Raw genomic sequence first — 115,343 nt, 5'->3', positions numbered from 1 at the left:
CACCCCGCAGGATCCCGTGGACGACAAGGCGGACGACCCGGTTGCCGACGACTCTGCCGGTGATGATGACGCCGTGGCCACCGAGGACCCCACCGCCGACGAACGCTACGGCACCTATTCCCGGCTGAGTCCTGCGCTCATCGCGACCCTCGTCGCCATCCCGATCATGGTGATCGCAGGTTTCATCGCGTTCGCCGCTCTGCGCCCCGATGCGGTGAACCCCGTCGAGTCCTATGCAGCCGACGGGAGTGCATCGGCGGACTGCACTCGGCTGCTCGAGGCGGTGCCGCAGACATTCGAGGGGTTCGGCGACAAGGAGATCTCCGGGGATCGGGCGTCCTGGCCCGCGGAGGGGTCCGGCGACGATCTGACTCTCCGCTGTGGGGTGACCCGGCCGGCGGAACTGTCCCCGACTAGCAACCTCCAGGAGATCCACGCCGCGGGCCAGGCCGGTGTGCAGTGGTTCATCACCGACACCGTCGACGGTTCCGGTCAGGCCTACGTGTGCGTCGACCATCGCCCCTACGTCGCGCTGTGGGTTCCGTCGAACGCCGGGAACGGTCCGATCACCGACATCTCGGGTCTCATCGACCAGACCCTCGATCGCGGCCCACTCGACTTCGGCTGACCTGCCGTCGGATTCCGCGGCCCCGGTTCGACGGCCTCAGTCCCGGTAGATCTCCGGCTTGGCTCTGCGGCCGAGCAGTGAGTTGATGGCGTCGGCGACCGACTGCCCGTCGTGGCACACCTTGTGCACAGCATCCGTGAGCGGCATCGGGACCTGATGCTTCTCGGCGAGCGCGCGCACCGACGAACACGACTTCACGCCCTCGGCGACCTGTCCGTTGGTGGCTGCTTGCGCCTCGGCCATCGTCGCTCCCTCGCCCAGCCGTGCGCCGAAGGTCCGGTTCCGCGACAGCGGGGACGAACAGGTCGCGACCAGGTCGCCCACACCCGCGAGTCCGGCGAGCGTCTCGATCTCCGCGCCGACGGCAACGCCGAGGCGGATGGTCTCGGCGAGACCGCGGGTGATGATCGTGGCGAGGGTGTTCTGGCCGAAGCCGACGCCGCTCGCGATACCGCACGCCAGCGCGATCACGTTCTTCGCCGAGCCACCGATCTCGCAGCCGATGACGTCGGTGTTGGTGTATGGGCGGAAGTAGCGAGTGCTGAAGGCACTCTGCAGGGTGACCGCACGGGACTCGTCGGTGCAGGCGATGACCGTCGCCGCGGGCTGCCCTTCGGCGACCTCGTGCGCGAGGTTGGGCCCGGTGAGAACGGCGATGCGGTCGTCGGCGACGCCGGTGACCTCGGCGATGACCTCGCTCATCCGCAGCAGCGTGCTGGTCTCGATGCCCTTGGCCAGCGACACCAGCGACGCATCGGAGCCGATGTGCGGGGTCCACTGCTTGAGGTTCTCCCGCAGGGACTGCGACGGCACCCCGCAGACGACGATGTCGGCGCCGCTCAGGGCCTCGACCGGGTCGCTGGTCGCAGTGAGTTCCCCGGGAAGCGTGATGTCCGACAGATAGTTCGGATTGACGTGTTCGGAGTTGATCGCATCGGCCAGTTCGGCGCGTCGCGCCCAGATGACCGTCTCGGTCCCCGCGTCGACGAGGACCTTCGCCACCGCCGTACCCCAGGAACCAGCACCCATGACCGCCGCGCGCACCGCACTCCTCCTGCCCCGGGTCCGTTTCACCGGACCGAACGACTACCAGCCCACCCTAATGCCACTCCCCCGCTGACCGACCCGGAATGTCACCCACGGTCCCGCGGTGGACCATGATGGTCAGCATGGACCACAGCGCCGTCGACCTGAGCGTCGACCTCAGCGCCGCCTCGGGGAGCCCCGCGGCCGGCGGGGCGACGGTCGCGGCCGTACTGGCGGTCAAGAGTCTGCATCGTGCGAAGTCGAGGCTGGCGGCGACGCTCGCGACCGCCTTCGGCCACGACGACCCGACGACCCGCAGCTCGCTGGTCCTCGCGATGTTCCTCGACACCGTCGAGGCGTTGCGCGGTGCCGGCGTCTCGAGGGTCGTGGTCGTGAGCCCCGACGACGACGTACTCGCCGCCGCGCAGCGCGCGGGTACCCACGGGCTGCCCGAGGTGGTCTCTCCGACCGCGGGCTCGGGGCTCAACGTCGCCTTCGGTCACGGTGCGCGGTGGGCGCGTGAGACGTGGCCCGATTCCACACGGGTCGTGTTCGTCCAGGCCGATCTGCCCGCTGCGACGAGCGGTTCGCTGCGCGAGGTCCTGCACGAGGCACCCGCACACCGCCTCAGTTTCCTCACCGACCGCGACGGGAGCGGCACCGTGCTGCTGCACGGCACCTTCACCCCCGACGACCCCGGAGCATTCGACGACGCACCGCGTTTCGGCCCGGGATCGGCTGCGGCGCACCGGGCCGCCGGGGCCGTCGAACTCGACCCCGCGCACACGCGATGGACCGATCTGCGGACGGACGTCGACACGGCAACCGATCTCGACGCCGCCCGCTCGCTCGGTCTCGGCCCCCACACCGCCGACGCTCTGAGTCGTCTGTGACGGTTGCTCTGCGACGCATCTGAGCGTGCGCGATTCAGCCTGTCGCGCCATGCAGATTCGGACATCGAGCCGCCGGCGCCGAGGTTCCGGCCTTCGACCCATGCCACGCGCGGTGAGTTTGGGCCATGATTGACGGGTGAGCCCTGCCGACGAGACCTCATCGACGACCACGACGGTCACGACCACGCCGATCCCCAATGCACCGCCGGCCGCAACCCTCGTCCCCGACGAATCCGCGGATCTGCCCGAGGACCGGTACCTGAACCGCGAATTGAGTTGGCTCGACTTCAACTCCCGGGTGCTGGCCCTCGCCGAGGACACCTCGCTGCCGTTGCTCGAGCGCGCGAAGTTCCTCGCCATCTTCGCCTCCAACCTCGACGAGTTCTTCATGGTGCGGGTCGCCGGCCTGAAGCGTCGTGACGAGACGGGTCTGTCGGTCCGGTCCGCCGACGGGTTGTCCCCGCGCGAACAGTTGATGCGCATCGCCGGGCGCACACAGAGCATCGCCGACCGCCATGCCCGTGTGTTCCTCGACTCCGTCCGGCCGGCGTTGGCAGCCAATGACATCTATGTCGTCTCCTGGTCGCAGTTGACCGACGAGCAGCGCGCCCGCATGGTCGATTACTTCCAGGACGAGGTCTTCCCCGTGCTGACGCCGCTGGCCGTCGACCCGGCTCACCCGTTCCCCTACATCAGCGGCCTGTCGTTGAACCTTGCGGTGACCGTCAAGGACGTCACCGAGAGCGGCGAACACTTCGCGCGAGTGAAGGTCCCCGACAATGTGAATCGCTTCATCCGGGTCGATCAGCTCGTGCCCTACCGCGGCACCGATGACGGGCGTCCCAAACAGGCGGTGTTCCTCCCGATGGAGCACCTCATCGCCGCCAACCTGGGGACTCTGTTCCCGGGTATGGAAGTCGTTGAGCATCACGCCTTCCGGATCACCCGCAACGCCGACTTCGAGGTCGAAGAGGATCGCGACGAGGACCTCCTGCAGGCACTCGAGCGGGAACTCGCCCGACGCCGGTTCGGTTCGCCGGTGCGACTCGAGGTGGCCGACGACATGAGCGAGCACATGCTCGAATTGTTGCTGCGCGAACTCGACGTGAACCCGGCCGACGTGATCCAGGTGCCCGGTTTGCTCGATCTGTCTTCGCTTTTCGAGCTCTACGACCTCGACCGGCCGCATCTGAAGGACCGCCCGTTCGTGCCGGGCACGCATCCGGCGTTCGGCGAGCGGGAGACGCCCAAGAGCGTCTTCTCGACATTGCGCGAGGGCGACGTCCTCGTGCACCATCCCTACGATTCGTTCTCGACGAGCGTGCAGCGCTTCATCGAACAGGCCGCAGCCGATCCCCAGGTCCTCGCGATCAAGCAGACGCTGTACCGCACCTCGGGCGACTCCCCGATCGTCAACGCGCTCATCGACGCCGCCGAGGCGGGCAAGCAGGTCGTGGCGCTGGTGGAGATCAAGGCCCGCTTCGACGAGCAGGCCAACATCAAGTGGGCCCGCCAACTCGAGCAGGCGGGCGTGCACGTCGTCTACGGACTCGTGGGTCTCAAGACGCACTGCAAGACGTGTCTGGTGGTGCGGCGTGAGGGCTCGACCATCAAGCGGTACTGCCACATCGGCACCGGTAACTACAACCCGAAGACGGCGCGGTTGTACGAGGACGTGGGCCTGCTGACAGCCGCTCCCGACATCGGCGCGGACCTGACCGACCTGTTCAACACGCTGACCGGTTACTCCCGCAAGAAGGAGTACCGGAACATCCTCGTTGCCCCGCAGGGCATCCGGGCCGGGATCATCAAGCGCATCCACCGCGAGATCGAGCTGTTCCGCGCGGGCGACGACCGTGCCCGCGTGCGGCTGAAGGCGAACGCGCTCGTCGACGAGCAGGTGATCGACGCGCTCTATCGCGCTTCGCAGAACGGGGTTCCGGTCGACGTGGTGGTCCGTGGCATCTGCGCCCTGCGACCGGGGATGGAAGGTGTCAGCGACAACATCCACGTCCGATCGATCCTCGGCCAGTTCCTCGAGCACTCCCGGATTCTGCATTTCGGTGCCCAGAACGAGTATTGGATCGGCAGCGCAGACATGATGCATCGCAATCTCGATCGTCGCGTCGAGGTGATGGTGAACGTGCGCGACAAACGCCTCGCCGGCGAACTCGACGACATCTTCGCCTCGGCGCTCGACCCCCGTACCCGTTGTTGGGTCCTGCAGACCGACGGCAGCTGGGTGGCCTCCCCCGCCGCCGGTGAAGAGGTCCGCGATCACCAACGACAGATGATGCACCGCAATCGTCGTCGGCCGGAGACCAATTCGTGACCGGCCGGTCCGGGCGCTCTTTCCCGACGGTGATCACCTATGGGTAAGAACTCGCCGAAGAACGTGTGGGCGGCGGGCGCCGTGGTCTGGCGTCCGGGGACGTCGGGCTCGACGGCAACGGAGGACGTGGAGATCGCCGTCGTCCACCGGCCTCGCTACGACGACTGGACCATCCCCAAGGGCAAGGGTGAGTCCGGCGAGACCCTCGTCGACACCGCGGTTCGCGAGATCGCCGAGGAGACCGGACAACACGTCGTCCTCGGGCGGCACCTGGGCGATGTCCACTACGACGTCGAGGCGGGCCGCAAACACGTGCGCTACTGGTCGGCGCGCGGCAGCGACGCCGGTTTCACCCCGGATGACGAGGTCGACGAATTGCGCTGGCTCACGGTCGAGAAGGCGCGCGAGACGCTGAGCCACGAACTGGATCGTCAGGTCCTGCGGGAGTTCACGCGACTGCCGGCCGATCTGCACACCCTGTTGCTGGTGCGCCATGCCAAGGCGGGTCGACGTTCTCGGTACAAGGGCGATGACCGCCTCCGACCGCTCGACGCCGTGGGCCGCACGCAGGCCGCGGCCCTCGTCCCGCTTCTGCTGGCCTTCGGTGCCCGACGGGTTCACGCCGCGGATCGGGTCCGCTGCGAGCAGACGCTCGAACCCCTGCGGGCCCACCTCGAGGTCGAGGTGCGAAGCGAACCGGACCTCTCCGAAGAGGTCTACCGCGCCAATCCGACGGCAGCACAACGCCGCATCAGGGAGCTGGCATCGCAGATGTCGGACACGCCGGCCGTGTGCAGCCAGGGGAAGGTGATCCCACCGCTCATGGAATGGTGGGCCGCGCAGGACGGGATCGCGCTGCCGAAGGCGTCGAACCGCAAGGGCAGCGTATGGGTGTGCTCCCTCCACGACGGTCGGCTCGTTGCGGCCGATCACATCGCGAGTCCCCTACCCCCGGAGTGAACATCCGGCACCGAAGACCCCCGGACACAGATCAACCCCTGGCGGGGAAGTCACCAGGGGTTGATCTGAGAGGTTCGCCCTGACCGGGCCGGTTTTCAGCGACGCGTCGACTTCTTGGCCGGAGCCTTCTTGGCCGCAGTCTTCTTGGCCGGGGCCTTCTTTGCAGCGGTCTTCTTGGCCGGAGTCGCCTTCTTGGCCGCGGTGGTCTTCTTCGCCGCGGTAGTCGACTTCTTGGCTGCGGTGGTCTTCTTCGCCGGCGTGGTCTTCTTGGCTGCGGTGGTCTTCTTCGCTGCCGTGGTCTTGGCCGGAGCCTTCTTGGCCGCAGTCTTCTTCGCCGGGGTGGCCTTCTTTGCAGCGGTCTTCTTTGCCGGAGCCGCCTTCTTGGCCGCGGTGGTTCCGCTGCCGCGCTTCACAGCCGGACCGTTGGCGGCGAGCTTCTGCTTGCCGGCCACGACGGCCTTGAACTGAGCGCCCGGACGGAACGCGGGAACCGAAGTAGCACGGACCTTCACGGTTTCGCCGGTGCGCGGGTTGCGCGCGACGCGCGGTGCGCGCTTCCGCTTCTCGAAGACGCCGAAGCCGGTGATCGTCACGCTCTCGCCCTTGTTGACCGCGCGAACGATCGTGTCGACGACGAGCTCGACGGCTTCAGTCGCAGTCTTGCGATCCGCGTCGAGCTTTTTGGTCAGCTCATCAATGAGCTCCGCCTTGTTCATGAGTACCTCCGCAAGCTGATCTGACCGATTTTCGGCCAGCTACCAACACACGGTAAACGTCGAATTTGAAAACGTCCATCTTCCACGCCAATTAAGACGCCGTGTTGCGAAATCGCATGTCAGCTCACAAGGTCTCCGCTTCGGCGGGACCCGGCCGTTCGCGCGGCCGAAAAGGGGTCGCGGGTCAGTCCGCGAGAGTCCTCGGTTTGAACGACGGGCGCTTCGATTCGTACTCGGAAATCGCGTCTACCTGGCGCAACGTCAATCCGATGTCGTCGAGACCCTCCATCAGGCGCCACCGCGTGTAGTCATCAATTGCCAACGGCACCACGAGGTCTCCGGCGGTGACGGTCTTATCGACAAGGCTCACCGTGATTTCCATCCCGGGATTCTCCTCGAGACGCTTCCACAGCAGCTCGACGTCGGACTGCTCGACCTGGGCGGCGACGAGACCGGCCTTGCCCGCGTTCCCGCGGAAGATGTCGGCGAAACGAGACGAGATCACCACGCGGAAACCGAAATCGGACAGTGCCCACACCGCGTGCTCGCGCGAGGAGCCGGTGCCGAAGTCCGGACCGGCCACGAGGACCGAGCCGTTGCTCCACGGTTCGTTGTTGAGGATGAAGCCCGGATCCGTGCGCCATCCGGCAAACAGGCCGTCCTCAAAGCCCGTGCGGGTCACGCGCTTCAGGTACTCGGCCGGGATGATCTGGTCGGTGTCGACGTTGCTGCGGCGCAGCGGGACGCCAATGCCCGTGTGTTCGGTGAACGGCTGCATTTCAAAGCCCCTGTTCGGAAGTTGTCTGGAATGTGGTCTGGGGGTTACTCAACCGAGATCGGCCGGAGCGGACAGCGTCCCGCGGATCGCGGTGGCGGCCGCGACGGCCGGCGACACCAGATGGGTGCGTCCGCCCTTGCCCTGCCGCCCTTCGAAATTGCGGTTCGACGTCGAGGCGCAACGCTCGCCGGGGGCGAGCTGATCCGGGTTCATTCCCAGACACATCGAGCAACCGGCCTGACGCCACTCGGCGCCGGCGTTCAGGAAGATCTCCCCGAGACCCTCTTCCTCGGCCTGGGCGCGCACCCGCATCGAGCCGGGCACGATGAGCATCCGCATGCCGTCGGCGAGCTTGCGCCCCTTGAGGACGTCGGCCACCGCGCGGAGGTCCTCGATGCGGCCGTTGGTGCACGATCCGACGAAGACGGTGTCGACCTTGATGTCACGCAACGGGGTACCGGGCTTCAGGTCCATGTACTCCAGAGCCTTGGCGGCGGCACTCGACGCGACCTCGTCACCGAAATCGGCGGGGTTCGGAACGGTCGATCCCAGCGGGGCACCCTGCCCGGGGTTGGTCCCCCAGGTGACGAACGGGGTCAGCTCACTGGCGTCGATGTGGACCTCGGCGTCGAAGACTGCGTCGTCGTCGGTGCGCAGGCTGTCCCAATAGGCAACAGCCGCATCCCATTCGGCACCCTTCGGGGCGTGCGGGCGACCCTTGAGGAACTCGTAGGTGACCTCGTCGGGGGCGATCATCCCGGCGCGGGCGCCGGCCTCGATCGACATGTTGCACACGGTCATCCGGGCTTCCATCGACAGCTTCCGGATCGCCTCGCCGCGGTATTCGAGGACGTACCCCTGGCCGCCACCGGTGCCGATCTTCGCGATGATCGCGAGGATCAGGTCCTTGGCGGTGACGCCGGGCGGCAGCTCGCCGTCGACGTTGATCGCCATCGTCTTGAACGGACGCAGCGAAAGCGTCTGCGTCGCCAGGACGTGCTCGACCTCGCTGGTGCCGATGCCCATGGCGATGGAACCGAAGGCGCCGTGGGTGGCCGTGTGGCTGTCGCCGCACACCACGGTCATGCCGGGCTGCGTCAGACCCAGCTGCGGACCGACGACGTGCACGATGCCCTGTTCGGTGTCACCCATCGGGTGCAACCGGACACCGAACTCCTCGCAGTTCTTGCGGAGGGTGTCGACCTGGGTGCGCGACACCGGGTCGGCGATCGGCTTGTCGATGTCGATCGTCGGGACGTTGTGGTCCTCGGTGGCGATCGTCAGATCGAGACGCCGCACGGGGCGTCCCGCCAACCGGAGGCCGTCGAAGGCCTGCGGACTGGTGACCTCGTGCACGAGATGGAGGTCGATGTAGATCAGGTCCGGGTTCCTGGTTCCGGACGCATCTGCTTCACCGGGCACGACAACGTGGTCGCGCCAGACCTTCTCGGCGAGAGTAAGCGGCTGGGCTGGGCTGTTGCTCATGGCTGCACTCGATATCTTCTCGGGTTCGGCGGACGGTGCACGATCATCTCGCGATGAAAACGTGCATCTCACTATTTGGACAGCTAGTATCGTCCTATGGGAAAGGATAGCGCATTCGGGGTCAGCAGCGGAATCGGCGTACTCGACAAATCCGTGGCTGTGCTCCATGCCATTGCGGAGGCCCCGTGCAACCTCTCGGAGTTGTGCGAGCGGACCGGACTTCCGCGCGCCACGGCGCACCGGCTGGCGGTCGGCCTCGAGACACACCGCTTCCTCGCACGCGACGTCACCGGTCGCTGGCAGCCGGGACCGGCGCTCGCCGAACTCGCCGCATCCGCCCATGATCCCGTGACCGAGTCGGCCCTGATGGTCCTCCCCCGACTCCGCGACATCACCGGCGAATCCGTTCAGGTCTACCGGCGCGAGGGCGCCGAGCGGGTGTGCGTCGCAGCGATGGAACCGCCCACCGGACTCCGCGACACCGTGCCCGTCGGAACACGCTTCCCGATGAGCGCCGGCTCCGCGGCCAAGGTCCTGCTCGCCTGGGCCGACCCCGCGACGCAGCGCGCCCTCTTGCACGACAGCGTGTTCAGCGAGCGGGCGCTGCACGAGATCCGACGCCGCGGCTGGGCCCAGAGTGCCGGCGAACGCGCCGCGGGCGTGGCGAGCGTCTCGGCGCCCGTGCGCGACGGCAACGGCGACGTCGTCGCGGCGATCTCGGTGTCCGGCCCCATCGACCGCATGGGCCGACGCCCGGGCGCCCGCTGGGCCGCCGATCTCCTCGCCGCCGCGGACGCGATCCACAAGCGGCTGCAGACCTCCCGCGCTTGAGCCACCGTCACTGCCGATCCCCATCGTGACCGTTCCGTGCGACGGGTCCGTCGGATAGCTTCGTCACATGGGAGTCAACCAACGCAACCAGATCGTCATGTCCGACGCCGAGATCGAGGAATTCGTCGCGCGCAGCCGCACGGCCACCCTCGCCACCACGGGCCCCGACGGCGGTATCCACCTCGTCGCCATGTGGTACGGCGTCATCGACGGCGAGATCTGGTTCGAGACGAAGTCCAAGTCGCAGAAGGCGGTCAACCTCCGCCGCAACAACCGGTGCACCGTGATGATCGAGGACGGCGACACCTACGACACATTGCGCGGCGTCTCCTTCGAGGGGACCGCCGAGATCCTCGACGACCCCGACTCGTGCCTGAAGGTCGGGATCAGCGTCTGGGAGCGCTACACGGCCCCCTACACCGAGGAGTCGCGCCCCTTCGTCGAGCAGATGATGCACAAGCGCGTGGCTGTCCGGCTGGTGCCCTCACGCACGCGCTCGTGGGATCACCGCAAGCTCGGCATCCCGGAGATGTCGGCGTCGGGAAGTACCGCTCAGTACCTGTAACCCGACCCTCGAAGCCGACAGCTCGTCCGTGTAGCGATCATCACATCGCGACGCGGGCGAGTTCGTCTGTCGCACAAAGAAAACACCCTCCCTCTGCGGAACAGAGGAAGGGTGCATCTGTAGCCCCGACGGGATTCGAACCCGCGCTACCGCCTTGAGAGGGCGGCGTCCTAGGCCGCTAGACGACGGGGCCTTGGAACTTTCCGGCGAACCAGACCCTAGCATGGGTCCGGCCGCACTCACCTTGCAGTGAAAAACTCCCCCCTCCTGCGGTGAGCAGGAAGAGGGAGCTTCTGTAGCCCCGACGGGATTCGAACCCGCGCTACCGCCTTGAGAGGGCGGCGTCCTAGGCCGCTAGACGACGGGGCCAAGGAACTTCCAGCGATCGAACCTCGCGGTGTCGATCTTCTTCAGTTCGCTGGGGTACCAGGACTCGAACCTAGAATGGCTGAACCAGAATCAGCTGTGTTGCCAATTACACCATACCCCATGGACTTCCCTTTTCCCTGAGGAAAAGTGCCGAGAAAGACAATAGCAAAGGGTTACCGGAAGTCCACAAACGTGCAGCTCAGAGGGCTAATTTGCGGCGATCTCACGAGCGGCGGCGAGGCGCGCGAGGGTCTTGTCGCGACCCAGGATCTCCATCGACTCGAAGAGCGGCGGACTCACCTGCGAACCGGTGACGGCGACCCGCACCGGACCGAACGCCTTACGCGGTTTGAGCTCCATACCGTCCACCAGAGCCGCGTTGAGCGCGTCCTGCAGCCCCTGGGTGGCCCAGGAGGCCAACGGCTCGATGGCGGCGATCGTGGCGTCGAGAACGGCCACCGCGTCGGCGCCCAGGTTCTTGCTCGCGGCCTTCTCGTCGATGGTGAAGTCGTCGTCGGACACATAGACGAACTTGATGAGGTCCCAGGCGTCGCCGAGGACCTGGATACGCGTCTGGACCAACTCAGCCAGTGCGGCGAAACTCACATCGTCGACCGGCTCCGACAGATGGCCGTGACCGATGAGGAAATCCTTGAGACGCGCGGTGAAGTCACCGGGTTCGAGTCGGCGGATGTGCTCGGCGTTGATCGCGTCGGCCTTCTTCTGGTCGAAGCGCGCCGGGTTCGAATTAACCTGTCGCACATCGAAAGCCGCAATCATCTCGTCGAGCGAGAAGACGTCGGTGTCGCTCGAGTACCCCCAGCCGAGGAGGGCCAGGTAGTTGAGCAGACCCTCGGGGATGAACCCGCGGTCGCGGTGATGGAAGAGGTTCGACTGGGGGTCGCGCTTGGACAGCTTCTTGTTGCCCTCGCCCATCACGAACGGCAGATGGGCGAACTTCGGCACGAAGTCGGCGACGCCGATACGGATGAGCGCCTCGTACAGCGCGAGCTGCCGCGGCGTCGACGAGAGCAGGTCCTCGCCGCGGAGGACGTGGGTGATCTTCATCATGGCGTCATCGACCGGGTTGACCAACGTGTACAGCGGGTCGCCCGATGCGCGGGTCAGCGCGAAGTCGGGAACGGTGCCGGCCTTGATCGTCGTGGTGCCGCGGACGAGGTCGTCCCAGGTGAGATCTGTGTCTGGCATACGCAGGCGCACAACCGGTTTGCGACCTTCGGCGCGGTAGGCCTCCCGCTGTTCGTCGGTGAGGTCGCGGTCGAAGTTGTCGTAACCGAGCTTGGGATCGCGACCGGCAGCCTTGTGCCGCGCCTCGACCTCCTCGGGGGTGGAGAAGGCCTCGTAGGCCTCCCCCGCCTCGAGCAGGCGTGCGACGACGTCGGCGTGGATCTCACGGCGCTCCGACTGGCGGTAGGGGCCGTAGGGGCCACCGACCTCGGGGCCCTCGTCCCAGTCCATCCCGAGCCAACGCAGGGCATCGAGGATCGCCTGGTACGACTCCTCGCTGTCGCGCGAGGAGTCGGTGTCCTCGATGCGGAACACGAAGGTTCCGCCGTCGTGACGCGCCTGGGCATAGTTGAACAGCGCGGTCCGCACGAGTCCCACATGGGGTGTACCGGTCGGGGACGGGCAGAATCGGACTCGTACGGCTTCACTACTGGTCATGACCTTCAGGGTATCGAAACCGCCTCAGGCCCTGACCGGCGCGTTCAGTCCCGGAACCGCCCGCAGAAGTCGACGAGCACGCGGTTCACCTCGGCCGGTTGTTCGAGATAGCCGAAATGCCCGGCACGTTCGATCTGTACGTACTCCGCACCCGGAATCGCCTCGGCCACCTCGCGAGCCAACTTCGGCGGCAACGTGCGGTCGTCGGCAAACCCGACGACCAGCGTCGGGCGGGTGATGTTGCGGTAGGCGGAGAGTCGGTCGGACTCCTTGTTGTGGAGTTCGAGCTGCGCACGCACCCCCGGGGTGATCGTCTGCGGCGAGAAACTGATGATGTCGAGCCAATCCCGGGCGGAGCGGTCGTCGTCGAGGGTGTGCGGCGACAGGTTGAGATGAGCGGTGATGGCGGCCTCGTACTCCGGCGGCAGCTTGATCTTGTTGTCGTAGAGCGCGCGCTCACCGGCCGAGATCGCTTCCTGTAGCGGGGTGTTGCGACCGTAGGTGGCGATCAGGACGGCAGCCTTGACGACGTCGGGCCGCGCCAGGGCGAGTTCCTGGGTGATCCGCGCGCCCAACGAGGTGCCCACGACGATTGCCGGACCGCGACCCAGATGCTCGATGAGCGCGGCGGTGTCGGCGACCATGTCGTCGAGGCTGAAACCCTCCGCACATTCCGACGACGGGGCGATGCCGCGGTTGTCGAAGGTGACGACGGTGTAACCCGCCTTCACCAGTGCCGGTTCCTGATTGGCCTTCCACACGCGCCCGGGACTTCCGGTGCCCATCACCATGACGACGAGCGGGCCGCTCCCGGCCACGTTGTAGGAGATGTCGATGCCGTTGACGCGTGCCGTACTGGGAGCTGTCATGCCTTGTCCACCACCGGGTTGGAGAGGGTGCCGATTCCGCTGACGGTCACCGAGACCCGTTGTCCGGCAACCATCGGCCCCACCCCTTCGGGCGTGCCCGTGAGGATCACGTCACCGGGGAGCAGGGTCATGATCCGTGTGATCCATTCGACGATCTCGCCGATGTCGTGCAGCATCAACGACGTCCGCGTGCGCTGCTTGACCTCTCCGTCGAGCTCGGTCACGAGTTCGACATCGGACGGATCGAAGGAGGTCTCGATCCAGGGACCGAGTGGGCAGAAAGTGTCGTAGCTCTTGCCACGTGTCCACTGACCGTCGGCCTTCTGGTGATCACGGGCGGTCACGTCGTTGGCGATCGTGTAACCCAGGATGACGTCCTTGGCCTGTGCGGCCTTGACGTCCTTGCAGGGACGGCCGATGACGACGGCCAGTTCGCCTTCGTAGTCGACGCGTTCCGACGACGGCGGGCGCACGATCGGGACCTCGGGACCGATGATCGAGGTGTTGGGTTTGATGAAGATCACCGGGTCGGCGGGCGCCTCACCACCCATTTCGGCCGCGTGGGCGGCGTAGTTCTTGCCGATGCAGATCACCTTGCTGGCCAGGATCGGAGCCAGCACACGGACGTCGGCCAGTTTCCAGGAGCGACCGGTGAACGTCGGGGTACCGAACGGATGCTCGGCGATCTCCTTGACGACAGCGTCGTCGCCCTCCCCTTCGACGGACACGAAGGCCACTCCGTCGGGACTCGCAATTCGACCTAAGCGCATGTCCAGACCCTATCGCACCCACCGATCCCACCCGTTGGGAGCCGAGTTGGCCGACCGTCCCACCAGTCTTAGAATGTGAGCAGAGTGTTCCACACTATGAGATACAGACAGCGGGGTGAGTTCGGATGGATGACGTGAGCATCATTTCCAGCACCAGGAGGTGGGTCATCCTCGGATGCTCACTGCTCGCCGCGCTGACGACCACCTGCGTCGTGAGCGGCGTCGCGTATCTGATCCCCGCGCTGCACACCGACGCCGGACTGACCCTTACCGCGGCGTCGACACTCGCCGCCATCCCCACGATCGGCCTCACGATGGCCACGTTCCTGTGGGGCATCCTGCTGGACCGATACGGCGAACGCCGGATTCTGCTCATCTCCCTGTCGATCTCGCTCACAGGTGCCACCGGCGCGGCTGTTGCTGCGGCCGCTGATGCGTCGTATGTCCTCGTCGGAGCGGCTCTTCTGGTGGGCGGCATCGGGTCCGGCGCGGCCAACGGGGCCAGCGGCCGGATCGTCGTGGGCTGGTTCCCAGCTCATCAGCGCGGCACTGCAATGGGCGTCCGGCAGATGGCGCAACCCCTGGGCATCGGGACGTGCGCGTTGACCATGCCGGTCGTCGCGGACACCCAGGGACCCGCTGTGGCCCTGGCCATCCCGGCCGTGATCACCGCCGTCGGCCTGGTGGCGGTGCTGATCGGCATCACCGACCCACCTCGTCAGGCGACTTCGGTTGGCACCGAACACGATCCCACGACCAGACGAAACCCCTACCGGGGCAACTCGTTCCTGGCCCGTGTCCACGTCGTCAGCATGCTGCTCGTCGTACCGCAGTCGATGATGTGGACCTTCGTGCCCACGTGGCTGATCGTGGCCCACGACTGGTCGCCCGCCGCTGCCGGAATCCTGATCACCGTGACGCAGGTAACCGGCGCCTTCGGCCGGATCGCCGCGGGGCGGTGGTCGGACGCCTGGCTCTCCCGAATGCGTCCGATCCGGATCATCGCGGTCGCCGGTGTCGCGTCGATGTGCGCTCTCGCCGTGGCGGATTGGTTCGACAGTCCCGCCGCACCCGCTCTGATGGCGGTGGCGAGCGTGATCTCGGCGGCCGACAACGGCCTGGCGTTCACCGCGATCGCCGAGTTCGCCGGGCCCGACTGGAGCGGGCGCGGACTCGCGGTGCAGAACACGGGTCAGTACCTGGTGACCGCCGCGACGACACCCGTGCTGGGTGCGCTGATCGCCGCGGTCGGTTTCCCGGCGGCGTTTGCGGCCACCGCACTGGCCTCTCTGGTCGCCACTCCCCTGGTCCCGCCCGACGCCCAGCGGCTCGTCGAGGAGCCGCTGAAGGCCTGACCGGCCCGGGAATTCAGCGCATACGGATCAACCCGCCACCCGATTGCCGGGTGGCGGGTTGATTCCGCTGGTGCTGGTTCGCGGACCTCAGGCGAGGCGTTCGCGGATGCGCTTGCCGACCTCACTGGTGACGACCGGCCCGCTGCGCTCGGCGAGGTCGTCGGCGACGGCCTTCTCGATCCGGGCGGCGGCGTCGTTCTCGCCGAGGTGCTGGAGCAGCAGCGCCGTGGACAGGATGGCAGCGGTCGGATCCGCCTTGCCCTGACCGGCGATGTCGGGGGCCGAACCGTGAACCGGTTCGAACATCGACGGGTTCGCACCGGTGGCATCGATGTTGCCCGACGCCGCGAGTCCGATCCCGCCGCTGACGGCAGCCGCGATGTCGGTGATGATGTCGCCGAACAGGTTGTCGGTGACGACCACGTCGAAACGGCCGGGGTCGGTGACCAGGTAGATGGTCGCCGCGTCGACATGGCAGTAGTCGGTGGTGACGTCGGGGAATTCGGCGCCGATCTCCTCGACCGCACGGCTCCACAACGATCCGGCGAAGCCGAGCACGTTGGTCTTGTGGACCAGGGTGAGCTTCTTACGACGCTGCTGCGCACGCTGGAAAGCGTTGCGTACCACGCGTTCGACGCCGAAGCGGGTGTTGACGCTGACCTCGGTGGCCACCTCGTGCGGGGTGCCCACGCGGATCGAGCCGCCGTTGCCGGTGTAGGGCCCCTCGGTGCCCTCGCGGACGACGACGAAGTCGATCTCGGGGTCGCCGGCCAGCGGCGACGTGACACCCGGGTACCGGCGCGACGGACGCAGGTTCACGTGGTGATCCAGGGCGAAACGCATGGTGAGCAGCAGGCCGCGCTCGAGGATGCCCGGGGGCACCGACGGGTCGCCGATGGCGCCCAACAGGATTGCGTCGTGGCGTCGCAGCGACTCGAGATCGTCCTCGGTGAGGAGTTCACCGTTGCGGTGGTAACGGCGAGCGCCGAGATCGAACTCGGTGGTGCTCACCGACGGGACGACGGTCTCCAGGACGCCGAGCGCCTCCCCGATGACCTCGGGTCCGATGCCGTCGCCGGCGATGACAGCGAGCTTCACGACAGGTCCACCTGCTCGATCAGGGTGGCGCCCACGGCCGTACCGATGGCCTCGACGACGTCGTCGGCGACCGCGCTGCTCACGCGCAGCATCATGGTTGCGCCACCGCCCTCGGCGTCCTGCGACAGACCGGCGGCGAGGATGTCGACGCCGGCATCGCCGAGCAGGGTGCCGATCTTGCCGAGCGAGCCCGGACGATCGGCGTAGCTGACGATCAGGTTGTGGCCCTCGGCGCGGAGGTCGAAGTTGCGGCCGTTGATGTTGACGATCTTCTCGACGAGACGCGGCTCGGTGAGCGTGCCGGAGACGTTGTGGACCGAGCCGTCGGCGAAGACGGCCTTCACGTCGACGACGCTGCGGTGGTTGGGGCTCTCCGGGGCGGTGGTCACCTCGCTGGTGACGCCACGGCTCTCGGCGACGGCAGGGGCGTTGACGAAGGTGACGGGCTCGTCGAGGACGGCCGAGAACAGACCGCGCAGCGCCGACAGTCCGAGGACCTCGACGTTCTTGGCGGCCAGCTCACCGCGGACGTCGACGACGATGGAGGTCGGCGGCTCCTTGCTGATGGCGCCGACGAGGACACCGGCCTTGCGGGCGACCTCGAGCCACGGGGCGACCTCTTCGTCGACCGCACCGCCGGTGATGTTGACGGCGTCGGGCACGAAGTGGCCGGCCAGGGCGAGGCGGACGCTCTTGGCGACGTCGGTGCCGGCACGGTCCTGGGCCTCGCTGGTGGAGGCGCCGAGGTGCGGGGTCACGACGACCTGCGGGAGGTCGAACAGCGGCGAGTCGGTGCAGGGCTCGGTCGCGAAGACGTCGAGGCCGGCAGCGCGAACCTGGCCGGAGTTGATGGCGTCGGCCAGTGCCTGCTCGTCGATCAGACCACCGCGGGCGGCGTTGACGATGACGACGCCCTTCTTGGTGCGGGCGAGCTGCTCCGCGCCGATGAGACCGAGGGTCTCCGGCGTCTTGGGCAGGTGCACGGTGATGAAGTCGGCGCGCTCGAGGAGCTCGTCGAGGCTGACCAGCTCGATGCCGAGCTGAGCGGCGCGGGCCGGCGAGACGTAGGGGTCGTACGCGATGATGTGGGTCTCGAAGGCGGCCAGACGTGCAGCGACCAGCTGACCGATGCGGCCGAGGCCGACGACGCCGACAGTCTTGTCGAAGATCTCGACACCGTTGAAAGCCGAACGCTTCCAGGTCTTCTCGCGCAGGGTGGCGTCGGCGGCCGGGATCTGGCGCGACGCCGACATCAGCAGCGCGATGGCGTGCTCGGCGGCGGTGTGGATGTTGGAGGTCGGCGCGTTGACGACCATGACGCCACGGGCGGTGGCGGCGGGGACGTCGACGTTGTCGAGACCGACACCGGCGCGTGCGATGATCTTCAGCTTCTTGCCGGCGTCGAGGACCTCGGCGTCGACAGTCGTCGCGGAACGCACGAGGATGGCGTCGGCGTCGACGACGGCCTCGAGCAGCTTGGGACGGTCCGGGCCGTCGACCCATCGCACCTCGACACCGTCACCGAGTGCTTCCACGGTTGACGGCGCCAGCTTGTCGGCGATGAGTACGACCGGGCGGCCAGCAGAGCTCACAGTCTTTTCTCCAGGTTCGGGGCAGGTGCGATTTCTCACCTTCGGCAGGACGGAGCGTCGTGGACTCTCCGTGTCACAGCTTAAAGGTCTGGTAGATGGCTCCGAACAGGCGGTCTACCCCAAAAGAGAAGCCGACGCCGCGCGGCTGGGTAGAGTGTGACGGGCATTACGGCGCGCTGCGGCAAGCATCACGGAAGGGTTGCAAACCGACCGCGGGTCGATCCCACGCAGGAGCGAACGCCGGGGAGTCCCGGTACGGTGTGCTTTGACCGCCTGCCGCGACTTTTTCCGGCAGGCGTTTCGGCGCATTGCGAATTAGAAGTGGAGAGCGGATGACGAAGAAGCTGACGGCACTGTTGGCGGTTTTGGCTGCGACGGTGCTCGCCGGCTGGGGAGCGGGTGTCGCGGTTGCGGCCCCGGCAAAGATCTTCCTCGGGGGCGGCTCGGGAATTCTTGTCCTCAAAGGTGGTAACTCCGCTGCAGCCTGCACCCTGACGACGATCGGCCGCTCCAAGACCGGCAAGCTCATCGGCATCACCGCGGGCCACTGCGGTAACCCCGGCCAGAAGGTCTACTCGGAGACCTTCCAGGACCGCGGCCAGGCCGGCACCATCACCCACTCGTTCTCCGACCTAGACATGGCGATCATCCAGATGGACGCCTCGAAGGTCGTGCCGCTGCGCACCGTCCGCGGCGTGACGATCCGCTCGGTCGACCCCCGACCCATCGGCTTCCCCACCATCGCGTGCAAGGAAGGCCGCACCACCGGAAACACCTGTGGCATCGCCTGGTTCTCCGAGGGTGATGTCCACCTGAGCCAGCTGTGCGTCATCGAAGGCGACTCCGGCAGCCCCGTCGTCGTCGGCGACCGCCTCGTCGGCATGGTGAACGCCTACTACTTCCTCGGTTGCTTCGGCCCGGAGACCGGCACCAACATCAAGCCGATCCTCAACCGGGTGGCCTCGATCCCCGAGTACAAGGGATTCACGATCGCCTGATCGAACTTCCCCATGCGACGCCCCGGGTTCACACCCGGGGCGTTGTGCGTTTCCGGGACATTGCCCGCCCAGCCGCAGCTTTCGCTGAAAACCGCCCCTGAGATCGACCCTCCAGGGGTGGACCGGCGACATAGTGCCGCCGGTCCCCCTGTGAAGGGTCTCTCTCAGGGGTGCTTTTCAGAGGCGGTTTTCGGGGCCCCGGAGTCAGCCCGCGGGCGGCCCCCAACCGCTCCGCAAACCCCATCCTTCTCGGCAGATCCGCGCACGGGGTGGGTCTGCCGAAAAGAGGCGGGTTTGTGCCGACGACAGCGGGCCCGCACCTCCGGAGAGATGCGGGCCCGCTGTCAGTGCGTACGCAGGACTACCGCCGCCTACCGACCGCTGTCGGCGAACTGGTCAGCGTCGAGCCTCTCCGCGGCACAGCCGTCCACCAGTTCAGTCCGTGACTCGGCGTTCATCCAATAGAAGCGCAGCATCGAGTAGAGCGCTGCTCCGCCCGGCGTATACCAGGGCGCGTCACCAAGCATGTACCGCGGCGAATCAGGCGCGCTCTCTATGACCACTACGTCGCGGGCCGGCCGTGATTCGGTCCGTTCCGCCGTGATTCGAGCGATGTCGACCCACCGGATCTCCGTGTCAGACGCAGTCCGATGGTGCGTCAAGCCCTGGTCGTCGAAGGTGATACTCGGCGGCCCATATTTCCGGCGGGCATACTCGCCATAAACCGCGGCGGCTACGATGACGGCGACCCCGATCGGAAAGAAGACCTTCTGTCCTGGCGTCAGCGACAGGTCGATCACGCCCGACGGGACGAGCACCACGAATCCCACACCGCCGACAGTCGCCAGCGCCAGCGCGACACGAATCAGGCGATCGTAGACACGGTCGTAACGCAAAATGGTCCGCGCGCCAGTGAACTCAACGTTGGGCTCGACCCGTTCGAGAACACGGACCCGGAGTACACCGACTGCAGCGATGATTATCGCCAACGAAAACGCAGCTGTAACGAAGGCAGTCGGCACATCCCGCGCTCGAACCGCACTCACCGCCAGAGCAACCGCAGCCGGCGTCATCAGAGCGACGAATAGGAGTCCGATCACACGGCCACCCCTCCACGCTTCCGGCCTGCGTGCATCGGTCACGAAACTCCCCCTCTACCCTCGTCGGAAACGCCCCCGACGCAACAGTTTTCGACCCGTGGAGCGTATGTCACGACGTCGGCGCTGGACAAACGGCTTCTCCGACCTTCTTGCCGACCCACCCGAAGAGCCAGCTTCCAGCCATGGAGCCTCCTGCGGCACCGGCGACCGCCGCCGGGCCGCCAGGGGCGGACGCGCCTGCGCCAAGAACGCCGCCCGCATACCCGCCGGCGGCGCCGAACGCGGCCGAGAACCCCGCGACGCACTTGTCCTCAGCCACTACGACGTCATAGATTCCAACGCCGATCGCCAGCGCTGGACCACCGTACTTAGCACCCGCCCCGAGCTTCTCAGCGCCTGCCGCCGAGATCCGCGGGATACCGTGACCGTCATCGACATACTTGTCGACTCCACTGAGCACGCCCCCGATGGTCGTCTCGATCGGATGCGAGAAGAACGGGCTGTCCGCCGGTATGTCCCCAGTACGACCGTCCGGCGTAGTCACTCGGCCGGTCTTGTATCCGTCCTCCCATTCCTCCGCATATGCCGTAGTTCCGTCAGCCCAGGTGGTGGAGAATACCTTCGTTCCGGTGAGGTCCTCCCATGAGTGCGAAGTCGAGATCACCTTCCCGCCGCGGTCATAATGCTTGACAGTCGTCTCGAAAAGCTTCATTGACGGCATGGACCCCCGGTACGGATCCCATTCGGTGATGACTTGGCGACTACCGTCCTGCATGTAGAGAATCTTGTGGCGGCCCTGATCATCTTCGAACTTCTCTGTTGCTCGCACCGTCATCGCCATGTCCTCGGCACGCACCATCAGCTGCTGTTGCAGACCCAGAAGGGTGCCCGGGTTCGGCACTTGATCGGTCGGGGCCACTAGCCCCGGAATCGGTACAAACATGTTTGTCGACGGGTTTGTCCAACCGTGCTTGCCCGCGGCGGCCTGGATGGCCTGTGCAACTGAGTTGTCAGCGGCGTCGACTGCCAACAGGAGTTGGTTTATGGCGCCCTGCTGTCGATTAGCTTCCCCGGCCAGACGATCGGCCTCCTCGATGGACATTTCAATCGGGTCGATCAAGACGACCCACGCGTCGGTCACCCAGAGTTTGCTCGCGTCCACGGCGTCAGCCTTCGCCAGAAGGTCTGTTCGCGCTTTTCCAAGCGTGTGTGCCCCCTCGGAGAGCGCCAACCCTACTGAGGCAGCAAACGACGCAAGATCTGTCGCCGAGTTGGTCGCGCGCCGGAACGCCGCTGTCCCGGCATCGTGACTCAGCCCTGTCCAGCCTCTCAGTGAGGGCAGACTCTGACACGCCGTGTACACCGACCCGACTGCAGACTCGGTCGTCGCCCCTGCTGTGTCAACTGATTCCCCGCCGCCGGCGAGTGCTGCCGGAGCCCAACCGGTGAGCTGCTGGCGAGTCGGCAGCACGCTAATTCCTCCCGGCCCCGAACTCGAGACTTTCGAACGTTCGAGCTAGCGCCGCGTCCTCGACCTCAAACGTATTGCCCGGCGCCTCGAACTGCGTTTCCGATGGAGCTCAGACTGTCGGAAATCGACTCCGCCCGCGACCGAAGCTCCAAAGCAACGAGTCGTGCAGCCCACTGCGTCGCCGAACCGTCGACACAATCCGCAGCGAGTCGCGCCTTGTCTCCGAGATCAGCTGCCACAAGAGCCGAAGCAGCGTCGTCGGCTTGGTTGGCAAGCGATTGGAGCACCCCAGAATCTACCCGCATCACACCCCCATTGATGTTCGCAGGTGACGGTAGCAGTCCCCTGCAACATCACGTCACAGGCCATTCACAGCCGGTCCCGGTCGACCGTGGCCTAAAAGCCGATCGGCCCCCGGGAAATCCCGGGGGCCGATCGTAAGAAATGCTTAGACTCAGGCGGTCTCGGTGATCGGACGATCAACCCAGCTCATCAGGTCGCGCAGCTTCTTGCCGGTGACCTCGATCGGGTGCTCGGCGTTCTGCTTGCGCAGGCCCTCGAGCTCCTTGTTGCCGCCCTCGACGTTGGCGACGAGGCGCTTGACGAAGGTGCCGTCCTGGATGTCCTTCAGGATGGCGCGCATGCGCTCCTTGGTGTCGGCGTCGATGACGCGCGGGCCCGAGATGTAGCCACCGAACTCGGCGGTGTCGGAGACCGAGTAGTTCATGCGGGCGATGCCACCCTCGTACATGAGGTCGACGATGAGCTTGAGCTCGTGCAGCACCTCGAAGTAGGCCATCTCCGGTGCGTAACCGGCCTCGACCATGACCTCGAAGCCGGCCTTGACCAGTTCCTCGGTGCCACCGCAGAGCACAGCCTGCTCACCGAAGAGGTCGGTCTCGGTCTCTTCCTTGAAGGTGGTCTTGATGATTCCGGCGCGGCCACCGCCGATGGCGCTGGCGTAGCTGAGGGCGAGAGCCTGGCCCTCACCCTTCGGATCCTGGGCGACCGCGATGAGCGCGGGAACACCCTTGCCGTCGACGAACTGACGACGAACGAGGTGGCCGGGGCCCTTCGGCGCGACCATGGCGACGGTGACGTTCTCCGGAGCCTTGATCAGACCGAAGTGGATGTTCAGGCCGTGACCGAAGAACAGCGCGTCGCCGTCCTTGAGGTTCGGCTCGATGTCCTCGGTGAAGATCTGTGCCTGCGAGGTGTCGGGTGCGAGGACCATGATGACGTCGGCCCAGGCCGCGGCCTCGGAAGCGGTCAGCACCTTGAGGCCCTGCTCCTCGGCCTTGGCCTTGGACTTGGAACCCTCACGCAGGCCGATGACGACGTCGACGCCCGAGTCGCGCAGCGACAGCGAATGCGCATGGCCCTGGCTGCCATAGCCGATCACCGCGACCTTGCGACCCTGGATGATCGACAGATCTGCGTCGTCGTCGTAGAACAGTTCGATGGCCACTTTGTTTCCCTTCGATTTGTGGCGCCCCTCGCGATTCTCTCTCTCGCCGAGGGACATATAAATTCTTCGCCGCTGTTAACAGCAGTCTACGGTCAGCGGTTGGCCGACATGCTCTTCGGTCCGCGTCCGAGCGCAACGGCGCCGGACTGGGCGATCTCGCGGATGCCGTAAGGATCGAGCATCCGGAGCAGGGCCTCGAGCTTCTCCGACGTACCGGTGGCCTCGATGGTGAGGGACTCCGGCGACACGTCGATGACCTTGGCGCGGAACAGGTTCACCACCTCGATGACCTCGGTGCGCACGGTCGAATCCGAACGGACCTTGACCATCATCAGCTCGCGGGACACCGAGTTGGCCGGGTCCTGCTCGACGATCTTGATCACGTTCACCAGCTTGTTGAGCTGCTTGGTGACCTGCTCGAGCGGGAAGTCCTCGACGGAGACCATGATGGTCATCCGCGAGATCCCTTTGAGTTCGGTCGGTCCGACGGCCAACGACTCGATGTTGAACCCGCGACGCGAGAACAATCCGGAGACACGGGCCAGGACGCCCGGCCGGTCCTCGACCAGGACGCTGAGGGTGTGGGTGGTGCTCACTTCTGGTCCTTCTCTGCTGCGCGGTCGGCCGGAGCGTTGTCGACCTGCTGGTCGACGGTCCCGCGGGGGGCGTTCATCGTCTCGTGGATCTCGACCGGGTCCGACGCCGACTCGTCGTCGTCGAACAGCGGCCGGATGTTGCGGGCCGCCATGATCTCGTCGTTGCCCGTGCCCGCGGCGACCATCGGCCACACCTGGGCGTCCTTGCCGACGATGAAGTCGATGACGACCGGGCGGTCGTTGATCGCACGTGCCTGCGCGATGACGTCGTCGACGTCCTCCTCACGCTCGACGCGGAATGCGACGCAGCCCAACGCCTCTGCCAGCTTCACGAAGTCCGGGATCATCCGAGAGTGGGTGGCGAGGTCGGTGTTGGAGTAGCGCTCCTCGTAGAAGAGGGTCTGCCACTGGCGGACCATGCCCAGGTTGCCGTTGTTGATCAGCGCGACCTTGATCGGGATGCCCTCGATCGCGCAGGTGGCCAGTTCCTGGTTGGTCATCTGGAAGCAGCCGTCGCCGTCGATCGCCCACACCTCGGTGTCGGGTGCGGCGGCCTTGGCGCCCATGGCGGCGGGCACCGCGTAACCCATCGTGCCCAGACCACCGGAGTTGAGCCAGGTGCGCGGCTTCTCGTAGGAGATGAACTGAGCGGCCCACATCTGGTGCTGGCCGACGCCGGCACAGTACACCGCGTCGGGTCCGGCAGCCTTGCCCAGCGCCTGGATGACGAACTCCGGCGACATCGAACCGTCGGTCTGACGGTCGTAGCTCAGCGGGTAGGTCTTGCGGATGCCGTCGAGGTAGGTCCACCACTCCGACAGGTCCGGCGTGGTGCCGGTGGTCGCCCGCTCGTCGCGCAGCGTCTCGGTCAGCTCGGCGATGACCGCCTTGCAGTCGCCGACGATCGGCACGTCGACCGGACGGTTCTTGCCGATCTCCGCCGGGTCGATGTCGGCATGGATGACCTTGGCGTCGGGCGCGAACGAATCGAGCTGGCCGGTCACGCGGTCGTCGAACCGGGCGCCGAGGGTGATCAGCAGATCGCTGCGCTGCAGGGCACCCACGGCCGCGACGGTGCCGTGCATACCCGGCATGCCCAGGTGCTGGTCGTGGCTGTCGGGGAACGCGCCGCGCGCCATCAGGGTCGTGACGACCGGGATGCCGGTCAGCTCGGCGAGCTCGAGCAGCTCCTCGGACGCGTTGGCCTTGATGACGCCGCCACCGACGTAGAGGACCGGTGATTTGGCGGCGTTGATCAGACGAGCCGCCTCGCGGACCTGCTTGCCGTGCGGCTTGGTGACCGGACGGTAGCCGGGCAGGTCGATCTGCGGCGGCCACGAGAACGTGGTCTGGCTCTGCAGGATGTCCTTGGGGATGTCGACGAGAACCGCACCGGGACGGCCGCTCTCGGCGATGTGGAATGCCTCGGCGATGGTCTTCGGGATGTCGATGGCGCGGCTGACCAGGAAGTTGTGCTTCGTGATCGGCATGGTGATGCCGGAGATGTCAGCTTCCTGGAAGGCGTCGGTGCCGATCAGCGAGCGGCCGACCTGGCCGGTGATCGCAACGACGGGCACGGAGTCCATCTGCGCATCGGCCAGCGGGGTCACCAGGTTGGTGGCACCCGGGCCAGAGGTCGCCATCATGACGCCGGCGCGACCCGCGACCTGCGCGTAGCCGGTGGCGGCGTGGCCGGCACCCTGCTCGTGGCGCACGAGGACATGGCGGACCTTGGTGGAGTCGAGCAGCGGGTCGTAGACCGGCAGGACCGCGCCGCCGGGGATGCCGAAGACGACCTCGACACCGAGCTCCTCGAGGGATCGGACCACAGACTGCGCACCGCTGACGCGCTCCGGCGCGACGGTGTGCTGACCTACCGCACGGAGGTTGCCCGCCGCGGGAGACTGCTGACGCAGTCCGGCGTTACGCGTCGGCTCATTGCGGCCGGCGTCGGTGCGTGCTGTTGGTGCGCTCACTGCACGATCCTCATCTTGTCTGTATTTCGGTGGTTGGGTGATGTGACTACCTGACATGAAAAAACCCCCGACAGCTTCCGCTGTTCGAGGGTGGCGCGTCGATGCCGGTAGGGGTCTGTGAAGTGACCGGTCAGGCGACGCGCCAGCCGATTACTACGAGGATCCCGTTTGTCATCACGTAGATCACGGTAGGACCGCGCGTCGTTCTGAGTCAAACTCCGGACCATGCCGTCCCACATGATGAGAACGCACTGGTGGTGACGGACGTCTCACCGACTACTGCCGGGTAGACCCGACGCCGCGTTCGTCGTGGCCGGGTTGGCACAATGGACGTGTGCCGACTGATTCCAGCGACCCCGCCGCCTCGACACCCGACGACTCTGCGGAGATCCCCTACCCCGTGGTCTTCCGCATCAACCGTGTCGCCTACTTCACGGTGCCGATGGTCGCGCTCGTGGTGGTCCTGCTGCTCGGCGCCTCGTACTGGTTCGCCTTCCTCTTCGTCGTACCGGTGGCGCTGTACATGTGGATTCACCGCCTCCGCACGATCGTCACCGAGGACGGACTCCGCGCAGTGGGCGGCCTGTCCACGACCGAACTGCCCTGGTCCGAGATCGCCGGCCTACAGTTCCCCAAGTGGAGTTCGGTCCGGGCGGTCCGCCCCGACGGCCAGCGGATCAAGTTGCCCGCCATCGGATTTCGCGATCTCCCCGTGCTGAACGTGGTGAGTAAGGGCCGCATCCCGGACCCGTTCGAGGCCGCCGCGAACCGCGACAAGTAGGTCCGATGGGTCCCGGCGGCACAGAATCGTCGCTGCGCGAACGGCTTTGACGACGACAGCAGCCGATAGGCTCGTCGGGTGACCTACGCGACGCTCGACGCGAACCAACTCGACGACCTGATCTCCGACGGGCAACTCGGCGCGGCCGCGACCGCGCTCTCGGCGCTGCCCGCCGGCGACATCGCGGCACTCCTCGATCGTCTCTCGCATCAAGCGCGGGGTGTGGCCTTCCGTCTTCTCCCGAAGGATCTCGCCGTCGAGGTCTTCGACGATCTCTCCTCGGGCTCCCAGCGTCGGCTCATCGATGATCTCGGGATGGTCGAGGTGGCGGCGGCATTCGATCACCTCGACCCCGACGACCGCGCCGAACTCCTCGACGAACTTCCCGCCGGCGTCGCCCGGGCCCTCATCCAGCAACTCACCCCGGGCGAACGCGACGTCACCGCCGTCGTGCTCGGTTACCCGCGCGGTTCGGTCGGGCGTCGGATGAGTCCCGAGTTCGTCCACGCCCGGCGCGACGAGACCGCCGACGCCGCCCTCACCCGGGTCAAGGACCGCGGTCACGCTGCCGAGACGATCTACACCGTGCCCGTCCTCGACGATGCGCGTGCGCTGTGTGGTGTCGTCAGCCTCCGCGACCTTCTCCTCGCCGAACCCGACGCACCGGTCGCCGAGCTGATGAACAAGCCGATGTTCGCCCACGTCGACGACGACGCCCAGTCCACCGCCCAGCGATGCATCGACCGCGGCATACTCGCGATGCCGGTGGTCGATCGCGACAACCGGCTGGTCGGTGTGCTCACCATCGACGACGCGGTCGAGGTCGTCGAACAGGCCCGCGACACCGACGAGGCCCGTGCCGGTGCGCGCGAACCGCTTCGCGAGCCGTACCTGCACGCCTCGATCCTGTCGATCACCCGCGCCCGCATCGTGTGGTTGTTCGTCCTCGCGGTGTCGGCGATCCTCACCGTCAACGTCCTGGAGATCTTCGAGGGCACCCTCGAACAGAAGGTCGCCCTCGCCCTGTTCATCCCGCTGCTGACCGGCATCGGCGGCAACACCGGGTCGCAGGCCGCCACCACCGTCACCCGCGCCCTCGCGACCGATGACGTCACCACCCGCGACGTCGTCCGGGTCGCCGCCAAGGAGGTCCGGGTCGGACTGACGATGGGCTCGTTGCTCGGCGTCGTCGGATTCGCCGTCGCCGCTCTGGTCTACGGGGTCGACATCGGCGCGGTCATCGGCCTGACGATCGTGTCGATCTGCACGATGGCGGCGACCGTCGGCGGCGTGATGCCCCTGGTCGCGAAATCCATCCGCGTGGACCCCGCGGTCTTCTCCACCCCGTTCATCTCGACGTTCTGCGATGCGACCGGCCTGATCATCTACTTCTCCATCGCCAAGGCGGTTCTGGGAATCTGAGTTCGACGCGCCGCGCCGACGGCCCGGGGTGACGTCCGAATCATTTTGTTTCCGCATGTCACAGCGGAGTAGCCTGGTCTCTCGGCGACTCGCGACGCCCACCCTCAGCGTGCGACGCCGTTCAACCCAGTTCCCGGGGCCACACAGCCCGAGTGAGACAAACCCCCGGGATCGCGGTGTTGACGCCAAGAGTCCGACGCGCAGAACGTCTTCGGCCCAGCAGTGCCCGAACCGTTCGGCGACGCCGACTCTGCCCGACCCGACGATCGATATTGAGGAACCCATGCCTGCCTTGAGGTCACGCACCACCACCGTCGGCCGCGAAGCCGCCGGCGCCCGCTCCCTGTGGCGAGCCACCGGTATGACCGACGACGATTTCGGCAAGCCCATCGTGGCGATCGCCAACTCGTACACGCAGTTCGTGCCGGGCCACGTGCACCTCAAGGATGTCGGCGAGATCGTCGCCGACGCAGTGCGAGCCGCGGGCGGCGTCCCGCGTGAGTTCCACACCATCGCCGTCGACGACGGCATCGCGATGGGCCACGGCGGCATGCTCTACTCGCTGCCGTCCCGCGAGATCATCGCCGACTCCGTCGAATACATGGTCAACGCCCACACCGCCGACGCGCTGGTGTGCATCTCCAACTGCGACAAGATCACCCCCGGCATGCTGAATGCCGCGATGCGCCTGAACATCCCGACCGTCTTCGTGTCCGGCGGTCCGATGGAGGCCGGCAAGGCGGTTGTCGTCGACGGCGTCGCCCAGGCCCCCACCGACCTGATCACCGCGATCTCCGCGTCGGCCAACAGCGACGTGGACGAGGACGGCCTGAGCGAGGTCGAGCGGTCGGCCTGCCCGACCTGTGGCTCGTGCTCGGGCATGTTCACCGCCAACTCGATGAACTGCCTCACCGAGGCACTCGGACTCGCCTTGCCGGGCAACGGCTCCACGCTGGCCACCCACGAGGCGCGTCGTGCGCTGTTCGAGCGCGCCGGCAGGGTCGTCATCGAGGCCGCCAACCGCTGGTACCGAGAGGACGACGCGTCGGTGCTGCCGCGCAGCATCGCGACCCCGGCCGCCTTCCGGAACGCGATGGCGCTCGACGTCGCCATGGGCGGCTCGACCAACACCGTGCTGCACATCCTCGCCGCGGCGCAGGAGGGCGAGGTCGCCGACTTCGATCTGTCGACCATCGACGAGATCAGCCGCAACGTCCCCTGCCTGTCGAAGGTCTCCCCGAACTCCGACTACCACATGGAGGACGTCCACCGGGCCGGCGGAATCCCCGCGATCCTCGGTGAGCTGCGTCGGGCCGGTCTGCTCGACGACACCACGTCGACCGTGTACAGCCCGACCCTGGCGCAGGCCCTCGACGACTGGGACATCCGCGGCGGCAAGGCGACCGACGAGGCCGTCGAACTGTTCCACGCGGCTCCGGGCGGCGTGCGCACCACGACCCCATTCTCGACGGCCAACCGGTGGAGCTCGCTCGACACCGACGCCGCCGGCGGCTGCATCCGCGACCTCGAGCACGCCTACACCGTCGAGGGCGGGCTGTGCGTCCTACGCGGCAACCTCGCACCCGACGGTGCCGTGCTCAAAACCGCGGGCATCGACGAGGACCTGTGGCACTTCGAGGGCCCGGCCCGCGTGGTCGAGAGCCAGGAGGAGGCCGTCCAGGTCATCCTGTCGAAGACCATCCAGGCCGGCGAGGTTCTCGTCGTCCGCTACGAGGGCCCCGCGGGCGGGCCGGGCATGCAGGAGATGCTGCACCCGACCGCCTTCATGAAGGGCACCGGCATGGGCAAGAAGTGCGCGCTCATCACCGACGGCCGGTTCTCCGGCGGATCGTCGGGTCTGTCGGTCGGCCACATGTCGCCGGAGGCGGCGTCCGGTGGCGCGATCGGACTCGTCGAAGACGGCGATCAGATCCTCATCGACGTCAAGACCCGTCGCCTCGAGGTCCTCGTCGACGACGAGGTGCTCGCCGAGCGTCGCGCGAAGATGGAGGCCTCCGAGCGCCCGTGGCAGCCCAAGGACCGTGAGCGCACCGTGACGACCGCGCTGCGCGCGTACGCGAAGCTCGCGACGTCGGCCGACAAGGGTGCGGTCCGACAGGTCGACTGACCGCTGAACCACAAAGTGCGGGGTGCGTACCGGATTCCGGTACGCACCCCGCACTTCTGTCTGCGCCGCGGCTCAGTTCAGCGGGTTGGTCCCGTTCGCCAGGATCCACACGGCGGCGGCTGCACCGATGCCCACGATCAGCCACACGAACGACCCGACGAAGGGCCGGCGTGCCCAACCGCGCGGGTAGTCCAGTGAGTACAGGCCCGGACCGGTGAGGATGACCGCGGCCGCGGTGGCTGCGAGGAACAGCTCGTACTCCGCTCCCTGTGCGGCGGCGAAGAATTCGAAACCGCCGGCCGAGGACACCCGGTACGCCGCGGCGATGAGCATCGTGCCGAGGATGGCCGACGCGCCGATCGGGGTGAGAAGACCGAGGATGACCATGAGGCCGCCGACCGTCTCCGCCAGCGCACCGACGATGGCGAGGATCTGCGCGTAGTCGGCGTTGAATCCGCCGTCGACGAGCATCTGCTCGAAACCGCCGAGCCGCGGCCCGTTCCACAGGCCGAACAACTTCTGCAGTCCGTGCGCGCCGACGAAACCGCCGAGCGCGATGCGCAGCAGCAACAGCCCGAGGTCGAGGGTGCCGCGCCGCGACTTCGCGAGCGCGTCCTCGAGATCGTCGTCGGCGACCGACTTGGTCGCGTATTCGTCCTCGGGCGTCCGGTTCCGGCGACGATCGAACAGGCGCCGACCTTCCGGCTCGTCGTCGTCGGGCAGGGCCGTGTCCGCGGCGCTCGCATCGGCGGGGGTCGCGCTGTAGCGACCGGCGGTGTCGTCCTCGTCGAGGAAGTCGTAGCGGGCGGTGCCGACCGGCGGCAGCGCGGGTTCGGGCCTGGTCGCGGTGTCGTCGGCGGGGATGTCGACAGGGACGTTGCCGACGGGGATGTCCCCGGCGGCGGGGGACCCGGCCGGGCGACGCTCGAATGCGACGGTCGGTTCGACGTCGGGCTCCGATGCGCGCGGTTCTGCCGGCGCACGAGGGGGCTGCGGGGTCGGAGGGGGGGTCTTGGAGGATTCCGAAGCGCGAGGAGATTCGGGAACCGGTGTGGCCTGCGGCTTGTCTGCAGTCCCCTTGATCTGCCGGGTCTCCACATCACCGGGATCGATGTCGTCCAGCTCGTCGACCCGCGCAAACGGTGCCGGCCGTCGTGCGTGCCGGTTGTAGAAGTCATCGCGATCGACCTCGGGCCGCGGTGCGGGGGTCGGCGGATGATCCTGGACCGGGATCTGGCCGGTCGGTTCGTCGTAGGGGCTCATCGCGGGCGGGCTCGACGTATCGGGCTCCCTGTCGCTCGGCGTGTCGCGTTCGCTCACAAGCCCGACTCTAGAGGCTCCCGGGGTGCGCTCCCCGCACCCCGGCGGGGTGAGTCGGCACACCATTACTGTGGACGCCATGTGGAAGGGGCGGCCGACAGGCCGAATGCTGGTGGCGGTTCTGGCGGTGATCGCGCTTGCCGTGGGCGGCTGCGCGAACTTCACCGAACAGGACCGCCAGCGGGAGGCCGGCGCGTTCAGTCCCAACAACCGTCCGAGCGGTCAGGCCGAGCCGACGCCGCCGCCGGAGACGCCGCGGGACACTCAGCCCCCGCCCACCGGCCCGTGCGTCGACCCCGACCCCGCGGTGATCGCGACCTGCCTCGCCTCGACGGGCGGGGTGATGCCCGGTGACGAGCAAGGCGAGGTCACGGTGGTCGCCGAACGCACCACCGGAAAGATCATCACCACCAAGCGTTACGGCCCCGAACGGGTCCTCGGTCAGGCACCCGTCGACGCGTCGGGCGACGGCGGACTCATCGATTTCGCCTTCTCCCCCACCTACTCCCAGGATCGTCTGATCTACGCGCTGATCACGACGCCGTCGGACAATCGGGTGGTGCGCCTGGCCCCCGGCGACGTGCCGAAGCCGATCCTGACCGGAATCCCCAAGGGCGCCACCGGGAACATGGGCTCGATGTACTTCCGCACGCCCACCGAACTGGTGGTCGCCACCGGTGACGCCGGAAATCCCGCAGCGGCCGAGGACCCGTCGTCGCTGGCCGGAAAGCTTTTGCTGATCACCTCGTTCACCTCCGGTGTCAGCCCTCGCCCGCGAATCCTGGCCTCCGGCTTCGGATCTTCTGTTGCCCTGTGCCCCAACGAAACCTCCGGGACCATCTACGTCGCCGACCAGACGGCTACCGAGGACCGCGTGCAGGTCATCGAAGAGGGCGGCCCCAAGGTGTTGTGGACATGGCCCGACAAGCCGCAGATCGCCGGATGCGGTGTCGCGGGCGGCAGCATCTTCGTCTCGACGACCCGCACCCAACGCATCGAGGGCATCCGCGAACCCACCCGCGAGGACCCGACGATCACGCCTCCGGTGGTCGCGCTCGAGAAGCGTTACGGCGCGCTCGGCCGAATGGCCGCGCTGCCGAACGGGCTTCTCCAGGTGGCGACGGTCAACAAGCAGGCCGGCAAGCCGAAGCCGACCGACGACCGCGTGTTCCGCTTCCTCCCGCAGGGCGGTGGCAACGACCGGACCTGATCGGGCGCCCACCGCTGAGGTTCGAGCCGAACGCGCCGATCCCGGTCCCTGAGGTGCGAGCCGAACGCGCCGATCCCGCTCCCTGAGGTGCGAGCGAAGGGGGCTCGTGAGATCGCTTCTCTCACCAGGCCTTCGTGGCTCGTCGCTATCGCTCCTCGCACCTCAGGCAGCGATGCTTGCACACAGGTTATCGGATTACTTGCAGGCCTCGAGCACGAGTTCCTTGACGCGCGCCGGATCGGCCTGTCCGCGGGTGGCCTTCATGACATCGCCGACGATCTTGCCCGCGGCCTGGACCTTGCCGCCGCGGATCTTCTCGGCGATGTCGGGGTTGGCGGCGAGGGCGTCATCGACGGCCTTCTGCAGTGCCGAGTCGTCGCGGACGACCTCGAGGCCGCGGTCGGCGACGATCTGCTTCGGCTCGCCCTCGCCGTCGAGCACCGCGGTGGCGACCTGCTGGGCCAGCTTGGTGGTCAGCTTGCCCTCGTCGACGAGTCCGATGATCTCGGCGACCTGCGCCGGCGTGATGGACAGGTCGGCCAGCTCCACGCCACGCGAATTCGCCTGCTGCGCAAGGAATGACACCCACCAGCCGCGGGCGGCCTCGGGTGATGCACCGGCGTCGACGGTGGCGATGATCAGGTCGACGGCGCCGACGTTGACCAGGTCGCGCATGACCTCGTCGGAGACACCCCACTCCTCCTGGATGCGGGCACGGCGCAGCCACGGCAGCTCGGGCAGCGTCGCGCGCAGTTCCTCGATCCACGCCGAATCCGGCTGGACCGGAGGCAGATCGGGCTCCGGGAAGTAGCGGTAGTCCTCGGCGGTCTCCTTGCGGCGACCGGCGGAGGTGGTGCCGTCGGTCTCGTGGAAGTGGCGGGTCTCCTGCACGATCTCGCCACCGGCCTGCAGGATCGCGGCCTGGCGGCGCATCTCGTAGCGGACGGCGACCTCGACGCTCTTGAGCGAGTTGACGTTCTTGGTCTCGGTACGGGTACCGAACTCGCTCGCGCCCTTGGCCATCAGGGACAGGTTCACGTCGCAGCGCATCGAACCCTGGTCCATCCGGACGTCCGAGACGTCGAGGGACTTGAGCAGGTCGCGGAGCGCCGTCACGTAGGCACGTGCGACCTCGGGTGCGCGGTCGCCCGCACCGACGATGGGTCGGGTGACGATCTCGACGAGCGGCACGCCGGCGCGGTTGTAGTCGAGCAGCGAGTGGCTCGCACCGTGGATACGACCGGTGGCGCCGCCGATGTGCAGCGACTTACCGGTGTCCTCCTCCATGTGCGCGCGCTCGATCTCCACACGCCAGGTGGTGCCGTCGGCGAGCAGGACGTCGAGGTAGCCGTCGTAGGAGGTGGGCTCGTCGTACTGCGAGATCTGGTAGTTCTTCGGCTGGTCCGGGTAGAAGTAGTTCTTCCGCGCGAACTTGCTCGACGGCCGGATCGAGCAGTTCAGGGCCAGGCCGATGCGGATCGCGGACTCGACGGCCTTGGCGTTGGCGACCGGAAGCGACCCGGGCAGGCCGATGCACACCGGGCACACCTGGGTATTGGGCTCGGCGCCGAAGTCGGTGGGGCATCCGCAGAACATCTTGGTCGCGGTACCCAGCTCGACGTGCACCTCGAGGCCCATCACCGGATCGAAAGCGGCGATGACCTCGTCGTACTCCAACAGTTCGACGGCGGCGGAAGTCATGGCTGCCAGTTTATGCGGCGATATCCCGGGGGAACGTTCAGGGTGATCACCGATGCCGGGAACGGGTCGGCGGACCTACCGTCGGAGACATCAGTTCACCGACCACCTCGATCAGCAGGAGACCCCGATGACCACCGCACAACCCGCTTCGTCCGCCCCGCGACTGACGCGCTCCCGTTCGAACGCCTGGCTGGGCGGTGTCTGCGGCGGCATCGCCGAACGATGGGGCTGGGACCCCACCCTGGTCCGCGTCCTGTTCGTGCTGTCGATGCTGCTGCCCGGCCCGCAGGTCCTCATCTACCTGGCGCTGTGGATCATCATCCCGCGCGAACCGGCCCCGGTGATCCCCGTTCAGCCGTGATCCCCGTCTAACCGAAGATGACCCGGATCTCCTTGTACTGATCCTGCGGGACGGTCTTGAGCTCCCCGAGCGCTTCGTCGAAGGTGATCCGGTCGATCTGGGTGCCGTGCAGGGCGACCATCTGGCCCCAGCCCTTCTCGGCGACCAGGTCGGCGGTGGCCATGCCCATACGAGTGGCCAGGACGCGGTCGTAGGCCGACGGCACGCCGCCGCGCTGGATGTGGCCGAGCACGGTGGCCCGTGTCTCGATGCCGGTGCGCTCCTCGATGAGCGGTGCCAGCACCTCGCCGACGCCGCCGAGCCGCGGACGGTTGAAGCCGTCGAGGCCCTTGGTGGAGTACGCCTCCGTCATCTCGGGGAGCTTGAAGCCCTCGGCGACGACGACCATCGGCGAACGTCCGCGTGCCTTGACGCTGGTCACCCAGGCGCAGATCTGGTCGAGGCTCTCGGGGTTCTCCGGGATGAGGATCACGTGCGCGCCGCCGGCGATGCCCGAGTGCAGCGCGATCCACCCGGCGTGACGACCCATGACCTCGAGCACCATGCACCGCTTGTGCGAGTTGCCGGTGGTGCGCAGGCGGTCGATGGCCTCCGTCGCGATCTCGACCGCGGTGTTGAACCCGAACGTGTAGTCGGTGGCATCGATGTCGTTGTCGATGGTCTTGGGGACGCCGACGATGTTGATGCCGTCGTCGAACAGACGCTTCGACGCCGCGGCTGTGCCGTCGCCGCCGATCGCGATGACCCCGTCGATACCGAGGTTCTTGAGCACCTTCTTGATGTTGTCGGGCCCACCGTCGGGTTCGGTGTAGGGACCGAATCGGCTCGTGCCGAGAATCGTTCCGCCCTCATGGGACAGACCGCGGACCGTCGAGCGGTTGAGTTCCATGATGTCGCCGTAGACCAGACCCGCCCAGCCGTCCTTGAAACCGACGAACTCGTGGCCGTAGACGGTTTCACCCTTGAGCACCGCACCGCGGATGACGGCATTCAGACCGGGGCAGTCACCACCGGAGGTGAGAATGCCGAATCTCTTGGCCATGTGGTGAGACCCTCCCTGTCGAACGCGACGAACACACCCAATCTAGTGCGCGGGTGTCCTCCCCGCTGAGCACGAATTCACTTGATGCCGTTCTCGTAGGCGAACACGACCGCCTGCGCACGGTCCCGCAGTCGCAGCTTGCCCAGAAGACTACTCACATGGGTCTTAACGGTCTGTTCGGTGACATAGAGGTCGGCGCCGATCTCGGCGTTCGACTTGCCGTCGGCCACGAGGTCGAGCACCTCCCGCTCCCGCGGCGTCAGGTGTTCCAGCGCGGGGTTCCGGGCGGGGCGTCGACGCCGTGAGGTCACCTCGGTGATGAGTCGCTTGGTGATCGACGGCGCGAGCAGCGCCTCACCGGCGGCGACCACCCGCACCGCACGCACTAGTTCATCGGCCGGCGCGTCCTTGAGCAGGAACCCCGACGCGCCGATCCGCAATGCCTCGTAGACGTAGTCGTCGATGTCGAAGGTGGTGAGCATCAGCACGCGCGTCTGCGGTTCGAGTCCTGCCGACAGGATCTGCTCGGCAGCCCAGAGTCCGTCCTTGCGCGGCATCCGCACATCCATCAGGACGACGTCGGGCCGCACCCGCTTGCACACCTCGACCGCCTCTACGCCGTCGGCCGCGTCGCCGAGCACGGACAGGTCCGGCTGGGCGGCGAGAAGAGCCGAGAAGCCCTGCCGGACCATCGCCTGATCGTCGGCGATGACGACCGTGATCGGGCCGGAGCTCCCCTGTGCTTGTTGCGGTTCCGCGTTGATCGGCACGCCTGACAGGCTACTGGTCGGAGGCCGGCGAGGGGACCTTCGGCGTGCCGATGGAGGAGGCCGCGTCGGGAAGGACGCCGTCGCGCGGCGGTGTCGCCGGGATACGCGCGCGCACCGCGAAGCCGCCCTCGACCGTCGGTGCCGCGAGGAGCGAACCACCCACTGCCTGCGCACGTTCGAGCATTCCGGGTATGCCGACGCCGTTGCCGCCGATCCCGAGGGGTTCGGCCGTCGGGGCCGAATTGACCACGGCCACCTCGACGGTGCCGCCATCCCCCGGGGTGACGCTCACCAGGGTGCGGCTGCCCGGCGCGTGCCGGGTGGCGTTGGCCAGCGACTCCTGGATGATCCGGTAGATCACCAGTGCTGCCGACTCCCCGACCACGGCATCGTCCACCTCGCGGGTCAGCGTGACGTCGGACCCGGCGCGTCGGGTCTCGGCGACGAGCGAATCGATCTGCGCCAAACCCGGATTGGGGGCCGCGACACTCTCGGCACCCTCGACCCGCAGCACCCCGAGCAGCTGCCGGACCTCGTCGAGCGAGGTGCGGGCGGCATCGGCGATGGCGTCGAATTCGGCTGCCGCAGCGGGTGAGACGTCGTCGATCCGGTATCGCGCGGTCTGCGACATGACGACGACCATCGACATCCGGTGCGCCACCACGTCATGCAGATCCCGCGCGATGCGAGCACGCTCCTGCAGAACTGCAGACTCCGCCTCGGCCTCCTCGGTTTGCTTCGTGCGCGCGGCGAGTTGTCGACGCGATGCCATCAGTCCACGCAGGAGTGCCACGACCACGGCGAGCACCGAGATCCCGACGATCCACGCCGGGTGAACCGCGTAGGCGACGACGAGGGACGTCGTCAGCCAGACCACCGGTACCCACCGCAGCGGACAGCGGAGCATCACCATGAAGGTCAGCACGAGCAACTCGATGAAGTGGGTGACCTGAATGGTCAGTTCCCACCCGCCGTGCGTCGGCACGATCAAGCCGATGACCTGTGCCGAGACCACCGAGATCGCCCAGCCGACCAGCGGCGCCGACCAGGCCAGCGCGATCGGCAGTGCCGCGAACGCCGAGACGAGGGGCAGCAGGAAGGCGGGCACGGAATGTGTCACGGGCAGCGTCGGCCAGGCGATCGAGTACATGATCAGGGCGACGACCAGGAAGAACCAATTGACCCGCGAGGTGAAATAGGCACGCACCGCGGGATCCTGGGCGACGGGCGCGGTGGACGCCCAGTCAACGAAGTCGCCGCCGGCCGCGCGCAAGTGCTTGCGTAAACCGAACATGAGGTTCACCCTAGGCCCGGTGGGGACCGGCAGTCCTCATACTTTCGGGGGAGACGCCCCCGTTCCCGAGTAGGGGCATGGCACCGAAACCCCACCCCCCACCGATGAGCGGGAACCGCCCGTCGGAGCGATGTGGCGAGGTGGTTGCGCTACCTAGCGTCAATGTCCATGAACCTTCCCGGACCACTGCGGAAATGGCCTTCGGACAACGCTTCTCGACCCGCTGATCACACCGATCCCAGACGTCTACGACGTCTGGTTCGCTGGCTGGTGGCCGCACTGACACTGATCGTTCTCGTTGTCGGGCAGTGGATGTCGACGGCGCACGCGGTCGCCGGTGATGTCGGTTCGTCTACGGGTGTGGTCGTCCCCCTTCCCGAGGACGCCGACAACCCGTACGCCGCCGCCGTCGTGGCGCTGACGGGGCCGGTCCCGTCCACGATGATGGACGTACTGCCCACGACCTTCGACGCGCACATGGGCTACATACCGACCGTCGTCTCGGGTGTGCCCGTCGACCCGGACGGCGACTGCTCGTCCCCGGTGCCGCTCCCCGACCGGTTCACCCCTCTCTGCCGCACACATGATCTCGGCTACGACCTGCTGCGCGCAGCCGCCGCTGACGGTCGTCCGCTGGGATCGTGGGCGCGATTCGCCCTCGACCGCATGCTGATCGACTCGATGCAGCGCTCGTGCAGCAACCCGGTGTGCGACGCCGCGGCGCGCATCGCCCGGGTCGGTTTGGCCTGGAACACCTGGCGCCAGTACGGCGGAGCACCGACCCAGCAGGAAACGATCCCGCAATTGGTGTCCACCACGGTCGACCGTGCACTCGTCGACCGGGATCCGCGCACCGAGACCGACACCGAGGAGCTCTCGTGATGTCCACGCCCACAACATCGTCGACGCGGACCGGTCGACATCTGCCTCACCCCGTCCTCGTGGTCAGCGTCGTCTTCGCATACCTTGTCGCCCTCTATCCCGGCACGCTACCGCGCGATGCGACGACGACCACGATCGTGGCGACCGGCGTCACGGCGCTGGGTGCTGCCGTCGGAAAGTTGTTGGCACAGAGGTCATCCCGCCACCGGGGGCTACCGGATCGGCAGACCCGGCGTGTCATTCTAGGTATCGGCGTGCTCGTCGCGGCCGGCGGTGCGGGACTGGCGGTGTGGTGGCAGAACCTGATCCGCGCCGCCCTCGAAGCGGCGCCGACCGGCCCCGACTGGTGGGCCGGGGCAACACTGGCACCCCTCGCAATCGTTGCCGCGATCGTCCTGGTCCCGCGCGTCACCGCAGTAGTCGCGGCGTCCGCGGTCGCGCTCGCCGCGGGTCTCCTCACTCCCGCCTCTGCGGGTGCCGACGAGGCGCAACCGCTGCCGCGGACCGTCGCCGTCTCCGAGTCCGGGACACTGTTGCGCGGAGCGCTCTCGGCCCCGGAATTCACTCCTCCGGCAACACGATTGGTGCAGTCTTGGGTGTCCGGGGACGGACTGTCGGCGCGGGCGGTGATCGTGGCCGTGCCCACCGGATCGGGCTGGGTCGACCAGGCCGCGGTGGCGGGTTTCGGCGATCGCTTCGACGGCGACGTCCGAATCCTGACACTCCCCTACGCCGACGTCCCGTCCTGGAAAGCGTTCGTCTCCGACGACGCGGTGGCGACGGACTCGTCGATCGCACTGGTCCGTGAGCTGGCGAGGATTTTGGAGAGCCGGCCCGAAGCTGACCGGCCCCGACTGGTGCTCTACGGCCAGAGCCTTGGTGCGGTCGGAGCCGACGCCGCCCGGATCTGGCTCGAGGACCATCACCCGGGACTGCTCGCCGAGACGGTCCTGACCGCACCACCGGCCGGAACGGTGGCCGCAGTGTCGGCGACACCGCGGCTGGTCGTCGCGAATCGCAGCGATCCGGTGGTCCGCTGGTCGTTGAGTTCGCTCTGGCGTCCCCCGGCCGAACCCGCGGAGGTCGTGCTCGGTGGTCCGCAGGTACCCCAGGTCCCGTGGCTGCCGGTGGTCAGCTTCCTGCAGACCAGCGTCGACCTGCTGGCCGCGCTCGACGGCCCGACCGGCGTCGGCCACCGCTACGGGGTGGAGCAGGCGCGTGCGGTCAGTGGTTTGCCGCGATGACCTCGCAAAACCCACCACAAATGGGCGAACCCACCACCTGAAGCGGTGGTGGGTTCGCCGAGAACGGGTGGGTTTGCAGTGGCGTCAGATGATCGCGCCGCGGGCCGCCTCGTACGACGCGCCGACCCGGTAGAGCCGGTCGTCGGCGAGCGCGGGCGCCATGATCTGCAGGCCGACGGGCATGCCGTCGTCCTTGGACAGACCAGACGGCACCGACATCGACCCGATGCCGGCGAGGTTCACCGGCAGGGTGCAGAGGTCGAAGAGATACATCGCCAGCGGGTCGTCGACCTTCTCCCCGATCGGGAACGCGGTGGTCGGCGTGGTCGGCGAGATCAGCACGTCGACCTTCTCGAAGGCGGTGGTGAAGTCGCGCGAGATCAGGGTGCGCACCTTCTGCGCCTGGCCGTAGTAGGCGTCGTAGTAGCCCGACGACAGCGCGTAGGTGCCGATCATGATGCGGCGCTTGACCTCTGGCCCGAAGCCGGCTTCGCGGCTCAGTGCCATGACCTCGTCGGCCGAGTGCGAACCGTCGTCGCCGACGCGCAGGCCGTACCGCATGGCGTCGAAGCGTGCGAGGTTCGACGACACCTCCGACGGGAGGATCAGGTAGTACGCGCCGAGCGCGTAGGTGAAGTGCGGGCAGCTGACCTCGACGACCTCGGCGCCGCGCTCCTCCAGGAGCTTGACGGCCTCGTGGAACGAGTCGAGGACGCCGGACTGGTAGCCCTCGCCCTGCAGCTCTTTGACGACACCGATCTTGACGCCCTTGAGGTCCTGCTCGGCGCCTTCGCGGGCCGCGGCGACCACGTCGGGCACCGGGACGTTGATCGAGGTCGAGTCGCGCGGGTCGTGCCCGGCGATGACCTCGTGCAGCATCGCGGTGTCGAGAACCGTACGGCCACACGGGCCGCCCTGGTCGAGCGACGACGCGCAGGCGACGAGTCCGTAGCGCGAGACGGTGCCGTAGGTGGGCTTGACGCCGACGGTCGCGGTGACCGCGGCCGGCTGACGGATCGAGCCACCGGTATCGGTGCCGATCGCCAGCGGGGCCTCGTAGGCAGCCAGTGCCGCGGCGCTACCGCCACCCGAGCCGCCGGGGATCTTGGTGGGGTCCCACGGGTTTCGGGTCAGCTGGTAAGCAGAGTTCTCGGTCGAGCTGCCCATGGCGAACTCGTCCATGTTGGTCTTGCCCAGGATCGGGATGCCCGCAGCACGGAGACGCTCGGTGACCGCGGCGTCGTAAGGCGGAACCCATCCCTCGAGGATCTTGGAACCGCACGTGGTGGGGGCGTCGGTGGTGGTGAAGACGTCCTTGAGCGCGATCGGCACGCCGGCGAGCGACGGCACGGTGTCGCCCGAGGCGATCGCATCGTCGGCGGCCTTGGCGGCGACGAGCGCCTCGGCGCCGCTGACGTGCAGGAAGGCTCCGAGCTCGCCGTCGACCTCGGCGATGCGATCGAGGTGGGCCTGCGTGACCTCCACCGAGCTGACCTCGCGGGTCGCGATCTTGGTGGCGAGTTCGGCGGCGGACAGACCGGTCAGGTCACCGGCGGGACGAGGCGCTGCGGCGTGCGACGCGGGGCTCACTGCTCTTCTCCCAGGATCTGCGGAACGGCGAAACGGTCCTGCTCGACGGCCGGCGCACCGGACAGTGCGGCGTCGGTGGTCAGACCTGGCACGACGACGTCGGGGCGCAGCACGTTGGCGAGCTCAGCCGGGTGCGCGGTGCCGGGTACGTCGTCGGCGGCCACCTCCGACACGGACGCGACGTGGGTCAGGATGGAGTCCAGCTGCTCGGCGTAGACATCGAGTTCGTCCTCGCTCAGCGCCAGTCGCGACAATCGCGCCAGGTGCGCAACCTCTTCACGCGATATGGACTTCGGTTCGCCAGCCACCGTCAGCGTCCTTTCTCACCATCACTTGCACGGCCATGTCGCCCACCGCGACGCCGAAGCGACGCAGATGTGCCTCTCCAGCCTATGGGAACGCGCCGACCCGACTCACCCCAGCCACCGTTTGCACGCCCCGACCCGGTCCGCCCCTCCCCCGGCGGTGCGCGCCCGATCCTCACGAGTGCGAGAATGGCCCACGTGTCTTACCTGTTGCGCGTCTACCTCGAGGACCGTCCCGGCAGTCTCGGCGTGCTCGCCGTGCAGCTCGGTTCGGTCGGTGCGGACATCCTGTCTCTCGAAGTGGTCGAACGCGGCAACGGTTACGCCGTCGACGATCTCGTCGTGGAGGTCCCGCCGGGCTCGTTGCCCGACAGCCTGATCACGGCCGCGGAGAAGGTCAACGGCGTTCGAGTCGACTCGATCCGCCCGTACTCCGGTGTGCTCGACACGCACCGCGAGCTCGAGCTCGTCGACCAGGTCGCCACCGCGTCCCGCAACGACCGTCTCCAGGTCCTCGTCGACAACGCCCCGCGCGTGCTGCGGGTGTCGTGGGCCATGGTCATCACCAAGGCCAGCGGCGGTGTGCTTCAGCTGTTCGGGTCGTCCGGAGCCCCGGAAACCCCGCTCACCAGGGCCGATTGGCTTCCGCTGGAACACGCGGCGCAGCTCGACGCCGAGGGCGACTGGGTACCGGGCGCCTGGCAGGAGATGGACACCCGCCTCGCCGCCGCACCCATCGGCTCCAACGAGAAGGTCGTCCTGCTCGGCCGCATCGGCGGACCCGACTTCCGCCCCTCTGAGGTCGCGCGGCTCGGCTACTTGGCAGGCATTGTCAGTACGGTGTTGCGCGCCGACGAATAGCGCGATGATGGAGCGATGACCTCCATCACACTCGTGCAGGGAGACATCACCCTCCAGTCGGTCGACGCCATCGTCAACGCCGCCAATTCGACGCTCCTCGGCGGAGGCGGGGTCGACGGCGCCATCCACCGTCGTGGCGGTCCGGCGATCCTCGCCGAATGCAAAGAACTGCGGGCCGGTCAGTACAGACGCGGACTCCCCGTCGGCGAGGCAGTCGCGACCACCGCCGGTGACCTGGACGCGCGCTGGGTGATCCACACCGTAGGGCCCGTGCACTCCTACGACGAGGACCGGTCCGAGTTCCTGGTCTCGTGCTATCGCGAATCCCTGCGCGTGGCAGACGACTTGGGTGCGACGACGATCGCCTTCCCGGCCATCTCGACCGGCGTCTACGGCTGGCCCATGGACGACGGCGCACGCCGGGCCGTCGACACGGTCCGGTCCGCGGACACCGCGCTGACCGAGATCCGCTTCGTACTCTTCGACCCGCGGGCATACCGCGCGTTCGACAAGGCGCTCAACGGTTGACCGCTGGCCGGGGCTCGACGGCCGATGATCAGCAATAGGTGACCCGTGGAGCTCCGCGACGTCCGCAAGCTCCGAAAATCTCGTCCCCCTGAAGTGCCTCCGAGGGCAAATTGCCCTCAGACACCCCTGAGCGGGACGAGTTTTGGCGCAGCAGTCCGCCGAAGGGCGAGCGCCGTCGAAGTTTGCCGGCAATAGGTTCGCCTAGCGAGACGTCGAGCGCTCCCCGGGAGCGCGTCTAGTCGGGACTGCCGGTCTCCAGCAGTCGCTTGAACGCGTCCTCGTCGAGGACCGGGACGCCGAGCTGTTCGGCCTTGTCGGCCTTGCTTCCCGGCGAATCGCCGACGACCACGTAGTCGGTTTTCTTCGACACCGAACCCGACGCCTTGCCACCGCGCTGCAGGATCGCCTCTTTGGCGCCGTCGCGGGAGAAGTCCACCAGCGATCCGGTCACGACGATGGTTTTGCCCTCGAGCGTCCGCGCAATAGAGTCGTCGCGCTCGTCCTCCATGGAAACGCCTGCTGCGCGCCACTTCTCGACGATCTCGCGATGCCAGTCGACGGTGAACCAATCGTGGATCGACTGCGCGAGGGTCATGCCGAGCCCCTCGACATTCGCCAACTGTGCGACGTCGGCGGATTCGATGGCCTCCAGCGAACCGAATTCGGTCGCCAGTGCACGTGCAGCCGTGGGCCCGACGTGGCGGATCGACAGACCCACCAGCACTCGCCACAACGCCACGTCCTTGGCCTTGTCGAGGTTGGCAAGGAGGCGTTTTCCGTTCGCCGACAAAGCGCCGTTCTTGGTCGTGAACAGCTCCGTGCGGGCGAGGTCGTCGGCGGTGATCGAGAACAGGTCACCCTCGTTGCGGATCACCTTCGCCGACAGCAGCGCGGTCGCGGCCTCGTACCCCAGCGCCTCGATGTCGAAGGAACCGCGGCCGGCGAGATGAAAGAGCCGCTCCCGCAACTGCGCCGGGCAACTCTCCTGGTTCGGGCACCGGACGTCGACGTCGGATTCTTTCTCGGGACGCAGCGGTGTACCGCATTCCGGGCAGCGTTCGGGCATCTCGAACTCGACCTCGGAGCCGTCGCGCAGGTCGACGACCGGGCCGAGCACCTCGGGGATCACGTCGCCGGCCTTGCGGATGGTGACGGTGTCTCCGATGAGCACTCCCTTGCGCTTGACCTCCGAGCCGTTGTGGAGGGTCGCGCGGGACACGGTGGACCCGGCCACGAGGACCGGTTCGAGAACCGCGAAAGGCGTGACACGGCCGGTACGACCGACGCCGACCTGGATGTCGCGCAGCTTGGTGGTGGCCTCTTCCGGCGGGTACTTGTAGGCGATCGCCCAGCGCGGTGCGCGCGAGGTGGAACCGAGGCGGCGCTGCAGGGTGAAGTCGTCGACCTTGACCACGATGCCGTCGATCTCGTGCTCGACGTCGTGACGGTGTTCGCCCCAGTAGGAGATCTTGTCCAGGATCTCGGCGGCGCCCGACGCCTTGGTGGTGTGCGTCGACACCGGCAGTCCCCACGCTCCCAGCGCGAGGTAGGCGTCGTGCAGCGACGCCGGTCGCCAGCCCTCGGTGTGGCCGATGCCGTGACAGATCATCCGCAGCCTGCGACGCGCCGTGACCTGCGGATTCTTCTGCCGCAGCGAACCGGCCGCCGAGTTGCGGGGATTGGCGAAGGGGGGCTTGCCGTCGGCCACCAGGGACGCGTTGAGCGCCTCGAAATCCTCGACCCGGAAGAAGACCTCCCCGCGCACCTCGAGGACATCCGGGATCGGGTACTCGTCGGAGGCGGTGAGGCGCTGCGGGATGTCCTCGATGGTGCGGGCGTTGAGCGAGACGTCCTCACCGGTGCGCCCGTCGCCGCGGGTGACACCGCGTTCCAGGACACCGTTGCGATACACCAGGGCCAGCGCGACGCCGTCGATCTTGAGTTCGCAGAGGAACTCGGCCTCGACGCCGGCGTCGGAGTTGACCCTCTCCACCCACGAGGTCATCTCGTCGTAGTCGAAGACGTTGTCCAGCGACATCATCCGCTCGAGATGGTCGACCGGGGAGAATGCGGTGGAGAAACCGCCGCCGACCAGCTTGGTCGGCGAATCGGGGGTCGCGAGCTCGGGGTGACGTTCCTCGAGGTCCTGCAGGCGACGCAGAAGCGCGTCGAACTCGCCGTCGGTGATGACCGGCGAATCTTTCACGTAGTAGCGGAACTGATGCTCGCGGATCTCCTCGGCGAGTTCGGTCCACTGCTCCCGAAGGTCTCCCTCGGGTCCCGACTGCTCGGTCGCCGGGCGCTCCGACTCCGTTGTTTCTGCCACGTTCCGAGGGTATCGGAGTGCTCGGACAGGCTTCGCGACTCACCAAGCCCTTCGTGGCTCGTCGCTATCGCTCCTCACACCTCAGGGAGCGGACCTGGGTGCGTCGCGCTCTTTCGGATCAGGGAGCGGTGGGGTCGAGTTTCGCCAGCGACCGTTTCGGCGCGACGTGCCGGTAGCTGGCGTCGAGCAGTTCGGCGACCTCGTCCCAGTCGGTGGCGTCGTCGAGGATCAGGCCGAGCCAGCCGAAGGGGCCGTAGTAGGCCGGAACGTAGAACCGCGGGTCCTCTTCGAGCGCGGGCTTGTCCGCCTCGTCGGGGATGAACAGGACCGATTGGTCGTACCGGACCTTGCCGCCCTTCAGGCCCCCGCCGTAGTTCGCGAACATCTTGCCGCATCGGAAGGTCGGGCGGCCGTGTGCCACGACCTCGGTGGCGTCGGGCAGCGCGAGCGCGATCTCGCGCACGCTACCCAGGTTCGGGTCGGCGTCGTCGAACATGATCGGGTGCGGCACCCTCGCAGAATAGTTCCGCCGGGCGGGGCTCCGCAGAGCTTCTAGTGCCTCACAGGGCGGTCGGATCGGTGCCGAGAAGCTGACCGGCTTCGGCGGACATCGCGAGAGCCTTCTTCGCCCAGCTCTCCGACGCCCCGGCGAGACCGCAGGTCGGTGTGACGACGACGTTCTCGCACAACACTTTTCGGTTGAGGCCGATGCGGTCGGTGATGGCGGCGAGGTCGGTCGCGACGGTGTCGGCGTTCACCGGCCGCTTCGGCGCGGTGGACGGGATGCGGCCGGCGACGAGGGTGTCACCGCGGTCGATGAGCATCCCGATGCCGTCGAGGTCGGCGTCGGTGGGGGCGGTGACGTCGATCGAGTACGCCACGCCGCGAAGGTGTTCGAGTAGGTCCCAGCGGGGCCGGTTGCAGTCGTGCAGGATCACCGGTGCGTCGACGTGTTCGATCAGTTCGGTGAGGGCCCGGGCCGCTTCGACTGCCGGGACCGCGCGGATCGGGTCGAACCGTGTGAGGGGCTTGACGGTTCCGTCGATGACCCGCCCGATCATCGGCTCGTCGATCTGCACGACGACCTGTGCCCCGAGTCGCCGGGTGATCTCGGCGACGTGTTCGCGGAGCCCCTCTGCGGTCGACGCGACGACGTCGCGGACCGCGCCCGGATCCTTCAGCACGCGGTGGCCGTTGGGCAGTTCCACCGATGCCGAGGTGGTGAACGGACCGGCGACCTGGACCTTGAACGGTCGGCCGGTACCGACGAATCCTGCTGTCTCCCAGAGCTCTTCGACGACGTCGAGATCTTCTTTGAGGAAGTCGCGGGCGCGGCGGGTGAGCTGCGATTCTCGCTGCGCCAGCCGGTATCCCCACGTGGCGGTGTCCATCGGGAGGTCGACGAGGAGCGCGGCCATCCGCCCGATCATGTCGGAGCCGGGTCCGCGACCCGGGAGTTCGACGAGGTGTGCGAAATCGAGCTCACCGTTGACCACGGCGGCCGCCGCACGCGGGTCGGTGCCGGGCATCGAGCCCACGCCGGTTCCGACACCGGTGGGCAGACCGGGTGTGGTCACCGGGTCGCGACTGCGGTCGGCTGCGACGAGGTGGACGCGATGCGCCCGCACCCGACGACCTGATCGCCGCGCTCGGCGTCCGGCAGATACAGCACGGCGGCCTGGCCGCGTGCGACACCGGTCAGCGGTTCGTGCAGGACGATGTCGATCGCGGCCTCGCCGTCGATCGTGGTGGGGGTCGCGGTGACGGGTGCGAGTCCGCCGTGCGCACGCACCTGGACCACGGCCTCGAACGGCTCGTCGGGGGTGATGCCCGACGTCCACACCGCACGGGTCGCGGTGATGCCCCAGACCTGCAGGTCCTCGGCGGTACCGACGGTGACCGTGCCCGACTCCGGGTCGATCTCGGTGACGTAGCGGGGCTTGCCGTCGGCGGCGGGGGCGTCGATGCCGAGACCCTTGCGCTGACCGATGGTGAAGCCGTGCACACCCTCGTGGTCGGCGAGGCGCTCGCCAGAGGAGGCGTCGACGACCGCGCCCGGGCGGATACCGATCTTGGCGCCGAGGAAGGCGCGGGTGTCACCGCTGGGGATGAAGCAGATGTCGTGGGAGTCGGGCTTGTCTGCCACCGCGAGACCGCGTCGAGCGGCCTCGGCCCGGATCTCGGCTTTCGGGGTGTCCCCGACCGGGAACAGCGCACGGGACAGCTGCTCGCTCGTCAGGACGGCGAGCACGTAGGACTGGTCCTTGTCGTGGTCGACGGCGCGACGCAGCTCACCGTCGACGAGCTGCGCGTAGTGGCCGGTGGCGAGGGCATCGAAGCCGAGGGCGATCGCCTTGTCGGCGAGGGCGGCGAACTTGATCTTCTCGTTGCACGTCAGGCAGGGGTTGGGGGTGCGTCCGGCGGCGTAGGCCTCGACGAATTCGTCGATGACGTCGTCCTTGAATCGATCGGCGAAATCCCAGACGTAGAACGGGATTCCGAGCACATCGGCGGCGCGTCGGGCGTCCGAGGCGTCCTCGCGCGAGCAGCAGCCGCGCGATCCGGTGCGCAGGGCTCCGGGTGCGGTGGAGAGGGCGAGGTGGACGCCGACGACCTCGTGGCCGGCGTCGACGGCACGTGCCGCCGCGACGGCCGAGTCGACGCCGCCGCTCATCGCTGCGAGTACGCGCATCAGGAAACCTTCCCGCCGGGTGCGGAGACGAGGCCGGCCGCGCGGGCTCGATCCACGACCTCGTCGATGACCTGGGCCACCGCGTCGATGTCGGCGTCGGTGGTGGTGTGGGAGAGCGAGAACCGCAGCGACGACCGGGCGTCGGCCATGTCGAGTCCCATCGCGAGCAGCACGTGGCTGGCCTGCGCGACACCCGCCGTGCAAGCGGAACCGGTGGAGCACTCGATGCCCTTGGCGTCGAGCAGCATGAGCAGGGAGTCGCCCTCACAACCGATGAAGGAGACGTGGACGTTTCCGGGGAGCCGGGCGTCTGCGGGTGCACCGTTGCGCACCGCACCCTCGACACCGAGCAGGATCTCGGAGAGTCGTGACGCGAGGCCGCGCACGCGAGCGGTGTTCTCCTCCATGTGCTCGACGCACCAGGTCAGCGCGGCAGCCATCCCGGCGGCGCCGGCGACGTCCTGGGTCCCCGACCGCACGTCACGCTCGTGACCGCCGCCGTGCTGCAGCGGGACGCAGGCGACCTCGCGGCCGAGCAGCAGTGCGCCGACGCCCTGCGGACCGCCGAACTTGTGGGCGGCGAGGCTCAGCGCGGACAGTCCGCTGGCGGCGAAGTCGACCGGCAGGTGGCCGACGGCCTGGATGGCATCAGAGTGCACCGGGACGCCGAACTCGGCTCCGAGCGCGGCGATCTCGGCGATGGGCTGGATGGAACCCACCTCGTTGTTGGCCCACATGACCGAGATGAGGGCCGTCTGGTCGGCGTGCGCCTCGAGTTCGGCGCGCAGGTCAGCGGGTGAGACGACGCCGTCTGCGTCGACCGGCAGGACCACGAGTTCGGCACCGGCGTCGGCCGCGAGCCACTGCGCGGGGTCGAGGACCGCGTGGTGCTCGACCGCCGACACGATGATGCGGCGACGCTGGTCGTCGGCGCGGCGACGGGCCCAGTAGATGCCCTTGATCGCGAGGTTGTCCGACTCGGTGCCTCCGCCGGTGAAGATGACCTCCGACGGCCGGGCACCGACGGCCGCGGCGATCGCCTCGCGCGCCTCCTCGAGGCGGCGTCGGGCGGTCCGCCCGGAACCATGCAGCGACGAGGCGTTGCCCGGGGCGCCGAAGACAGCGGTCATCGCCTCGACGGCTTCGGGCAGCATCTGCGTCGAAGCGGCGTGGTCGAGGTAGACGGACGTGCGCGGCGGCACTCGGGTTGGCAGGGGCATCGCTAGCAAGGATAAACGCGCGACCGACGCCGACAAATTCCGCGACCTGCGAGCGCTGTGCGTCCCACGCTGGTCACCACGCGCCCGACCCTGCGGTCGCCTTCTCGGACGTCTCAGACGCGTTCGAGATAGAAGTACAGGTGTCGTCCGTCGATCACGCCGCCCTTGCCGTTCATGATGCCCATGACAGTCGTGTCGTCGACGCGCTTGAAGTGATCGATGACCGGCTGACCGTCGTAGACCATCGACGCGGTGATCTCCCCGCGGAACTCGACCGCCCACAGGCTCGCCTCACCCTTGCCGAGTTTGACGTTCGAGAACAGCTTGCCGTTCTCGTCGCGGCAGACCAGCGGCTGCACATCGCTGCGCGAGGTGAAGGTCTTGCCGAACCAGTTGGCCTTCGCCAGCATCCCGTTGATGGCGTGGCCGGTGGTGAACTCGCCGCCCTTCCAGGCTCCGAGCATCTCCTCCGGGCGAAGCGTCGCCAGTCCTGCCCAGACGGTGTCGAGGACCGCGTCGTCGACGAGCCCTTCCGCTTCCCGCAGCTCGAAGAACTTGGCGCGGGCCGCTTCTCGGGTCAGGGTGGACGTCATCGTCGGACTCCTTCGACATACGGCGATCTCCTCGGCCACTGCGCGGCCGCTTGCGAAGGAACCTATATCAGAGAACGTTCGATGTCACTTTCCGCGGTGCGCAACACACGCTCGCAGCGCCGGGCCAGCTCGCGACGGTCGGCGCCCGGCACCTCGGCCCGTTCGAGGCGGACGACCACGGTGAGTCCGCGGGCACGCAGCACCCGACCCAAGGTGTCCAGCGGCGAGTCGTCACCGATGAAACTCGCGGCCGTCGCGGCGCGCCCGTCGGGCCCGACGAACCGCAGGCGGACGGGAGACACCGACACCCCCGCGTCGACCGCCGCCTGGAAGAAGGCCGGCCGGAACGCCCCGCCGGTGCGGCCGCAGAAGGTCGTCCCCTCCGGGAAAACGATCACCGACGATCCGGCGGCGAGTCGCGCGGTGACGGCTCCCACCGCTGCCGGGAGCCCGCGCAGCGTTCCGCGGTCGACGGCGATCACCCCGAACCGGCGCGCGAGCCCCGCCACCACCGGCATGTCGATGACGTCGGACTTCGCCACCACCGGTGCCGGGCTGACGAGCGCCAGCGCGAGGACGTCGAGAAAGGAGATGTGGTTGGCGACGATGAGCCCGTTCGCGTGCGGATCGCTGCGCCGGTCGTCGACGACGACCCTGATGCCGAGCGCGGCGAGCAGCGGACGTGCGGCCCGTGCGCGCAGTGCTCGTCGGGGCCTCCTCCGGAGCCGCGCCGTGGCGCTGTCGGCGACGAGTGTCCCGACGATCCAGCCGGCGATCGCGGCGAGACGACACAGTCGCGCACCGACTGTCAGCGCATCGACGATCCGCCTCGTGGCGAACGGGCCGAGACACTCCTGCCCGCAGTCGCTGACCGGGAACCACGGGTGACGGTTCACCGACATGGTGGTCACCGCGTCAGGGCCTCGCCGAGCCGAGACGCTGGGCGCTCGATCGCAAGCGGTCGAGATAGCGCCGGTTGGCGCCCTCCCGGTCGAGGAGGGTGAGGAAGTCCGCGGCGTCGAAGACGTCGTCGACGGCGGGCTCACCGCAGATGCGGGCGCCCATCCTCAGGTATCCGCGCATCAGGGGCGGCATGCCGATGACGTCCGCGGGCGTGATGTCACCGAGGAGACGCCCACCGATGCGTGCGGGAGTCAGCGGGGCGACTTGTCGGATCGGATCGGAGTAGTCCTCGTGCAGGCGATCACGGACGGCTCGCAGCACGGCTCCGGGCATCCACTCCCCCGGACTGCGCAGCGGCACCGACACGCAACCCATCAGATACCGGTAACCCGCCAGATCCATGTACTGGAGCAGAGCTGCCCACATGAGCGCGGTCACCGATCCGTCGCGGTGCTCCGCGTGCACGCAGGCGCGACCCAATTCGACTGTCTCCGAGAAGATGCCGGCCAGTCGACTCAGGTCGAATTCGGTGGACGAGTACCAGCCGCCGGCGGCGATCGCGCGCGGCGGTGCCAGTAGTCGTGCGCACCCGATGACACCGTGGTCGTCGTGCCGCACGACGAGGTGTTCACAGAATTCGTCGAACCTGTCGGCGTCGCGGCCGGTGGCCGGATCACCGATTCGATCGGAGAAGCCGGGCTCGTCGGCGAATACCCGGTAGCGAAGTCGTTGGGCGGCAAGGATGTCGGCGGGGTCGTCGGTCACCAGCACCCGGACCGGCCCGGCTGCCAGCAGGGTGGCCGAGACCGCGGAATCGGTTACCGCACCGGTGGCGATGGACTGCAGAGCGTTCATGCCCCGTATGAAAGCCACCGCCGGCGTCGTCACGAAGACGGCAGCGTGACGTGTCGGGGCGATCCGGATGAACACGAGCCGCACCGGTGGCCCTGGGTGAACAGGTCACGAACGCACGGTGGCCCCCGACGCGAACGTCGGGGGCCACCGGGGAACTACGTGATCTTCCAGATCACTTGCGCTTCTTGACCTCTTCGGTCAGCTGCGGGGCGACGTTGAACAGGTCGCCCACGATGCCGTAGTCGGCGATCTCGAAGATCGGTGCCTCTTCGTCCTTGTTGACAGCGACGATGGTCTTCGAGGTCTGCATGCCGGCGCGGTGCTGGATGGCGCCCGAGATGCCCAGGGCGACATAGAGCTGCGGCGACACGGTCTTACCGGTCTGACCGACCTGGAACTGACCCGGGTAGTAGCCGGAGTCGACGGCGGCACGCGAGGCGCCGACAGCGGCACCGAGCGCGTCGGCGAGTTCCTCGACGACCGAGAACTTCTCGGCGCTACCGACACCGCGACCACCGGAGACGACGATCGACGCCTCGGTGAGTTCGGGACGATCGCCACCGATGTTCGGCTCGACCTTGGTGATCTTGACGGCGTTCTCGGCAGCTGCCGGGACCTCGACGTCGACACGCTCGCCGGCACCGGCCTGCGGAGCGGCCTCGACGCCACCGGGGCGGATCGAGATGACCGGGGTGTCGCCCTTGGCCTGGGCCTCGACGGTGAACGCGCCACCGAAGATGGAGTGGATGCCCACGCCGCCTTCCTTGACGTCGACGACGTCGGCGAGCACGCCCGAGCCGAGACGCACGGCGAGACGGCCGGCGATCTCCTTGCCGTCGGCGGTGGCCGCGACCAGGATCGCTGCCGGGGCGGCGCTCTCGGCGATCGAGGACAGGACGTCGACCTGCGGGTTGATCAGGTAGCCGGCCGCGTCGTCGGACTCGGCGACGTAGATCTTCTCGGCGCCGGCCTCCTTGAGGCCGTCGATGATGGCGTCGGCCGAGCCGGGCTTGCCGACGACGACAGCCGACGGGGTACCGAGAGCGCGGGCGGCGGTGATGAGCTCGCTGGTGACCTTCTTCAGGGCGCCTTCGGCGTCCTGCTCCACGAGCACGAGTACTTCTGCCATGTTGGTTTTCTCCTGAATGTCTGGGGTTCGCCGGATGGACTGGTGGGGAAGATCAGATGATCTTCTGGCCGACCAGGTACTCGGCGACCTTCGTGCCGCCGTCGCCTTCGTCGGTGACGCGCTCGCCCGCGGTCTTCGGCGGCTTCGGGGTGGAGGAGTTCACGACGCTGCCGGCGTTCTCCAGGCCCACATCGGTCGGCTCGACGTCGATCTCGGCCAGCGAGACGACGGTGACTTCCTTCTTCTTCGCGGCCATGATGCCCTTGAAGGACGGGAAGCGGGGCTCGTTGATCTTCTCGTTGACCGAGACGATCGCCGGGAGCTGGGCCTCGATGTGGAAGATGCCCTCGTCGGTCTCACGCTCGCCCTTGAGGGTCTCGCCCTCGAGGGTCAGCTTGCGCAGGTGAGTGAGGTGCGGGAGCTCGAGGTACTCGGCGATCATGGCCGGGATCGCGCCCACGCGACCGTCGGTGGCCTCGTTACCGGCGATGACGAGCTCGACGCCCTCGACGGTGCCCAGTGCGCGGGCCAGGACGTAGGCGGTCTGGACCGCGTCCGAGCCGTGGAGCGCGTCGTCCTTGATGTGGATCGCCTTGTCGGCGCCCATCGACAGGGCCTTGCGGATGGCGTCGGTGGCGCGGTCGGGACCCGCAGTCAGGATGGTGACCTCACCGCCGTCGGCTTCCTTGATCTTCAGCGCTTCCTCGACGGCGCGCTCGTTGATCTCGTCCAGAACCGCGTCAGCTGCCTCGCGGTCCAGGGTGTAGTCGTCGTCGGACAACTTGCGCTCGGACCACGTGTCGGGAACCTGCTTGATCAGTACGACAATGTTTGTCATTGGTCTTCGTCGACCTCCTGCGTCGGGTTCGGCAACTTACCGGCGGGTAAGGCCATTGGTCTCCACCACTTTAGCGTCTCCAATGTTCTCACTAAACATCGACTACCTCACACTTTGGACCGGCGTCGTACCTGCACAGGGAACCGACGACGACCTCGGCCGATCGTTCGGTCGGTCGTCGCGGCCGGGACGAACCGGGACGCCGCGACCCCATGCCCTACGCTCTTGCAGATGACTGACGCAGACCTCGGTTCTCCGCCGGCGGCCGGGATGACCGGTCTGGAGTCCCTCGACGCCGACCAACAGCTGGCGCTGACCGGTGAGCGGACGGTCCCGGGGATTCCCGCGGAGAACTACTGGTTCCGCCGCCACGAGATCGCCTACCGGCACATCCTCGACCGCTGCGCGGGCCGCGCGGTCCTGGAAGCCGGCTCCGGCGAGGGCTACGGGGCCGCGATGATCGCCGACGCCGGGGCGTCGTCGGTGGTCTGCGTCGACTACGACACCTCGGCGGTCGAACACACCCGCCGCCGCTACCCGGGGCTGATCGTGCACCAGGGCAACCTGATCGATCTCCCGCTGGCCGACGCGTCGGTGGATCTGGTGGTCAACTTCCAGGTGATCGAGCACCTCTGGGATCAGGCCGCCTTCATCTCCGAGTGCCGGCGCGTGCTGCGTCCGGGCGGCGAGCTGCTGATCTCCACGCCCAACCGGATCACCTTCTCCCCCGGCCGCGACACCCCGCTCAACCCGTTCCACACCCGTGAGCTCAACGCCGCCGAACTCACCGAACTGATCGTCGACGGCGGGTTCACCCTCGAGGCGATGCTCGGTGTGCACCACGGACCGCGCCTGGTCGCACTCGACGAAAAGTGGGGCGGATCGCTGATCGACGCCCAGATCGAGCGGGCCCTCGCGGGCGAACCGTGGCCGGCCGATCTCGTCGACGATGTCGCCGGGGTGACCGCCGAGGACTTCGCCGTGCTCGACGCGCGCGACTCCGACATCGACGCCTCGCTCGACCTGTTCGCGGTGGCGACCCGGGACTGAGCAATGACCATCAGCACGCCCGAGGTTCCGGGACAGTTCACTTTCGTCCTGCACTCCCACCTGCCCTGGCTGGCCAACCACGGCCGCTGGCCGGTCGGCGAGGAATGGCTCTATCAGTCGTGGGCGTCGTCGTACATCCCGCTGTTCGACGTTCTCGAACGTCTCGCCGACGACGGCTTCATCGACCAGTTGACCCTCGGGATCACCCCGGTCCTGGCCGCGCAGCTCGACGACCCGCACTGTGCGTCGTCGATGTACGAGTGGCTGGCCGACTGGCAGCTGCGGGCGACCGAGGCCGCGACGTCGAATGACCCCGACCGCGCCGACGCGGGCCGTCGTGAATTCCTCGACGCCCAGCGGGCACTGGAGACCTTCGAGACGAAGTGGCGGCACGGTGCCTCACCGCTGATCCGCCGCGTCGCCTCGAGCGGGGTAGCCGAGATCCTCGGTGGACCCCTCGCGCATCCGTTCGCACCGCTGCTCGAGCCGCGGCTGCGCACCTTCTTCCTTCGTGAGGGCCTCCACGACGCGCACGCGCGCTGGGGTTTCGACCCGGCCGGCATCTGGGCACCCGAATGCGCCTTCGCGCCGGGGATGGAAGCGGAGTACGCCCGCGCCGGCGTCGGGCACTTCATGGTCGACGGTCCGACGCTGCACGGCGACACCGCTCTCGGTCGCCCGGTCGGCGACAGCGGTGTCATCGCCTACGGACGTGACCTCACCGTGAGTTACCGCGTGTGGTCGCCGAAGTCGGGATACCCCGGCCACGCCGCCTACCGCGACTTCCACACCTACGATCACGAGTCGGGACTCAAGCGGTTCCGCGTCACTGGGCGCTCGGTGCCGGGCGAGGAGAAGAAGCCCTACGACCCGGCCCGCGTCGACGCCGTGATCGACCGCCACGTCGAGGATTTCGTCGGGCACGTCCGCGAGCGCCTCATCGCGGAGTCGGAGCGCATCGGCCGCGACGCGCTGGTGGTCGCCGCCTTCGACACCGAACTGTTCGGGCACTGGTGGCATGAGGGTCCGATCTGGCTCGGACGCGTCCTGCGTCGCCTGCCCGAGGTCGGGGTGAAGGTCGGAACCCTCGCCGGCGCAACGCGATCCGGTCTCGTCGGAGACCCGGTCGATCTTCCCGCGTCGTCGTGGGGATCGGGTAAGGACTGGCGTGTGTGGAACGGTCCGCAGGTGCAGCATCTCGTCACCCTCAATGAGGAGGTGACCGAGACGGCTCTCGACGCCGTGGCCAAACTCCTCGCCGGAGGCGGTGAACGCAGCCGCGTCGCCGACCAGATCGTTCGGGAAGCCCTGCTCACGGTGTCGTCGGACTGGCCGTTCATGGTGTCGAAGGACACCGCCGCGCAGTACGCTGTGTCCCGGGCGCACACGCATGCGCACGCCACGCGGGAGATCAGCGACGCCGCACTCCGCGGTCGCGACGACGCGGCGGCGACGCTCGCGCAGAATTGGGCGCGGGCCGACAATCTCTTCCCCGCGCTCGATGCGCGCCGTCTGCACGCGATCCTGACCGCAGATGCCGAGGGGAGCATCTCATGAAGATCTTGTTCGTGTCGTGGGAGTACCCACCCGTCGTCGTCGGCGGACTGGGTCGGCATGTGCATCACCTCGCCACCGAGATGGCCGCCGCCGGAAATGATGTCGTGGTCCTGACCCGCCGCCCGTCCGGTACCGATGCACTCACGCATCCGACGACCGACACCGTCGTCGAAGGTGTGCGCGTGATCGCGGTCGCCGAGGATCCGCCGGAGTTCGATTTCGGTCAGGACATGATGGCCTGGACTCTGGCGATGGGCCATTCCTTCATCCGTGCCGGGCTCAAGATCCTCGCCGGCGAGCGGGCTTTCGCAGATTCTTCCACTCGATGGATTCCGGATGTCGTGCACGCGCACGACTGGCTGGTCGCCCACCCGGCGATCGCGCTGGCCGAATTCTTCGATGTGCCACTTGTTTCCACCATCCACGCCACCGAGGCCGGCCGGCACAGCGGCTGGGTCAGCGGCCGCACCAACCGTCAGGTGCATTCGGTCGAGTGGTGGCTCGTCGCCGAATCCGACGCACTCATCACGTGTTCGGCGTCCATGCGCGACGAGGTGAACCGACTCTTCGGTTACGACGCCGCCGACATCTCCGTGATCCACAACGGAATCGACATCCGCACATGGCCGTTCGCGGCCCGCGCGCGGACCAGCGGTCCGGCGGAACTGTTGTTCGCCGGCCGCCTCGAATACGAGAAGGGTGTGCAGGACCTGCTGGCAGCACTCCCCCGTATCCGACGCAGCCACCCGGGGACCACCCTGACCATCGCGGGTGACGGCACCCAGCGCGAGTGGCTGATGGAGCAGGCCCGCAAACATCGGGTGAGCAAGGCGGTGCGGTTCATCGGCGCCGTCGACCACGACCAGCTGGTGACCCTCATGCACCGTTGCGACGCCATCGTGCTGCCGAGCCGCTACGAGCCGTTCGGCATCGTCGCCCTCGAGGCGGCGGCCACCGGCATCCCGCTCATCGTCTCGACCGCGGGCGGTCTGGGCGAGGCCGTTCAGGAACCCGACACCGGACTCACCTTCGAACCGGCCGACGTCGCCGGGCTCGCCGCTGCAGTACGAGCGACGCTCTCCGACCCCGGCGCAGCAGCCCAACGAGCTGTCCGCGCACGGGCCCGACTGACCGCCGAGTTCTCCTGGGCCGAGGTGGCCGAACGCACCGCGGCGGTACACCTGGCCGCCAAGCGCCGGGTGCGTCACCCCGTCGGACGTCCGGAAATCCCCATGCGGCCACTTCCGGAACGCGACCCCGGAAAACCCGTCGAGCCCTGATTTGTACTTTCCATAACGAATTAGTCTCTAGCATCACCAATAACATCCGTTTCGAAAGCGGACCCTGTTCCGGTTCGCTAACGTGACGCGCATTGCCCACAGCAAACATCTCTGGGGCGCAGCTTTCCCTGAAAGGGGCACGTTCATGAATCGGAAAACCAAGGGCGCCATTGCCGTCGGCGCGGGCGCAATCCTGCTCCTCGGAGGCATGGGGTCGTATGCGCTGTGGAGTGATGCGGAGGACGTTGCGGGCGCGGATATAACTGCGGGAGCCTTCGGACTCGCATGCCCGAACGGGGCGTGGACGGACGTCTCGGGAGACGTTCCAGTCACCGCTGTGACACCAGGCACCACGCTCATGGTCCCCGGCGACATTTGGGAGTACAACGTCACTTGTACTGTCACTGCCACGGGTAAGAATATGCGTGCTCAACTCTCGGTGACCGACCTCGGGACAGACTCGACGTTGCCTCCCACAAGTCGGGTCGACATCGAAACCGAAGTTGACAATGCCGCCTACACCAATGCGCCGATTGTCGTGTCCGGTGGCCAGGTGTTGCCTGTCAAAGTCACAGTGGCCTTCGACCCTGCAACAACAGGTACCGATTTCACCAACGGTCAGATCAATGTCAGTGGCATGCAGATCATGCTGAATCAGGTCCGTCCGTCGTAGCGCTGGTCTACTCGTGCCCGCGGCCCTGAAGCGGCGGGGCGTCTTCTTCGCGGCCCTCGCGATCGGGGTGGTCGTGCTGCTCTTCGGATCGGTACAGACCACTCTGGCGCTGTGGACCGCGCAGGCGGATGGCCCCACGTCCAACATCACCACCGGAACGATCGGTCTCGCACCGGGTTCCGGTGGTGGTTCGTCTTTCACTTTCCCTGCACTGAACGGGACCAACATGCTTCCCGGCCAGTCGTCGCAGGCAGTCCTGACGATCGCCAACACCGGCTCTACACCGCTTTTGTTCCATCTGGCCTCCGCCGGACCAGTGGTCTCGACCCCCGGTGCGTCAGTCTCGATCAAGTTGTCCGGTAGTCAGACATCGACATGTCCCGGTATCGAAGTCCCGCTGGGCGGCGCATTCTCCGCAACTACTACCGCCATCGACGAACCCACTGGCATCGTTGGCCCGGTGTTTCCCCTCGCGGTGGGCGCCTCGACCATGTGGTGCATTCGCGCTGAACTGGTCTCGGTGAGCGGGCAACAACCGGCCACCTTCACCATCACCTTCAATTTCAAGGCGGACCAGGACCGACCATGAACGAGTACACGCACGTGCCGGGCACGACGGTCGACGAACATCGAACTATCGAGTTTGTGAAAGCTGCCCCGCCGCTGACTGATTCGGCTCATACCAAGTCGCCCGATAGAGATAGCGCAGACGGCACTGACACCAAGCATGGCGCCCTCCACTTTTTGTGGCAAGGCATCACCTGGCTGCTGCTCATCGGGGCCGTCGCGATCCTGTGTGCGACGATCCTGATCCCGAAGATCGCCGGCGCACAGCCCTATACGGTTCTCACCGGTTCGATGAAGCCGGACTATCCGCCGGGCACGCTCATCGTCGTGAAACCGCGGCCTGCGGATGAGATCGGCGTCGGTGATGTCGTCACCTATCAGATTCGTTCGGGTTCACCGGAAGTCATCACGCATCGGGTCATCGAGGTGACCGAGAACCCGCAGCGCGAGCTCCGATTCGTAACCCAGGGTGACAACAACGGAATCGCCGATGCCGAGCCCGTCCGGCCCGTGCAGGTGCGGGGCACCCTCTGGTACTCGGTGCCCTTCATCGGTTGGGTCAACAACTGGTTTACCGGCCAGCGCCGCACGGTGCTGATCTTCGCGGCCGCGGGCGCGCTGTTCGTCTACGGCGCATGGCAGTTCATCGCCGATCGTCGACAAAAGAGCGACGTGAGCGATTCCGACGCCGCACCAACCGATCCGGAGACGAGTGCATGAGTCTGAGGTGGTCGCCGGGTGCGTCACGCCGGGTGCGTGCGATGCTGACGTGCGGGATCCTGCTGACCACCAGCGCTATCGGCACCACTGCCCTGTGGTCTACGACTGCCGCAACCACATCAGGCACCTTCACCACCGCGAACCTCGAGATCAAGGCGAACGGCTCTGTCGCGCACACGTTCGCGTTTCCCGGCTCGCTCGTGCCGGGTGACACGACCGCCAACGTGGTGACCGTTCAGAACACTGGCACCGTGGCATTCACCTATAGCGCCAAGGTGTCGAGCGCCACCACCCTCGGGCGCGCCATGCAACTGCGCGTCGTGACCGGCGGCACGGTCAGCGGTTCCGTTTGTACGGGCGGTACGCAGCTGGTCACCGGTGTGCCGATCACTGCCACCGCCACGACGTTTGCCACCCGCCCGTCCCTGGCCGCGGCGACCGGCGCCGAGGCGTTGTGTATGCAGCTGACCTTGCCCACGAACGCTGCCGGAACCCTGGCCGGGACCACCGGAACAGTCACCTTCACGTTCGACGCGGCGGTGCCGTGATGCAGTACATCGACGTCGACATCGAGGACTCCCCGACCGTCGAGTTCGCGGTACCCATTCCTCGCCACCGAGCCGATCGGCTGCTGACAGTCGGTGCTGTTGCCGGCAGTATCTGTCTGATCGCAACGGTCCTCGCGCTGGTCTTCGGGGTCCGTCCGATGATCTTCGAGACCGGGTCCATGGCGCCCACGATCCCAACCGGCTCGCTTGGACTGAGTCATTCGGTGACGGCCGCCTCGATCCAGCAGGGTGACGTCGTCAGCGTTATTCGCGACGATGGCGTGCGGGTCACGCACCGAGTCGCGTCAGTCGACGGGCGTACCGGTAATTCCGTGTCGCTCACGCTGCGCGGTGATGCGAACGACGTCGCCGATTCGCATACGTATGTCGTCACCGAGGTCGACCGCGTTTTCGGGACGGTCCCGCTTCTCGGTTACATCGCCGCCTGGCTGAAGAACCCGTACACGCTCGCCCTACAAGCTCTCGCAATTCTGCTGCTCCTCGCCGTCGCCTTCGCACCAAAACCGGGATGGCGGAATTCGCCAGCAGGGCGGCGACTTCTGGCAGGAACTGCTGCAACCCTGGTCGTCGCGCTGGGCGCGTCGACGGTTCACGGCACTGGGGATGCTCATGCGCTCACTGGGCAAGCGACTGCGACCGGTGCGGTCACCGCGGGAAGGCCGGCGAACCCCACGTCGTTCACGTGCAACAACATCACCGTTTCCCTTCTGGGAATCATCGGACTGTTCTCGTCCGTCGAGCTGAGCTGGCCCAACCCGGCAGGGAACTCTCAGTACCAGTACGAGCTCGCCTTTCCCGGAGGCGAGGTCGAAGTCCTCGACGCCTCGACTCTCGCGAACCCTGCGACGTTTCGCGTTCAGGGCGGCCTTCTCCAGACCCTGATTGCCCTGCTTCTCGGTGGCGGAACTTTCTCTGTGCGCCTGACCAATACGGTCGGTGAGTTCCGGTCTGTCTCCTACCTCAGCCAGACCATACGAAGCACGACGACCCTCGAGCTCCCAGCCGGCATCAAATGCGTGACCCAGGGAACCGTCAACGGCCCAGCAGGCGCGGCAGCATTTCGTGCGGCACCGGAGTCGGCCCCCGGTTCCCCGGATTCCGCCGATCCCGGAGCTTCGGAAAACAGCGAAGCCGAGCCCGTCGAAACCGTCGAGACCAAGACATCGGAGACCGCCCAACTTCCGGACGGCGGAACCCTGTCCGATGCCGGCGATTACGCCTACTACGAGTCAGGCGGGAAGGTGACGATCCGTAGCGCGGAAACCGGCGAGCGTGAGTACGAGGGCCGGTTCTCGTCCAACAGCGAGATCCGCTGGCTTCCCGAGACATCGACCCTGGAGATCACCGACCCCGACGGCACGATGACAACTGTCGAGCGGGACGGGAACCGGTGGACCGAGACCGTCGTCGAACCTGCAGCCGCCGGGACGAAGGCTCCGACGGAGGACCGCGACGCGCCGTCGGACTCGACACCCACCCCGGCCGCCACATCGGTGCCGTCTGCGGATGAACCCGCCGAATCCTGATCAGCAATAGGTATCGCCAGGCGGTACCTATTGCTGATCCCTACCGGCTGCACGGTCGAAACGAGGTCCGGACGGTCGGTCGCTACTTCGCCCGCTCCGCGGCAGCTTTCTCGGCGGCCGCCTTCTTGCGTTCGATGTCGGCGAGGGCGCGTTCGAGTTCGGCGCGCTGTTCAGCGTTCTTCGCCCAGTCGTCCATGCGGTTCTTGACCACGCGGGCGGGGGCTCCGACCGCGATCGAGTAGTCGGGGATCACGCCCTTGACCACTGCATGCGAACCGAGGACACAGCCGCGGCCGACGATGGTGTTGCGCAATACCGACACCTTGGCCGCCACCCAGGTGTCGGGTCCGATGCGGACCGGGCCCTTCACGATGCCCTGGTCCTTGATGGGGAGCGTGATGTCGTCCATCTTGTGGTCGAAGTCGCAGATGTAGCACCAGTCGGCGATGAGCGTGGACCCGCCGATCTCGAGGTCGAGGTAGGCGTTCACGACGTTGTTGCAGCCGAAGACGGTCTTGTCGCCGATCTTCAGGCTGCCCTCGTGGCAGCGGATCGAGTTGCCGTCGCCGATGTGCACCCAGCGGCCGATCTCCATCCGGGCAAGCTCGGGCGTGCAGTGGATCTCCACGTTGCGGCCGAGGAACACCATGCCGCGCAGCACGACATGCGGGTTGGCCAGGCGGAACTTCGCGAGACGGTAGTAACGGACCAGGTACCACGGGGTGTACGCGCGATTGCGTTTCACCCAGCGCAGCGAATCGAGAGTGAGGAATCGTGCCTGCTCGGGATCGCGGCGACGGCCGGCGCGGCGTCGGGACCGGTAGGAGGCGTTCCACATGGTGGTCATGGGACAAACCCTAAACGACCGGTTTTTCGCACACGATAGGCTCACTGCTGGCACGTCTCGTGCCGGTGGAACCGACGATGAGGAGCGCCGATGGCATTGGCCCGACCGCAGGTGTCCCGACACCGCCGATCTGCGCTGACCCGCCTGTTCGTCGCCGTCACGGCCGTGAGCTCGCTGGTGCTCGCCGGCTGCTCCGACGGGCACATCGACGTCCGCTCGATCCCGAGCGTCGGCTGGCCCAGCTACGGCGGCGTCCCCGGCAACGCGAACTTCGCCTACGCCGACGTCCCCGACGACCTCACCCTCAGCTGGACGCGCCCCACCGGCGGACCGGTCACCGCACCCGTCACGATCTCGGGCAAGGGCAATGTGGGCGTCACATCGAACGCCGCCCAGGGGTGCAACGTCCTGGTACTCGACGGCCGGTCGGGCCGCAAGAACTTCTGCAAGGACATGCGCGCCGGCGTCGAGGTCAACGCGATGCTCGTCGACCAATACGACCAGCCGTACCTCGGCGAGGAGACCACCTTCCTCGCGTTCAACGCCGGTGGTGCGATCCGCTGGCGTGCCGGCGTCATCGGGGTCCCGCTGTCGGCGAAGTTCGCCGCCCCGAACGAGGTGCTCGTGACGACGACGCAGGGCCAGATCCTGCTCATCGACACCCAGCGCAACGAACTGACCGCCCCCGAGGTGAAACTGCGCGACGACGCCGACCCCGAACAGCCGCTCCTCGGCTTCGGCGACTGCGTGCGCAACGGACCGCAATGCGCGATCCCGGCACCCGCTGCAGTCGACACCGGCCGAGAACGCTTCTACCTCAACTTCTTCCCCCAGGGCGCGGTGTCGTCGCAGATCCGGGCGATGAAGTACAACAAGGTCGCCGGCAAGCGCGAGGTGCGGACCGCCTGGCAGGCCGACATCCCGAGCGGCGTCATCGGTACGCCGACCCTGTCCGCCGACGGCGCCACGCTCTACGCCTTCTCGCGGGACGGCAAGATCGTCGCGCTGAACACCGAGAACGGGTCGACCAAGTGGACCCAGGACATCGGCGGCCACGGCTTCGCGACGATGACCGTGTCACCTGACGGCCTGATCATCCCCACCGGCTCGCTCGGCGCACCGCTGACCCTGTACCGCGATGCGGGTGACCGCGCCGAGAAGGTGTGGCAGCGCGCCGATCTCGCCACGGTCAGTCTCTCCGCGCTGACCCAGCAGAAGACCGCCTGGACCGTCGTCCGTGACCCCGGCAAGGACACCCTGTCACTGGTGGAGGTCTCGACCGACGACGGGGCGACGAAACGTACCCTGCCGCTGCCGAATTCGTCAGGGTTCGCGACCGGTGTCTCGGTCTCCTTCTCAGGGCAGATCGCGACCGCGACCAACCTTGGCGAGGTGTACTTCTTCGACAGCAAGGCCAACCTCGGATAGAGCGTCCGAACAAAGAATGCGGGCTGAGTGCCCGAAACCAGCACTCAGCCCGCATTTCTGTTTCTAGGTGGTCGCTCAGAGTTCCTTGCTCGCCGCGTCGGGATTGAGGAAGAACAGTCCCGCGATCCGGCCGTCGGCGTCGAACGCGACGCGGAAGACCATCTCCCCGGCCTCCTGCTCCAGCGGGACGTCGACCACCGTGTGCAGGCCGTGACCACGCACGAAAGGCGATCCGGTGCTCTCGAGTTCACCCTGGAGAGCCACCACCGACGCCCAGGCGTCGGCGAGTGCAGTGTCCGACAGGGCAGCCGTCATCGTCTCGTCGAAACGTGCTGTGACACTGGCCCACTCGGTCTTGGTGATCTTCTCGATGATGTCGAGGGCCATGACGTCGGCGTGGGCGATCGTGACTTTCTGCATGGGTGCTCCTGTTCTGGGGTCGATGGGTTTGCCGAAGCGTTGGAACGCCGCCTGACGGGTGACACCGACGACGTCGCCGATCTCCTGCCAGGTACATCCGAACTCTCGTGCGGCGCGCGCCGTGGCGCTGAGCAATTCCTCTGCGCGACGGCCCAGTTGGAGTGCGTCATGGACTCGGGTCAGTGCCGCTTCGCGAGCACCCGGGTCCCCCGGTTCGGAACCGGGTCCGGTTGCCACACTGCGTGCGTACCGCTCGATCTCCCGTGCTGTTTCTTCCACCTCGGACACTTGTAAAGATTAGATTTACAAGCGCCGAGGTGTCAAGCTCCGGTTTACAAGCAGCCGTCAGAACCTCACGCCCGGCTCGCAGATGAATGCGGTCCCCTTGCGTCCGATCCGGGTGAGCACCACCGACAGTGGGCGGTCACCCTTGGGTTTCAGCTTCTTGCGGAGCTGGTCGGGGTCGACGTCGAGGCCGCGGACGAGGATCTCCAGCGGGCCGCAACCATGGGCGGCCAGCGCCTTGCGGAGAACCTTCTCCGTCACCCCGACCTGCTCGATCACCCGGAACCCGCGTGCTCCGGCGGGCACCGAATCGCCGGTCAGATAAGCGATCTGCGGGTCGAGTTGCCACAGACCGAAGCGGTGGGCGTAGTGCTTGACGAGTCCGGCCCGCACGATCGCACCGTCCGGATCGACGATCCACTCCCCCGCCTCGCCGGCCGGTACGTCGTCGTCCTCGTGATCGGTGATCTCGAACTCCGTCACCGTACCGTCGGGCCGGGTGCGCAGAACCGTTGCCCGGCGCCGGGTCTCGACCCCCGGCCCCGACCACAGACATGCTTCGCGAACGCCCCCGTCGAGCGAGGTCACCTGCACCTCGCCGTCGAAGCCGAACCGGTTGCGCAGCATCTGATGATCCAGTCCGGGAGCACATTTCACGATCAGCGTGCGGCCCGCGTACGTGGCGAGCAGTTCGAGCAGCGGTGGGGTCAGCTGGTCGAGGCGAAAGATCCGGCCGGCGTCGGAGCGTCGAGCAGGGTCGGCGAGAAGAACATCCGCAGTCGAGGTCGGGGTCAACGCATCGGCGACCAGAAGCGTCGCATCGGGAACGTTGTGGCGCGCCATCGCGAGCCGGACGCGGTCGAGGTCGCTGCCGATCACTCCGGCGATCCCGTTGACCTGCACCAGTTCCCGGAGTTCTGCACCGATCGAACAGGTCATGTCGTGAACCACCGACGCCGGGTAACGAGTGGAGATCTCGGCGGCGCGATGAGCGGCCACGACCGACGCTGTCGCCTGCTGCAGCCCGTCGTCGGTGAGCAACAACCCGGCCGGGTCTCGCAGCTTCGACGCGGCTCGCCGACGGTTCCGGACGGTCTCGATCAGCGCGGCGTCGTGCGGGGTATACCGACTGCGCACCTCGGTGATGTCGGACAGCATCGACGCGGGGGTGAGCGCCAGACCCGACACCGTCTCCAGCGCCTTCTCACCGTGGCGCGACCGCAGGAACGCGACGTCGTCGAGACCGAAGGAATAGCTCATGATCCTTGCAGGCTACCGTCGTCACCTGCCCTTCCCCGGATCGCCCGCCACGTCTGCGACGATGGCGGATGTGAACGTCCACGACGACCGTCCGCGACATCCCCGGCGCATCGCCGTCGCGGGGGTGTCCGGCGTCGGCAAGACGACCACGGCGCGCCGGATCGCCGGACTCCTCGACGTTCCGCATGTGGAGATCGACGCCCTCCACCACGGACCGGGCTGGGTACGCCGACCCGAGTTCCTCGACGATGTACGGGAGTTCCTGGCAGGCGACGCCTGGGTGACCGAGTGGCAGTACCGCGACGCGCGACCGTTGATAGCCGCGCGCGCCGAACTGCTGGTCTGGCTCGACCTGCCCTACTGGACGACCACTTTCCCTCGCGTCGTGAGGCGTACCGTGCGGCGGCGACTGCGGCGCGAGGTCTTGTGGAACGGCAACCTCGAGGCGCCCCTACGGACCATCTTCACCAACCCCGAGCACATCATCCGGTGGTCGGTGAGCCAACGGCACGCGGTTGCCGCGGTGGTACCGCAGCTCCAGCGGTCGGAGCCGGGACTTCCGGGCGTGCGGTTGCGATCCCAGGCCGACGTCGACGCGTGGCTCGCCGGATTCTCCTGATCGGCCCTACTGGCGCAACTCCACGATCGAGGTGACGACGGTGGTCCGATCGTCGGTGGCCAGCGACTCGTCGTCCGGGTCCTGCTCGGCCAGCACCACGTGTCTGGCGTTGGCGACGTTCAGCAGATGCACCGTGCCCTCGACGTCGAGAGCAATGGGTTCGCGCTTCTCGATGACCTCCCGGAGGAACTGCCTCACCTCCGGTACCGGGTCACTGAAGAGCAGCCGGATCTCGAACTCATCGGACGACAGCAGGGTGGCCATAGCCCATGGTTGCACGCAGGATGCGGCCCCGGTCCCGAAAACGACGATCGGGCCGCCGCGGAAGCGACGACCCGATCGGTAGAGGGAATGCGCGCCATCACCCTGCGCTTTCTACAAAACGCTGGATTTACTCCGGCTTGGTGCCGGTGACCACGACGTTGTAGAAGAACTTCTGCGGGACGACCTTGCGCAGGACGTTCTCGTCCAGCCAGGTCAGACGCTTCCAGCCGCCGAACGCGAACCGTGCCCAGCCCCAGCCGAGCTTCTCCGGCGGAACCGCGGCCTCGAAGGTGCGGACCGGCCAGCCGAGCATGGCAGCAGCCAGTTCCTCGGTGGCGGTGGAGACCTTGGCAGCACCGGCGGAACGGGCGATGCCGGCCAGCTCGTCGGGATCGAAGGTGTGGATGTCGACGACAGCCTCGAGAGCTGCGGCACGCGAGGACTCGTCGAGTTCCTCCTGCGGGCGACGCCAGCTCTGCAGCGGTCCGAACTTGGTGACGTTGGTGGTGACCGCCCACGTCGCGCGGCTCATCCAACGCGCGTAGAAATCACCGATGGTCGACGGCTCGCCGGCGAACAGGAACCGGCCGCCCGGCTTCAGCACCCGCAGCACCTCGCGGAGAGCCTGCTCGACATCCGGGATGTGATGCAGCACAGCATGTCCGACCACGAGGTCGAAAGTGTTGTCGTCGTACGGGATCTTCTCCGCGTCGGCGACCCGGCCGTCGACGTCGAGGCCCAGGTTCTCGGCGTTGCGCAGCGCGACCTTCACCATGCCCGGCGACAGGTCGGTGACCGAACCCTTCTCGGCCACACCGGACTGCATGAGGTTCAGCAGGAAGAAGCCGGTGCCGCAACCGAGTTCCATCGCACGCCCATAGGGCAGCGGCTCGTCGGTCTCGATGGCGTCGAAACGTCCACGCGCGTAATCGATGCAGCGCTCGTCGAAGCTGATCGACCACTTCTCGTCGTAGGTCTCGGCCTCCCAGTCGTGGTAAAGCACCTGGGCGAGCTTGGTGTCCTTCAGAGCGGCCTGAACCTGCTCCTCGGTGGCATGCGGATTCGGCGCCGGATCGATACCCGGGGTGGCGTCGGTGGTCATGATCGCTTCCTTGTCGCGTGGGTCGGTCACTACTGATGTCTGTGTGGGGCTGCGGTACTCAGCGTCTTCTGGGGCTCGCGTCGCTCAGCATCTTCAAGGGTTCGCTTCGCTCAGCGCCCGGTGAACTTCGCCTTGCCGGGGCCGTTCTCCACGAACGACCTCATGCCGATGGCACGGTCCTCGGTGGCGAACAGCGCGGCGAAGAGCTGCTCTTCCATCTTGAGTCCGGTGTCGAGGTCGACGCCGAGGCCCTGGTCGACGGCCTTCTTGGCGGCGGCGATCGCCACCGACGCGGCACCGGTGAACTGCCCCGCCCAGGCGAGGGCGGCGTTGTAGACCTCGTCGGGGGCGACGACCTCGTCGACCAGGCCGATCGCGAGTGCCTCCTCGGCGCCGACGAAGCGACCGGTGAAGATGAGGTCCTTGGCCTTGGCCGGTCCGATGAGTCGCGCCAGACGCTGTGTGCCGCCGCCACCGGGGATGAGTCCGAGCAGGACTTCGGGGACGCCGAGCTTGGCATTGTCACCGGCGATCCGGCGGTCGGCTCCCAGCGCGACTTCGAGGCCACCGCCCAGCGCGTAGCCGGTGATGGCCGCGACCGTGGGCTTCGGGATCTCGGAGATGGCCCCGAGGTCGCGCTGCAGGCGGCCGGCGACCTTGCTCATCTCGGCGTAGCTGAGGTCGTTCATCTCCTTGATGTCGGCGCCGGCGGCGAGGACCTTGGGTCCGCCGTAGACGACGACGGCCTTGATGTCGTCGCGAAGCGTCGCCTCCTCGGCGGCCGCGGCCAGCTCGGCCTGCACCTGGCGGCTCAACGCGTTCATCGGCGGGCGGGCCAGCAGGATGGTGCCCACGCCGGGATGATCGTCGGACGTTTCGAGGGTCACGAACTCAGGCATTCTCGAAGGCTACCGTCTGGTAAGTCGGCCCGGTGTCGCAGGCCGGTGTCACCGGCCCCGGAGATCCCACGCGTCACACCGAACCGCCCTACAGTGGGCGACATGGCCAAAGGCGCGGGTTCCGCAGGTGAGCCGATCGAGCTGACGGTGGGTGATCGCACCGTCCGGCTGTCGAGTCCGGACCGCGTGTACTTCACCGAACGCGGCGAGACCAAGCGCGACCTCGCCGAGTACTACATGTCGGTCGGCGACGGCATCGTGCGGGCCCTGCGCGAGCGTCCCTGCATGCTGCACCGTTTCCCCAGGGGCGTGAGCGGCAACAAAGTGCACCAGAAGCGGGTCCCGGCGGGCGCACCGGACTGGCTGGAGACCACCGAGATCTACTTCCCCCGGTACGGTCGGACCGCCGACGAGCTCTGCGTGACCGAGCTGGCGTCGGTGATCTGGGCGGTGCAGATGTCGACGGTCGAGTTCCACCCCTGGAACTCGCGTCGCGCCGACCCCGAGTCCCCCGACGAGTGGCGCATCGACCTCGACCCGATGCCGGACTGCACCTTCTCGCGCATCCAGCGGGTGTCCCACGTCGTCGAGGAGGTCCTCGACGAGCTGGGCATGCGCGGTTTCCCGAAGACCTCGGGTGGGCGCGGGCTGCACATCTACGTCCGGATCGAACCCGAGTGGGGTTTCCCGCAGGTCCGACGCGCCGCGCTCGCCTTCGCCCGCGAGGTCGAACGTCGGGCGCCCAAGGACGTGACGACGACGTGGTGGCGCAAGGACCGCGACCCCGCCGCTGTCTTCGTCGATTACAACCAGAACACCCGCGACCACACCATGGCGTCGGCCTACTCGGTTCGTGGGAACCAGCGGGCGACGGTGTCCACGCCGGTGCGCTGGGACGAGATCGACGACATCGAACCCGACGACTTCACCATCGCCACCGTGCCCGCGCGGTTCGCCGAGCTCGGAGACCTACATGCCGAGATCGACGACGTCGCCTACCGCCTCGACACCCTGCTCGAGTGGGCCGATCGCGAGGAGATCGGCGAGGACGAGACCGTCGACCTCGACGATGCCTGAGGACCTAGAGCGTGATCTCCGGCGGCGTTTGATCGCCGAGCGTGCGGAAGTACTCGTCGGAACCCGGGAAGCCCAGACCCGCGAGCCCGGCGCCCGGGGTGGTGTTCGGCAGGATGCACTCGATGGACCGTTCGGCGGCGAGCAATTCCTCGACGCTCGCGAAACCACTGACATAGTGCAGCTGCGCCCAGGTCGGCGGCATCAGGAAGTGCTTGCCGTCGGCCCAGGTGTCGATCGCGAGGCGCGCGTTCACCCAGCGCGCCACCTCGGCCTCGGTGGTCTCGGCGTCGGCCTTCTGGCCCTCGGGCATGGCGGCGAGGAAGAAGCGGGTGTCGTAGCGGCGCTTCTCGTTGACCGGGGTGATCCAGTGTGCGAGCGGACTCAGCAGATCGGCGCGCAGGGTGAGGCCGCGCGCGGTCAGGAACTCCGCGAACGACAGCGACTTCTCGACAAGCCGCTGCCGGTCGTCGGCGAGCGCACCCGGGTCTGCGAAGGACCCGTCGGCGGTGGTCGCGAGCAGGACGCCGCACTCTTCGAAGGTCTCGCGGACGGCCGCGCACACGAGCGCCTGGGCGAGCTCGGCGTCGGTGTTGAACTGCGATGCCCACCACGCCGCGTCGGGACCGGTCCAGGCCACGTGGGCGCCGGCATCGCGCTTGTCGACACCGCCACCCGGGAAGACGGTCATACCGCCGGCGAAGGCCATCTGCTTCACCCGACGCTGCAGGAACACCTCGATGCCGTCGGCGGAGTCACGGACCAGGACGACCGTCGCGGCGTCGCGGATCGGTGCGGACACGACCTCGGGTCCCTGATCGGTGGATGTCATCAGTTGCCTCCTGCTCGACGGTGACCGCCCGCGCGGCGACGGCGTCGAGCGAAGTACCGACCGTCGACCTTGTCGAGGATGATCTGCTGCCGGAAGGCGGCCGTCAGGTTCTCGCTGGTCATGACCTCCTCGAGGAGGCCCTGGGCCACGACGCCGCCCTCGGACAGGATCAGCGCGTGCGTGAACCCCTCCGGGATCTCCTCCACATGATGGGTGATCAGCACGATGGCGGGGGCGTCGGGGTCGGCGGCGAGGGTGGCGAGACGGTCGACGAGTTCTTCACGGCCGCCCAGGTCGAGGCCGGCGGCCGGCTCGTCGAGCAGCAGGAGTTCGGGGTCGGTCATGAGGGCGCGGGCGATGATCACGCGCTTGCGCTCCCCCTCCGACAGGGTTCCGAAGGTGCGTTCGGCGAGATGCTCGGCGCCCATCGACTCCAGGGATTCGACGGCCTGGTCGCGGTCCATGTCGTCGTAGGCCTCGCGCCAGCGGCCCAGGACCGCGTAACCGGCAGAGATGACGACGTCGCTGACGACCTCGTGGTCGGGCACCCGGTCGACGAGGGCGGGACTGGCCACACCGATCCGCGTCGCGAGTTCGCGGATCTCGATCCGGCCGAGCTTCTCGTTCAGCACGAAGGCGGTGCCCGAGGTCGGGTGGACCTCCGCGCCGGCCAGCCGCAGCAGGGTCGTCTTACCGGCGCCGTTCGGGCCGATGATGACCCAGCGTTCGTCGAGTTCGACCTGCCAGGACACCGGGCCGACGAGCGTTTTGCCGCCGCGGACGATCGCGACGTCGCGGAAGTCGATCAAGAGGTCGGGATCGGATTCGGTCACGACCCCTATCCTGCCTCACGCCCAGGCGTTCGACCGGTTCGGATGAGCCGTGTCGGGGACGGCCGGTGTGAGCTGCGTCGAAGCGACCGAGCGGGAATACTCTGACCCGTTCGCCGGGTTGATGGACTACGTGACCGCTCAAAACCTTCCTCTGTCCATCCTGGATCTCGCCACCGTCGGCCGCGACGAGACCGTCGCGGAAAGTCTCGCCGCCAGTGTCGATCTCGCGCAGAACGCCGAGAAGTGGGGATACAAGCGGATCTGGTACGCCGAACACCACAACATGTCGGCGATCGCGTCGTCGGCGCCTGCTGTGCTCATCGCGCACATCGCCGCCCACACCTCGACCATCCGTCTGGGGGCCGGCGGCGTCATGCTGCCCAACCATGCCCCGCTCACCATCGCCGAGCAGTTCGGCACCCTCGCCGAGCTGCATCCCGGCCGCATCGACCTCGGACTCGGCCGCGCGCCGGGCAGCGACCAACAGACCTTCCACGCGCTGCGTCGCACGCACGCCTCGGCCGAGCGTTTCCCGCACGACGTTCTCGAGCTGCAGGCGTTCCTCGGCGACGAATCACGCATCGAAGGGGTTCGTGCGACCCCGGGTGCCGGGACCCACGTGCCTCTCTACATCCTCGGTTCGTCGCTGTTCGGCGCACAGCTCGCTGCCGCCCTCGGACTCCCCTACGCCTTCGCGTCCCACTTCGCACCGCAGGCCCTGACGCAGGCAGTCGAGTTGTACCGCCGCGAATTCCGGCCGTCGGAGGTCCTCGCCGAGCCGTATGTGATCGCCGGTGTCGGCGTGATCGCCGACGACGACCCGGACGTCGCGCAGCAGCAGCTGCAGATCGCCCGGCGTAACCGCGTCTCGCTGCTGTACGGACGCGGCCGGACCTTCACCGACGAGGAAGCCGATGCCGTGCTGTCGATGCCCCAGGGGCGCCAGATCGACGAGATGCTCACCTACGCCGGCATCGGGACACCCGACGAGGTGCGCCAGTACCTGAGCTGGTTCGCCGGGCATGCCGACGCCGACGAGCTCATCGTCGCGTCGCTCGCGCCGAGCCGCGGTGTCTGGATGAGCACGCTCGGACATCTCGCCCCGGCGAATTCGCCGGTCGCCGTAGGGAATTGATCCCGGCCGCCGGCCTCAGTCCTCGAGCCGGAAGTCCGCGAAGTCGAAGCCGGGCACGACGACGCAGCTGACCAGAGCCGCCTCGTCGCCGATGGGCCGGGCACGCTGCCACACGCCGGGCGGCACCAGCGCCTGCGGCTGCTGTTCGGCCTCGATGTCGGGCCCGACGATGATCGGGGTCGGGTCGCCGGGGGCCTCGCCGTCGCCGCCGAGATCGAGCTGGACCGGCGCCCCGCGGTGGTGCAGCCAGATCTCCGAGCTGCGTACGGTGTGCCAGGCCGACTGTTGGCCGGGCATCAGGACGAAGTAGATGGCGGTTCCGGCGGCTCGGTCACCGGTGTAGCCCGCCGGGAGCACCGCGTTCGGCAGACCCACCTCGCTGCGCCAGGTCTCGCGGAACCAGCCACCCTCCGGGTGCGGTTGCAGATCAAGGCTTTTCGCCCAGTCCGGTAGCTCGCTGGCGCTCATCTACTCCCCTGTCTCGTGATCAGTTCCCGACGACCTCGGCGATGACGGTGACCGAACCGGGCGCGATCTCGGTGAAGCCGGCGTCGCGGACCGCGACCGCGGTTCCGGCGGCATCGGCGTCGAGCAGATCCCGCCATCGTTCCGGGGTGGCCTCACGCACCGCCATCGGACACTCATCGAGCCGCCACCGGATCGCCTCGTCGGCGTCGAGCAACTTCGCGGCGAGCATCGAGGCGTGCCCGACCTGTGCGGCGAGTTTGCCGACGGTCATGTCGAGCCCGGGATTGGTCCACAACACCACGCCGTGATCTGGCTTCTCGGTGGCCAGTTCGCCGTCGACCTCGGTGCCGCCGATCTGCAGCTTCTTGACCCGACGGTCGAGATCGCCGACGCGGCCGGGTACGTAGGCTCGCGCCTCGGCGTCGCCTTCGGTCGCAGTCACGCCCCACACCTCTTGCGCGGCAGCCCATTGCGCGCCACGCGCACGGCGGGCGATCTTACGAATCCGCGCGTTGCACCAGTCGTCCATCGCCGACGCCCACGGCCCGTCGCCGGCTGCGCGGTCGTCGAGACACAGCAGCGCGACGGCCCGCGCGGCCGCGGTCAACAGATCGGTGCGGTTCGGCGGATCGGACTTCTCGATGTGCAGCACCATCGCCATCGCCAGGACGTCGGCCGGGTCCTCGGGATCCTCCCCGCCACCGACGTATCCGACGAGGCGTCGATGGTTCGCCACCACTGCATCGGGGGTGACGGGTGGCCGCGTCGGAGCATCCGGGGTGATTGGCGAGCCCGTCACGGCGTCGGGCGGCACCGGCGTACCCGTGACGTCGGCGCTGTCCGTCATGTCCGACACGTCAGCCGAGCGGGACCCGCCGGTACACGCCGTCGGCGGCGTCCGCGGCCTCGATCTCGTCGCGTGAGACGCCGAGGATGAACAGCACGGCGTCGAGGAACGGATGGTTCAGCGTCGCGTCGGCGACCTCCCGCAACGCGGGCTTCGCGTTGAAGGCGATGCCGAGTCCGGCGACGCTGAGCATGTCGATGTCGTTGGCACCGTCGCCGACGGCGATCGTCTGCTCCATCGGCACACCGACCTGATCGGCGAAGGAACGGAGCGCATGCGCCTTGCCGGTCCGGTCGACGATCTCGCCGATCACACGTCCGGTGAGCTTGCCGTCGACGATCTCGAGGGTGTTCGCACGCACGAAGTCGAGTTCGAGTTCGTGGGCCAGCCCGTCGATGACCTGCCGGAACCCGCCCGACACCAGGCCGCAGTGGAAACCGAGCCGATGCAGCGTGCGGATGGTGGTGCGCGCACCAGGCGTGAGCTGCAAGGACTTCGCGACGTCGTCGATGACTCCGGCGTCGAGCCCGGCGAGGGCCGCGACGCGCTGGTGTAGTGACTGCTCGAAGTCGAGTTCACCGCGCATGGCGGCTTCGGTGACCGCCGCGACCTCGGCCTCGCGGCCGGCCTTCGCGGCGAGCATCTCGATGACCTCGCCCTGGATCAGGGTGGAGTCGACATCGAAGACGATGAGGCGCTTGGCGCGTCGGGCCAGACCACCGCGTTCGACGGCGATGTCGACCGAGTGCTTCGCGGCGACCTCGGCGAGCCCCTTGCGCAGGGCCGCGTCGGCGGCCACCCCGCCGCGTCCGGCCACGCTGACCATCAGTTCGAGGCCGGTGAGCGGATAGTCGGCGATACCGCGGATCGAGTCGATGTTGCCGCCCTGGCCGGCCAGCTTCGCGGCGACCGCACTGAACGCGGTGGCCGTGACCGGGCTGCCGAGGATCACGACGGCATGGGACGAGGTGGTGCGGCTCCCGGGATCGACGCCGATCTCCACCCGCACGTCGAAGCCGATGGAGGCCATCGCCTGCTCGACGATCTCCTGCAGTGTCTCGGGATCACCGCTCGCGGAGACGAGCACGCCGAGCGTCAGCTGCCCGCGGATGACCACCTGCTCGACATCGAGCAGGGCAACGGCCTGACCGGCCAGGGCACCCATGAGAACAGAGGTGACGCCTGGCCGGTCGGGACCGGTGACGGTGAAGAGAACGGTCGTACCGGTAGTGCCTGTTGAGTCGTTGCTCACCGGTCAGCGCGGATCGGGATCCGGCGACCCCTCATGCGATCCGACGGTGAACGGCTCGCGGCGAGCCTCCTCCATCTGGCGATCCTTGCCCGCGTCGTGGCCCGGGCCGACATGAGCTTCGGCACGCATCCGCTCAATCATGTGCGGGTAGTGCAGCTCGAAGGCCGGACGCTCCGAACGGATGCGGGGCAGCTCGGTGAAGTTGTGGCGCGGCGGCGGCGACGAGGTCGCCCACTCCAGCGAATTGCCGAAGCCCCACGGATCGTCGACGGTCACGACCTCGCCGTAGCGATAGCTGCGGAAGACGTTCCACAGGAACGGCAGGGTCGACAGGCCGAGGATGAACGCACCGACGGTCGAGATGGTGTTCAGCGTGGTGAAGCCATCCGACGGCAGGTAGTCGGCGTAACGACGCGGCATGCCCTCGTTGCCCAGCCAGTGCTGCACCAGGAACGTCATGTGGAAGCCGATGAACGTCAGCCAGAAGTGGATCTTGCCGAGGCGCTCGTCGAGCATGCGTCCGGTCATCTTCGGGAACCAGAAGTAGATGCCGGCGTAGGTGGCGAACACGATGGTTCCGAAGAGCACGTAGTGGAAGTGCGCGACCACGAAGTAGCTGTCGGACAGGTGGAAGTCCAGCGGCGGGCTCGCGAGCAGAACACCGGTCAGACCACCGAAGAGGAAGGTCACGATGAAGCCGACCGAGAACAGCATCGGCGTCTCGAACGTGATGTGACCTCGCCACATCGTTCCGATCCAGTTGAAGAACTTCACGCCGGTCGGAACCGCGATGAGGAACGTCATGAAGGAGAAGAACGGCAGCAGCACGGCGCCGGTGACGTACATGTGGTGCGCCCACACGGCAGCAGACAGGGCGGCGATCGCGAGGGTCGCGTAGATCAGGCCCGAGTAACCGAAGATCGGCTTACGCGAGAAGACCGGGAAGACCTCCGAGACGATGCCGAAGAACGGCAGCGCGATGACGTACACCTCGGGGTGTCCGAAGAACCAGAACAGGTGCTGCCACAGGATGACGCCGCCGTTGGCCGGGTCGTAGATGTGGGCGCCGAACTGGCGGTCGACCTCGAGGCCCATCAGGGCGGCGGTCAGCAGCGGGAAGATCAGCAGGATGAGCACGCTGGTCACCAGGATGTTCCAGGTGAAGATCGGCATGCGGAACATGGTCATACCGGGTGCACGGAGGCAGATCACGGTGGTGACCATGTTGACGCCACCGAGGATCGTGCCCAGACCGGACACAGCCAGACCCATGATCCACAGGTCGGCACCGATGCCGGGGCTGTGCACGGCGTCGGTCAGCGGCGTGTAGGCCGTCCAACCGAAGTCGGCAGCACCGCCCGGGGTGATGAAGCCGGCGATGGCGATGGTCGAACCGAAGACGAACAGCCAGAAGCCGAGTGCGTTCAGTCGCGGGAAGGCGACGTCGGGCGAACCGATCTGCAGCGGCAACACGAAGTTGGCGAAGCCGATGACGATCGGGGTCGCGTACATCAGCAGCATCACGGTGCCGTGCATCGTGAAGAGCTGGTTGAACTGCTCTGTCGACAGGAACTGCATGCCCGGCTGCGCGAGCTCACCACGCATCAGCAGCGCCATGAGGCCACCGATGAGGAAGAACGCGAAACATGCAGTGATGTACATCATGCCGATCAGCTTGTGATCGGTCGTCGTCAACAGCTTGTAGATGAACGAACCCTTGGGCTGATAGCGCTCCGGGAATGGTCGCACTGGAGCCACTTGCGTGGTGGGTTGGTCTACCGCGGTCACAGATCCTCCTCTTGCGCGAGCTCGACGTCGAACCCCTTCGAACGTCGGTCGGCACATGAACACAAACCGAGCGCTGGGTACTGATCCTAAACCCTTACCGACGCCCGGGCCGAGCGGGTCCTACGATCTGTCGTATTCGACGCCCGGCACACCACATCGGTGGTGCTCAAACCCTTTTCCTCGTCGACGCGCCGGGTGTTCGGGACACCCTCGGCAGCGTCTGCGACCGACGGTCTCGCGGCCCTGTAGAAGCCTACGCTCGACGCCTCGGCGCCGGTGCTAGGTTGGGCGGGTGCAGAGCAGGGGTAACGGGGTCACGGATGTACGTGTTCGTCGTGTCCGGGGTCGCCGGCCCGTCTGGGCAGCAGCGGTCCTCGGCGTGGTCGTCGTCGCCGTAGCGGCGTGCTCGAGTGACGAGCAGCTGACCACTCCCGACGGCTCCCCCATCTCGACCACCGTCACGCGTGTCGCGGAGGTCAACATCGTCTCCCCCGAGCGCGACTTCTCCAGGACGTGTCTCGCGCCCACGGCCGCGGAATCCGGCACCACCGATGCCACGAGGATCGTCGTGACCGACCCGACGTTGCTCGACGCACTGTGTGCCCTGGGAATGGGCGACAAGGTGGCGGCGGTGACCGCGGCTCCCGGTTCGGTGCCCGCATACCTCGGGCCGCAATTGACGTCCGTACCGGCGATCGGGACCACCCCCGACGCCGCCGCGGTCTCCGAGGCCGACGCCGACCTCGTCCTCACCACGCCCGAGACGGCCGCGTCGTCGAAGACCTTCCGCGGTGTCCGCTCGGTGACCATCCCGGTCGGCGACTGGCAGGAACAGTTCCAGGCGGTGGCCGAGGCGGTCGACCGCAGCGAGGCCGGCCGGCAGCGTCTGGCCGAGTTCACCACCGAGGCCGCCAAGACCGGCAGGCGCATGGATGCCTCGCACACCCAGGTGTCGCTGGTCCGGTTCGGCGAGGACTCGGAGACCATCGCCGGCATGGACACCTTCGCCGGCCAGATCCTCGGCGAGATCGGCGTGCAGCGCCCCGCTCCGCAACGGGTCCCCGACTCCTTCCCCGTCACGTCGGAGAACTTCCGCGAGGCCGAAGGCGACCTCATCTATGTGAGCTTCGAAGGCGAGAAGGGTCAGCAGCACGGCGAAGAGGTTCTGCTCAGCGACGAGTGGCTGGGACTGGGTGCCTCGATGTGGAAGCGCGTCCTCGCCGTCGACGACGCGGTCTGGTACGACTCCTCCGGCCTCGCCGCCGCCTGGCTGGTCCTCAACGACGTCAAGGGTTCGCTCGACGGGAACTCCTGAGTCACCCCCGCGTCCACCGTTTGGATCAGGCCAGGTCAAACCCTCGCCCCGGACGTTCTGACGTATCACTGTTTGCGCATGACTGTCACCGATCAGTACCTGGCCAACAACGCCGAATACGCCAAATCCTTCAACGGCCCCCTCCCGCTGCCGCCGAGCAAGCACATCGCCATCGTCGCGTGCATGGACGCCCGCCTCGACGTCTACCGCGCGCTCGGCATCAACGAGGGCGAGGCCCACGTGATCCGCAACGCCGGCGGCGTCGTCACCGCCGACGAGATCCGCTCTCTCGCGATCAGCCAGCGCCTTCTCGGAACCACCGAGATCGTCCTGATCCACCACACCGACTGCGGCATGCTCACCTTCACCGACGACGACTTCAAGCGCGACATCCAGGCCGAGATCGGCCAGAAGCCTGAGTGGGCCGCCGAGGCGTTCAGCGACATCGACGAGGACTTGCGCCAGTCGCTCAACCGCATCAAGAACAGCCCGTACATCACCAAGACCAGCTCGCTGCGCGGCTTCGTCTTCGACGTCGCGACCGGCCTCCTCCGCGAGGTCTCCTGACCTCTCTGATCCGCAGACAGCACTGACCGGGTACGCCCACTACTGCGTACCCGGTCAGTCGCTTCTCGCCAGTCGCTTCTCGTCAGTCCCCGGAGTCGTCCGAGCGCTTCACCGCGTCGGGTGCGTTCTCCCGGGTCGCCATACCGCCCTCACGTCCGTGGTCCTTGGGGCCGGGAGGGTCCTTGCGAACCTCGGCAGTGCCCTCGTCATGTTCGGCCTGCTGGTCCTTCGACTGTCCCATCGGTGCCTCCTCGCACTCGTGATGCCGCTGTACCTGCGAATCGATCATCTCCCTTACCCGCGGCGAACGACGGGGAAACCGCCGTGTCGGGGGCCGTCGTTAGACTGGCGGGCGATCCTCGATGCCATCAGAATCGCAGCTCAGTGGGCCGACTCCCCCGGACTCCGCCCCGACGCCTCGTTCCCTCGCACCGCTCCACGCCCTGTGGCGCCCCGGTGTGGGTATGGCCGTGTGGGTCGACGGCGAGCCGGCCGACCTGCCGGAGCCGCTCCGTGACGCCCTGTCCGGCCGCCGGTTCCGCAGCGAGATCCCGATCGTCGGCGAGGGCAACCGACGGCAGTTCGTCCGTGCTGCGACGCTCGGCCTGACCTCTGCGGTGTCCCTGCTCGACGCCTCGCGGTCGGTGACGGTCAGCGGTGACGTCCGGTGGTACCGGTATCTGCTCGACGGCGTGCGTTCCTTCGTCGCCGCCGGCTCAGTGGCGCCGTCGGCCGAGCAGGTTGCGGGCGAATGGTTGCTCCGCTGGGTCGTCATCCCGACGCCGACGTGGCGCAGCTGGCATGCCGTCGTCCTGGGGAGCGCTCCAGATGCCCTGCTGCACAACGGTTCCCACGCCGCATTGGACGATCTCCTCGCCGAGCTCGTCGACCACGAATGCCGCACCACGATCGCCCGCTCCGTCCCCCGGCTCGGCGAGCCGCGTCCGGCATCGCTGGTGGTCCGCGCGCTGCTGCCCGGCACCGACGCCGGCCCGCCCTGTGCCCCCGAGCGACTCGCGGCCGCCGTGGGGAGCTGGTCCCGGTGGAATGCCGGGGTGCCGCGGGACGACCAGTCCCTCATCTTCCGTCTCCACGAACCCGAATACGACGACCTGGCCGATTCCCACTGGGACGACGCGTGGGCCGACGACTCCTTCGAACTGCCGACGCGCGACGACGTCGCCGATGCTTCCCGGTGGCGACTCGAGGTCTGCCGACGCAGCATCGACGGTCAGATCGAGCCGGTGGCACCCCACCGTCTCGACGCTCACGAACTCGACGAGCTGACCACCGCGCTGGCCACCGCGGTACGCGAGTTCCCCGAACTCGACCGGGCCGACCCGGATCGCGGTTCCCTCGACTTCCTACTCCCCACCGACGTCGCCGCCGAGCTCTTCGCCACCGGCGCCGCCGCCCTCGGTGCCGCCGGTATCCCGGTGCTGCTCCCCCGCACCATCGCCGAGGTCCGACCAAGCCTCACCCTGCGCGCGCTGCCCCCACCCGGTGGCGGCGCACCGGCGGCAATGGTCGGTCTCCGCGAGATCCGTGAGTTCGAATGGCGCCTCGCTCTGGGTGATACGCCCGACGCCATCACCCTGACCGACGCCGACCTCGACGAGCTGTCCGGGCAGAAGGGCGATCTCGTCCGGGTACGCGGCGTGTGGGTTCGCGCCGAGGGATCGGCGCTGACACGCGCCGCCGCATTCGTGGCAACTCAGCGGGCGCTCGCCGCATCCCAACCGCCCGCCGACTTCGGCGAACTGTTCGGTCTGGTCACCGGCGAGGCCGACAAGCTCCCGGTCCCCGTCACCCGGGTCGAAGGACTCTCGTGGCTCGACGACGTCGCCGAAGGCGGCGCCATCCGCCCCGAACCCGTCACTCCCCCAGCTGATCTGGAGGCCGTACTGCGCCCCTATCAACAGCGGGGTCTGGACTGGCTGGCACATCTGTCGAACCTGGGCGTCGGAGGCGTTCTCGCCGACGACATGGGTCTGGGCAAGACGCTGCAGGTGATCGCACTCGAGTGCCACGAGCGTAATGTGGTCGACCACGACGCCGACACCCCCGGCCCCACCCTGGTGGTCTGCCCGATGTCGTTGGTCGGCAACTGGTCTCGTGAGTTCGCGCGTTTTGCGCCAACGCTGCGGGTGGCGATCCACCACGGCCCCTCGCGGGCATCGGGAGCCGCCTTCACGGCGATCCGGAACTCCGTCGACGTGGTGATCACGACCTTTGCGATCGCCGGCCGCGATCTCGAACTGCTCTCCGAGCAGCCCTGGCACCGCGTCGTCGTCGACGAGGCCCAGCACCTCAAGAACGTCAACACGATTGCCTCCAAGGCGATCCGGAACATCCCCGCCGGTCGACGCCTCGCGCTGACCGGCACCCCGGTGGAGAACCGCCTCGAGGACTTGCGCGCGGTGATCGACCTGGTGAACCCCGGTCTGCTCGGGTCGGCGTCGGTGTTCCGTGCCCGATATGCCGAACCCATCGAACGCGAACGCGACCCCGGTGCCCTCCGGCGCCTGTCGGCGATCACCCGGCCGTTCATCCTGCGTCGCGAGAAGACCGACCCCGCCATCGCCGCCGATCTGCCGGAGAAGGCGGATTTCGCGGTACGCGCCAACCTCACCGTCGAGCAGGCCGCCCTCTACCGTGCGGTCATCGACGAACTCATGGCCGCGCTGCGCGACAAGCAGCAACGCACCCTGCGCCGTCGAAACGTGCTGGCCGCCCTCACCCGGCTCAAGCAGGTGTGCAATCACCCGGCGCACTACCTCGCCGATGGCACCGATCTCATCCGTGACGGCGAACATCGTTCGGGCAAGGTCGAATTGCTGGCCGACATCGTCTCCACCGTTGCCGACGAGGGTGACCGCGCACTCGTCTTCACCCAGTTCGCGGCGTTCGGCGAGATGCTGTCGGGCTGGCTCGCCGAACAGTTCGGCACCGAGACCCCGTTGCTCCACGGCGGACTCGGCCGCACGGAACGCGATCGCATGGTCGCCGACTTCCAGTCCGACGACGGCCCCCCGGTGATGCTGGCGACCCTCAAGGCGGGCGGTACCGGCCTCAATCTCACCGCGGCCAACCACGTCATCCACGTGGACCGGTGGTGGAATCCCGCCGTCGAGGACCAGGCCACCGACCGTGCCTACCGCATCGGCCAGAACCAGAAGGTGTCCGTGCACCGGTTCGTCTGCGTCGGCACCATCGAGGAACGGATCGACGACATGATCGCCAAGAAGCGCGAACTGTCGCGGCTCACCGTCGCCGCCGGCGAGAACTGGGTCTCCGACCTCGCCGACGACGAACTCTTCGAACTGTTCCGGCTCCGCGAGGATGCGGTGAGCGAATGACCGTCCGCAAGAAGGGCACCCAGCGCAAGGGCGAACGCGGCACCATCGCCGTCCGCGGATACGGCCTCACGCCGTGGTCGCGGGCGTTCGTCGACGTGGTCGAGGGTCGCAGCGCCGACGGCGAGGCGGTCGCCGACAGCCGGCATGTCACCAAGGCGCGCAGGTACTTCCGCGACCGGCATGTGCGCGGACTCCGGATCGGTGCGGGTCAGGTGACGGCGTCGGTCGAGGGCACCCAGCTCGAACCGTTCGACGTCATCATCACCACCCGCACCGTCCACACCCCGACGCTGGCCGGCTTGCTCCGCGACCGCGGCGGCGTCGAGGAACTCATGCGGCTCACGCGCGGAGAGCAGCCGCCGATACTCGGTGAGCTGCTCGTGCCCACCGATTCCGCGGACGTCGCGACCGACTGCACCTGCCCCGACGAGGCCCCACGGTGCGTCCATGCCCTTGTCACCAGCTACGAGATCGCCGCCGAGATCGACCGGTCGCCGCTGACGCTGCTGACGGTGATGGGTACCGATCTGCGTGACCTGCTCGCCGAGATCGACTCGCGGCCCGCGCAATCGCTCGTCACCGAGGCCGACGCGTCGTCGGGGCCGCTGCGGCCCGACGACTTCTACGGCACCACCTCAACGCTGCCGCCGCTTCCGACGGTTCCGCGGATGAATCCGCTCACCGCGCTCGACGGTTCGGATCTCCGTGCCGCGCTGCGCGCCACGGGTGTCGCGCCGGCCGACATCGCCGAGGCCATCGACGAACTCGGCGATCTCTACGATCGCCTGACCGCCGGCGATTTGTAGAAGTAGTGCGCGCTATGTGCGCACTACTTCTACGAAAACAGCTTCGGCGCCGCAATTTTCAGTTTCCCGCTGGAATGATCGGTGCAGAGCGCACTGCCTCAGCGACAGGTTCTACAACAGTGTGCCGAGACACCTGAATGATCCAAGAGAGCCCGACGCCGTACTCAACTTCAGTCGGCCGTAGAGCATCACAGGCAGTTGCCTATTGTTATTGAACCGGCGATCAGGGGTGCCGTTGAGGTTGACGTACCTCCAAGTCGTGTCGACTTGGAGGGCGTCTCTGGGCGGCGAAGAGTTCTCAACGAAGCGCTTCTGTCCGTGAACAACAAGTGGGTCGCCGTAGTGAATATGACTGAATCGCTTTGTATCCCGGACCAATACCCGATCCGGAAGGAAATAGAGCCCAGATTTTCCTGCTTCAATCGAGGGCACTTCGATATTCGTCTTCAGCCTCTTCGGACCGACAAAGTTGACATTGGCAGGGACGGAACTGACGAGCGTCGATGCACCCGAATCACGCTCGACCTGGTGGACTCCGATTACATCGCCGGTCTCAGTAATCCTCCATAGGTTTCTGCGATTCGGAAAGCAAACGTATTTTCGTGATGAGGGTAATTAATGCACGCGAACCGAAAACGACAGTGCCGCACACTCTAGCCAACGCCCATGACAGGTCTTTGGTCAGCACTCGCATGAGACCGCAGGGCCGTTTATCCAGGCGTCAATCGCCGTGGCGGGACGGGTTTTGCAAGATCCTCGCCGGCCGAAGTCGACGAACTCGGCGATCTCTACGATCGCCTGACCGCCACAGATTTATAGCCCGAAACCGCGCTGAGCGCGGCTTCGGGCTATAAATCGGCTGGGGACTAGAAGTCCCAGTCTTCGTCTTCGGTGTTGACGGCCTTGCCGATGACATACGAGCTGCCCGACCCTGAGAAGAAGTCGTGGTTCTCGTCGGCGTTCGGCGACAGCGCCGACAGGATCGCCGGGTTCACGTCGGTCTCGTCCTTCGGGAACATCGCCTCGTAGCCGAGGTTCATCAGAGCCTTGTTGGCGTTGTAGCGCAGGAACTTCTTGACGTCCTCGGTGAGCCCGACCTCGTCGTAGAGCGCCTCGGTGTAGTCGCTCTCGTTGTCGTACAGCTCGAACAGCAGCTCGAAGGTGTAATCCTTGAGCTCCTGACGACGCTCCGGCGTCTGGGTCTCGAGGCCACGCTGGTACTTGTAGCCGATGTAGTAACCGTGGACGGCCTCGTCGCGGATGATGAGGCGGATCAGGTCGGCGGTGTTGGTGAGCTTGGCGCGGCTCGACCAGTACATCGGCAGGTAGAAGCCCGAGTAGAACAGGAACGACTCGAGCAGCGTCGAGGCGACCTTGCGCTTGAGCGGGTCGTCGCCACGGTAGTAGTCCATGACGATCCGCGCCTTGCGCTGCAGATTCTCGTTCTCCTCCGACCAGCGGAAGGCCTCGTCGATCTCCTTGGTGGAGCACAGGGTCGAGAAGATCGAGCTGTAGGACTTGGCGTGCACCGACTCCATGAACGCGATGTTGGTGAGCACCGCCTCCTCATGCGGAGTGGTGGCGTCCGGGATCAGCGACACCGCGCCGACGGTGCCCTGAATGGTGTCGAGCAGCGTCAGGCCGGTGAATACCCGCATGGTGAGCTGCTTCTCGTACTCGGTCAGCGTGCCCCAGGACGGGATGTCGTTGGACACCGGCACCTTCTCCGGCAGCCAGAAGTTGCCGGTGAGGCGATCCCACACCTCGGCGTCCTTCTCGTCGGGGACGCGGTTCCAGTTGATCGCCGAGACCCGGCTGACCAGCTTGATGGGGGCGCCGTCGGCGGGGCTGTGGCTTTCGGTGGAGGTCATGACTGTTCCTCGTCTAACGGGGGGTGTGGGTGCCGGAAGTGATGAAAGGTGCGGTGGCGCAGGGGGTCACAGCATGCATGACACGCAGCCCTCCACCTCGGTCCCCTCGAGCGCGATCTGACGCAGACGGATGTAGTACAGCGTCTTGATCCCCTTGCGCCATGCGTAGATCTGCGCCTTGTTGACGTCACGCGTGGTGGCGGTGTCCTTGAAGAACAGCGTCAGGCTCAGGCCCTGGTCGACGTGCTGCGTCGCCGCGGCGTAGGTGTCGATGATCTTCTCGTACCCGATCTCGTACGCATCCTGGTAGTACTCCAGGTTGTCGTTCGTCATGTACGGCGCCGGGTAATAGACGCGACCGATCTTGCCTTCCTTGCGGATCTCGATCTTGGCCGCGACCGGGTGGATCGAGCTGGTCGAGTGGTTGATGTAGCTGATCGAACCGGTCGGCGGAACGGCCTGCAGGTTCTGGTTGTAGATGCCGTCGCGCTGGACGGCCTCCTTCAGCTCACGCCAGTCGTCCTGGGTCGGGATGTGAATCCCGGCCTGCCCGAAGATGTCCCGCACCTTCTGGGTCTCCGGCTCCCACACCTTGTTGGTGTACTTGTCGAAGAACTCACCCGACGCGTACTTCGACTTCTCGAAGCCGGTGAACGCCTGGCCGCGCTCACGGGCGATCCGGTTCGACGCACGCAGTGCGTGGAAGAGCACCGTGTAGAAGTAGATGTTCGTGAAGTCGATGCCCTCGTCGCTGCCGTAGAAGATGCGCTCGCGGGCCAGGTAGCCGTGCAGGTTCATCTGGCCGAGGCCGATGGCGTGAGAGTTGTTGTTGCCGTGCTCGATCGACGGCACCGAGGTGATCGAGGTCTGGTCGCTCACCGCGGTGAGTCCGCGGATGGCGGTCTCGATGGTCTGGCCGATGTCGGGCGAGTCCATCGTCTTGGCGATGTTCAGCGACCCCAGGTTGCACGAGATGTCCTTGCCCACATGGGAGTAGGACAGGTCGTCGTTGAAGGTCGACGCCGTCGAGACCTGCAGGATCTCCGAGCACAGATTGGAGTGGGTGATCTTGCCGTCGATCGGGTTCGACCGGTTCACCGTGTCCTCGAACATGATGTACGGGTAGCCCGACTCGAACTGCAGCTCGGCGAGGGTCTGGAAGAACTCGCGCGCCTTGATCTTGGTCTTGCGGATACGACGATCCTCGACCATCTCGTGGTAGCGCTCGGTGACGTTGACGTCGGCGAACGGCGCGCCGTAGACGCGTTCGACGTCGTACGGGCTGAACAGGTACATGTCGTCGTTGTTCTTGGCCAGCTGGAACGTGATGTCCGGGATGACCACGCCGAGCGACAGCGTCTTGATGCGGATCTTCTCGTCCGCGTTCTCGCGCTTGGTGTCGAGGAAGCGGTAGATGTCGGGGTGATGGGCGTGCAGGTAGACCGCGCCCGCACCCTGACGCGCGCCGAGCTGGTTGGCGTAGGAGAAGGAGTCCTCGAGCAGCTTCATGATCGGGATGACACCCGAGCTCTGGTTCTCGATCTTCTTGATCGGTGCGCCGTGCTCACGAATGTTGGAGAGCAGCAACGCAACTCCGCCACCGCGCTTGGACAGCTGCAGGGCCGAGTTGATGGAGCGGCCGATCGACTCCATGTTGTCCTCGATGCGGAGCAGGAAGCACGAGACCGGCTCGCCGCGCTGCTTCTTGCCCGAGTTGAGGAAGGTCGGGGTGGCCGGCTGGAAGCGGCCGGAGATGATCTCGTCGACCAGGTTGCGGGCGAGGGCGGTGTCGCCGTCGGCCAGCGTCAGCGCCACCATGCAGACGCGGTCCTCGAAACGCTCGAGGTAGCGCTTGCCGTCGAAGGTCTTGAGTGTGTAGCTCGTGTAGTACTTGAACGCTCCGAGGAACGTCGGGAAGCGGAACTTCTTGTCGTAGGCGTGCTTGAACAGGCCCTTGACGAACTCGCGGTCGTACTTGTCGAGGACCTCGGGCTCGTAGTAGTTCTCCTCGACGAGATAGTCGAGCTTCTCGTCGAGGTCGTGGAAGAACACGGTGTTCTGGTTGACGTGCTGCAGGAAGTACTGGCGTGCGGCCTCGCGATCCTTGTCGAACTGGATCTTGCCGTCGGCGTCGTACAGGTTGAGCATCGCGTTGAGCGCATGGAAGTCGAGCTCGCCGGGTTCATGACCCGACGGGCCGGCATGCACGCCCGACTTGCTTGCTGAAGAGGTGTCCGAGACGGCGGCGGCGGTGGGCGACACGACAGATGACTCCTGCGGTTAGTGGGGGCTTACCAAGTGCCTCGTGGGCAGAGTATGGGCGGGGTGTGACAGTCCGGTGGCGACGCGCTGGGCGGGCGTCAGGCGGGTGTGGCGTGCAGCGACACACCACCTGCGAACGCCGGGCTCTGGGCGAAGTCGGCCAGTCCGGCGCGGACGCGGTCGACGTCGTCGGTGGTGCCCATCAGTTCGAATCGGTACAGGTAGGGCACGCGACATTTGCGCGAGATGATGTCGCCGGCGTAGCAGAACTCCTCACCGAAGTTCGTGTTGCCCGCCGCGATCACCCCCCTGATCAGGGATCGGTTGTGTTCGTCGTTGAGAAAGCGGATGACCTGCTTGGGGACGAAGCCGCCGGGTTGCCCCGTCGCCTTGCCTCCCCCGTAGGTCGGGCAGACCAGCACGTACGGCTCGTCGACACCGAATTCACCTGCTGCGCCGGTCAGCGGGATGCGCACGGAACGCATGTCCAGCTTCTCGACGAACCGGTGGGTGTTCTCGGAGACCGAGGAGAAGTAGACGATCAACGGCGAGGTGGCCGACATGTCTCCCTCCAACCCTGCTGACGATGACCGATTGTGATGACGATTGTTCGTTGCGTCCGCGCTCGGGACGCCTGGTGGTTCCAACACCGGAACCGTCGTGACCATTTCCCCGTCGGGGCCGATGGCCACGTTCATCTCGGCTGTCACATCCCGACGCGGCGGATCCGGCTTCCCCTTCGGATCACACCCGCGTCGGGGTCGATGGTGACGGCAGACTGCCGGCGATCAGGCAGCAGCGGTGGCGAGCGCCTTGATGCGGTCGGGACGGAAGCCCGACCAGTGCTCGTCGCCGGCGACGACGACCGGAGCCTGCAGGTAGCCGAGCGCCATGACGTAGTCACGGGCTTCCGGGTCCTGGCTGATGTCGACGATCTCGTAGGACAGACCCTGCTTGTCGAGAGCCTTGTAGGTGGCGTTGCACTGGACACATGCCGGCTTCGTGTAGACGGTGATGGAAGACATCGAGTGGTTCTCCTCGGGTCGTTGGAATCGCCAGTGACATGCAGTTTCCCAGCGTAAAGATGGTGATCTGAGTCACCGTCTTCCTGGCGTTTCCGGAGGAGTAGATCCGCTTCCTCTTGTCCGCCTGACTGGTAGTGCAAACACTACACCTAGTGGCTGACATTTCTGGGCACCACAAGGGGTTGTGAATAACATTGGTGGAAGACATGCAGGTCGGGCGGGTGCAGGATCATAAATTCCGGCGTGTCACGCTTGCGTCCGGCGTGTCGTTCACAGGTTGTCCAGGGGTCCTCCACAACGTGTGCACCGGCAGTCCACAAGCACCAGGTCGTCATACCTCTATATGTGCGCACGAAACGACGACGCCGCGCCGGGCATGTACCCGACGCGGCGTCGACGAAAACGGAAGAGACGGATCAGACGCTGACGGCGACCTCATCGACGATGCGCGTGACGGAGGCGACGACCTTCTCCACGATCGCGGGATCGGTCAGTCCACCCTCGGGGAGCGCCGGGATCTGCAGACCGAGGTCGGCCTCCTCGATCGCGCGGCCACCGGCGATGCCGACCGACTTACGGGTGTCCTCGCGGGTCCACAGGCCGCCGTACTGGCCGAGCGCGGCGGACAGGACAGCGACGGGCTTGCCGTTGAGGGCGCCGTTTCCGTACGGGCGCGAGAGCCAGTCGATGGCGTTCTTCAGCGCGGCGGGAATGGTGCCGTTGTACTCGGGGGTGGCGATGAGCACACCGTCCGCCTTCGCGACAGCCTCGCGCAGGGCGATCACACCGGCGTCGAGGGTGCCCTCGACGTCAACGTCCTCGCTGTAGAACGGCAGCGAACCGAGATGGTCGACGACGGTGATGTGGACACCGGCGGGGGCGTTGTCGGCGGCGACCTGGGCCAGCTGACGGTTCACGGAGGCAGCACGCAGGCTTCCGACGAGGGCTACCAGTTCGACGACTCGATCCGACATGACATTCCTTTCGACGAGGGCACCGGCCCGGCGAGGGCGGTGGATACGAAGCCAGCAACCGGACCCGAGTCCGATTGATTCCCGATAGCGGCGAAGAGTTACCCTCATCACGTGCCGAACGGGCCAGACCACTCCCCGCTCCATATCTCCTTCAACACCTCGGGGACCGAACGTGCCGACGCCGCACGCAATCGGCGTCTGTTGCTGGCTGCCGCCAAGAACCTGATCGATCACCACGGTGCCGCCGCGGTGACCATGGAGGCGGTCGCCCGCGAGGCCGGCGTCGGCAAGGGCACCGTGTTCCGCCGCTTCGGCAACCGAACCGGACTGATGCTCGCGCTCCTCGACCACTCCGAATCGGAGATGCAGCAGGCCTACCTGTCCGGGCCCGAACCGCTGGGTCCCGGCGCGCCGCCGCTCGACCGGCTGCTGGCCTATGGCCGGGCCCGACTCAAACTCACCTGCGACCACCTCGACATCCTCCTCGAGGCCGGGGCGGCCGGTGACGACTTCATGACCCACCCGGTGGGCCGCGCGTCCACGCAGCATGTTCAGATCCTGCTGCGGCAGTTGGGGTTCGCCGATGAGTTGGACTTCATGTCGCTTGCCGTGCAGGCTCCGCTGGCCGCCGGATCGGTGCGCTTTCTGATGGTCGAGGTTGGCCTCGACCTGGAGACCATCACCACCCAGTGGCAGGAGATGGTCACCGCGCTCGTGACCTCCCGCGGTCCACACTGACTCCACTCGACCGGCCGGCGTCATCACCGTGGCTTCGTCGCGCGCCGCCGTCGGTCGCCCTCTAGCCTGGTGTCTGGCCGGCCGCGCCAGCGCCGGCCGGTGATCTCGAGAAAGCGGTGGTGAGTGGTGAAGGCAGTGATCGTCGGCGCGGGTATGGGCGGCATGTCGGCGGCCATCGCCCTCAAACAACTCGGTGTCGACGTCGAGGTGTACGAGCAGGTGACCGAGAACAAGCCGGTGGGTGCGGCGATCTCGGTGTGGTCCAACGGCGTCAAATGTCTGAACCACCTCGGCCTCGAGAAGGAGACCGCCGAACTCGGCGGCATCGTCGACTCGATGAGTTACGTCGACGGTTTCACCGGTGACACCATGTGCCGCTTCAGCATGCAGCCGCTCATCGACGAGGTGGGCCAGCGCCCCTACCCGATCGCGCGGGCCGAGCTGCAGCTGATGCTGATGAACGCCTACGGATACGACGACATCCACTTCGGCAAGAAGATGGTGGCCGTCCACGACGGTGCGGATCGCGCGACCGTCGAATTCGCCGACGGCACCACCGATTCCGCCGACATCGTGATCGGCGCCGACGGGGCGAAATCGCTGACCCGCGAGTACGTTCTCGGCGGCCCGGTCCAGCGCCGCTACGCCGGATACGTCAACTTCAACGGGCTCGTCGAGGTGGACGAGAACATCGGTCCGGCCACCGAATGGACCACCTACGTTGGTGATTCGCGTCGTGTGTCGGTGATGCCGGTGGCGGGCAACCGTTTCTACTTCTTCTTCGACGTCCCCATGCCCGAGGGCGTCCCGTTCGAACGCGGTACCGCACGAGAGGTGCTCGCCGACGAGTTCGCCGACTGGGCACCCGGAGTCCAAACCCTCATCGGCAAGCTCGATCCCGCGACGACCAACCGGGTCGAGATCCTCGACCTCGACCCGTTCGACACCTGGGTCAAGGGGCGCGTCGCCGTGCTCGGCGACGCCGCACACAACACCACCCCCGACATCGGGCAGGGCGGTTGTTCGGCGATGGAGGACGCGGTCGCATTGCAGTTCGCGTTCCGCGACCACCCCGACGATCCGTTCGCAGCCCTGGCCGCCTATCAGTCCGCGCGCACCGAGCGGGCCGGCGACCTCGTGCTGCGCGCCCGCAAGCGCTGCGACGTGACCCACGGCAAGGACCCGGAGAAGACCGCCGCTTGGTACGAGGAACTGCGTGGCGAGGACGGCACCAACATCATCCGCGGGATCGTCGGGAACATCGTCGGCGGGCCGCTCACGTCCTGAGACTCCGGACCCACGCGAATCATTCGCCGTCCGGGTCGATTCCGACCGTCTTCAGACCGTCGTGGGCGACCAGCGCCGCTTCCGCGGAGAGCGTCGGCCCCGGCGCGAGCAGGGACACCACCGACCACGGTGCACGCGAAGGCGAGTCACCGAGTCCCAGGGTCCCACCCGTCTCGAGGTCCGGTATGCCGAAGCGCACACCCGAATCGTTCACGTAGAACAGCGATTCGGTGCGGGCACTGTCGGCCTCGTTGCCCGTCACCTGGAGGTACTCCCCCGAGCCCGGCGGCAGATAGACCTCGTCGAGACCGGGCCCGGCACCGTCGGCCGACGTCAGACGTACCGGCCGGGCGTCGGACTCCAGCGGGAGTGCGCGACCGGCCAGCAGCGCGGTCTCGGCCCGCGGTTCGTCGGTGCCGCGAGACCAGCTGCGACACAGGGTCGGATCGGCGGACAGGCCGAGCATCGACGGGTTGACCTGGGGGAAGTCACCGATCGGCAACTCCTCCACCACCTTCAGGGTGGCGAGCTCGCCGGGCGCCACCGTCTTGACGGGTGCGGCGCCGTCGCGATCGGCGAGACGCAGGATCTCGGCGGCCGGGGCGCTGATCTCCTGCACACCGCCGCGGAGCACGACGTGATAGGTCGTCTCGTCGTCGACGTCCACCGACTTCACGACGGAACCGACAGTCGTCGAGTCGACCGCGCCCGGTTGCCCGGCACCCGGAACGGTGGGCACCTCCAGCGGTTCGACGAGCGGGAAGCTGTTGAGGAGGCCAGGGGTCATCCGGCGCGGTGTGACGCCGTCGAGACCGAGGGCACGCATGACCGGCGCACTGTCGGTGTCGACCGCCGCCCGGACCGGACTCCAGGCCCCGTCGCGGAACAGCTGATAGATCAGGAAGGTCTCGTCGCCGGTACGGACGAGCACCGCGTCTTCCGGACGAGCGGGCTCCACGGTCGACGACCCCAACACGGGTTTGTCGGCGATGACCGTCTGTCGGAGCGACTCGCTCGCGGAGTCCGACGAGACCGTCGACGAGTCGCACACCGTCCACATCGAGGTGCTCTTGTGCGCCGAACCCGGCAGCGAGGCAGGTGCACCCGGGATGCCCAGCAGCGGGCCGCGCGGGTAGGGCTCGAGTTTGGAGTCGGCCACCGACGCCGGCTTCTCGGAGCTCCCGGTGATCAGCCGGGCCGAGGCGAGATTGAGCACCGGGTGCAGAGTGTCCTCCACCAGAACGTAGGTGCTGCCGCTGTTCTTGCTGACGATGATGGTGGCGTCCCCGACCGATCCCTGTGGACGGACGAGGCCGTACACACCGCAGCCACCGAGGACGAGCAGGCCCAGGACGGTTCCGACAACGAGTGCCTGCAGCTGGGACCGCATCGGGTCGTGCAGCATCCGCACATCGCGGCGCACGAGCGCATGCTCGAGCCGTTTGATCAGGAAACGATAGCCGTTGACCTGAGCCTTGGTCGTCAGCTGACGTGCCACGACTCCCCCTGTCCGCACCGACCTCACGCGCCCGCCAACGGGCGTCGGTGTGGACCGGTTGTGATCTCCTGCGGCGTACCCCCTGCCGCGCGGTAGTAGCCTAACCGACAAATGAGCCCCTCACGTGTGGGGCTCCGCCGCCTGTGGACACACCGACGGGCGAGCCGCGTGGGGCGCGGCGCCGGGATCGAGGGGGGATCGTGGATCGGAACACGCGCGCGTCGGGGTTGCGCACACTCGTGGTGATCGAGGTGATCCTGGCTCTCGGCCTCGTGGTGTGGGCGTTGTCCGGCAGCGTGTGGGGGCTGTCGGCCCTGTTCGCGGCGGTCGTGATCGCGGCCGGGCTGGTGAGCGTGGGCGGTCGGCAGTCTCTGTTCGGCCGACTCGCCGCGCGGATGTCGTTCTCCTGGTCGCGGATGCGCCGGAGAGACTCCGATCTGAACCCCGCCCCGTTCGACGTCCCGCTGTCCGCACCCTCCACCCGGCCGTCGGCACACCGCTCGTCGACCCCCACGACCATCGGTGCCCGCTGGGTCGGCGACACCCTGGTCACCGTGGTCCGCGTGGACCCGGGTGGCCCCGCGGTCACCTACCTGACACCGGGCAACAGCACCCTCGGCGACGAGAACGGACAACTCGTCCCCCTCGACGTCCTCGCCGAGTGCATCGACCGGTACGACATCGCGCTCAGCTCGATCGAGGTCATCAGTCACGGTGTGCGCGTGTGGGGTTCGGGTGTCGCACCCGCGACCTACGACCGCACCCTCGGCCCGCTGTCGGCGACGGCCCAGCGTTCGGTCTTCGTCGTGCTGCGGCTCGATCCGCTCGAGTGTCCCGACGCCGTGGCACGACGCGGCGGCGGCGCGACCGGCGCCCTGCGCACGGCGACGGTCACGACCCGCCGGGTGGCCAAACGCCTGGCCGAACACGGACTGGCCACCACCATCCTGTCCGCCGCACAGATCACCTCGGTCACCACCCAGCTGACCGAGGGCGCCGGCATCGACTCGCTGACCGAGGAATGGGAGTCGGTCGGGGTCTCCGGGCTCCGTATCCGCAGCGCCGCAGTGGAACCGGATGCGCTGCCCGCCGTCGTCCGCGACATCTGGGTGAACTCGGCGGTCTCCACCACCCTCACCGTCCGTCTCCGGCACGTCACCGCCGACCGCCGCCATCGCAACGGACGACCCGAGGTCGAAGTCTCCGCGTTCGTGCGGTTCAACGAGTTCCCCGATGCACGGCGGTCGGTGCCCTCGTGGCCGGCCGGTCTGCAGCCGCTCGACGGCCGGCAGTTCGACGCCCTCGCCGTCAGCCTCCCCATCGCGACCCCCACCCGCCTGGACCGCAATCTACCGACCCTCACCGGCGAGGAAGCTCAGGCCTTCCTCGGCTCGGTTCGCCTCCCGGCCGGAGGGTGCGGGCAGCTCATCGGTGCCGACCACACGGGTCGCGCCGTCGCCACCCGACTGGTCGGCCCCGGCATCGCCACCGTGTCGGTCGCCGCCGGTATCCACGTCGTCGCGCAGATCGCGCTGCGCGCGGTCGCCGTCGGCGCCTCGGTGCGCGTCCACACCGACCGCCCGCATAGATGGGCACCGCTGGTCAGCGCCGTCGCCGACCCGAGCGCACTGTCACTCTCCGGGGACCGCACACCGGCCCGGCCGGGCCCCGCGCTCGTCATCGTCGACGGTGTCACTCCCCCGTCACCGCAACCGGATACGACGCGGATGATCGTGTCCGCTCCCGGCGTCGACGACCCCACCGTCGCTCCTACGGTTGCCCTGACCCAGAATCCGCGTGCGCCACAGGACCTCTCGCTCGACGCGGGCGGTCAACCGGTGCTGGTGACGATGGTCGCGACCCCGGACGAATGGAACCTCATCGGCGGGTACCCCGAGCCCGCCGCGCAGACGCCCGCAGCGCCGGTCCGGCGATAGCGGGAACTCGGTCGGCGGCGTCGGACTCTCGCTCACCCTGTCCGTTACCGCTCACCCGTTGATGATGAGCGCGAACGGATCCCGTGAGCGACTCCGGCGGATGACCCCGCGGTGTCACTCGGTGGCGGTCACCGCGGCCGGCGCGGACGCCGACACCTCCTCGGCCGCAGACACCGCGACCGGCACGAGCGCGCGGTAGAAGACCGCGCGCGCCGATGCGGCCCGCACGATCACGTCCGGGTCGTCGTCCGTGATCCACAGCGCCTGACCCGATTTCACGGTCAGCGGCGCGCCGCCGGCGGGACGGACCTCGATCGCACCGCTGAGCACGGCGAGGATCTGCGGTCCTGGCATGTCGAAGCAGATCGACGACGAGTGATGCAATCCGGTGCCGTCCAACTCGATCCGCGACAGCCGGAACTCCGGCGCCGGGGTGAGGTAGACACGCTCGGCGCCGATCATGCGCACCGGCGGCGCCATCTGGGCAGCGTCGACCGGAGTGAAGTCGAGGACGCGCAACAGCTCCGGGACGTCGATGTGCTTGGGCGTGAGGCCGCCGCGCAACACGTTGTCGGAGTTGGCCATGATCTCGACACCGGTACCCCGCAGGTACGCGTGGAGGTTGCCGGCGGGCAGGTACAGACCCTCCCCCGGCTCGAGATGCACGTGATTGAGCAGCAGCGAGGCGAGCACACCGGGATCGTTCGGATAGTCCTCGCCGAGCTCGCACACCGTGCGCAGTTCGGCGGCGAACTCCGTGCTTCCCGAGCTCAGCACCTCGATCGCGCCGTGCAGGACCGCGGGCACGAGCTGCCGGATCGACGCCTCCGGCAGCGTCAACCAAGTGGTGAACACTGCCCGCAGACCCTCGGAATCGGGTTGTCCGGCAAGCATTCCCAAGTAGTGGTCGAGTTCGCTGACTTGCAGTTCGCGCAGTAGTGCGACGGTCTTGTGCGGATCGCGGAAACCGGCCAGGGCGTCGAAGGGCGTCGTGGCGACGATCAGCTCCGGCTTGTGCCACGGGTCGCGATAGTTCCGGTCACGGGCCTCGAGGGCGAGGCCGCGGGCGTTCTCCCGCTCGAACCCCTCACGCGCCTGGTCTGCGGACGGGTGCGCCTGCAGTGACAGCGCCTCCTCGGCGGCGAGGATCTTGAGCAGGAACGGCAGTCGGTTGCCGAACTCGGCCGCGCTCGCCGCCCCGAGGGTCGCCACCGGATCGGCATCGATCACCTCGACGAGGTCCTGCTCCGGACCCGAGGGGTCGACGCACCGCGCCGAGCCCGCCGGATGCGAACCGAACCACAACTCGGCTTCCGGATGCGCCGACGGGACAGGCCTCCCCTGGATAGACGCGATGGCTGTTCGTGAGCCCCATGCGTAGGGGCGCACCACTCCGTCGAGAATCCTCATTGCACCGTGTTCCCAATCAGGCGGAGATACACCGCCGCCATCTCGACCCGCAAAGCGACGACCAGGAAATCGAGCAGGTCGCCCGGGCCGTCGGCCACCGGGTCCTCACCCGGCACCGGCCGTCGATCGTCCCACGGTTGCCCGCCGTTCTGCGGCAACGCGTCTCCCTCGTCGGTGCCGACCACCAGGTCGACGTCGCCGAGCCCCATCACCCGCTGCCGGGTGTACCACTCACGACGGGCGGTCGACACGACCATGACGCGCGGAGCGGGCTCCTGCGCCGGGCCGTCGAACTCCGGGTCGTAGAAGATCGAATCGACAGCCGGCGCGGTGCCTGATCGCGAATCCAGGAGCCGGGCCATCCGCGCCACGTCACCGAGTTCGGCGACGGCACCGACGATCCCGGCGAATGCGAGAAGACTCGTCACGGCATGCACGGCCAGTACCGAACCCGCCGGTGAATCCGACGTCCAGACGGAGGGACGGCCCTGCACACGCACGGCCAGCGACTTGGCCCGGTTGTGGAAGGTCTCCCGCGACGGGTGCGAGCCCGAGGCCTCGGCGTCGAGAGCATCGGCCAGGTCGTCGAGTGCGGGCACCGGACCGGTCACCCGGACCTGGGTGAGACCACTGAAGACCGCGAGAAGTGCGGCGACGAAACCGACGAACCGGAAACGCGGCTCGACGTCGAACCGCGGCGAGAGGTCGATCCCGTTGCCACCCACCGCGTCTCGGAGAGGACCGGCGTTGGGTGCGGCCACGACCACCTCGGCCCGACGACGCAGCGCCCGGGCGGCCGCATCGGCCAGGGCCATGTCGCCCGCATCCTCACCGGCCACGATCACGACGTCGAGCGGGCCAACCCATCCCGGCAGGACTGGACCCGTCACGAGCGGCACGTCGACGCGCGCGGCGAGGGTGGCGACCCCCAGCTCGGCGGCTCGATGCGAGACCTCGCTGGAGCCGTGGACGATCACGACGCTGCGGGGTCGCAGATCGGCGAGCGGGGCCACTACGCCCTCGCGGACGGCCTCGGCGGTGGCACGAACCTGCGCGCCGGCGAGTGCGACGGCCCGCAACAGACCGTCGACGTCCGCGGAGATCAACTCCTCGGCATCATCGAGGTCGGGTGTACCGGTGCGCATGGAACCAGCGTAGCCAGCCGCGGGGACACACGCCCGGGTACGCGACACAGTCACTCGTTCGGTCCCGGCATCGAGGTGGGGCCGACGGCCGGCCTCGAACAGGGAGTCCGACGATTCGCGTCCCCCGACGGCGACAACGGGTTCCACGCCCCCTGCGTGGTGGTCTCCGGTCAGTCGACCGGATCGGGGAGAACCCGCAGATGACCGCGGCGACCCGGCCGGGGTCGTGTCTGGTGGCGGGGCACACCCGGGGTGGCCGATGGCTGTGACGGCGAGTCGACAGGGCCGGCGCGATGGCGGCCGCTGCGGCGGTCGGCGAGGGCGGCTTCGTACGCAGCGTCGGCCGCACGCGCCTCGTCGAGGGCTCGCGAGTCGAAGGCATCGAGAGAGTCGGCCGACGTCCGGTCGGAATTACGACCGCGGGGCCCGCTGTCGACGAAACCCGGGCGTCCGCCACCGGCGACGGCGCCGGCCTCGCGGACGGCCTCGGCGAGGGCGGTCAGCTCGTGGTCCTCGGCGGGCACCGAGAATCCCCGCTCACTGCGCAGCATCTCCCAGCCCCGGGGGACGGTGATCCGTCGGGCGTGGTCGTCGCACAGATCCCAGGAATGCGGCTCCTGTGAGGTCGCCAGCGGACCGATCACCGCAGTCGATTCGGCGTAGACGAAGGTCAGGGTAGCCACCGCGGATCGGGCGCAGCCGGGTCGGCAGCACAGACGGGGAAGCTTCACGTGACGAGATTAGCCCCCACTGTCCGCAACCACAGAGTCGACACGCTCAGATGGGGGCAGGCGGGGCGACAGGGGCCATCGCGACCTCATAGAATCGCGCCATGCGCATCCACCCGAAGCCGACGCCGCGCGGCTCGATCGGCCAGTCGGGAATCCGTCGTGGCCGACGCCGGGTCGGACGGTACCGAGACCGGCGTGGCCGCGGCCTGCGTTCCCCGCTGCTACCGCAGAACGTGCCCGCCTACAACACCCGTTCGGACGAGTTCGACGCCGTCGCGCTCGAGGCCTTCGCCGAGATCGACGCCCAGTGGCACGACCAGCTGGCCGGGCTCGACATCGCCGTCGACGAGATCCCGCGACTGCTCCCCCGCGATCCCGAGACCGTCGAGTGGCCCGACGAGGTGACCGCCGACGGGGCGGTGCCGCTCGCCAGGTTGATCCCCGCGGGAATGGACGTCCACGGGGTGCCGACGCGGGCTCAGATCATCTTGTTCCGCCGGCCGCTGGAGTCACGGGCCAAGAAGGGTGCGGATCTCCTCGAGCTCGTGCACGAGGTCCTCGTCCAGCAGGTCGCGACCCACCTGGGCGTCGACGAAGACACGATCGACCGCGGACCTGAGTGATCCGCGGTCGATGATCGCGTTCGACGCCTGAACGTCGAGCGTCCAGCTCTCGCTGGGTAATTCGATTGTTCGGATGACGCCGCTCCGGCGACTCCTCAGATGATGCCGCGCTTCAGGCGCCGGCGCTCACGCTCCGACAGGCCGCCCCAGATCCCGAAGCGTTCGTCGTTGTGGAGCGCGTACTCCAGGCACTCTGCCTTGACCTCGCAGCCCTGGCAGATGCGCTTGGCCTCACGTGTCGATCCACCCTTTTCCGGGAAGAACGCCTCCGGGTCGGTCTGCGCGCACAGTGCGCGGTCCTGCCACTGCTCCTCGACGGCGTCGAACAGGTCGTCGAAGTCGTTGGGCACCAAGGCCAGATGACGACGGCCGGTGGCATCGTCTGCGTCGGATTCGACGAGATCGGTTGCGTCGGCAGAAGATTCGAGCGCGGCCGCACGCGCGGTGCCACCGATCATCGAATCGTCAACGGGCCCAAGGGTGCGAAACTCTGCGGTACCGATTTCCGGGGTGGATGTCATGACGTGCGACTCTGCGATGAATTGCGGGCGAATATGTGGTTCAAGCGGATTGCCGATCGGATTGTCCAAAGCCATCGTCGGCGCCTCCTAGCTCGGGATGTTGGTCGTTGACTGTCCTTTGCGAACACGACGTGCTGCCGTACCCACCACTGCTGCCACACCACTTGTACTCGGGATGCAGCGACTCCCTGCATCCGTTGTACACAGCGCCCGAGCGACGGCCCCTTCACTGCCGGCACCGACCCTCTCACCGAGTTCGAACATACGATCGAATCCCTTGGAGGCCAGTGGTTCTCGACCTCGAATGTTCTCGATCTCAAACTCGGAATGACACTGATGTGATTAGACACGCCGGGGGCGGTCCCGGTCAAGTTGAATCGAAGAATTCCCTTTACCATCGCGTGCCGTCAAATCTGTGACCCGACACGACGACGGCTCGAAGGCGAAGTGAAGATCACACTCCCGAGCCCTCCTCCCCGCCCGCTGGACGGGCGCGACAGCGGCGTACGGGCCCTCGCGGCCGACCACTAGAGTGGCGGTGTGAAGGAGTACCTGCTGTGAAGGTGACCGTACTCGTCGGCGGCGTGGGAGGCGCGCGTTTCCTCCTCGGACTGCGCGAACTGCTCGGCACCACCCCGTTCCCGCCGCATCCCGACGACCCCACCCTCGGTGTCGGCGGACATCAGATCACCGCGATCGTCAATGTCGGCGACGACGCGTGGATGCATGGTGTGCGTATCTGCCCCGACCTCGACACGTGCATGTACACCCTCGGCGGCGGCATCGATCCCGAACGCGGGTGGGGCCGGCGCGGCGAAACCTGGCACGCGAAAGAGGAACTCGCCGCCTACGGCGCCGACCCGGATTGGTTCGGTCTCGGCGACCGCGATCTCGCAACTCATCTGATCCGGACGCAGATGCTCGACGCCGGGTACAGACTGTCCGATGTGACCGCCGCCCTGTCCCGCCGGTGGAATCCGGGCGTGCGCCTGCTGCCGGTGACCGACGACCGGCACGAAACGCATGTGGTGATCGCCAAACCGGACGGCGATGAGGGCGAGCGCGTGGCCATCCACTTCCAGGAATGGTGGGTTCGCCACCGCGCCCAGGTCCCGACCTTCGGCTTCGCGCAGGTGGGATCGGACGACACCACCCCCGCACCCGGAGTCCTCGACGCGATCAGCGACGCCGACGTCATCCTGCTCGCACCGTCGAACCCGGTGGTGAGCATCGGCGCGATCGTGAGCGTTCCCGGGATGCGCAGTGCGCTGCGCACCACGAAGGCCCCGGTTGTCGGTGTCTCGCCGATCATCGACAACCGGCCGCTGCGCGGCATGGCCGACGAGTGCCTGTCGGTGATCGGCGTCGAGTCGTCCGCCGAGGCGGTCGCCGCCCACTACGGTGCCCGCAGCGGCAATGGCATCCTCGACGGTTGGCTGATCGCCGAGGGCGATCGCGCTCAGGTCGACGGCATCGCCATCGGTTCCGCACCGTTGCTGATGACCGACCCGCAGGCCACCGCTCAGATGATCCGCGCTGCCTGCGCACTCGTCGACGTGGCCATGCCGGAACAGAACGTGGGCACCGAGTGAGCGACCTCGCCGATCACCGCGCCCCGAACGGCCTGGAGATCCGGCCGGTCACCGGTCTCCCCGAGTTCACGCCCGAATCCGACGTCGCCGCCGAGATCCTCGCCGCCGCACCGTGGTTGGAATCCGGCGATGTGCTGGTCGTGACCAGCAAGATCATCTCGAAGGCCGAGGGCCGCATGGTCGATGCCCCGGCCGATCCGGAAGAACGTGATGCACTGCGCCGCAAGCTCGTCGAGGCCGAGTCGGTGCGGGTCCTCGCCCGCAAGAACCGAACGCTGATCACCGAGAACCGTCTGGGTCTGGTCCAGGCCGCGGCCGGGATCGACGGCTCCAACGTGCGCTCCGACCAGTTGGCCCTGCTCCCCGAGGACCCCGACGGCAGCGCGAGACGACTGCGGGCCGCCATCGCCGAGCGCGCCGGCCTCGAGGTCGCGGTGATCATCACCGACACGATGGGTCGTGCCTGGCGCACCGGCCAGACCGATGTCGCGATCGGATCGGCGGGGATCGCCGTCACCCATCCCTACGACGGCGGCACCGACGACTACGGAAACCCGTTGGTGGTGACCGACATCGCGGTCGCCGACGAACTGTCCGCGGCCGCGGATCTGGTCAAGGGCAAGCTCGCCGCCGTTCCGGTGGCCGTCGTGCGCGGGTTCGCGCCCGCCGACGACGGTTCGACCGCCGCCGACCTGATCCGGCCCGCCGAGGAGGACCTCTTCCGGCTGGGCACCGAGGAGGCGATCGCGCTGGGTCGTCGCGAGGCCATCCGCACCCGTCGCTCCGTACGCGCCTTCGACGCCCGGCCGGTCGACCCGGAACTGATGCGCGCCGCTCTGGGCGAGGCCCTCACCGCGCCCGCGCCGCACCACACCCATCCGGTGCGGTTCGTGTGGGTGCGCTCGGCGGAGCGGCGTCGTGCGCTGCTCGACGCGATGACCGCCGAATGGCGCGCCGACCTCGAATCCGATTCCAAGACACCCGAGTCGATCGAGAAGCGTCTCCGTCGGGGCCAGATCCTGTACGACGCACCAGAACTGGTGATCCCGTTCCTCGTGCCCGACGGCGTGCACGAGTACCCCGACGAGCGCCGGAATGCCGCCGAGCACACCATGTTCACGGTGGCCGCCGGCGGTGCCGTGGCGAGCCTGCTGATCGCGCTGTCGGTCCGCGAGATCGGCAGTTGCTGGGTGGGCTCCACGATCTTCGCCGCATCGACGGTGCGTCGTGTCCTCGACTTGGACGCGTCGTGGGAGCCCCTCGGCGCGGTCGCCATCGGACATCCCCTCGAAGCCGCCCCGCTGCGCGATGCGGCGCCGACCGACGAATGGGTGATCGAACTGTGAGCGCGGAATCCCTGCACGCCTCGGCTGTCGAGGCATTGACCGCCTGGGAGGCGCCCGAGTCGGGACAGGACAGCCTTCGGCACGCCTACCTCGCGTTCCTCGCCGCCGCCCCCGACGCCTGCCTGCGGGCTTGTGCGGCAGGCCATCTCACCGGGTCGGCCATCGTCTTCGACGCCGATCGCAGCCACGTCCTGCTGACCCTGCATCCCCGCGTCGGCAAGTGGATTCAGCTCGGCGGACACTGCGAACCGTCCGACGCGACCCTCGCCGACGCCGCACTGCGGGAGGCCCGCGAGGAGTCCGGAATCCCGGGGCTCGATCTCGACCAGGTCGGCGCCGGCGGCGGCATCGTCCACCTGCACACCCACCCGATCACCTGCTCGCTCGGCGTGCCGACCCGTCATCTCGACGTGCGCTACCGGGTGGTCGCCGCCCCGACCGCCGACGGTGGTCTGCCACAGTTCGAACGCAGCGAGGAATCGGTGGACCTGCAGTGGTGGCCCATCGACGACCTGCCCCCGGACGCCGACGCCGACATCCCGGAACTCATCCGCGCAGCGTTGGCGGGCTGACCTCGATACGCGGCGCCCTCGCTACGCTCGGTCGGCGCTACTCGGCCGGCGGTGGGAGCGCCGACACCCCCGCTGTCCGAGGCGCTGGGAGCGCCCCCTGCTGTCTGAGGTGCGAGGAGCGCCCCCCTGCTTTCTGAGGTACGAGGAGCGTAAGCCGCCGGGCTGAGTAGCGACGAAGGAGCGTATCGAAGTCGACGAGCCACGAAGACCTGGTGAGATGACGTCGCCGGCCCTTCGTGGCTCGCTCCGCTCGCACCTCAGGGCGCGGCGGGCGGCCCAGCGCGGTAATTCTCGTCCCCGAGAGGGACCTCGGAGGGCAATATGCCCTCGGACGCCCCTGAAAGGGACCAGTTTTCGCACCCGGGCGGGCTCGGCAGGCAATCGACGAGGCGACCAGCGATAGGTTTCGCCAAGGCGATACCTATTGCTGACAGTGCCCCGAAGGAACGGGTGACCTCGATACGCGGCCGGCAGGGGATGCGTCAGACCCGAATCCCCTTGCCGACCGTCACGACGCCACCGGCGCTGACGGAGAAGCGTTCGCGGTCGGCGTCGGGGTCGACGCCGAGTTGCTCGCCGTCGCCGACGACGACGTTCTTGTCGAGGATCGCCTTACGGACGACCGCACCCTTGCCGATGCGTACGCCCGGCATGAGAACGGCGCCGTCGATGATCGCGCCGTCCTCGACGATGACGTTCGATGACAGCACCGAATTGCGAACGGTTCCACCCGAGATGATGCAGCCCGAACCGACCACCGAGTCCTCGGCCACGCCACCTTGGACGAACTTGGCCGGCGGGAGGTTGTGTGTCTCGCCGCGGATCGGCCAGCGGCCGTTGTAGAGGTTGAAGATCGGGTGCACGGACACGAGATCCATGTGCGCCTCGTAGAACGCGTCGAGGGTTCCGACGTCGCGCCAGTAGCCCTTGTCGCGCTCGGTGGCGCCGGGCACCTCGTTGTCCTTGAAGTCGTAGACGTAGGCGGTGTCGCGGGCGACGAAGGCCGGGATGATGTCGCCGCCCATGTCGTGGTCGGAGTCGGAGTCGGCGGCGTCCTCGCGCAGTGCCTCGACGAGCGCTTCGGTGGTGAACACGTAGTTACCCATCGAGGCGAAGGTCGAGTTCGGGTCGTCCGGGGTGCCGGGCGGGTCCGCGGGTTTCTCCAGGAATCGGGTGATCTTGCCGGAGGCGTCGGAGTCGATGCACCCGAAGGCGACCGCCTCCGCACGCGGCACGCGGATGCCGGCGACGGTGACGTCGGCACCGGAGGCGATGTGCGCCTCGACCATCTGCGACGGGTCCATGCGGTACACGTGATCGGCACCGAAGACCACGATGTACTCGGGCTGTTCGTCGGTGATGAGGTTCATCGACTGGAAGATCGCGTCGGCGCTGCCGGTGTACCAACGGGGTCCGAGGCGCTGCTGTGCGGGCACCGGCGTGATGTATTCGCCGTGGAAACCCGACGTCCACCAGGTCTGCGAGATGTGCCGGTCCAGCGAATGCGATTTGTATTGCGTCAGCACGCAAATGCGCTCGTATCCGGCGTTGACCAGGTTCGACAGCACGAAGTCGATCAGCCGGTAGGCACCGCCGAAGGGCACCGCAGGCTTGGCCCGGTCCATCGTGAGCGGATAAAGGCGTTTGCCTTCGCCGCCTGCGAGGACGATGCCGAGGACGTGCGGCTGTGATCTCACTCCCCCAACTTAACCGCGATCGACAGCCTCGGCCAGATGACAGCGCCGACGGATTCGCGGCCGTGTTCGCACAGCAATGGCGAACTGCCCGCGATGCCACTAGCGTCGTCATCATGAGGGTGGCGATGATGACACGGGAGTATCCACCCGAGGTGTACGGCGGTGCCGGCGTACACGTGACCGAATTGGTCCGTCACCTACGCGATCTCGCGACCGTCGACGTGCACTGCATGGGTGCCGAACGCGACACCGCGGCGGTCTATTCACCCGATCCGGGCCTGGCCGGTGCGAATGCGGCGATCACGACACTCTCCGCCGACCTGCGCATGGCGGTCGGAGCCGAAGGGGCCGACGTCGTGCATTCCCACACGTGGTACACCGGCCTCGCCGGACACGTCGCCGCGCAACTGTACGGCGTACCGCACATCCTCACGGCACATTCGCTCGAACCGTCACGCCCGTGGAAGGCCGAGCAACTCGGCGGTGGCTACCGGGTGTCGAGCTGGGTCGAACGCAACGCGGTCGAATACGCCGATGCGGTGATCGCGGTCAGCTCGGGCATGCGCAACGACGTCTGCAACACCTATCCGCGGCTCGACCCCGAGCGGGTCCACGTGGTGCGCAACGGCATCGACACCACCCAGTGGTATCCCGTCGACGACCCCTTCGGACTGGAGTCGACGCTGACCGCGCTCGGCGTCGATCCCCAGCGTCCGATCGTCGCCTTCGTCGGACGCATCACCCGTCAGAAGGGCGTCGCACATCTCGTCGCGGCCGCCCACGACTTCCACCCCGACGTCCAGCTGGTGCTCTGCGCCGGTGCGCCCGACACCCCGGAGATCGGCGCGGAGATCGAGGCGGCGGTCGGCAAGCTGTCCGCGTCCCGACCCGGTGTGCACTGGGTCCGGGAGATGCTGCCGCTCCCCCGTATCCGCGAGATCCTCACCGCAGCATCGGTCTTCGTGTGCCCCTCGGTGTACGAACCGTTGGGCATCGTGAACCTGGAGGCCATGGCGTGCGGAACCGCGGTCGTGGCCTCGGAGGTCGGCGGGATCCCCGAGGTGGTGCGCGATCACGTCACCGGTCGTCTGGTGCCCTATGACCCCGTCGATCCGCAGACCTTCGAACACGATCTGGCTCAGACGGTGAATGCCGTCGTGGCCGATCCGGTGATGGCGACGGCAATGGGGGCAGCCGGTCGCGAGCGCGCCGAGGCCGAGTTCTCCTGGGCGACGATCGCCGAACAGACGCTCGGGGTGTACCGCTCCGTCCTGCGCTGACGCACCACCTGCGCAGCAGGTGGTCAGTTCCCGGCGACCGGCCGGCACGTCGTGACGACGACCGAAAGCGTCACCTCGACCCTGCCGTCGCCGACGAATTCCGCGGCACGTGAGCGGATGTCGGCGTCCTCGGCGTGAAAGGCCGACGGGCCCATCGCGACGAGGTCACCGACGGTCTGCGCGTCGAGTTGGAGAACGGAACGGACCGGCGACGAGTCGACGACCTCGAAACCGTCGGCGAAAGTGGCCTGCAGCCGTTCGGATTTGCCGGAGTCGACGCTCAGCATCTGCATCGGCGCGATGATCTCGGCGAGATGGTCTGCGGCCGGGCTGACGACCACGAGGCCTCCGCCGGGCTGCAGTATCCGCGCGAACTCGGCGGCATTGCGCGGCGCGAACACCGAGAGCGCAACGGTGGCAGCGTCATCGGCGATCGGTAGGCCGCGCCAGATGTCGGCGACGATCGCCGCGTGGCTCGGAGTGCCGCGCGAGATCGCCCGCGCACAGAACTTGGAGAGGTCGATACCGATCCCGCGTGCCTCGATCGAGGGCGATGCGTCGGCGAGGGCAGTCACCGCGGCGCGAAGGTAGTGGCCCCCACCGGCTCCCGCGTCCAGGACGACGGGTTTGTCGACACCGGCACCGAATTCGCGTGTCCGTTCGGCCACCGCGTCCAGAACCGGGATGAAGAAACCGGCTTCGTGGACACGTGCGCGGGCCGCGACCATGGCCGCGGTGTCGGCACGCAGCGAGCCCGAACGTCCGTCGAGCAGTGAGACATAACCCTGTTTGGCGATGTCGAAGGAATGACCGTCACCGCAGCGGAGTGATCCTCCACGCGGCGACGGCCTGGACCCGGCTCCTGCCGGGGAAGTCTCGTCGTGCCCGGTCCCGGGCGGCGCGGTCTCGAAAGGCCCGGCACACACCGGGCATCGAAGCAGCTCGACGACGTCGGCGAGATCTCCGTTCAGCCGGTGACCCCGCGGAGTTCCTCACCCAGTGCGGCGGCTTCGTCGGCGGTCAACTCGACGACGAGGCGACCTCCGCCCTCGATCGGAATCCGGACAACGATTCCACGCCCTTCCTTGGCCGCTTCGAGGGGGCCGTCCCCAGTACGTGGCTTCATTGCCGCCATTCTCAAGCTCCCTTCACAGTGTCCCTGCTTTGAACATGATACGTGTCGTCGTCTCAATCGAATGCGAGTGCGCGACACAAGCACTGTTCCGACGTGTTCCGATCACCTGTCGGACGTGATCGACGGGCCTGCTTCGCGCGTGGCCGGTTTGGGGTCCGGATCGTCGTAAACCGCCTGCTCCCGGCCGTTCTCGGGGTTGTCGGCATTATCTGCGGCAGCGTCGGGAACGCCCGTCGTGGTGGGGTCCACATCTGTCCCGGACTCGCGCTCACGAAGGCGCGCGATGACCGTTCGGAGGTCGTCGACCTCGCGCGCCAGACGCGCCAGCGCCCAGTCGACCTCGGACTGCTTGTAGCCCCGGAACGTCTGCATGAGGCGCAGCGCCCGGATGTCGTCGCCGCTGATCCCGACCGTCGGCAGACGGGTGAGGGTGGTGTCGGGTTCGACCGGGGGCAGTTCCTCCCCGCGCCCGAATGCGAACCAGACGATGGCGAACACTGCCCCGGCGACGAGCGCCATGATCAGCAGGTACAGCAGCAGGGTCTGCATACGTCCCATCCTGACAGACCGGCGTCGGGCGGCCCCTGCGGCACCCGGCCGTCCGTCGGGCCATCAGACCGCACACGACACCGGCGACACTGCGTCACGCCGAGGGCGTGTCACGGTGTCGCCGGAGTCGAGAGGTGGTCGGCCAGCCTACCGAGATCGTCTAGGAGGCCATCACCTTGGCGTTGACGGAGCGGAGCGTGTTCATCGGCGGACGGTCCTCGAGGTAGACCTCGGTGGTGTGCGGGGTGAACGAGCCGTCGGACTCGGCGGTGAACTGGGTGAGTCCGACACCGGAGTCCTCGATTCCGCATCGCCGCATGAGCGTGCCGACGATCTGCCGGCTCATGACGCCGAGTTCGATGAGCGGCCGGTTGCGGTGGGTGCGGACGCCGAGGTTGACCTGGCCGATGCCGGCGAGACCGTACCGGTCGTAGGTGTCGATGAGGAGGCCGATCTCCACGCCGTAGCCGGGCGCGAACGGCACCGACGACAGCATCTCGCGGGTGCCCGCGTACTCGCCGCCGAGCGGCTGCAGGACCGCGGTGAGGTCGGGCTTCTGCGAGGCCAGCAACGGACGGGCGACGAGTTCGGTGACGCGACCGCCGCCGTTGGCGTCCTGGGTGCCGCCGGTCCGCAGCGGACGACGGTAGTAACCCTTGACTAGGTGGATGCCCGGATTCACCAGGAGCGGGCCGAGCATCTTCGGCACGAACATCGGGTCCGGGTCGATGAGGTCGGAGTCGACGAAGGCGATGATGTCGCCGGTGGTCGCGGCGATCGAACGCCACAGCACCTCTCCCTTGCCCTTGACGGGTTCGAGTTCGGGTACCGCCTCTTCACGGCTGATGACCTGCGCGCCGGCGGCGAGTGCACGCTCGGCGGTGGCATCGGTGGAACCCGAGTCCAGGACGATGAGTTCGTCGACGAGCGTGCCGTACAGCGGCATGATCGAGGCGATCACGTCGGCGACGGTCTCCTCCTCGTTCAGAGCGGGGAGCACCACCGAGACGGTGCGACCGTCCTTGGCGGCGACGAGTTCGTCGATGGTCCAGTCCGGCTGTTCCCAGGTGTGGGTCGCCGACCACTGCCGCTTGGTACCGAGCGCCTCGGCCGGCGTCGGCCACACGGCGGCCTTGTCGCGACTGATGGGGTTACGTCGCTTCTGCTTGGTCATGCAAGTCCCCTGACTGTTCGGGCGGGCGGTCTCGTTCCCGCGATGGCAGCGACCATGTCGACCACACGACGGGTGGCGGCGACCTCGTGTACGCGAAAGATCCGGGCGCCTTCGGCGGCGGCCAGAGCGGTCGCGGCGAGAGTTCCCTCCAACCGTTGCTCCAGGTCTGTACCCAGAGTCTCCCCCACAAAATCCTTGTTGCTGAGCGCCATCAGCACCGGCCAGCCCGTATTAACAAGATCTTTCACACGGCGTAACAGAGCGAGCCCGTGGTGAGTGTTCTTGCCGAAATCGTGCGTCGGGTCGATAACGATCGCGTCTCGATGGACGCCCGCTGCCAGGGCCCGTTCGGCCGCGCCGGTCACCTCGGCGAGCACATCGGCCACCACCGCGTCGACGGAGTCGCCGTAGGCGACGCGATGCGGGCGAGTCCGGACGACGGCACCGCCGGTGTGCGAACACACGATCCCCGCGCCGCGTTCGGCCGCCACCGCGACCACCTCGGGGTCGAATCCGGCCCACGTGTCGTTGATGAGATCGGCGCCCGCCGCGCACGCCTGGTCGGCGACCTCGCTGCGCCACGTGTCTACGCTGATCAGCACGTCGGGGTGGCGCTCGCGGATCCACGAGATCATCGGAACGACGCGGGCCGCCTCGGTCGTCGCGTCGACCTCCTCGCCGGGCCCTGCCTTCACCCCGCCGACATCGATGATGTCGGCCCCCTCGGCGACCACCTGGTCGACGCGTCGCTGTGCGGCGGTGTCGTCGAAGCTGGCGCCACGGTCGTAGAAGGAGTCAGGGGTGCGGTTGACGATCGCCATGACCAGCGCGCGGTCGGTGGCCACCGGACGACCGCACAGGGTCGGCGAAACGGTCATCCCTTGGGGACCTTGGCGGCCGCCACGTCGTCGGGGTAATCCTCGTAGTACTCCACGTAGCCCTTCTCCTTGCCGACCAGCACGTAGACCTTATCGGCCTCGACGTCGGCATAACCTTCCTTACGGAGTTCGACTTTACGGTTCTTGAAGGTCGAGGTCTGCTCGAAGTCGTCTACGATCCGCACGAACAGCGGCACCGCATAGGACGGCAGCGCCTTGTAGAGGTGCTCGGCGAGCCGTTTCGGCTCGAGGTCGACTCCGTCGCGCAACTTGATCGCCACCATTCCGGCGCGGCCGTCGGTGCCGGGCACCTCGACGCCGTAGGCCACCGACTGTGCCACCGCGTCGTAGGAATCGACCGCACCTTCGACCTCGGTGGTGGCCACGTTCTCGCCCTTCCAGCGGAAGGTGTCGCCGAGCCGGTCGACGAAGGAGATGTGCGCGAAGCCCTGGTCGCGGACGAGGTCGCCCGAGTTGAAGTACGCATCGCCCTTCTTGAAGGCGTCGCGCACGATCTTCTTCTCGGTCTCCTCCTCGTCGGTGTAGCCGTCGACCGGCACCCGGTTGGAGATCTGCGCGAGCAACAGACCCGTACCGCCCTTGCCGACCTCGGTCAGCCGGCCCTCGGAGTTGCGCTTCGGGTTGCCCTCCTCGTCGTACTCGACGATCTTGTACGGCAGCGGGCAGAAGCCGGCGGTCTTGTCGACGGTGAAGGCGTTGACGAAGGCGAGGTTGAGTTCGCTGGCGCCGTAGAACTCGACGACGCGGTCCACGCCGAACCGCTCGCGGAACTCGTCCCAGATGTCGGGGCGCATCCCGTTGCCGACGACGGTGTGGACCGAGTGCTGCCGGTCGGTGGGCTTCTCCGGCTGCGCCAGCAGGTAGCGGCACAGCTCACCGATGTAGCAGAAGGCGGTGGCGCGGTTGAGGATCACGTCGTCCCAGAACTTCGACGCCGAGAACGACTTGCCGATCGCGAAGCACGCGCCCGACGCCAGTACCGACGACAGCGAGACCGACAGTGCGTTGTTGTGGTAGAGCGGCAGCGGCACGTACATGGTGTCGCTGTGACGCAGGCGGACCGCGAGACCGCCGATTCCGGAGAAGCTGGCCAGCCACCGGTTGTGGCTCATCACGCTGGCCTTGGGCATGCCGGTGGTACCCGAGGTGAAGATGTAGAAGGCCTTCGTCGAGGCCGGCAACTGCGCGGTGACCTCCGGATCGGTGTCCGGCTTGTCCTCGGCGGCGGCATCGAACTCGGCGAAGTCGAAGACGTGCTCGGGCAACGCCGATTCCGGGATCGACTCGAAGGCCTCGGCACACTCCGGATCGTGGACGAGGACCTTGGCCCCGAGCAGCTTCACCGAGTGCTCGAGGACATCCCCGCGCTGGTTGTAGTTCAGCATCCCGGCGATCGCGCCGAGCTTCACCGTCGCCAGCATCAGCAGCAGATCGGTGGTGTTGTTCTTGGAGAGCAGGGCGACGACGTCACCCTTGCCGACGCCGGCCCCGGAAAGGACTGCGGCATAACGGTTCACACGGCGATTGGCCTCACCGTAGGTGGTCGTGCGGCCCTCGAACCGGACGAACGGACGGTCCGGATGAGCGTTCGCGAGCTTCTGGAAGACCGAGCCGATCGTCTTCTTCGCCTCCGGCGGGCGTCGGATGAGGCCCGGTGCGTGCTTGATCATCCCGGTCGCGTGTGGCGCCATCTTCACCACGCCGCGCAGGAGATCCCCCACCCCGACCGTCTTCACCGTGTCCTGGCTCGAACCGTTCGTCGTCGAGTCCGACTGGACGTCCTTGGGCTGGGTCTCTGGGGACATGTGGCCTCCGCTCTCCGCTGGGCGTCGTGAGTGCCCCGCGCACTCACCGCGCTACCTTACCGGCCGGTAGGAAGTTCCCACCGCTGTGTCGCCAACTCGATCGCCTCGCCGACGGAGGCCGTGACCAGCAGCCGATCCAACGATCGCTGGGAGACGAATCCGGTTGTCGACAACTCTCTCAGCCAGCCGAGGAGCGGCGCGTAGAAATCGAAAGGATCGAGCAGGACCACCGGCTTCTCGTGCATGCCCAGGTACCCACCCGTCCAGGTCTCGAACAGCTCCTCCAGGGTTCCGATACCCCCGGGGAGCGTGATGAAACCGTCGGCGCGCTCGTCCATGAGGCGCTTGCGTTCACGCATCGTCTCGGTGATGACGAGTTCGTCGGACCCGAGGTCGGCGACCTCGCGCTCGATCAGCGACCTCGGGATGATGCCGATGGTGTGGCCGCCCGCCGCTCGCGCCGATGTGACCAGCGAACCCATCATCGAGACGTTGCCGCCGCCGGAGACGACGGTGTGGCCGGCACGTGCAAGGGCCGCCCCCACCTCGGTGGCGAGATCGAGGAAGCGCTGCTCGACGGGACCGGACGCACAATAGACACAGACGGCACTCACCGGGCAATCGTGCCATCGACTCCGGGCGGGTTCACGCCGGGCTGCGTCGGGGCGGCCGCCTCGATCGCTGCGACGACGTCGTCGGGGTCGTCGACGACGGTCAGCAGGTCGAGGTCCTCGGGCGAGATCATGCCGCGCGCGGCCAGCACGTCGCGCATCCAGTCGAGCAGTCCACCCCAGAAGTCGCTGCCCACCAGCACGATCGGGAATCGCACCACCTTCTTGGTCTGCACCAGGGTGAGCGCCTCGAACAGCTCGTCGAGCGTGCCCATACCGCCGGGCAGGCAGACGAAGGCCTGCGCGTATTTCACGAACATCGTCTTGCGGACGAAGAAGTAGCGGAAGTTCATGCCGAGGTCGACCCACGGATTGAGGCCCTGCTCGAAGGGCAACTCGATGTTCAGGCCGATCGACTGGGCGCCCGCCTCGTGCGCCCCCTGGTTCGCCGCCTCCATTGCGCCGGGTCCGCCACCGGTGATGACCGCATAACCGGCCTCACCGAGCGCTCGACCGACCCGCACACCGAGGGCGTATTCCGGCGAGTCCGGCTTCAACCGCGCGGACCCGAACACGGTCACCGCCTCGGCGACGCCGCTCATCGCGTCGAATCCGGCGACGAACTCCGACTGGATGCGCAGCACCCGCCACGAGTCGCGCATCGTGCGTTCGGCGCGGCTCTCCGGGTCACGCGGGTCGACCCACTCGAGAAGGCGCCGGTCGGTCGTCTTGCCCCGCTGTTCCGGCCGGATTCGGATCGGCCCGACGTAGCAGACGTCGTCTGCGGCGGGATCGTGCGCAGGAGGTTCCGGATTCGTCGACATGCAGGTCACGCTAGCAGCGTGTGACGCCCCTCCCCGACCGCGTCGAACTGGCTCAGGACAGGGCCGGGCCGGCTCAGGACAGGTAGGCGCGAAGCAGTTCGGTGACCGTGCGGATCTGCTCGACCGGGACCCGCTCGTCGCGGCGATGCGCGAGATTCGGGTCGCCGGGGCCGAGGTTCACCGCGGGGATGCCGAGGGCCGAGAACCGCGAGACGTCGGTCCACCCGTACTTAGCGCGGAATCGTCCCTGCGCGGCCTCGACGAGAGCAGCCGCCGCCGGATGTGCCAGGCCGGGCAGCGCGCCGGCCGCGGCGTCGGTGACCTCGAGGGTGACCGTGCCGTCGGCGAGATCGGCGGCGAAGACCTCGCGGACATGATCGAGTGCTTGCTCGACGGACCGGTCCGGGGCGAAACGGAAGTTCACGTCGACGTGCGCGGCGTCGGGGATGACGTTGCCCGCAACACCTCCGGCGAGCCCGACCGCCGAGAGTCCCTCGCGGTACTCGCACCCGTCGATGTCGACGCGGCGCGGCTCGTAGGCGGCCAGGGTGGTCAGCACTCCGCCGAGCTTGTGGATCGCGTTGTCGCCCATCCACGAGCGGGCCGAGTGCGATCGCGTCCCCGACGTCGCGAGCCGAACCCGCAGCGTCCCCTGGCAACCCGCCTCGATGAGACCGGCGGTGGGTTCGCCGAGAATCGCGACGTCACCGGCGAGCCACTCCGGCAGTTCCCGCTCGATGTCGTTGAGGCCGTTGAACTCGGCGGCGATCTCCTCGCAGTCGTAGAAGATCAGGGTCAGGTCGTGGGCCGGGTCCTCGAGTGTCGCGGCGAGATGCAGGAACACCGCGTCGCCCGACTTCATGTCGACGGTGCCGCAACCGTGCAGGACGTCCCCCTCTTCCGGGTGCGTCTCGCGTCGCGAGGGCAGGTTGCCGGCGACGGGCACGGTGTCGAGGTGTCCGGCGAGGATGACGCGCTGCGCCTTCCCACGGTTGGTGCGGGCCAGCACCCGGTTGCCGTGCCGGAGGATCTCGAAGCCCGTCGTCTGCTCCCGCAGTGCCGCTTCCACCGCGTCGGCGATGGCCGACTCGTTGCGCGACTCGCTCTCGATGTCGACGAGGGCGGCGGTCAGTTCGACGGGATCGGCGGCGAGGTCGAGTGCGGTGCTCACGCACCTACCGTATCTGGGTTTCTACCCGCTCAACCGACATGGATCAGCGGACGTCCGGTGCGGTCAGTTCCGCTGCTCCGAACGAGACGCTGAACTTCACGCACCACAGGAACACTGCAGGATAGGCGGCGAGGTCGACGTCGGCGGGGATCCCGTAGACCTGGTTGCCCTTGTTGCCTTTGATCATCCCGAGGTCGACGTGGGGCGGACCGGCGGCGGTCCGCCAGCCGCCGAAACCCTCGACCACCTCGGCCTGCGACAGCCACACGTGGACGTCGGGTCCGGTGGTGGTGTCGAGGTTCTCGATCGCGAGAACCCGTGTACCGTCCGGCTTCTCGATGATCGTGACGGTCCCCGAGGTCGAGTGCTCGTGGCTGATCAGCCGACCCTCGGACAGCACGACGGGCGCGGGCGGCAGCGGTTGACCGACCTGGGAGGTCGACGGAGTCACCGCGACCGGGATCTCGTCGTCGACCTCGGTGTCGACGAGGATCAGCCACGGCTGGAAGATCACCGCGGCGACCGCGACGACGACCACGACCAGCAGGCCCACCCCGCCGAACACCCAGAGCCGGCGACGCCTACGCCGCGGGGCGGGTGAGGAGGGTCGGTCGCGGCCGGTCATGCCGGCGACGATACGAGCTCCGAACACGCTCTCACCAGGTGTTTGCGCCGTTCGGATGACGGGCGGGCCCCTATCTGCCCCCGGAGCGTGACCGGCGGCGGGCAGCAGGAGGCACGGCGTCGTTCACCACGGTCGATCGCCTAGACTCGGGTCTCGTGACAACTACTGGCGCACACGCAACTGGCATCGCAACCGTGATCGACGGGGGGTCGACTCCGGGAGTCGTGCTCGACGTCTGGTTCCCCGCACCCGAGCTCGACGGCGTCGAGACCGCCGAGACCGTCGTCCTCGACGAGGAGTCCACGCCGGCGGAACTGCGCGAACTGGTCGGTGTCGACGAGGCCCGCGGCGTCAAGACCATCGCGGTCCGCACCGCCATCGCCGACCTGTCGGTCGCTCCGGTCGACGCCTACGACGTCTACCTCCGACTCCACCTGCTCTCCCACCGCCTCATCGAGCCGCACGGCGCCAACCTGGAGGGCATCTTCGGGATGCTCACCAACGTCGTCTGGACCAACCACGGCCCGTGCGCGATCGAGAATTTCGAATCGGTGCGCGCCAAGCTGCGCGCCCGCGGCCCGGTCACCGTCTACTCGATCGACAAGTTCCCGCGCATGGTCGATTACGTCGTCCCCGGCGGCGTCCGCATCGGTGACGCCGACCGCATCCGTCTCGGCGCCCACCTGGCCGCCGGCACCACCGTGATGCACGAGGGCTTCGTGAACTTCAACGCGGGCACCCTCGGGTCGTCGATGGTCGAGGGTCGTATCTCGGCCGGTGTCGTCGTCGGCGACGGTTCCGACATCGGTGGCGGCGCGTCGACGATGGGCACGCTCTCCGGTGGCGGCAAGGAGATCATCTCGCTGGGCAAGCGCTGCCTGCTCGGCGCCAATGCCGGCTGCGGCATCCCGCTCGGCGACGACTGCGTCATCGAGGCGGGCCTGTACGTCACCGCCGGCACCAAGGTGACCGGTCCGGACGGCACCCAGATCAAGGCACGCGATCTGGCGGGCCAGTCGAACCTGCTGTTCCGTCGCAACAGCCTGACCGGCGCGGTCGAGGTCGTGCCGTGGAAGGGCGACGGCATCGCACTCAACGAGGCGCTGCACAAGCACAACTGAGGTCGACGCAGACCCACCCCT

107 protein-coding genes and 3 tRNA genes (1 of these 110 running past the window's edge) are annotated in these 115,343 nt (G+C 67.5%); 42 read left to right on the top strand and 68 right to left on the bottom strand.

The window, feature by feature from the left end:
• On the top strand, positions 1-628 hold the 3' portion of the coding sequence (locus tag GONAM_RS05185) for a DUF3515 domain-containing protein (protein ID WP_006865725.1). 23 nt of this gene lie to the left of the window's left edge; 628 of the gene's 651 nt are visible here — the last part of the coding sequence; its start codon lies off the left edge, out of view; its stop codon occupies positions 626-628.
• Between the two features lie 36 nt (positions 629-664).
• On the opposite strand, the gene GONAM_RS05180 is transcribed toward GONAM_RS05185, so the two are convergent.
• Complete coding sequence (locus GONAM_RS05180) at positions 665-1,672, bottom strand: NAD(P)H-dependent glycerol-3-phosphate dehydrogenase (RefSeq protein ID WP_006865724.1); 1,008 nt, start codon at positions 1,670-1,672, stop codon at positions 665-667.
• A gap of 125 nt (positions 1,673-1,797) precedes the next feature.
• On the opposite strand from GONAM_RS05180, the gene cofC reads away from it, so the two are divergent.
• The 3 genes from cofC to GONAM_RS05165 all read left to right on the top strand — a co-directional run bounded on the left by cofC (position 1,798) and on the right by GONAM_RS05165 (position 5,839).
• On the top strand, positions 1,798-2,547 hold the full coding sequence (cofC, locus tag GONAM_RS05175; RefSeq protein ID WP_006865723.1) for a 2-phospho-L-lactate guanylyltransferase: 750 nt from the start codon (positions 1,798-1,800) through the stop codon (positions 2,545-2,547).
• A 136-nt stretch (positions 2,548-2,683) separates the two neighbouring features.
• The gene (locus GONAM_RS05170) at positions 2,684-4,879 is read left to right on the top strand and encodes an RNA degradosome polyphosphate kinase (RefSeq protein ID WP_006865722.1); all 2,196 of its coding nucleotides are present in this window, start codon (positions 2,684-2,686) and stop codon (positions 4,877-4,879) included.
• Positions 4,880-4,918: 39 nt separating this feature from the next.
• Positions 4,919-5,839, top strand: coding sequence for an NUDIX hydrolase (locus GONAM_RS05165; protein ID WP_006865721.1), 921 nt, complete (start codon positions 4,919-4,921; stop codon positions 5,837-5,839).
• 95 nt (positions 5,840-5,934) lie between these two features.
• Here GONAM_RS05165 and GONAM_RS05160 read toward each other — a convergent pair whose 3' ends face one another.
• The 3 genes from GONAM_RS05160 to leuC form a co-directional block, all read right to left on the bottom strand.
• The gene (locus GONAM_RS05160; protein ID WP_006865720.1) at positions 5,935-6,555 is read right to left on the bottom strand and encodes an HU family DNA-binding protein; all 621 of its coding nucleotides are present in this window, start codon (positions 6,553-6,555) and stop codon (positions 5,935-5,937) included.
• A 184-nt stretch (positions 6,556-6,739) separates the two neighbouring features.
• A complete protein-coding gene (leuD, locus tag GONAM_RS05155; RefSeq protein ID WP_006865719.1) occupies positions 6,740-7,333 on the bottom strand; it encodes a 3-isopropylmalate dehydratase small subunit in 594 nt (197 codons plus the stop codon).
• A 48-nt stretch (positions 7,334-7,381) separates the two neighbouring features.
• Positions 7,382-8,818: a 3-isopropylmalate dehydratase large subunit gene (gene leuC, locus GONAM_RS05150; protein ID WP_006865718.1), complete on the bottom strand. Its 1,437-nt coding sequence runs from the start codon at positions 8,816-8,818 to the stop codon at positions 7,382-7,384.
• Positions 8,819-8,914: 96 nt separating this feature from the next.
• Between leuC and GONAM_RS05145 the strand changes: the two genes are divergently transcribed.
• Positions 8,915-9,649, top strand: a complete 735-nt coding sequence (locus GONAM_RS05145; RefSeq protein ID WP_006865717.1) for an IclR family transcriptional regulator — start codon at positions 8,915-8,917, stop codon at positions 9,647-9,649.
• 67 nt (positions 9,650-9,716) lie between these two features.
• On the top strand, positions 9,717-10,214 hold the full coding sequence (locus GONAM_RS05140) for a PPOX class F420-dependent oxidoreductase (RefSeq protein WP_006865716.1): 498 nt from the start codon (positions 9,717-9,719) through the stop codon (positions 10,212-10,214).
• 120 nt (positions 10,215-10,334) lie between these two features.
• Here GONAM_RS05140 and GONAM_RS05135 read toward each other — a convergent pair.
• From GONAM_RS05135 to GONAM_RS05110, 6 genes are all read right to left on the bottom strand, one after another.
• A tRNA-Glu gene (locus tag GONAM_RS05135) sits at positions 10,335-10,407 on the bottom strand.
• A 103-nt stretch (positions 10,408-10,510) separates the two neighbouring features.
• Positions 10,511-10,583: transfer RNA gene (locus tag GONAM_RS05130), tRNA-Glu, on the bottom strand.
• Between the two features lie 49 nt (positions 10,584-10,632).
• Positions 10,633-10,704, bottom strand: a tRNA-Gln gene (locus GONAM_RS05125).
• 86 nt (positions 10,705-10,790) lie between these two features.
• Positions 10,791-12,269 carry a glutamate--tRNA ligase gene (gltX, locus tag GONAM_RS05120; RefSeq protein ID WP_040535433.1) on the bottom strand — a complete coding sequence of 493 codons (1,479 nt, stop codon included), beginning with the start codon at positions 12,267-12,269 and terminating at the stop codon, positions 10,791-10,793.
• A 44-nt stretch (positions 12,270-12,313) separates the two neighbouring features.
• The gene (locus tag GONAM_RS05115) at positions 12,314-13,138 is read right to left on the bottom strand and encodes an alpha/beta fold hydrolase (protein WP_006865714.1); all 825 of its coding nucleotides are present in this window, start codon (positions 13,136-13,138) and stop codon (positions 12,314-12,316) included.
• Positions 13,135-13,908, bottom strand: a complete 774-nt coding sequence (locus tag GONAM_RS05110) for a fumarylacetoacetate hydrolase family protein (RefSeq protein ID WP_006865713.1) — start codon at positions 13,906-13,908, stop codon at positions 13,135-13,137. The genes GONAM_RS05115 and GONAM_RS05110 overlap by 4 nt, the downstream gene beginning before the upstream one ends.
• Positions 13,909-14,033: 125 nt before the next feature.
• On the opposite strand from GONAM_RS05110, the gene GONAM_RS05105 reads away from it, so the two are divergent.
• The gene (locus GONAM_RS05105) at positions 14,034-15,263 is read left to right on the top strand and encodes an MFS transporter (protein WP_006865712.1); all 1,230 of its coding nucleotides are present in this window, start codon (positions 14,034-14,036) and stop codon (positions 15,261-15,263) included.
• 87 nt (positions 15,264-15,350) lie between these two features.
• On the opposite strand, the gene GONAM_RS05100 is transcribed toward GONAM_RS05105, so the two are convergent.
• Positions 15,351-16,361: a 3-isopropylmalate dehydrogenase gene (locus tag GONAM_RS05100; RefSeq protein ID WP_006865711.1), complete on the bottom strand. Its 1,011-nt coding sequence runs from the start codon at positions 16,359-16,361 to the stop codon at positions 15,351-15,353.
• Positions 16,358-17,953, bottom strand: a complete 1,596-nt coding sequence (gene serA, locus GONAM_RS05095) for a phosphoglycerate dehydrogenase (protein ID WP_006865710.1) — start codon at positions 17,951-17,953, stop codon at positions 16,358-16,360. The genes GONAM_RS05100 and serA overlap by 4 nt, the downstream gene beginning before the upstream one ends.
• A 332-nt stretch (positions 17,954-18,285) precedes the next feature.
• Here serA and GONAM_RS05090 point away from each other — a divergent pair, with 332 nt between their 5' ends.
• Positions 18,286-18,951, top strand: a complete 666-nt coding sequence (locus tag GONAM_RS05090) for a S1 family peptidase (protein ID WP_006865709.1) — start codon at positions 18,286-18,288, stop codon at positions 18,949-18,951.
• Between the two features lie 371 nt (positions 18,952-19,322).
• Here the strand turns inward: GONAM_RS05090 and GONAM_RS05085 are convergent, their stop codons facing one another.
• The 5 genes from GONAM_RS05085 to GONAM_RS05065 form a co-directional block, all read right to left on the bottom strand.
• Complete coding sequence (locus GONAM_RS05085) at positions 19,323-20,093, bottom strand: hypothetical protein (RefSeq protein WP_006865708.1); 771 nt, start codon at positions 20,091-20,093, stop codon at positions 19,323-19,325.
• Positions 20,094-20,160: 67 nt separating this feature from the next.
• The gene (locus GONAM_RS05080; protein ID WP_245548573.1) at positions 20,161-21,213 is read right to left on the bottom strand and encodes a hypothetical protein; all 1,053 of its coding nucleotides are present in this window, start codon (positions 21,211-21,213) and stop codon (positions 20,161-20,163) included.
• Between the two features lie 763 nt (positions 21,214-21,976).
• Complete coding sequence (gene ilvC, locus GONAM_RS05075) at positions 21,977-22,990, bottom strand: ketol-acid reductoisomerase (protein WP_039880683.1); 1,014 nt, start codon at positions 22,988-22,990, stop codon at positions 21,977-21,979.
• A gap of 92 nt (positions 22,991-23,082) precedes the next feature.
• Positions 23,083-23,586, bottom strand: coding sequence for an acetolactate synthase small subunit (gene ilvN, locus GONAM_RS05070; protein ID WP_005199381.1), 504 nt, complete (start codon positions 23,584-23,586; stop codon positions 23,083-23,085).
• Complete coding sequence (locus GONAM_RS05065; protein WP_006865706.1) at positions 23,583-25,562, bottom strand: acetolactate synthase large subunit; 1,980 nt, start codon at positions 25,560-25,562, stop codon at positions 23,583-23,585. Before GONAM_RS05065 ends, ilvN begins: the two co-directional genes overlap by 4 nt.
• Positions 25,563-25,896: 334 nt before the next feature.
• On the opposite strand from GONAM_RS05065, the gene GONAM_RS05060 reads away from it, so the two are divergent.
• From GONAM_RS05060 to ilvD, 3 genes are all read left to right on the top strand, one after another.
• A complete protein-coding gene (locus GONAM_RS05060; protein ID WP_006865705.1) occupies positions 25,897-26,343 on the top strand; it encodes a PH domain-containing protein in 447 nt (148 codons plus the stop codon).
• Between the two features lie 78 nt (positions 26,344-26,421).
• Positions 26,422-27,765: a magnesium transporter gene (gene mgtE, locus GONAM_RS05055; protein WP_006865704.1), complete on the top strand. Its 1,344-nt coding sequence runs from the start codon at positions 26,422-26,424 to the stop codon at positions 27,763-27,765.
• A gap of 283 nt (positions 27,766-28,048) precedes the next feature.
• Entirely contained in the window at positions 28,049-29,893 is a 1,845-nt protein-coding gene (gene ilvD / locus GONAM_RS05050) for a dihydroxy-acid dehydratase (protein ID WP_006865703.1), read from the top strand.
• Positions 29,894-29,965: 72 nt separating this feature from the next.
• Here ilvD and GONAM_RS05045 read toward each other — a convergent pair whose 3' ends face one another.
• Positions 29,966-31,213: a DoxX family protein gene (locus tag GONAM_RS05045; RefSeq protein ID WP_040535430.1), complete on the bottom strand. Its 1,248-nt coding sequence runs from the start codon at positions 31,211-31,213 to the stop codon at positions 29,966-29,968.
• A 106-nt stretch (positions 31,214-31,319) separates the two neighbouring features.
• Here GONAM_RS05045 and GONAM_RS05040 point away from each other — a divergent pair, with 106 nt between their 5' ends.
• Positions 31,320-32,423 (top strand): PQQ-dependent sugar dehydrogenase, encoded by a 1,104-nt coding sequence (locus GONAM_RS05040; RefSeq protein ID WP_006865701.1) that lies wholly within the window; start codon positions 31,320-31,322, stop codon positions 32,421-32,423.
• A gap of 195 nt (positions 32,424-32,618) precedes the next feature.
• Here GONAM_RS05040 and gatB read toward each other — a convergent pair whose 3' ends face one another.
• Entirely contained in the window at positions 32,619-34,124 is a 1,506-nt protein-coding gene (gatB, locus tag GONAM_RS05035; RefSeq protein WP_006865700.1) for an Asp-tRNA(Asn)/Glu-tRNA(Gln) amidotransferase subunit GatB, read from the bottom strand.
• 127 nt (positions 34,125-34,251) lie between these two features.
• Between gatB and GONAM_RS05030 the strand changes: the two genes are divergently transcribed.
• On the top strand, positions 34,252-34,485 hold the full coding sequence (locus GONAM_RS05030) for a PspC domain-containing protein (RefSeq protein ID WP_006865699.1): 234 nt from the start codon (positions 34,252-34,254) through the stop codon (positions 34,483-34,485).
• Between the two features lie 7 nt (positions 34,486-34,492).
• Here the strand turns inward: GONAM_RS05030 and GONAM_RS05025 are convergent, their stop codons facing one another.
• From GONAM_RS05025 to GONAM_RS05015, 3 genes are all read right to left on the bottom strand, one after another.
• Complete coding sequence (locus GONAM_RS05025; protein ID WP_006865698.1) at positions 34,493-35,527, bottom strand: 6-phosphofructokinase; 1,035 nt, start codon at positions 35,525-35,527, stop codon at positions 34,493-34,495.
• Between the two features lie 77 nt (positions 35,528-35,604).
• Entirely contained in the window at positions 35,605-36,297 is a 693-nt protein-coding gene (locus GONAM_RS05020) for a response regulator (protein WP_006865697.1), read from the bottom strand.
• A gap of 10 nt (positions 36,298-36,307) precedes the next feature.
• Positions 36,308-37,591 carry a sensor histidine kinase gene (locus GONAM_RS05015; RefSeq protein ID WP_006865696.1) on the bottom strand — a complete coding sequence of 428 codons (1,284 nt, stop codon included), beginning with the start codon at positions 37,589-37,591 and terminating at the stop codon, positions 36,308-36,310.
• A 270-nt stretch (positions 37,592-37,861) separates the two neighbouring features.
• On the opposite strand from GONAM_RS05015, the gene GONAM_RS05010 reads away from it, so the two are divergent.
• Positions 37,862-38,473 (top strand): hypothetical protein, encoded by a 612-nt coding sequence (locus tag GONAM_RS05010; RefSeq protein WP_006865695.1) that lies wholly within the window; start codon positions 37,862-37,864, stop codon positions 38,471-38,473.
• Positions 38,473-39,717 (top strand): alpha/beta-hydrolase family protein, encoded by a 1,245-nt coding sequence (locus GONAM_RS05005; RefSeq protein WP_006865694.1) that lies wholly within the window; start codon positions 38,473-38,475, stop codon positions 39,715-39,717. Before GONAM_RS05010 ends, GONAM_RS05005 begins: the two co-directional genes overlap by 1 nt.
• An 84-nt stretch (positions 39,718-39,801) precedes the next feature.
• Here the strand turns inward: GONAM_RS05005 and gatA are convergent, their stop codons facing one another.
• Both gatA and gatC read right to left on the bottom strand, forming a co-directional pair.
• Entirely contained in the window at positions 39,802-41,307 is a 1,506-nt protein-coding gene (gene gatA, locus GONAM_RS05000; protein ID WP_006865693.1) for an Asp-tRNA(Asn)/Glu-tRNA(Gln) amidotransferase subunit GatA, read from the bottom strand.
• Positions 41,304-41,615, bottom strand: a complete 312-nt coding sequence (gatC, locus tag GONAM_RS04995) for an Asp-tRNA(Asn)/Glu-tRNA(Gln) amidotransferase subunit GatC (protein WP_006865692.1) — start codon at positions 41,613-41,615, stop codon at positions 41,304-41,306. Before gatC ends, gatA begins: the two co-directional genes overlap by 4 nt.
• A gap of 186 nt (positions 41,616-41,801) precedes the next feature.
• Between gatC and GONAM_RS04990 the strand changes: the two genes are divergently transcribed.
• Complete coding sequence (locus GONAM_RS04990) at positions 41,802-42,473, top strand: ACT domain-containing protein (protein ID WP_006865691.1); 672 nt, start codon at positions 41,802-41,804, stop codon at positions 42,471-42,473.
• A 15-nt stretch (positions 42,474-42,488) separates the two neighbouring features.
• Complete coding sequence (locus GONAM_RS04985) at positions 42,489-43,001, top strand: O-acetyl-ADP-ribose deacetylase (protein WP_006865690.1); 513 nt, start codon at positions 42,489-42,491, stop codon at positions 42,999-43,001.
• Between the two features lie 235 nt (positions 43,002-43,236).
• Here GONAM_RS04985 and ligA read toward each other — a convergent pair whose 3' ends face one another.
• The 10 genes from ligA to GONAM_RS04935 form a co-directional block, all read right to left on the bottom strand.
• Complete coding sequence (gene ligA, locus GONAM_RS04980; protein WP_006865689.1) at positions 43,237-45,327, bottom strand: NAD-dependent DNA ligase LigA; 2,091 nt, start codon at positions 45,325-45,327, stop codon at positions 43,237-43,239.
• A gap of 118 nt (positions 45,328-45,445) precedes the next feature.
• Positions 45,446-45,838 (bottom strand): MmcQ/YjbR family DNA-binding protein, encoded by a 393-nt coding sequence (locus tag GONAM_RS04975; RefSeq protein WP_006865688.1) that lies wholly within the window; start codon positions 45,836-45,838, stop codon positions 45,446-45,448.
• 49 nt (positions 45,839-45,887) lie between these two features.
• Positions 45,888-46,904, bottom strand: a complete 1,017-nt coding sequence (locus GONAM_RS04970; protein WP_040535484.1) for a uroporphyrinogen decarboxylase/cobalamine-independent methonine synthase family protein — start codon at positions 46,902-46,904, stop codon at positions 45,888-45,890.
• Positions 46,901-48,019, bottom strand: a complete 1,119-nt coding sequence (mnmA, locus tag GONAM_RS04965) for a tRNA 2-thiouridine(34) synthase MnmA (protein ID WP_006865686.1) — start codon at positions 48,017-48,019, stop codon at positions 46,901-46,903. The genes GONAM_RS04970 and mnmA overlap by 4 nt, the downstream gene beginning before the upstream one ends.
• Positions 48,019-49,239: a cysteine desulfurase family protein gene (locus GONAM_RS04960; RefSeq protein ID WP_051992484.1), complete on the bottom strand. Its 1,221-nt coding sequence runs from the start codon at positions 49,237-49,239 to the stop codon at positions 48,019-48,021. The genes mnmA and GONAM_RS04960 overlap by 1 nt, the downstream gene beginning before the upstream one ends.
• A 113-nt stretch (positions 49,240-49,352) precedes the next feature.
• On the bottom strand, positions 49,353-49,832 hold the full coding sequence (locus GONAM_RS04955) for a DUF4334 domain-containing protein (RefSeq protein WP_006359407.1): 480 nt from the start codon (positions 49,830-49,832) through the stop codon (positions 49,353-49,355).
• A gap of 62 nt (positions 49,833-49,894) precedes the next feature.
• Complete coding sequence (locus GONAM_RS04950; protein ID WP_006865684.1) at positions 49,895-50,734, bottom strand: lysophospholipid acyltransferase family protein; 840 nt, start codon at positions 50,732-50,734, stop codon at positions 49,895-49,897.
• Between the two features lie 13 nt (positions 50,735-50,747).
• Positions 50,748-51,674: a GNAT family N-acetyltransferase gene (locus tag GONAM_RS04945; RefSeq protein WP_006865683.1), complete on the bottom strand. Its 927-nt coding sequence runs from the start codon at positions 51,672-51,674 to the stop codon at positions 50,748-50,750.
• 88 nt (positions 51,675-51,762) lie between these two features.
• Complete coding sequence (locus GONAM_RS04940; protein ID WP_006865682.1) at positions 51,763-52,719, bottom strand: electron transfer flavoprotein subunit alpha/FixB family protein; 957 nt, start codon at positions 52,717-52,719, stop codon at positions 51,763-51,765.
• A 52-nt stretch (positions 52,720-52,771) separates the two neighbouring features.
• Complete coding sequence (locus GONAM_RS04935) at positions 52,772-53,557, bottom strand: electron transfer flavoprotein subunit beta/FixA family protein (protein ID WP_006865681.1); 786 nt, start codon at positions 53,555-53,557, stop codon at positions 52,772-52,774.
• A gap of 231 nt (positions 53,558-53,788) precedes the next feature.
• Here GONAM_RS04935 and GONAM_RS04930 point away from each other — a divergent pair, with 231 nt between their 5' ends.
• The 8 genes from GONAM_RS04930 to GONAM_RS04895 all read left to right on the top strand — a co-directional run bounded on the left by GONAM_RS04930 (position 53,789) and on the right by GONAM_RS04895 (position 61,499).
• Positions 53,789-54,607, top strand: coding sequence for a class I SAM-dependent methyltransferase (locus GONAM_RS04930; protein ID WP_040535427.1), 819 nt, complete (start codon positions 53,789-53,791; stop codon positions 54,605-54,607).
• 3 nt (positions 54,608-54,610) lie between these two features.
• Positions 54,611-56,164 (top strand): 1,4-alpha-glucan branching protein domain-containing protein, encoded by a 1,554-nt coding sequence (locus GONAM_RS04925; RefSeq protein WP_006865679.1) that lies wholly within the window; start codon positions 54,611-54,613, stop codon positions 56,162-56,164.
• Entirely contained in the window at positions 56,161-57,444 is a 1,284-nt protein-coding gene (locus GONAM_RS04920; RefSeq protein ID WP_006865678.1) for a glycosyltransferase family 4 protein, read from the top strand. Before GONAM_RS04925 ends, GONAM_RS04920 begins: the two co-directional genes overlap by 4 nt.
• A gap of 82 nt (positions 57,445-57,526) precedes the next feature.
• Positions 57,527-58,117: an alternate-type signal peptide domain-containing protein gene (locus GONAM_RS04915; protein ID WP_245548572.1), complete on the top strand. Its 591-nt coding sequence runs from the start codon at positions 57,527-57,529 to the stop codon at positions 58,115-58,117.
• A 13-nt stretch (positions 58,118-58,130) separates the two neighbouring features.
• The gene (locus GONAM_RS04910) at positions 58,131-58,706 is read left to right on the top strand and encodes a hypothetical protein (RefSeq protein ID WP_006865676.1); all 576 of its coding nucleotides are present in this window, start codon (positions 58,131-58,133) and stop codon (positions 58,704-58,706) included.
• The gene (locus GONAM_RS04905; protein ID WP_006865675.1) at positions 58,703-59,404 is read left to right on the top strand and encodes a signal peptidase I; all 702 of its coding nucleotides are present in this window, start codon (positions 58,703-58,705) and stop codon (positions 59,402-59,404) included. The genes GONAM_RS04910 and GONAM_RS04905 overlap by 4 nt, the downstream gene beginning before the upstream one ends.
• 41 nt (positions 59,405-59,445) lie before the next feature.
• Positions 59,446-59,952 (top strand): hypothetical protein, encoded by a 507-nt coding sequence (locus GONAM_RS04900; RefSeq protein ID WP_245548575.1) that lies wholly within the window; start codon positions 59,446-59,448, stop codon positions 59,950-59,952.
• Positions 59,952-61,499 (top strand): signal peptidase I, encoded by a 1,548-nt coding sequence (locus GONAM_RS04895; protein ID WP_006865673.1) that lies wholly within the window; start codon positions 59,952-59,954, stop codon positions 61,497-61,499. The genes GONAM_RS04900 and GONAM_RS04895 overlap by 1 nt, the downstream gene beginning before the upstream one ends.
• Positions 61,500-61,581: 82 nt before the next feature.
• Here the strand turns inward: GONAM_RS04895 and GONAM_RS04890 are convergent, their stop codons facing one another.
• Positions 61,582-62,346, bottom strand: a complete 765-nt coding sequence (locus GONAM_RS04890) for an acyltransferase (RefSeq protein WP_006865672.1) — start codon at positions 62,344-62,346, stop codon at positions 61,582-61,584.
• A 90-nt stretch (positions 62,347-62,436) separates the two neighbouring features.
• Between GONAM_RS04890 and GONAM_RS04885 the strand changes: the two genes are divergently transcribed.
• Positions 62,437-63,774 carry an outer membrane protein assembly factor BamB family protein gene (locus GONAM_RS04885; protein ID WP_006865671.1) on the top strand — a complete coding sequence of 446 codons (1,338 nt, stop codon included), beginning with the start codon at positions 62,437-62,439 and terminating at the stop codon, positions 63,772-63,774.
• 75 nt (positions 63,775-63,849) lie between these two features.
• Here the strand turns inward: GONAM_RS04885 and GONAM_RS04880 are convergent, their stop codons facing one another.
• Positions 63,850-64,482 carry a DUF3887 domain-containing protein gene (locus GONAM_RS04880; protein ID WP_006865670.1) on the bottom strand — a complete coding sequence of 211 codons (633 nt, stop codon included), beginning with the start codon at positions 64,480-64,482 and terminating at the stop codon, positions 63,850-63,852.
• A 57-nt stretch (positions 64,483-64,539) separates the two neighbouring features.
• Positions 64,540-65,739 (bottom strand): class I SAM-dependent methyltransferase, encoded by a 1,200-nt coding sequence (locus GONAM_RS04875; protein ID WP_006865669.1) that lies wholly within the window; start codon positions 65,737-65,739, stop codon positions 64,540-64,542.
• On the opposite strand from GONAM_RS04875, the gene GONAM_RS04870 reads away from it, so the two are divergent.
• Positions 65,738-66,358, top strand: coding sequence for a P-loop NTPase family protein (locus tag GONAM_RS04870; RefSeq protein WP_006865668.1), 621 nt, complete (start codon positions 65,738-65,740; stop codon positions 66,356-66,358). The two genes, GONAM_RS04875 and GONAM_RS04870, sit on opposite strands and share 2 nt — an antisense overlap.
• Before the next feature lie 6 nt (positions 66,359-66,364).
• Here the strand turns inward: GONAM_RS04870 and GONAM_RS04865 are convergent, their stop codons facing one another.
• From GONAM_RS04865 to GONAM_RS04855, 3 genes are all read right to left on the bottom strand, one after another.
• Positions 66,365-66,622, bottom strand: coding sequence for a hypothetical protein (locus tag GONAM_RS04865; RefSeq protein WP_006865667.1), 258 nt, complete (start codon positions 66,620-66,622; stop codon positions 66,365-66,367).
• Between the two features lie 127 nt (positions 66,623-66,749).
• Entirely contained in the window at positions 66,750-67,724 is a 975-nt protein-coding gene (locus GONAM_RS04860) for a class I SAM-dependent methyltransferase (RefSeq protein WP_006865666.1), read from the bottom strand.
• A gap of 110 nt (positions 67,725-67,834) precedes the next feature.
• Positions 67,835-68,623 (bottom strand): enoyl-CoA hydratase-related protein, encoded by a 789-nt coding sequence (locus tag GONAM_RS04855; protein ID WP_006865665.1) that lies wholly within the window; start codon positions 68,621-68,623, stop codon positions 67,835-67,837.
• A 102-nt stretch (positions 68,624-68,725) separates the two neighbouring features.
• Here GONAM_RS04855 and ligD point away from each other — a divergent pair, with 102 nt between their 5' ends.
• Positions 68,726-69,700: a non-homologous end-joining DNA ligase gene (gene ligD, locus GONAM_RS04850; protein ID WP_006865664.1), complete on the top strand. Its 975-nt coding sequence runs from the start codon at positions 68,726-68,728 to the stop codon at positions 69,698-69,700.
• 4 nt (positions 69,701-69,704) lie between these two features.
• Here the strand turns inward: ligD and GONAM_RS04845 are convergent, their stop codons facing one another.
• Both GONAM_RS04845 and GONAM_RS04840 read right to left on the bottom strand, forming a co-directional pair.
• Positions 69,705-70,529, bottom strand: a complete 825-nt coding sequence (locus GONAM_RS04845) for an NUDIX hydrolase (protein ID WP_006865663.1) — start codon at positions 70,527-70,529, stop codon at positions 69,705-69,707.
• Positions 70,529-71,362, bottom strand: coding sequence for an ABC transporter ATP-binding protein (locus GONAM_RS04840; RefSeq protein WP_006865662.1), 834 nt, complete (start codon positions 71,360-71,362; stop codon positions 70,529-70,531). Before GONAM_RS04840 ends, GONAM_RS04845 begins: the two co-directional genes overlap by 1 nt.
• 121 nt (positions 71,363-71,483) lie before the next feature.
• On the opposite strand from GONAM_RS04840, the gene GONAM_RS04835 reads away from it, so the two are divergent.
• Complete coding sequence (locus GONAM_RS04835) at positions 71,484-72,497, top strand: LLM class flavin-dependent oxidoreductase (protein WP_040535475.1); 1,014 nt, start codon at positions 71,484-71,486, stop codon at positions 72,495-72,497.
• Between the two features lie 15 nt (positions 72,498-72,512).
• On the opposite strand, the gene GONAM_RS04830 is transcribed toward GONAM_RS04835, so the two are convergent.
• The 4 genes from GONAM_RS04830 to ctaD are packed head-to-tail and all read right to left on the bottom strand — an operon-like array spanning position 72,513 to position 76,852.
• Entirely contained in the window at positions 72,513-72,965 is a 453-nt protein-coding gene (locus tag GONAM_RS04830; protein WP_006865660.1) for a cupin domain-containing protein, read from the bottom strand.
• Between the two features lie 19 nt (positions 72,966-72,984).
• The gene (locus GONAM_RS04825; protein WP_006865659.1) at positions 72,985-73,812 is read right to left on the bottom strand and encodes an aminoacyl-tRNA hydrolase; all 828 of its coding nucleotides are present in this window, start codon (positions 73,810-73,812) and stop codon (positions 72,985-72,987) included.
• Positions 73,813-73,822: 10 nt separating this feature from the next.
• Positions 73,823-75,064, bottom strand: a complete 1,242-nt coding sequence (serB, locus tag GONAM_RS04820; protein ID WP_051992482.1) for a phosphoserine phosphatase SerB — start codon at positions 75,062-75,064, stop codon at positions 73,823-73,825.
• Between the two features lie 3 nt (positions 75,065-75,067).
• Positions 75,068-76,852 (bottom strand): aa3-type cytochrome oxidase subunit I, encoded by a 1,785-nt coding sequence (gene ctaD / locus GONAM_RS04815; RefSeq protein WP_006865657.1) that lies wholly within the window; start codon positions 76,850-76,852, stop codon positions 75,068-75,070.
• 379 nt (positions 76,853-77,231) lie between these two features.
• On the opposite strand from ctaD, the gene GONAM_RS04810 reads away from it, so the two are divergent.
• Both GONAM_RS04810 and GONAM_RS04805 read left to right on the top strand, forming a co-directional pair.
• Positions 77,232-78,167 (top strand): ABC transporter substrate-binding protein, encoded by a 936-nt coding sequence (locus tag GONAM_RS04810; protein WP_006865656.1) that lies wholly within the window; start codon positions 77,232-77,234, stop codon positions 78,165-78,167.
• A 78-nt stretch (positions 78,168-78,245) separates the two neighbouring features.
• Positions 78,246-78,734: a beta-class carbonic anhydrase gene (locus GONAM_RS04805; RefSeq protein WP_040535426.1), complete on the top strand. Its 489-nt coding sequence runs from the start codon at positions 78,246-78,248 to the stop codon at positions 78,732-78,734.
• An 82-nt stretch (positions 78,735-78,816) separates the two neighbouring features.
• Here the strand turns inward: GONAM_RS04805 and GONAM_RS22745 are convergent, their stop codons facing one another.
• Positions 78,817-78,975 carry a hypothetical protein gene (locus GONAM_RS22745; RefSeq protein WP_006865654.1) on the bottom strand — a complete coding sequence of 53 codons (159 nt, stop codon included), beginning with the start codon at positions 78,973-78,975 and terminating at the stop codon, positions 78,817-78,819.
• Positions 78,976-79,096: 121 nt separating this feature from the next.
• Between GONAM_RS22745 and GONAM_RS04795 the strand changes: the two genes are divergently transcribed.
• Both GONAM_RS04795 and GONAM_RS04790 read left to right on the top strand, forming a co-directional pair.
• The gene (locus tag GONAM_RS04795) at positions 79,097-82,093 is read left to right on the top strand and encodes a DEAD/DEAH box helicase (protein WP_006865653.1); all 2,997 of its coding nucleotides are present in this window, start codon (positions 79,097-79,099) and stop codon (positions 82,091-82,093) included.
• A complete protein-coding gene (locus GONAM_RS04790; protein WP_006865652.1) occupies positions 82,090-82,899 on the top strand; it encodes an SWIM zinc finger family protein in 810 nt (269 codons plus the stop codon). Before GONAM_RS04795 ends, GONAM_RS04790 begins: the two co-directional genes overlap by 4 nt.
• An 866-nt stretch (positions 82,900-83,765) precedes the next feature.
• Here GONAM_RS04790 and nrdF read toward each other — a convergent pair.
• From nrdF to GONAM_RS04765, 5 genes are all read right to left on the bottom strand, one after another.
• The gene (gene nrdF / locus GONAM_RS04785; protein WP_006865650.1) at positions 83,766-84,770 is read right to left on the bottom strand and encodes a class 1b ribonucleoside-diphosphate reductase subunit beta; all 1,005 of its coding nucleotides are present in this window, start codon (positions 84,768-84,770) and stop codon (positions 83,766-83,768) included.
• Positions 84,771-84,836: 66 nt separating this feature from the next.
• On the bottom strand, positions 84,837-87,032 hold the full coding sequence (gene nrdE, locus GONAM_RS04780) for a class 1b ribonucleoside-diphosphate reductase subunit alpha (RefSeq protein WP_006865649.1): 2,196 nt from the start codon (positions 87,030-87,032) through the stop codon (positions 84,837-84,839).
• 98 nt (positions 87,033-87,130) lie between these two features.
• Positions 87,131-87,595 carry a class Ib ribonucleoside-diphosphate reductase assembly flavoprotein NrdI gene (gene nrdI, locus GONAM_RS04775; RefSeq protein ID WP_006865648.1) on the bottom strand — a complete coding sequence of 155 codons (465 nt, stop codon included), beginning with the start codon at positions 87,593-87,595 and terminating at the stop codon, positions 87,131-87,133.
• Positions 87,596-87,820: 225 nt separating this feature from the next.
• Positions 87,821-88,057, bottom strand: coding sequence for a redoxin NrdH (locus GONAM_RS04770; protein ID WP_005198719.1), 237 nt, complete (start codon positions 88,055-88,057; stop codon positions 87,821-87,823).
• Between the two features lie 416 nt (positions 88,058-88,473).
• Positions 88,474-89,031 (bottom strand): NAD(P)H-dependent oxidoreductase, encoded by a 558-nt coding sequence (locus tag GONAM_RS04765; protein WP_006865647.1) that lies wholly within the window; start codon positions 89,029-89,031, stop codon positions 88,474-88,476.
• A gap of 111 nt (positions 89,032-89,142) precedes the next feature.
• Between GONAM_RS04765 and GONAM_RS04760 the strand changes: the two genes are divergently transcribed.
• Positions 89,143-89,769, top strand: a complete 627-nt coding sequence (locus GONAM_RS04760) for a TetR/AcrR family transcriptional regulator (RefSeq protein ID WP_006865645.1) — start codon at positions 89,143-89,145, stop codon at positions 89,767-89,769.
• Positions 89,770-89,895: 126 nt separating this feature from the next.
• Positions 89,896-91,056: an FAD-dependent urate hydroxylase HpxO gene (hpxO, locus tag GONAM_RS04755; RefSeq protein WP_040535473.1), complete on the top strand. Its 1,161-nt coding sequence runs from the start codon at positions 89,896-89,898 to the stop codon at positions 91,054-91,056.
• A gap of 19 nt (positions 91,057-91,075) precedes the next feature.
• On the opposite strand, the gene eccB is transcribed toward hpxO, so the two are convergent.
• A complete protein-coding gene (eccB, locus tag GONAM_RS04750) occupies positions 91,076-92,554 on the bottom strand; it encodes a type VII secretion protein EccB (RefSeq protein ID WP_006865643.1) in 1,479 nt (492 codons plus the stop codon).
• Between the two features lie 200 nt (positions 92,555-92,754).
• Between eccB and eccE the strand changes: the two genes are divergently transcribed.
• Complete coding sequence (eccE, locus tag GONAM_RS04745) at positions 92,755-94,491, top strand: type VII secretion protein EccE (protein WP_006865642.1); 1,737 nt, start codon at positions 92,755-92,757, stop codon at positions 94,489-94,491.
• 114 nt (positions 94,492-94,605) lie between these two features.
• On the opposite strand, the gene manA is transcribed toward eccE, so the two are convergent.
• The 3 genes from manA to GONAM_RS04730 all read right to left on the bottom strand — a co-directional run bounded on the left by manA (position 94,606) and on the right by GONAM_RS04730 (position 97,777).
• A complete protein-coding gene (gene manA, locus GONAM_RS04740; RefSeq protein WP_006865641.1) occupies positions 94,606-95,901 on the bottom strand; it encodes a mannose-6-phosphate isomerase, class I in 1,296 nt (431 codons plus the stop codon).
• Positions 95,898-97,046, bottom strand: coding sequence for a hypothetical protein (locus GONAM_RS04735; RefSeq protein ID WP_040535470.1), 1,149 nt, complete (start codon positions 97,044-97,046; stop codon positions 95,898-95,900). The genes manA and GONAM_RS04735 overlap by 4 nt, the downstream gene beginning before the upstream one ends.
• Before the next feature lie 170 nt (positions 97,047-97,216).
• Entirely contained in the window at positions 97,217-97,777 is a 561-nt protein-coding gene (locus GONAM_RS04730) for a DUF3499 domain-containing protein (protein ID WP_174310836.1), read from the bottom strand.
• A gap of 101 nt (positions 97,778-97,878) precedes the next feature.
• Between GONAM_RS04730 and GONAM_RS04725 the strand changes: the two genes are divergently transcribed.
• A complete protein-coding gene (locus tag GONAM_RS04725; RefSeq protein ID WP_006865638.1) occupies positions 97,879-98,400 on the top strand; it encodes a metallopeptidase family protein in 522 nt (173 codons plus the stop codon).
• A gap of 95 nt (positions 98,401-98,495) precedes the next feature.
• Here GONAM_RS04725 and GONAM_RS22815 read toward each other — a convergent pair whose 3' ends face one another.
• A complete protein-coding gene (locus tag GONAM_RS22815; protein WP_174310842.1) occupies positions 98,496-98,759 on the bottom strand; it encodes a WhiB family transcriptional regulator in 264 nt (87 codons plus the stop codon).
• A 719-nt stretch (positions 98,760-99,478) separates the two neighbouring features.
• Here GONAM_RS22815 and cofD point away from each other — a divergent pair.
• The 3 genes from cofD to GONAM_RS04705 are packed head-to-tail and all read left to right on the top strand — an operon-like array spanning position 99,479 to position 102,431.
• Complete coding sequence (gene cofD / locus GONAM_RS04715) at positions 99,479-100,513, top strand: 2-phospho-L-lactate transferase (protein WP_006865636.1); 1,035 nt, start codon at positions 99,479-99,481, stop codon at positions 100,511-100,513.
• Positions 100,510-101,859, top strand: coding sequence for a coenzyme F420-0:L-glutamate ligase (locus tag GONAM_RS04710; protein WP_006865635.1), 1,350 nt, complete (start codon positions 100,510-100,512; stop codon positions 101,857-101,859). The genes cofD and GONAM_RS04710 overlap by 4 nt, the downstream gene beginning before the upstream one ends.
• Positions 101,856-102,431 carry an NUDIX hydrolase gene (locus tag GONAM_RS04705; protein ID WP_006865634.1) on the top strand — a complete coding sequence of 192 codons (576 nt, stop codon included), beginning with the start codon at positions 101,856-101,858 and terminating at the stop codon, positions 102,429-102,431. Before GONAM_RS04710 ends, GONAM_RS04705 begins: the two co-directional genes overlap by 4 nt.
• A 482-nt stretch (positions 102,432-102,913) precedes the next feature.
• On the opposite strand, the gene glgC is transcribed toward GONAM_RS04705, so the two are convergent.
• Positions 102,914-104,128, bottom strand: coding sequence for a glucose-1-phosphate adenylyltransferase (glgC, locus tag GONAM_RS04700; protein ID WP_006865633.1), 1,215 nt, complete (start codon positions 104,126-104,128; stop codon positions 102,914-102,916).
• 113 nt (positions 104,129-104,241) lie between these two features.
• Between glgC and glgA the strand changes: the two genes are divergently transcribed.
• Positions 104,242-105,408, top strand: coding sequence for a glycogen synthase (glgA, locus tag GONAM_RS04695; RefSeq protein WP_217997543.1), 1,167 nt, complete (start codon positions 104,242-104,244; stop codon positions 105,406-105,408).
• A gap of 23 nt (positions 105,409-105,431) precedes the next feature.
• Here the strand turns inward: glgA and GONAM_RS04690 are convergent, their stop codons facing one another.
• The 10 genes from GONAM_RS04690 to GONAM_RS04650 all read right to left on the bottom strand — a co-directional run bounded on the left by GONAM_RS04690 (position 105,432) and on the right by GONAM_RS04650 (position 114,141).
• Positions 105,432-106,334: a putative RNA methyltransferase gene (locus GONAM_RS04690; protein ID WP_006865631.1), complete on the bottom strand. Its 903-nt coding sequence runs from the start codon at positions 106,332-106,334 to the stop codon at positions 105,432-105,434.
• A 41-nt stretch (positions 106,335-106,375) separates the two neighbouring features.
• Positions 106,376-106,543, bottom strand: coding sequence for a DUF3117 domain-containing protein (locus GONAM_RS22345; protein ID WP_004019232.1), 168 nt, complete (start codon positions 106,541-106,543; stop codon positions 106,376-106,378).
• 102 nt (positions 106,544-106,645) lie between these two features.
• Complete coding sequence (locus GONAM_RS04685) at positions 106,646-107,092, bottom strand: DivIVA domain-containing protein (RefSeq protein WP_006865630.1); 447 nt, start codon at positions 107,090-107,092, stop codon at positions 106,646-106,648.
• A gap of 160 nt (positions 107,093-107,252) precedes the next feature.
• Positions 107,253-108,266 (bottom strand): glucosyl-3-phosphoglycerate synthase, encoded by a 1,014-nt coding sequence (locus GONAM_RS04680; protein ID WP_006865629.1) that lies wholly within the window; start codon positions 108,264-108,266, stop codon positions 107,253-107,255.
• Positions 108,263-109,144, bottom strand: a complete 882-nt coding sequence (folP, locus tag GONAM_RS04675) for a dihydropteroate synthase (RefSeq protein WP_006865628.1) — start codon at positions 109,142-109,144, stop codon at positions 108,263-108,265. The genes GONAM_RS04680 and folP overlap by 4 nt, the downstream gene beginning before the upstream one ends.
• Entirely contained in the window at positions 109,141-110,970 is a 1,830-nt protein-coding gene (locus tag GONAM_RS04670) for a long-chain-acyl-CoA synthetase (RefSeq protein WP_006865627.1), read from the bottom strand. Before GONAM_RS04670 ends, folP begins: the two co-directional genes overlap by 4 nt.
• 56 nt (positions 110,971-111,026) lie before the next feature.
• Positions 111,027-111,584, bottom strand: a complete 558-nt coding sequence (locus tag GONAM_RS04665; RefSeq protein WP_006865626.1) for an LOG family protein — start codon at positions 111,582-111,584, stop codon at positions 111,027-111,029.
• A complete protein-coding gene (locus tag GONAM_RS04660) occupies positions 111,581-112,405 on the bottom strand; it encodes an LOG family protein (RefSeq protein ID WP_006865625.1) in 825 nt (274 codons plus the stop codon). Before GONAM_RS04660 ends, GONAM_RS04665 begins: the two co-directional genes overlap by 4 nt.
• A 73-nt stretch (positions 112,406-112,478) precedes the next feature.
• Positions 112,479-113,576 carry a succinyl-diaminopimelate desuccinylase gene (dapE, locus tag GONAM_RS04655; protein WP_006865624.1) on the bottom strand — a complete coding sequence of 366 codons (1,098 nt, stop codon included), beginning with the start codon at positions 113,574-113,576 and terminating at the stop codon, positions 112,479-112,481.
• Between the two features lie 43 nt (positions 113,577-113,619).
• A complete protein-coding gene (locus GONAM_RS04650) occupies positions 113,620-114,141 on the bottom strand; it encodes a DM13 domain-containing protein (protein ID WP_040535420.1) in 522 nt (173 codons plus the stop codon).
• Positions 114,142-114,356: 215 nt separating this feature from the next.
• On the opposite strand from GONAM_RS04650, the gene dapD reads away from it, so the two are divergent.
• Positions 114,357-115,322 (top strand): 2,3,4,5-tetrahydropyridine-2,6-dicarboxylate N-succinyltransferase, encoded by a 966-nt coding sequence (gene dapD / locus GONAM_RS04645; RefSeq protein WP_083876380.1) that lies wholly within the window; start codon positions 114,357-114,359, stop codon positions 115,320-115,322.
• Positions 115,323-115,343 lie beyond the last annotated feature (21 nt).

This window comes from Gordonia namibiensis NBRC 108229, assembly GCF_000298235.1.
Taxonomy (GTDB): domain Bacteria; phylum Actinomycetota; class Actinomycetes; order Mycobacteriales; family Mycobacteriaceae; genus Gordonia; species Gordonia namibiensis.
This window is presented reverse-complemented; position numbering and strand designations above follow the sequence as displayed.

What these genes read in the sequence shown, in the direction of transcription:
- cofC (WP_006865723.1), top strand. Translation starts at nt 1,798, where the DNA reads ATGGACCACAGCGCCGTCGACCTGAGCGTCGACCTCAGCGCCGCCTCG.
- GONAM_RS05165 (WP_006865721.1), top strand. Translation starts at nt 4,919, where the DNA reads ATGGGTAAGAACTCGCCGAAGAACGTGTGGGCGGCGGGCGCCGTGGTC.
- GONAM_RS05160 (WP_006865720.1), bottom strand. Translation starts at nt 6,555, where the DNA reads ATGAACAAGGCGGAGCTCATTGATGAGCTGACCAAAAAGCTCGACGCG.
- leuD (WP_006865719.1), bottom strand. Translation starts at nt 7,333, where the DNA reads ATGCAGCCGTTCACCGAACACACGGGCATTGGCGTCCCGCTGCGCCGC.
- leuC (WP_006865718.1), bottom strand. Translation starts at nt 8,818, where the DNA reads ATGAGCAACAGCCCAGCCCAGCCGCTTACTCTCGCCGAGAAGGTCTGG.
- GONAM_RS05145 (WP_006865717.1), top strand. Translation starts at nt 8,915, where the DNA reads ATGGGAAAGGATAGCGCATTCGGGGTCAGCAGCGGAATCGGCGTACTC.
- GONAM_RS05140 (WP_006865716.1), top strand. Translation starts at nt 9,717, where the DNA reads ATGGGAGTCAACCAACGCAACCAGATCGTCATGTCCGACGCCGAGATC.
- gltX (WP_040535433.1), bottom strand. Translation starts at nt 12,269, where the DNA reads ATGACCAGTAGTGAAGCCGTACGAGTCCGATTCTGCCCGTCCCCGACC.
- GONAM_RS05115 (WP_006865714.1), bottom strand. Translation starts at nt 13,138, where the DNA reads ATGACAGCTCCCAGTACGGCACGCGTCAACGGCATCGACATCTCCTAC.
- GONAM_RS05110 (WP_006865713.1), bottom strand. Translation starts at nt 13,908, where the DNA reads ATGCGCTTAGGTCGAATTGCGAGTCCCGACGGAGTGGCCTTCGTGTCC.
- GONAM_RS05105 (WP_006865712.1), top strand. Translation starts at nt 14,034, where the DNA reads ATGGATGACGTGAGCATCATTTCCAGCACCAGGAGGTGGGTCATCCTC.
- GONAM_RS05090 (WP_006865709.1), top strand. Translation starts at nt 18,286, where the DNA reads ATGACGAAGAAGCTGACGGCACTGTTGGCGGTTTTGGCTGCGACGGTG.
- ilvD (WP_006865703.1), top strand. Translation starts at nt 28,049, where the DNA reads ATGCCTGCCTTGAGGTCACGCACCACCACCGTCGGCCGCGAAGCCGCC.
- GONAM_RS05040 (WP_006865701.1), top strand. Translation starts at nt 31,320, where the DNA reads ATGCTGGTGGCGGTTCTGGCGGTGATCGCGCTTGCCGTGGGCGGCTGC.
- gatB (WP_006865700.1), bottom strand. Translation starts at nt 34,124, where the DNA reads ATGACTTCCGCCGCCGTCGAACTGTTGGAGTACGACGAGGTCATCGCC.
- GONAM_RS05030 (WP_006865699.1), top strand. Translation starts at nt 34,252, where the DNA reads ATGACCACCGCACAACCCGCTTCGTCCGCCCCGCGACTGACGCGCTCC.
- GONAM_RS05025 (WP_006865698.1), bottom strand. Translation starts at nt 35,527, where the DNA reads ATGGCCAAGAGATTCGGCATTCTCACCTCCGGTGGTGACTGCCCCGGT.
- GONAM_RS05015 (WP_006865696.1), bottom strand. Translation starts at nt 37,591, where the DNA reads ATGTTCGGTTTACGCAAGCACTTGCGCGCGGCCGGCGGCGACTTCGTT.
- GONAM_RS05005 (WP_006865694.1), top strand. Translation starts at nt 38,473, where the DNA reads ATGTCCACGCCCACAACATCGTCGACGCGGACCGGTCGACATCTGCCT.
- GONAM_RS04990 (WP_006865691.1), top strand. Translation starts at nt 41,802, where the DNA reads ATGGCCCACGTGTCTTACCTGTTGCGCGTCTACCTCGAGGACCGTCCC.
- GONAM_RS04985 (WP_006865690.1), top strand. Translation starts at nt 42,489, where the DNA reads ATGACCTCCATCACACTCGTGCAGGGAGACATCACCCTCCAGTCGGTC.
- mnmA (WP_006865686.1), bottom strand. Translation starts at nt 48,019, where the DNA reads ATGCGCGTACTCGCAGCGATGAGCGGCGGCGTCGACTCGGCCGTCGCG.
- GONAM_RS04960 (WP_051992484.1), bottom strand. Translation starts at nt 49,239, where the DNA reads ATGCCCCTGCCAACCCGAGTGCCGCCGCGCACGTCCGTCTACCTCGAC.
- GONAM_RS04955 (WP_006359407.1), bottom strand. Translation starts at nt 49,832, where the DNA reads ATGACGTCCACCCTGACCCGAGAAGCGGCCCGCGCCAAGTTCTTCGAG.
- GONAM_RS04950 (WP_006865684.1), bottom strand. Translation starts at nt 50,734, where the DNA reads ATGTCGGTGAACCGTCACCCGTGGTTCCCGGTCAGCGACTGCGGGCAG.
- GONAM_RS04940 (WP_006865682.1), bottom strand. Translation starts at nt 52,719, where the DNA reads ATGGCAGAAGTACTCGTGCTCGTGGAGCAGGACGCCGAAGGCGCCCTG.
- GONAM_RS04935 (WP_006865681.1), bottom strand. Translation starts at nt 53,557, where the DNA reads ATGACAAACATTGTCGTACTGATCAAGCAGGTTCCCGACACGTGGTCC.
- GONAM_RS04930 (WP_040535427.1), top strand. Translation starts at nt 53,789, where the DNA reads ATGACTGACGCAGACCTCGGTTCTCCGCCGGCGGCCGGGATGACCGGT.
- GONAM_RS04925 (WP_006865679.1), top strand. Translation starts at nt 54,611, where the DNA reads ATGACCATCAGCACGCCCGAGGTTCCGGGACAGTTCACTTTCGTCCTG.
- GONAM_RS04920 (WP_006865678.1), top strand. Translation starts at nt 56,161, where the DNA reads ATGAAGATCTTGTTCGTGTCGTGGGAGTACCCACCCGTCGTCGTCGGC.
- GONAM_RS04905 (WP_006865675.1), top strand. Translation starts at nt 58,703, where the DNA reads ATGAACGAGTACACGCACGTGCCGGGCACGACGGTCGACGAACATCGA.
- GONAM_RS04900 (WP_245548575.1), top strand. Translation starts at nt 59,446, where the DNA reads ATGCTGACGTGCGGGATCCTGCTGACCACCAGCGCTATCGGCACCACT.
- GONAM_RS04895 (WP_006865673.1), top strand. Translation starts at nt 59,952, where the DNA reads ATGCAGTACATCGACGTCGACATCGAGGACTCCCCGACCGTCGAGTTC.
- GONAM_RS04890 (WP_006865672.1), bottom strand. Translation starts at nt 62,346, where the DNA reads ATGACCACCATGTGGAACGCCTCCTACCGGTCCCGACGCCGCGCCGGC.
- GONAM_RS04885 (WP_006865671.1), top strand. Translation starts at nt 62,437, where the DNA reads ATGGCATTGGCCCGACCGCAGGTGTCCCGACACCGCCGATCTGCGCTG.
- GONAM_RS04870 (WP_006865668.1), top strand. Translation starts at nt 65,738, where the DNA reads ATGATCCTTGCAGGCTACCGTCGTCACCTGCCCTTCCCCGGATCGCCC.
- GONAM_RS04875 (WP_006865669.1), bottom strand. Translation starts at nt 65,739, where the DNA reads ATGAGCTATTCCTTCGGTCTCGACGACGTCGCGTTCCTGCGGTCGCGC.
- GONAM_RS04865 (WP_006865667.1), bottom strand. Translation starts at nt 66,622, where the DNA reads ATGGCCACCCTGCTGTCGTCCGATGAGTTCGAGATCCGGCTGCTCTTC.
- GONAM_RS04860 (WP_006865666.1), bottom strand. Translation starts at nt 67,724, where the DNA reads ATGACCACCGACGCCACCCCGGGTATCGATCCGGCGCCGAATCCGCAT.
- GONAM_RS04855 (WP_006865665.1), bottom strand. Translation starts at nt 68,623, where the DNA reads ATGCCTGAGTTCGTGACCCTCGAAACGTCCGACGATCATCCCGGCGTG.
- ligD (WP_006865664.1), top strand. Translation starts at nt 68,726, where the DNA reads ATGGCCAAAGGCGCGGGTTCCGCAGGTGAGCCGATCGAGCTGACGGTG.
- GONAM_RS04845 (WP_006865663.1), bottom strand. Translation starts at nt 70,529, where the DNA reads ATGACATCCACCGATCAGGGACCCGAGGTCGTGTCCGCACCGATCCGC.
- GONAM_RS04835 (WP_040535475.1), top strand. Translation starts at nt 71,484, where the DNA reads ATGGACTACGTGACCGCTCAAAACCTTCCTCTGTCCATCCTGGATCTC.
- GONAM_RS04830 (WP_006865660.1), bottom strand. Translation starts at nt 72,965, where the DNA reads ATGAGCGCCAGCGAGCTACCGGACTGGGCGAAAAGCCTTGATCTGCAA.
- GONAM_RS04825 (WP_006865659.1), bottom strand. Translation starts at nt 73,812, where the DNA reads ATGACGGACAGCGCCGACGTCACGGGTACGCCGGTGCCGCCCGACGCC.
- GONAM_RS04805 (WP_040535426.1), top strand. Translation starts at nt 78,246, where the DNA reads ATGACTGTCACCGATCAGTACCTGGCCAACAACGCCGAATACGCCAAA.
- GONAM_RS22745 (WP_006865654.1), bottom strand. Translation starts at nt 78,975, where the DNA reads ATGGGACAGTCGAAGGACCAGCAGGCCGAACATGACGAGGGCACTGCC.
- GONAM_RS04795 (WP_006865653.1), top strand. Translation starts at nt 79,097, where the DNA reads ATGCCATCAGAATCGCAGCTCAGTGGGCCGACTCCCCCGGACTCCGCC.
- GONAM_RS04790 (WP_006865652.1), top strand. Translation starts at nt 82,090, where the DNA reads ATGACCGTCCGCAAGAAGGGCACCCAGCGCAAGGGCGAACGCGGCACC.
- nrdF (WP_006865650.1), bottom strand. Translation starts at nt 84,770, where the DNA reads ATGACCTCCACCGAAAGCCACAGCCCCGCCGACGGCGCCCCCATCAAG.
- nrdI (WP_006865648.1), bottom strand. Translation starts at nt 87,595, where the DNA reads ATGTCGGCCACCTCGCCGTTGATCGTCTACTTCTCCTCGGTCTCCGAG.
- GONAM_RS04770 (WP_005198719.1), bottom strand. Translation starts at nt 88,057, where the DNA reads ATGTCTTCCATCACCGTCTACACGAAGCCGGCATGTGTCCAGTGCAAC.
- GONAM_RS04765 (WP_006865647.1), bottom strand. Translation starts at nt 89,031, where the DNA reads ATGTCGGATCGAGTCGTCGAACTGGTAGCCCTCGTCGGAAGCCTGCGT.
- manA (WP_006865641.1), bottom strand. Translation starts at nt 95,901, where the DNA reads ATGAGGATTCTCGACGGAGTGGTGCGCCCCTACGCATGGGGCTCACGA.
- GONAM_RS04735 (WP_040535470.1), bottom strand. Translation starts at nt 97,046, where the DNA reads ATGCGCACCGGTACACCCGACCTCGATGATGCCGAGGAGTTGATCTCC.
- GONAM_RS04725 (WP_006865638.1), top strand. Translation starts at nt 97,879, where the DNA reads ATGCGCATCCACCCGAAGCCGACGCCGCGCGGCTCGATCGGCCAGTCG.
- glgA (WP_217997543.1), top strand. Translation starts at nt 104,242, where the DNA reads ATGAGGGTGGCGATGATGACACGGGAGTATCCACCCGAGGTGTACGGC.
- GONAM_RS22345 (WP_004019232.1), bottom strand. Translation starts at nt 106,543, where the DNA reads ATGGCGGCAATGAAGCCACGTACTGGGGACGGCCCCCTCGAAGCGGCC.
- GONAM_RS04685 (WP_006865630.1), bottom strand. Translation starts at nt 107,092, where the DNA reads ATGCAGACCCTGCTGCTGTACCTGCTGATCATGGCGCTCGTCGCCGGG.
- GONAM_RS04680 (WP_006865629.1), bottom strand. Translation starts at nt 108,266, where the DNA reads ATGACCAAGCAGAAGCGACGTAACCCCATCAGTCGCGACAAGGCCGCC.
- folP (WP_006865628.1), bottom strand. Translation starts at nt 109,144, where the DNA reads ATGACCGTTTCGCCGACCCTGTGCGGTCGTCCGGTGGCCACCGACCGC.
- GONAM_RS04670 (WP_006865627.1), bottom strand. Translation starts at nt 110,970, where the DNA reads ATGTCCCCAGAGACCCAGCCCAAGGACGTCCAGTCGGACTCGACGACG.
- GONAM_RS04660 (WP_006865625.1), bottom strand. Translation starts at nt 112,405, where the DNA reads ATGTCGACGAATCCGGAACCTCCTGCGCACGATCCCGCCGCAGACGAC.